At 40.7% G+C, this 115,343-nt stretch carries 99 protein-coding genes, 2 tRNA genes and 1 riboswitch (1 of these 102 only partly in view); of the genes, 80 read left to right on the top strand and 21 right to left on the bottom strand.

The genetic code is table 11. The features are described from left to right. From HA044_RS01320 to HA044_RS01305, 4 genes are all read left to right on the top strand, one after another. Positions 1-785 carry the 3' portion of a GHKL domain-containing protein gene (locus tag HA044_RS01320; RefSeq protein ID WP_187538544.1) on the top strand. It extends 556 nt beyond the left edge of the window, so 785 of the gene's 1,341 nt are visible here — the last part of the coding sequence; its start codon lies off the left edge, out of view; the stop codon is at positions 783-785. Then, the gene (locus tag HA044_RS01315; RefSeq protein ID WP_187538542.1) at positions 782-1,540 is read left to right on the top strand and encodes a LytTR family DNA-binding domain-containing protein; all 759 of its coding nucleotides are present in this window, start codon (positions 782-784) and stop codon (positions 1,538-1,540) included. Before HA044_RS01320 ends, HA044_RS01315 begins: the two co-directional genes overlap by 4 nt. A 50-nt stretch (positions 1,541-1,590) precedes the next feature. Further along, positions 1,591-1,662, top strand: a tRNA-Glu gene (locus tag HA044_RS01310). Positions 1,663-1,670: 8 nt separating this feature from the next. Next, positions 1,671-1,744, top strand: a tRNA-Asn gene (locus HA044_RS01305). A gap of 75 nt (positions 1,745-1,819) precedes the next feature. On the opposite strand, the gene HA044_RS01300 is transcribed toward HA044_RS01305, so the two are convergent. Together HA044_RS01300 and HA044_RS01295 are read right to left on the bottom strand one after the other, a co-directional pair. Next, positions 1,820-4,411 carry a YfhO family protein gene (locus tag HA044_RS01300; RefSeq protein WP_187538540.1) on the bottom strand — a complete coding sequence of 864 codons (2,592 nt, stop codon included), beginning with the start codon at positions 4,409-4,411 and terminating at the stop codon, positions 1,820-1,822. A gap of 55 nt (positions 4,412-4,466) precedes the next feature. Further along, entirely contained in the window at positions 4,467-6,086 is a 1,620-nt protein-coding gene (locus HA044_RS01295; protein WP_187538538.1) for an ATP-binding cassette domain-containing protein, read from the bottom strand. Positions 6,087-6,291: 205 nt separating this feature from the next. Here HA044_RS01295 and trpS point away from each other — a divergent pair, with 205 nt between their 5' ends. Together trpS and guaB are read left to right on the top strand one after the other, a co-directional pair. Then, positions 6,292-7,320, top strand: coding sequence for a tryptophan--tRNA ligase (gene trpS / locus HA044_RS01290; protein ID WP_187538535.1), 1,029 nt, complete (start codon positions 6,292-6,294; stop codon positions 7,318-7,320). 144 nt (positions 7,321-7,464) lie between these two features. Continuing rightward, positions 7,465-8,946: an IMP dehydrogenase gene (gene guaB / locus HA044_RS01285; RefSeq protein WP_187538533.1), complete on the top strand. Its 1,482-nt coding sequence runs from the start codon at positions 7,465-7,467 to the stop codon at positions 8,944-8,946. 45 nt (positions 8,947-8,991) lie between these two features. Here guaB and recF read toward each other — a convergent pair whose 3' ends face one another. Both recF and yaaA read right to left on the bottom strand, forming a co-directional pair. Further along, the gene (gene recF / locus HA044_RS01280) at positions 8,992-10,086 is read right to left on the bottom strand and encodes a DNA replication/repair protein RecF (RefSeq protein ID WP_187538531.1); all 1,095 of its coding nucleotides are present in this window, start codon (positions 10,084-10,086) and stop codon (positions 8,992-8,994) included. Then, positions 10,086-10,454 carry a S4 domain-containing protein YaaA gene (gene yaaA / locus HA044_RS01275; RefSeq protein ID WP_187538529.1) on the bottom strand — a complete coding sequence of 123 codons (369 nt, stop codon included), beginning with the start codon at positions 10,452-10,454 and terminating at the stop codon, positions 10,086-10,088. Before yaaA ends, recF begins: the two co-directional genes overlap by 1 nt. A gap of 155 nt (positions 10,455-10,609) precedes the next feature. Here yaaA and yfmF point away from each other — a divergent pair, with 155 nt between their 5' ends. The 8 genes from yfmF (at position 10,610) to HA044_RS01235 (ending at position 17,379) form a co-directional block, all read left to right on the top strand. Beyond that, the gene (yfmF, locus tag HA044_RS01270) at positions 10,610-11,857 is read left to right on the top strand and encodes an EF-P 5-aminopentanol modification-associated protein YfmF (protein WP_187538527.1); all 1,248 of its coding nucleotides are present in this window, start codon (positions 10,610-10,612) and stop codon (positions 11,855-11,857) included. 8 nt (positions 11,858-11,865) lie between these two features. Next, positions 11,866-13,140, top strand: coding sequence for an EF-P 5-aminopentanol modification-associated protein YfmH (gene yfmH, locus HA044_RS01265; RefSeq protein WP_187538525.1), 1,275 nt, complete (start codon positions 11,866-11,868; stop codon positions 13,138-13,140). Positions 13,141-13,166: 26 nt separating this feature from the next. After that, positions 13,167-13,574 (top strand): helix-turn-helix domain-containing protein, encoded by a 408-nt coding sequence (locus HA044_RS01260; RefSeq protein WP_187538523.1) that lies wholly within the window; start codon positions 13,167-13,169, stop codon positions 13,572-13,574. Positions 13,575-13,604: 30 nt separating this feature from the next. Next, positions 13,605-14,144 carry a CDP-diacylglycerol--glycerol-3-phosphate 3-phosphatidyltransferase gene (gene pgsA / locus HA044_RS01255; protein ID WP_187538521.1) on the top strand — a complete coding sequence of 180 codons (540 nt, stop codon included), beginning with the start codon at positions 13,605-13,607 and terminating at the stop codon, positions 14,142-14,144. After that, positions 14,145-14,969: an energy-coupling factor ABC transporter ATP-binding protein gene (locus HA044_RS01250; protein WP_187538519.1), complete on the top strand. Its 825-nt coding sequence runs from the start codon at positions 14,145-14,147 to the stop codon at positions 14,967-14,969. Next, positions 14,954-15,796: an energy-coupling factor transporter ATPase gene (locus tag HA044_RS01245; protein WP_187538517.1), complete on the top strand. Its 843-nt coding sequence runs from the start codon at positions 14,954-14,956 to the stop codon at positions 15,794-15,796. The genes HA044_RS01250 and HA044_RS01245 overlap by 16 nt, the downstream gene beginning before the upstream one ends. Beyond that, on the top strand, positions 15,789-16,586 hold the full coding sequence (locus tag HA044_RS01240; RefSeq protein ID WP_187538515.1) for an energy-coupling factor transporter transmembrane protein EcfT: 798 nt from the start codon (positions 15,789-15,791) through the stop codon (positions 16,584-16,586). Before HA044_RS01245 ends, HA044_RS01240 begins: the two co-directional genes overlap by 8 nt. A gap of 157 nt (positions 16,587-16,743) precedes the next feature. Further along, complete coding sequence (locus tag HA044_RS01235) at positions 16,744-17,379, top strand: LysM peptidoglycan-binding domain-containing protein (RefSeq protein WP_187538513.1); 636 nt, start codon at positions 16,744-16,746, stop codon at positions 17,377-17,379. Between the two features lie 181 nt (positions 17,380-17,560). Here HA044_RS01235 and HA044_RS01230 read toward each other — a convergent pair whose 3' ends face one another. The 3 genes from HA044_RS01230 to sdaAB are packed head-to-tail and all read right to left on the bottom strand — an operon-like array spanning position 17,561 to position 19,745. After that, on the bottom strand, positions 17,561-18,190 hold the full coding sequence (locus HA044_RS01230; RefSeq protein WP_187538511.1) for an HAD hydrolase-like protein: 630 nt from the start codon (positions 18,188-18,190) through the stop codon (positions 17,561-17,563). Between the two features lies 1 nt (position 18,191). After that, on the bottom strand, positions 18,192-19,064 hold the full coding sequence (sdaAA, locus tag HA044_RS01225; protein ID WP_187538509.1) for an L-serine ammonia-lyase, iron-sulfur-dependent, subunit alpha: 873 nt from the start codon (positions 19,062-19,064) through the stop codon (positions 18,192-18,194). A gap of 9 nt (positions 19,065-19,073) precedes the next feature. Continuing rightward, on the bottom strand, positions 19,074-19,745 hold the full coding sequence (gene sdaAB / locus HA044_RS01220; RefSeq protein ID WP_187538507.1) for an L-serine ammonia-lyase, iron-sulfur-dependent subunit beta: 672 nt from the start codon (positions 19,743-19,745) through the stop codon (positions 19,074-19,076). Positions 19,746-19,974: 229 nt separating this feature from the next. Here sdaAB and HA044_RS01215 point away from each other — a divergent pair, with 229 nt between their 5' ends. The 12 genes from HA044_RS01215 (at position 19,975) to rpsD (ending at position 32,221) form a co-directional block, all read left to right on the top strand. Further along, positions 19,975-20,517: a LysM peptidoglycan-binding domain-containing protein gene (locus HA044_RS01215; protein ID WP_187538505.1), complete on the top strand. Its 543-nt coding sequence runs from the start codon at positions 19,975-19,977 to the stop codon at positions 20,515-20,517. A gap of 204 nt (positions 20,518-20,721) precedes the next feature. Continuing rightward, positions 20,722-21,843 (top strand): tRNA 2-thiouridine(34) synthase MnmA, encoded by a 1,122-nt coding sequence (gene mnmA, locus HA044_RS01210; protein WP_187538503.1) that lies wholly within the window; start codon positions 20,722-20,724, stop codon positions 21,841-21,843. 140 nt (positions 21,844-21,983) lie between these two features. Next, the gene (locus HA044_RS01205) at positions 21,984-22,439 is read left to right on the top strand and encodes an NUDIX hydrolase (protein WP_187538501.1); all 456 of its coding nucleotides are present in this window, start codon (positions 21,984-21,986) and stop codon (positions 22,437-22,439) included. Between the two features lie 9 nt (positions 22,440-22,448). Next, complete coding sequence (mnmG, locus tag HA044_RS01200) at positions 22,449-24,359, top strand: tRNA uridine-5-carboxymethylaminomethyl(34) synthesis enzyme MnmG (protein ID WP_187538499.1); 1,911 nt, start codon at positions 22,449-22,451, stop codon at positions 24,357-24,359. A 207-nt stretch (positions 24,360-24,566) separates the two neighbouring features. Further along, complete coding sequence (locus HA044_RS01195; protein WP_187538497.1) at positions 24,567-26,546, top strand: DHH family phosphoesterase; 1,980 nt, start codon at positions 24,567-24,569, stop codon at positions 26,544-26,546. Further along, a complete protein-coding gene (rplI, locus tag HA044_RS01190; RefSeq protein ID WP_187538495.1) occupies positions 26,543-26,995 on the top strand; it encodes a 50S ribosomal protein L9 in 453 nt (150 codons plus the stop codon). Before HA044_RS01195 ends, rplI begins: the two co-directional genes overlap by 4 nt. Before the next feature lie 24 nt (positions 26,996-27,019). Beyond that, positions 27,020-28,378, top strand: a complete 1,359-nt coding sequence (gene dnaB / locus HA044_RS01185) for a replicative DNA helicase (RefSeq protein ID WP_187538493.1) — start codon at positions 27,020-27,022, stop codon at positions 28,376-28,378. Between the two features lies 1 nt (position 28,379). Further along, positions 28,380-28,652 (top strand): Veg family protein, encoded by a 273-nt coding sequence (locus HA044_RS01180; protein ID WP_003009183.1) that lies wholly within the window; start codon positions 28,380-28,382, stop codon positions 28,650-28,652. 43 nt (positions 28,653-28,695) lie between these two features. After that, a riboswitch (TPP riboswitch) is annotated at positions 28,696-28,797 on the top strand. A 73-nt stretch (positions 28,798-28,870) separates the two neighbouring features. Beyond that, a complete protein-coding gene (locus HA044_RS01175) occupies positions 28,871-29,623 on the top strand; it encodes an ABC transporter permease (protein WP_187538491.1) in 753 nt (250 codons plus the stop codon). 62 nt (positions 29,624-29,685) lie between these two features. After that, positions 29,686-30,681, top strand: coding sequence for an ABC transporter substrate-binding protein (locus HA044_RS01170; protein ID WP_187538489.1), 996 nt, complete (start codon positions 29,686-29,688; stop codon positions 30,679-30,681). Continuing rightward, positions 30,674-31,405 carry an ABC transporter ATP-binding protein gene (locus HA044_RS01165; RefSeq protein WP_187538487.1) on the top strand — a complete coding sequence of 244 codons (732 nt, stop codon included), beginning with the start codon at positions 30,674-30,676 and terminating at the stop codon, positions 31,403-31,405. Before HA044_RS01170 ends, HA044_RS01165 begins: the two co-directional genes overlap by 8 nt. A 204-nt stretch (positions 31,406-31,609) precedes the next feature. Then, the gene (rpsD, locus tag HA044_RS01160; RefSeq protein WP_187538485.1) at positions 31,610-32,221 is read left to right on the top strand and encodes a 30S ribosomal protein S4; all 612 of its coding nucleotides are present in this window, start codon (positions 31,610-31,612) and stop codon (positions 32,219-32,221) included. Positions 32,222-32,556: 335 nt separating this feature from the next. Here the strand turns inward: rpsD and HA044_RS01155 are convergent, their stop codons facing one another. After that, on the bottom strand, positions 32,557-33,090 hold the full coding sequence (locus HA044_RS01155; protein ID WP_187538483.1) for a TetR/AcrR family transcriptional regulator: 534 nt from the start codon (positions 33,088-33,090) through the stop codon (positions 32,557-32,559). 133 nt (positions 33,091-33,223) lie between these two features. Here HA044_RS01155 and HA044_RS01150 point away from each other — a divergent pair, with 133 nt between their 5' ends. Beyond that, entirely contained in the window at positions 33,224-36,019 is a 2,796-nt protein-coding gene (locus tag HA044_RS01150; protein ID WP_187538481.1) for a YhgE/Pip domain-containing protein, read from the top strand. A gap of 114 nt (positions 36,020-36,133) precedes the next feature. On the opposite strand, the gene HA044_RS01145 is transcribed toward HA044_RS01150, so the two are convergent. Both HA044_RS01145 and HA044_RS01140 read right to left on the bottom strand, forming a co-directional pair. After that, positions 36,134-36,778 (bottom strand): DUF4947 domain-containing protein, encoded by a 645-nt coding sequence (locus HA044_RS01145; protein ID WP_187538479.1) that lies wholly within the window; start codon positions 36,776-36,778, stop codon positions 36,134-36,136. Between the two features lie 92 nt (positions 36,779-36,870). Next, complete coding sequence (locus HA044_RS01140) at positions 36,871-38,118, bottom strand: carbohydrate-binding domain-containing protein (RefSeq protein WP_187538477.1); 1,248 nt, start codon at positions 38,116-38,118, stop codon at positions 36,871-36,873. A gap of 213 nt (positions 38,119-38,331) precedes the next feature. Between HA044_RS01140 and HA044_RS01135 the strand changes: the two genes are divergently transcribed. From HA044_RS01135 to HA044_RS01085, 11 genes are all read left to right on the top strand, one after another. After that, positions 38,332-39,111: a polyphosphate polymerase domain-containing protein gene (locus tag HA044_RS01135; protein WP_187538475.1), complete on the top strand. Its 780-nt coding sequence runs from the start codon at positions 38,332-38,334 to the stop codon at positions 39,109-39,111. After that, a complete protein-coding gene (locus tag HA044_RS01130) occupies positions 39,104-39,787 on the top strand; it encodes a DUF4956 domain-containing protein (protein ID WP_187538473.1) in 684 nt (227 codons plus the stop codon). Before HA044_RS01135 ends, HA044_RS01130 begins: the two co-directional genes overlap by 8 nt. 92 nt (positions 39,788-39,879) lie before the next feature. Further along, the gene (locus HA044_RS01125; protein WP_187538471.1) at positions 39,880-41,136 is read left to right on the top strand and encodes a S41 family peptidase; all 1,257 of its coding nucleotides are present in this window, start codon (positions 39,880-39,882) and stop codon (positions 41,134-41,136) included. 134 nt (positions 41,137-41,270) lie between these two features. Beyond that, positions 41,271-41,399: a teichoic acid D-Ala incorporation-associated protein DltX gene (locus tag HA044_RS01120; protein WP_003002102.1), complete on the top strand. Its 129-nt coding sequence runs from the start codon at positions 41,271-41,273 to the stop codon at positions 41,397-41,399. A gap of 18 nt (positions 41,400-41,417) precedes the next feature. Further along, a complete protein-coding gene (gene dltA / locus HA044_RS01115; protein ID WP_187538469.1) occupies positions 41,418-42,968 on the top strand; it encodes a D-alanine--poly(phosphoribitol) ligase subunit DltA in 1,551 nt (516 codons plus the stop codon). Continuing rightward, entirely contained in the window at positions 42,965-44,218 is a 1,254-nt protein-coding gene (dltB, locus tag HA044_RS01110; RefSeq protein ID WP_187538467.1) for a D-alanyl-lipoteichoic acid biosynthesis protein DltB, read from the top strand. Before dltA ends, dltB begins: the two co-directional genes overlap by 4 nt. Positions 44,219-44,232: 14 nt before the next feature. Beyond that, positions 44,233-44,472: a D-alanine--poly(phosphoribitol) ligase subunit DltC gene (gene dltC, locus HA044_RS01105; protein WP_187538465.1), complete on the top strand. Its 240-nt coding sequence runs from the start codon at positions 44,233-44,235 to the stop codon at positions 44,470-44,472. After that, positions 44,465-45,733 (top strand): D-alanyl-lipoteichoic acid biosynthesis protein DltD, encoded by a 1,269-nt coding sequence (dltD, locus tag HA044_RS01100; RefSeq protein ID WP_187538463.1) that lies wholly within the window; start codon positions 44,465-44,467, stop codon positions 45,731-45,733. Before dltC ends, dltD begins: the two co-directional genes overlap by 8 nt. Positions 45,734-45,993: 260 nt before the next feature. Continuing rightward, positions 45,994-46,218 carry a hypothetical protein gene (locus HA044_RS01095; protein WP_187538461.1) on the top strand — a complete coding sequence of 75 codons (225 nt, stop codon included), beginning with the start codon at positions 45,994-45,996 and terminating at the stop codon, positions 46,216-46,218. A 90-nt stretch (positions 46,219-46,308) separates the two neighbouring features. Beyond that, positions 46,309-48,063, top strand: a complete 1,755-nt coding sequence (gene aspS, locus HA044_RS01090; protein ID WP_187538460.1) for an aspartate--tRNA ligase — start codon at positions 46,309-46,311, stop codon at positions 48,061-48,063. A gap of 75 nt (positions 48,064-48,138) precedes the next feature. Then, on the top strand, positions 48,139-49,080 hold the full coding sequence (locus tag HA044_RS01085) for a YitT family protein (RefSeq protein ID WP_187538458.1): 942 nt from the start codon (positions 48,139-48,141) through the stop codon (positions 49,078-49,080). A 41-nt stretch (positions 49,081-49,121) separates the two neighbouring features. Here HA044_RS01085 and pulA read toward each other — a convergent pair whose 3' ends face one another. From pulA to HA044_RS01055, 6 genes are all read right to left on the bottom strand, one after another. Next, complete coding sequence (gene pulA / locus HA044_RS01080) at positions 49,122-51,188, bottom strand: type I pullulanase (protein ID WP_187538456.1); 2,067 nt, start codon at positions 51,186-51,188, stop codon at positions 49,122-49,124. 8 nt (positions 51,189-51,196) lie between these two features. Next, positions 51,197-52,180, bottom strand: coding sequence for a LacI family DNA-binding transcriptional regulator (locus tag HA044_RS01075; protein WP_187538454.1), 984 nt, complete (start codon positions 52,178-52,180; stop codon positions 51,197-51,199). 11 nt (positions 52,181-52,191) lie between these two features. Further along, positions 52,192-53,004, bottom strand: coding sequence for a DUF1189 family protein (locus HA044_RS01070; protein WP_187538452.1), 813 nt, complete (start codon positions 53,002-53,004; stop codon positions 52,192-52,194). 143 nt (positions 53,005-53,147) lie between these two features. Further along, a complete protein-coding gene (locus HA044_RS01065) occupies positions 53,148-53,990 on the bottom strand; it encodes a sugar ABC transporter permease (RefSeq protein ID WP_187538450.1) in 843 nt (280 codons plus the stop codon). 1 nt (position 53,991) lies between these two features. After that, entirely contained in the window at positions 53,992-55,290 is a 1,299-nt protein-coding gene (locus HA044_RS01060) for a sugar ABC transporter permease (RefSeq protein ID WP_187538448.1), read from the bottom strand. A gap of 127 nt (positions 55,291-55,417) precedes the next feature. Then, complete coding sequence (locus HA044_RS01055) at positions 55,418-56,674, bottom strand: extracellular solute-binding protein (RefSeq protein ID WP_187538446.1); 1,257 nt, start codon at positions 56,672-56,674, stop codon at positions 55,418-55,420. 438 nt (positions 56,675-57,112) lie between these two features. On the opposite strand from HA044_RS01055, the gene malQ reads away from it, so the two are divergent. From malQ to nrdI, 5 genes are all read left to right on the top strand, one after another. Continuing rightward, positions 57,113-58,645 carry a 4-alpha-glucanotransferase gene (malQ, locus tag HA044_RS01050; RefSeq protein ID WP_187538444.1) on the top strand — a complete coding sequence of 511 codons (1,533 nt, stop codon included), beginning with the start codon at positions 57,113-57,115 and terminating at the stop codon, positions 58,643-58,645. 77 nt (positions 58,646-58,722) lie between these two features. Further along, positions 58,723-60,981 carry a glycogen/starch/alpha-glucan family phosphorylase gene (gene glgP / locus HA044_RS01045; RefSeq protein ID WP_187538442.1) on the top strand — a complete coding sequence of 753 codons (2,259 nt, stop codon included), beginning with the start codon at positions 58,723-58,725 and terminating at the stop codon, positions 60,979-60,981. Between the two features lie 574 nt (positions 60,982-61,555). After that, positions 61,556-64,345 (top strand): GbpC/Spa domain-containing protein, encoded by a 2,790-nt coding sequence (locus HA044_RS01040; RefSeq protein WP_187538440.1) that lies wholly within the window; start codon positions 61,556-61,558, stop codon positions 64,343-64,345. A gap of 429 nt (positions 64,346-64,774) precedes the next feature. Beyond that, positions 64,775-65,302, top strand: a complete 528-nt coding sequence (locus tag HA044_RS01035) for a hypothetical protein (RefSeq protein ID WP_187538438.1) — start codon at positions 64,775-64,777, stop codon at positions 65,300-65,302. A gap of 48 nt (positions 65,303-65,350) precedes the next feature. Beyond that, on the top strand, positions 65,351-65,818 hold the full coding sequence (gene nrdI, locus HA044_RS01030) for a class Ib ribonucleoside-diphosphate reductase assembly flavoprotein NrdI (RefSeq protein ID WP_187538436.1): 468 nt from the start codon (positions 65,351-65,353) through the stop codon (positions 65,816-65,818). A gap of 608 nt (positions 65,819-66,426) precedes the next feature. Here nrdI and argS read toward each other — a convergent pair. Beyond that, positions 66,427-68,115, bottom strand: a complete 1,689-nt coding sequence (gene argS, locus HA044_RS01025; protein WP_187538434.1) for an arginine--tRNA ligase — start codon at positions 68,113-68,115, stop codon at positions 66,427-66,429. A 104-nt stretch (positions 68,116-68,219) separates the two neighbouring features. Between argS and argR the strand changes: the two genes are divergently transcribed. Both argR and mutS read left to right on the top strand, forming a co-directional pair. Further along, positions 68,220-68,660: an arginine repressor gene (gene argR / locus HA044_RS01020; protein WP_187538432.1), complete on the top strand. Its 441-nt coding sequence runs from the start codon at positions 68,220-68,222 to the stop codon at positions 68,658-68,660. A 124-nt stretch (positions 68,661-68,784) separates the two neighbouring features. After that, on the top strand, positions 68,785-71,334 hold the full coding sequence (gene mutS / locus HA044_RS01015) for a DNA mismatch repair protein MutS (RefSeq protein WP_187538430.1): 2,550 nt from the start codon (positions 68,785-68,787) through the stop codon (positions 71,332-71,334). Positions 71,335-71,639: 305 nt separating this feature from the next. Here the strand turns inward: mutS and HA044_RS01010 are convergent, their stop codons facing one another. After that, positions 71,640-72,095 (bottom strand): DUF3021 domain-containing protein, encoded by a 456-nt coding sequence (locus HA044_RS01010; RefSeq protein WP_187538428.1) that lies wholly within the window; start codon positions 72,093-72,095, stop codon positions 71,640-71,642. Beyond that, positions 72,089-72,529 carry a LytTR family DNA-binding domain-containing protein gene (locus HA044_RS01005; RefSeq protein ID WP_187538427.1) on the bottom strand — a complete coding sequence of 147 codons (441 nt, stop codon included), beginning with the start codon at positions 72,527-72,529 and terminating at the stop codon, positions 72,089-72,091. The genes HA044_RS01010 and HA044_RS01005 overlap by 7 nt, the downstream gene beginning before the upstream one ends. Positions 72,530-72,776: 247 nt before the next feature. Between HA044_RS01005 and mutL the strand changes: the two genes are divergently transcribed. The 3 genes from mutL to HA044_RS00990 are packed head-to-tail and all read left to right on the top strand — an operon-like array spanning position 72,777 to position 75,909. Beyond that, a complete protein-coding gene (gene mutL, locus HA044_RS01000) occupies positions 72,777-74,720 on the top strand; it encodes a DNA mismatch repair endonuclease MutL (protein WP_187538425.1) in 1,944 nt (647 codons plus the stop codon). 19 nt (positions 74,721-74,739) lie between these two features. Next, complete coding sequence (gene ruvA, locus HA044_RS00995; RefSeq protein WP_187538423.1) at positions 74,740-75,333, top strand: Holliday junction branch migration protein RuvA; 594 nt, start codon at positions 74,740-74,742, stop codon at positions 75,331-75,333. 9 nt (positions 75,334-75,342) lie between these two features. Next, positions 75,343-75,909 (top strand): DNA-3-methyladenine glycosylase I, encoded by a 567-nt coding sequence (locus HA044_RS00990; RefSeq protein ID WP_187538421.1) that lies wholly within the window; start codon positions 75,343-75,345, stop codon positions 75,907-75,909. Positions 75,910-76,123: 214 nt separating this feature from the next. On the opposite strand, the gene HA044_RS00985 is transcribed toward HA044_RS00990, so the two are convergent. Beyond that, the gene (locus HA044_RS00985) at positions 76,124-77,155 is read right to left on the bottom strand and encodes a S66 peptidase family protein (protein ID WP_187538420.1); all 1,032 of its coding nucleotides are present in this window, start codon (positions 77,153-77,155) and stop codon (positions 76,124-76,126) included. 355 nt (positions 77,156-77,510) lie between these two features. Between HA044_RS00985 and HA044_RS00980 the strand changes: the two genes are divergently transcribed. The 31 genes from HA044_RS00980 to HA044_RS00830 all read left to right on the top strand — a co-directional run bounded on the left by HA044_RS00980 (position 77,511) and on the right by HA044_RS00830 (position 112,046). Beyond that, positions 77,511-78,779, top strand: coding sequence for a competence/damage-inducible protein A (locus tag HA044_RS00980; RefSeq protein ID WP_187538418.1), 1,269 nt, complete (start codon positions 77,511-77,513; stop codon positions 78,777-78,779). 119 nt (positions 78,780-78,898) lie between these two features. Then, positions 78,899-80,044, top strand: coding sequence for a recombinase RecA (gene recA, locus HA044_RS00975; RefSeq protein ID WP_187538416.1), 1,146 nt, complete (start codon positions 78,899-78,901; stop codon positions 80,042-80,044). Between the two features lie 87 nt (positions 80,045-80,131). Further along, positions 80,132-80,530: a transcriptional regulator Spx gene (gene spx, locus HA044_RS00970; RefSeq protein WP_003009108.1), complete on the top strand. Its 399-nt coding sequence runs from the start codon at positions 80,132-80,134 to the stop codon at positions 80,528-80,530. 138 nt (positions 80,531-80,668) lie between these two features. Continuing rightward, entirely contained in the window at positions 80,669-81,265 is a 597-nt protein-coding gene (locus tag HA044_RS00965) for an SP0191 family lipoprotein (protein WP_187538414.1), read from the top strand. A gap of 114 nt (positions 81,266-81,379) precedes the next feature. Next, a complete protein-coding gene (locus HA044_RS00960) occupies positions 81,380-81,646 on the top strand; it encodes an IreB family regulatory phosphoprotein (RefSeq protein WP_003002070.1) in 267 nt (88 codons plus the stop codon). Continuing rightward, positions 81,646-82,065, top strand: coding sequence for a Holliday junction resolvase RuvX (gene ruvX / locus HA044_RS00955; RefSeq protein ID WP_187538412.1), 420 nt, complete (start codon positions 81,646-81,648; stop codon positions 82,063-82,065). The genes HA044_RS00960 and ruvX overlap by 1 nt, the downstream gene beginning before the upstream one ends. Before the next feature lie 22 nt (positions 82,066-82,087). Beyond that, positions 82,088-82,393 carry a DUF1292 domain-containing protein gene (locus tag HA044_RS00950; RefSeq protein WP_187538411.1) on the top strand — a complete coding sequence of 102 codons (306 nt, stop codon included), beginning with the start codon at positions 82,088-82,090 and terminating at the stop codon, positions 82,391-82,393. A gap of 160 nt (positions 82,394-82,553) precedes the next feature. Beyond that, on the top strand, positions 82,554-83,786 hold the full coding sequence (locus tag HA044_RS00945) for a folylpolyglutamate synthase/dihydrofolate synthase family protein (RefSeq protein ID WP_187538409.1): 1,233 nt from the start codon (positions 82,554-82,556) through the stop codon (positions 83,784-83,786). Between the two features lie 73 nt (positions 83,787-83,859). Continuing rightward, positions 83,860-84,273, top strand: coding sequence for an SP_0198 family lipoprotein (locus HA044_RS00940; protein WP_222935306.1), 414 nt, complete (start codon positions 83,860-83,862; stop codon positions 84,271-84,273). Between the two features lie 430 nt (positions 84,274-84,703). Continuing rightward, on the top strand, positions 84,704-86,239 hold the full coding sequence (gene cls, locus HA044_RS00935) for a cardiolipin synthase (RefSeq protein WP_187538407.1): 1,536 nt from the start codon (positions 84,704-84,706) through the stop codon (positions 86,237-86,239). A 162-nt stretch (positions 86,240-86,401) separates the two neighbouring features. Continuing rightward, positions 86,402-88,201: an MFS transporter gene (locus HA044_RS00930; RefSeq protein ID WP_187538405.1), complete on the top strand. Its 1,800-nt coding sequence runs from the start codon at positions 86,402-86,404 to the stop codon at positions 88,199-88,201. Between the two features lie 125 nt (positions 88,202-88,326). Continuing rightward, positions 88,327-90,537 carry an anaerobic ribonucleoside-triphosphate reductase gene (gene nrdD, locus HA044_RS00925; RefSeq protein WP_187538403.1) on the top strand — a complete coding sequence of 737 codons (2,211 nt, stop codon included), beginning with the start codon at positions 88,327-88,329 and terminating at the stop codon, positions 90,535-90,537. Between the two features lie 11 nt (positions 90,538-90,548). After that, a complete protein-coding gene (locus HA044_RS00920; RefSeq protein WP_141754472.1) occupies positions 90,549-90,689 on the top strand; it encodes a hypothetical protein in 141 nt (46 codons plus the stop codon). A gap of 37 nt (positions 90,690-90,726) precedes the next feature. Next, positions 90,727-91,227, top strand: a complete 501-nt coding sequence (locus HA044_RS00915; protein ID WP_187538402.1) for a GNAT family N-acetyltransferase — start codon at positions 90,727-90,729, stop codon at positions 91,225-91,227. A 4-nt stretch (positions 91,228-91,231) separates the two neighbouring features. Then, complete coding sequence (gene nrdG / locus HA044_RS00910) at positions 91,232-91,837, top strand: anaerobic ribonucleoside-triphosphate reductase activating protein (protein WP_187538400.1); 606 nt, start codon at positions 91,232-91,234, stop codon at positions 91,835-91,837. 444 nt (positions 91,838-92,281) lie between these two features. After that, complete coding sequence (locus HA044_RS00905) at positions 92,282-93,751, top strand: LCP family protein (protein WP_187538398.1); 1,470 nt, start codon at positions 92,282-92,284, stop codon at positions 93,749-93,751. After that, positions 93,748-94,479, top strand: a complete 732-nt coding sequence (cps4B, locus tag HA044_RS00900; RefSeq protein WP_187538396.1) for a capsular polysaccharide biosynthesis protein Cps4B — start codon at positions 93,748-93,750, stop codon at positions 94,477-94,479. The genes HA044_RS00905 and cps4B overlap by 4 nt, the downstream gene beginning before the upstream one ends. A 44-nt stretch (positions 94,480-94,523) precedes the next feature. Beyond that, complete coding sequence (locus HA044_RS00895) at positions 94,524-95,219, top strand: Wzz/FepE/Etk N-terminal domain-containing protein (RefSeq protein ID WP_187538394.1); 696 nt, start codon at positions 94,524-94,526, stop codon at positions 95,217-95,219. Positions 95,220-95,231: 12 nt separating this feature from the next. Further along, positions 95,232-95,924, top strand: a complete 693-nt coding sequence (locus HA044_RS00890; RefSeq protein WP_187538392.1) for a tyrosine-protein kinase — start codon at positions 95,232-95,234, stop codon at positions 95,922-95,924. A 19-nt stretch (positions 95,925-95,943) separates the two neighbouring features. Continuing rightward, the gene (locus HA044_RS00885) at positions 95,944-97,320 is read left to right on the top strand and encodes a sugar transferase (protein WP_187538390.1); all 1,377 of its coding nucleotides are present in this window, start codon (positions 95,944-95,946) and stop codon (positions 97,318-97,320) included. 38 nt (positions 97,321-97,358) lie between these two features. Further along, positions 97,359-98,531, top strand: a complete 1,173-nt coding sequence (gene cps2T / locus HA044_RS00880; RefSeq protein ID WP_187538388.1) for a beta 1-4 rhamnosyltransferase Cps2T — start codon at positions 97,359-97,361, stop codon at positions 98,529-98,531. 2 nt (positions 98,532-98,533) lie between these two features. Then, the gene (locus HA044_RS00875) at positions 98,534-99,682 is read left to right on the top strand and encodes a glycosyltransferase family 4 protein (protein WP_187538386.1); all 1,149 of its coding nucleotides are present in this window, start codon (positions 98,534-98,536) and stop codon (positions 99,680-99,682) included. A 1-nt stretch (position 99,683) separates the two neighbouring features. Continuing rightward, positions 99,684-100,325, top strand: a complete 642-nt coding sequence (locus HA044_RS00870) for a DUF1919 domain-containing protein (RefSeq protein WP_187538384.1) — start codon at positions 99,684-99,686, stop codon at positions 100,323-100,325. Beyond that, positions 100,322-101,287: a DUF6625 family protein gene (locus HA044_RS00865; RefSeq protein ID WP_187538383.1), complete on the top strand. Its 966-nt coding sequence runs from the start codon at positions 100,322-100,324 to the stop codon at positions 101,285-101,287. The genes HA044_RS00870 and HA044_RS00865 overlap by 4 nt, the downstream gene beginning before the upstream one ends. Beyond that, positions 101,287-102,357, top strand: a complete 1,071-nt coding sequence (locus HA044_RS00860) for a glycosyltransferase family 2 protein (protein WP_187538381.1) — start codon at positions 101,287-101,289, stop codon at positions 102,355-102,357. The genes HA044_RS00865 and HA044_RS00860 overlap by 1 nt, the downstream gene beginning before the upstream one ends. Before the next feature lie 33 nt (positions 102,358-102,390). Beyond that, positions 102,391-103,539, top strand: coding sequence for a polysaccharide polymerase (locus HA044_RS00855; RefSeq protein WP_187538379.1), 1,149 nt, complete (start codon positions 102,391-102,393; stop codon positions 103,537-103,539). Between the two features lie 2 nt (positions 103,540-103,541). Beyond that, complete coding sequence (locus HA044_RS00850) at positions 103,542-104,957, top strand: flippase (protein ID WP_187538377.1); 1,416 nt, start codon at positions 103,542-103,544, stop codon at positions 104,955-104,957. A gap of 10 nt (positions 104,958-104,967) precedes the next feature. Beyond that, positions 104,968-106,068, top strand: coding sequence for a UDP-galactopyranose mutase (glf, locus tag HA044_RS00845; protein ID WP_187538374.1), 1,101 nt, complete (start codon positions 104,968-104,970; stop codon positions 106,066-106,068). After that, positions 106,065-107,057 (top strand): stealth family protein, encoded by a 993-nt coding sequence (locus HA044_RS00840; protein WP_187538372.1) that lies wholly within the window; start codon positions 106,065-106,067, stop codon positions 107,055-107,057. The genes glf and HA044_RS00840 overlap by 4 nt, the downstream gene beginning before the upstream one ends. 10 nt (positions 107,058-107,067) lie before the next feature. Next, positions 107,068-108,120 (top strand): sugar transferase, encoded by a 1,053-nt coding sequence (locus HA044_RS00835; protein WP_187538370.1) that lies wholly within the window; start codon positions 107,068-107,070, stop codon positions 108,118-108,120. 143 nt (positions 108,121-108,263) lie between these two features. Continuing rightward, positions 108,264-112,046 (top strand): GBS Bsp-like repeat-containing protein, encoded by a 3,783-nt coding sequence (locus tag HA044_RS00830; RefSeq protein WP_187538368.1) that lies wholly within the window; start codon positions 108,264-108,266, stop codon positions 112,044-112,046. A 91-nt stretch (positions 112,047-112,137) separates the two neighbouring features. On the opposite strand, the gene HA044_RS00825 is transcribed toward HA044_RS00830, so the two are convergent. Next, complete coding sequence (locus tag HA044_RS00825) at positions 112,138-113,001, bottom strand: RluA family pseudouridine synthase (protein ID WP_187538366.1); 864 nt, start codon at positions 112,999-113,001, stop codon at positions 112,138-112,140. A 103-nt stretch (positions 113,002-113,104) separates the two neighbouring features. Between HA044_RS00825 and pbp2a the strand changes: the two genes are divergently transcribed. Beyond that, positions 113,105-115,339: a penicillin-binding protein PBP2A gene (gene pbp2a, locus HA044_RS00820; RefSeq protein ID WP_187538364.1), complete on the top strand. Its 2,235-nt coding sequence runs from the start codon at positions 113,105-113,107 to the stop codon at positions 115,337-115,339. Positions 115,340-115,343 lie beyond the last annotated feature (4 nt).

Below are 115,343 nucleotides of genomic sequence, written 5' to 3'. Positions count from 1 at the left end.
CACAATATAAAAATTTTGGGAGTATGTTAGCGACGATTTGTTTTTTCTCATTTGTAGTCAGTTTGTTTCATATGAAGATTGAGAGAGATCAATATCGTAAAAATTTAGAACTGGAATACAAAGAATTTTCCGAGCAACAAATGAGTCGTTATATGGCTGAAATTCAAAGTCTTTATTCTACTGTCAGAGGGGTTCGTCATGATTTAGGGAACATAGTGATTTCTATGTCACTAGCTATTCAAGAAGGAAATATTCCAGAAATTCAAAGAATTTATAGAGAAGTATTAGAAAAAAGTTATAGAGAGATCAATACCGAAAAATTATCAGGCTTTAACTTGGTGAATATAAAAGATTCTGCCTTGCGAAGTATTCTAATTCGGGGTTGGTTAGATGCCAGAGATGCTGGTGTAGAAATGACTTTTGAAACGAGTGAATCCATTGATCAACTACCAGTTGACTTATTAGATATTGTCAGAATTGTTGGCATTCTAGTAACGAATGCTTTAGAAGCTTCAAAAGAAGCGGAGGAAAAGAAGGTTCGTATTGCTATTTTTTCTATTTCAAAAATGGTTTACTTGGTGATTCATAATACAACGAATGAAATAACTTTTGATGTCAGAAAAATATATGAGGAGGGGTATTCAACAAAGGGAGAAAATAGAGGATTAGGCTTAGATAATGTGAGGAAAATATTAGCCAACTATGGAAATATGTTTTTGGAAACAGAATTGCAAGGTAATTGGTTTTTACAAGTGTTGAAGATTGGAGGGTATGAAAAAGAATGAAGATTTTTTTACTAGAAGATGAACTACAACAACAGCTACGTGTTGAAAAACATATTGCAACAATTGCTAACGAATTGGATTTAACGATTGAAATGATTTCTACAGGTAAGCTATCTGAGTTTGAAGAATATATACAACATTCTGATCTCCACCAATTATATTTTTTAGATATTCATATTCAAGACAATGAGTATTGTGGGCTCGAAATTGCTCAAAAAATACGGGAAGCAAATCCTTATGCAATTATTGTATTCATTACTACAAAATCTGAATTTGCCTCTATTACTTACCGTTACAAAGTATCTGCTTTGGACTTTATTGATAAAAATTTGAATGAAGATTTATTTAAATCTAAGTTACAAGGTTGTATTGAATATTTGACAACCATCCAGATTAAAAATGATGACTTGACGGATTATTTTGAGTATGACTTTAGGGATAAAAAAATTAAAATTCCGTTCAAAGATATTCTTTATATTGAGACGATTGGAACTGCTTATAAATTGAATTTAGTTGGAAAAAATTTTCAAAAAGAAATTGCGGGAAGCTTATCCGATGTTTTAAATAAGGATGAAGAAGATAGATATTTTAGCCCTCATCAATCTTTTATTGTAAATAGAAGTATGATTATTGGAATGGATAAGAAAAATAAGCAACTTCTCTTAAAAGAAGGATATTCTTGCCCTATTTCAAGAAGCAATATCAAGCGCGTTAAAAAATTAATTGAAGAGCAAAATTTAGAATATAATGCTTGACAAAGTGCTAATTTCTGATATAATGGGATATGTTCTGTTAATGAATATATGGTCCGTTGGTCAAGGGGTTAAGACACCGCCTTTTCACGGCGGTAACACGGGTTCGAATCCCGTACGGACTATATCTCATTCCGCCATAGCTCAGTTGGTAGTAGCGCATGACTGTTAATCATGATGTCGTAGGTTCGAGTCCTACTGGCGGAGCTAACACGACACCCATTTGGGTGTTTTTTTGTTTCTAAAAAAACTAGGATAACCATCATCCTAGCTTTTTATTTGTTACTGAATGGAGTGAATAGTTTTCAACTTTTTTCTCTTTATGATTTGTATCCATTCGTAAAGAAAGAAGAGAACAATTCCAGTGAAAAAGGCAGTAAGTCCTTCAATGAAGCCTTGGGGAACAAATGTTAAGGTGACTGTTCCGGTTCCTTTTGAAACATCCACTCCCATCAATCCTTTCTGGATGCGATGAATTTTGATAGGTTTTCCATTTTGCTTAGCTGACCATCCTTTATCATATGGAAGTGAGAAAATAAGGGTCGTATCTCTATTTGCATTATAAGTTGCCACGACTTTATTTTTCTTTTTGTGAATAGCAGCTTCTTGCTGACGAATAGTGGTGATAGCTTGCGTATATTTGTCAAGATCCAGCGCAAAAAATTCTGGTGTACGAAAAGAAACGGTTGAATTTTCTGGAAAACTCATACGAATAGTGATCGTTTTTTCTGCATCAAAATGTCCAATTGAAAAGAATGGAAAGGCATTATCAATAGTATAACGCTGGGTCTGCCCATTATAGGTGATTTCAATGTCTTTTTGATCATCATTTGAAAATTCTAGATTTGGAACATTAACATAGAGTTGGCTATGGGCAGGAATTGTTACTTCATATTCAATGCTTGCATAAGATAAGTGACTATCTTTCTCTATTTTTGCAGTTTGCATGGAAGATGTGGAGTTTTCTGAGTGATTTGAAAGAAACTTTAATTTTTTATAAAATTTAAATTTTTTACCTGTGAGTTGATGGATAAATTGTGTTTGGTTATCGAGTGTCAGATTTGTAAAGGATGTATTCTTATAAGGCTTAGCTGACAAGAATGCAATTGGCAAAGCGTATTCATTTTCTGAGAGTGAGATTCCATTTTTAGAGGCAATCTCTTTAAATCCAAATTTTTGAACAGGTTGTTGGCTTAAATTATAGCGAACACCAAATAGGCTATCCATTAGAATGGAATTATTTTGATATCGAAGGTTGAGGTTGGTTCCTTCAGATTTAAATCCAAGTTTATCCAATATTGAACTAGCATCTGTATTTCGAACAGATGAAAATTGAGAAATGCCATTATAACCATACTTCATACTATCATTGCCAGTTTGTGGATGTAGAATTTCAGTCCGATAGTTTGAGTCTGTGTTTCCACTTACCAAGGTTTGAATAGATTTTAAGTCGCGTTCGTAGGATGATCGAGAAGCAAATACCCATTCTTTTGCAATTCCTTCAATCTGATAATAACTATTTACAGATAGTTCAAATAGAGAAAGGAAAAGAATGGAAAAGTAGAATAATCTTGGGGATATTTTTTTTAAAATAAAGGCAAGAGAGAGTAAAAAGAAAACCAGTAAAAATTCAAAAGTAACAACGAAATTGATAGAATCTAAAAATTTATAGTGATGACTGAAAAAAAGTGTTCCTCCAAATCCTAAGAAGAGTATGAAGCTAGCAATACTAAAGCGACCCCAAGTGATCTCCTCGATTCGATTTAGAACTTCTCCTGCCATTAGAATAATCGTCAAAGAAAAAATCCAGGCGTATCGATGGAGAAACATATTTGGCGCGTGCATACCTTGCCAAAGAAGGTCTAATAGTTGTAAACGGAAACTGAAAATGAGAATTGTTAGAAGTAAAAAATAGCAGAGTTTCACGTGAAACTTGATTGATTTTACAAAGAAAAAAGTGATTGCTAGTAACAATGGAAACAATCCTACATAGATCATCGGAATAGATCCATATTTAGTCGTATCAAAACTACCTACGAAATTTTTGGCAAATACGTCGAGATACCAGCTTTTTTCTGTAAAGATACTGTCAACCTTTGAAAAACTTTCTCCATGAGTACGTAAATCTAAGAAGGTAGGATATAACATTACTAGACTTGTTATAACCGATAGAAGAGATACAATCACAAAATGGAAAAAACGCTTTCCAATTTCTTTGATATTCCATGACAGTTGTGTCAAGTACCATAATATGAGAAAAATGGACATCATAAATCCAAAATAATAATTTTGGATAAACAAACAGGTTAAACTGATAAAGTAGAGAATCTCTCCCTCATTGTAAATTAGTTTCTTGAACCCATAAACAATTAGTGGTGCTAGAATAAATACGTCTAACCAAGTTTTAATTTCAATTTGGCTGATGGCAAAACTCATCAGAGCAAATGATGTTGAAAGGGTAAGAACCAGGGTTCTAGGGATTTTAGAAAACATCCCGTGTATACTGATGTATGTACTAAGACCAATTGCTCCAAATTTCAAAAGTGTGATGAGGTAAACAGCATCCGGCATGGATTGGGCATCAAAGAAAAATACAAGAGGGGAAAAGAAACTTCCTAGATAATAGCTACTGAGTGCATAGAAATTAAGGCCTAATCCACTTTGAAAACTGTAAAATAGGCTATCTGTTCCATGTAAAATATTTCGAAGTGTGGTATCAAAAATGACATACTGATGATAACCATCTCCTAATAATGGGGATGTCTCACTGTTCCAGTAAATTCCTTGTGAGAGGTAAATAAAGAACATTATGATCACTGGAATCAGAAAGGAAGATATCAAAAAAAGGGATATTTTTAGCTTTGTTTTGTTCATATATTTCTACTGAAAGAGCCTGAAATAAGGATTTCAGGACTCTTAATTTTTCTGATTAATTCCAAAGTTCTTTCACTTTTGCTTGAACTTCTTCATTTTCAAGAAACTCATCATAGGTTTCATCAATGCGATCTATCACGCCGTTTTTTGAAAGAACGATAATATGGTTGGCGAGTGTTTGAATGAATTCGTGGTCATGGCTGGCAAAAATAATCGATTCTTTAAAATTCTTCAATCCGTCATTCAAACTTGAAATAGACTCCAAATCCAAGTGATTGGTTGGATCATCCAGTACAAGGACGTTTGACTTGAGGAGCATCAATTTAGATAACATGACACGAACTTTTTCTCCACCTGACAAGACGTTGACAGACTTGTTAACTTCGTCACCAGAAAAGAGCATGCGTCCTAGGAAACCACGAAGGAACGTGTTGTCATCCTCTTCTTTACTTGCAAATTGACGAAGCCAGTCAAGAATCGTTTCTCCACCTGCAAAATCTCGGCTGTTGTCTTTTGGTAGATAAGATCGACTAGTTGTAACTCCCCACTTGACAGTTCCTTCATACTCAATATCATCCATCAATGCACGGATCAAAGCGGTTGTTTGAATATCGTTTTGTCCGATAAGAGCGGTTTTATCACCAGGACGTAAGATAAAATTGATATTGTCAAGGATGGTTTCTCCATCAATCTTGACAGAGAGGTTTTCAACTGTCAAGAGATCGTTACCAATTTCTCGTTCTGCTTTAAAGTTAATAAATGGGTATTTTCGACTAGATGGAACAATTTCTTCTAGCTCGATTTTGTCAAGCATTTTTTTACGGGATGTTGCTTGTTTTGATTTTGAAGCGTTGGCTGAGAATCGTGCGACAAACTCTTGTAATTGTTTAATTTTTTCTTCAGCTTTTGCGTTTCTATCTGCTTGTAATTTTGCTGCAAGTTCAGAAGATTCTTTCCAGAAATCATAGTTTCCGACGTAAAGTTTAATTTTTCCAAAGTCGAGATCCGCCATATGGGTGCAGACTTTGTTCAAAAAGTGGCGGTCATGGGATACAACGATAACCGTATTTTCAAAATCAATTAGAAAATCTTCTAACCAGGTAATGGATTGAATATCGAGACCGTTGGTTGGTTCGTCTAAAAGAAGGACATCTGGCTTTCCAAAGAGGGCTTTAGCAAGGAGGACTTTTACTTTATCACCATTAGCTAATTCACTCATGGTTTGATAATGAAGGTCTTCTGAAATATATAAATTTTGAAGCAATTGAGAAGCTTCACTCTCTGCTTCCCAACCACCGAGTTCGGCAAATTCACCTTCAAGTTCAGCTGCACGGACGCCGTCTTCATCAGAAAAATCTTCTTTCATGTAGATAGCATTTTTCTCTTTCATAATGTTGTAGAGCTTTTCATTTCCCATAATGACAACATCGATGACCCGTTCGTCTTCATAGTCAAAGTGATTTTGACGCAAAACGGACAAACGTTCATCAGGACCGAGAGAAATATGACCTGTTGTTGGTTCAATATCTCCAGCTAAAATTTTTAAAAAGGTTGATTTTCCAGCACCGTTGGCACCGATGAGACCGTATGTATTTCCCTCTGTAAAGTTAATATTGACATCGTCAAACAATTTTCGATCACTAAAACGTAGTGAGACGTCTGATACTGTAAGCAATGATATTCTCCTCTTTCTATAATGTCTTCATTTTACTAGAAAATAGGGGAAAATTCAACTTTTTTAGTGTCAAGCTTGTTTTACAACTATGTAAAATGTGTTTACATTGTTGTAAAGATAAGATTAATCAAAGGCAGATAGGATAGACTAACATTTTTAACTAGAAAGTGCTATAATGGAAGGGATAACGATTAAGGAGAAGAGTATGACGAAACCCATCATTTTGACAGGAGATAGACCAACAGGAAAACTTCACATTGGCCACTATGTTGGCTCTTTAAAAAATCGCGTTTTGCTACAAAATAAAGACGAGTTTAATATGTTTGTTTTCCTAGCGGACCAGCAAGCTTTGACAGATCATGCAAAAGATCCAAAAACCATAGTAGAATCTATTGGCAATGTCGCTTTGGACTATCTTGCTGCTGGCCTAGATCCTGAAAAGGTTACGATTTTCATTCAAAGTCAGATTCCTGAACTGGCAGAATTGACTATGTATTACATGAATCTTGTATCTTTGGCGCGACTTGAAAGAAATCCAACTGTAAAGACTGAAATCTCTCAAAAAGGTTTTGGTGAGAGTATTCCTACAGGATTTTTGGTATACCCTATTTCGCAAGCAGCGGATATTACAGCATTTAAAGCCAATTTTGTTCCGGTAGGAAATGACCAAAAGCCAATGATTGAGCAAACTCGTGAGATTGTTCGTTCCTTTAATCATGCATACAACACAGATGCTTTGGTCGAACCAGAAGGAATTTATCCTGAAAATGAAGCAGCTGGTCGCTTACCTGGTTTAGATGGCAATGCTAAAATGTCTAAATCCTTAAATAACGGCATCTACCTAGCTGATGATGCGGATACTTTAAAGAAAAAAGTGATGAGCATGTATACTGATCCGGATCACATCAAAGTTGAGGATCCAGGAAAAATTGAAGGAAACATGGTATTTCATTACTTGGATGTATTTGGTCGACCAGAAGATGCAGATGAAATTGCAGAAATGAAAGAACATTATCAACGTGGAGGCCTTGGTGATGTAAAGACCAAGCGATATCTTTTAGAAATTTTGGATCGTGAACTAAGACCAATTCGAGAAAGACGTCTTGAGTTTGCAAAGGATATGGGGGAAGTATACTCCATTCTTGAAAAAGGTAGTGAGCGTGCTCGCAGTGTTGCAGCGCAAACATTGGACGATGTAAAATCTGCGATGGGAATAACCTATTTCAAAAAATAAGGATTTACAAATTGGATAGAGACAATTTTCCTTTATTCCTTTACAATTTGCCAATAAATGATTGACAAATTGCGATAGAATGGTATGATATTAACAATAAAAATTCGAGTCTTGCTCAAATAAAAAGAAAAGAGGATCCAGCGGATGTCTAATTGGGACACAAAGTTTTTAAAAAAAGGGTTTACATTTGATGACGTGCTTTTGATTCCGGCAGAAAGTCACGTATTGCCTAATGATGCAGATTTAAGTACACAATTAGCAAGTAATTTGCACTTAAACATCCCAATCATTACTGCTGCAATGGATACAGTGACTGAAAGCCAAATGGCAATTGCTATGGCACGTGCTGGTGGACTTGGTGTGATCCATAAAAATATGTCAATTGAGCAACAGGCAGATGAAGTAAGAAAAGTAAAACGTTCTGAAAATGGAGTTATTATTGATCCATTCTATTTGACTCCATCTCATACAATTGCGGAAGCAAATGAGTTGATGGGACGATACCGGATCAGTGGCGTTCCTGTTGTTGAAACACTTGAAAATCGTAAATTAATTGGTATTCTCACGAATCGTGACTTACGCTTTATTTCTGATTATAATCAACCTATTTCAAATCATATGACAAGTGAAAATTTGGTGACTGCACCAGTCGGAACTGATTTGGAAACAGCTGAACGCATTTTACAGGAACATCGTATTGAAAAATTACCATTGGTAGATGAAGAGGGTCGTCTTTCTGGCTTGATTACGATCAAGGATATTGAGAAAGTGATTGAATTTCCAAATGCCGCTAAGGATGAATTTGGTCGTTTGCTTGTAGCTGGAGCTGTGGGAGTTACTTCTGATACCTTTGAACGTGCAGAAGCCCTTTTTGAAGCTGGTGCAGATGCTATTGTTATTGACACTGCCCATGGACATTCTGCAGGTGTTCTTCGTAAGATTGCAGAAATTCGTGCTCACTTCCCAGATCGTACCTTAATTGCAGGAAATATTGCGACAGCTGAAGGTGCGCGTGCCTTGTTTGATGCAGGGGTAGACGTTGTTAAAGTCGGGATTGGCCCAGGTTCTATCTGTACAACCCGTGTTGTTGCAGGTGTTGGTGTTCCTCAAGTTACGGCTATCTATGATGCAGCTGCTGTAGCTCGTGAATACGGTAAAACAATCATTGCTGATGGAGGTATCAAGTATTCAGGAGATATTGTCAAAGCTCTTGCGGCTGGTGGAAATGCGGTTATGCTCGGGTCCATGCTTGCGGGTACAGATGAAGCACCGGGTGAAACAGAAATCTTCCAAGGTCGTAAATTTAAAACCTATCGTGGTATGGGATCGATCGCAGCTATGAAGAAAGGGTCTAGTGATCGTTATTTCCAAGGATCTGTCAATGAAGCTAATAAATTGGTTCCTGAAGGAATTGAAGGACGTGTTGCTTATAAAGGTTCCGTAGCAGATATGGTCTTCCAAATGATCGGTGGTATCCGTTCAGGTATGGGCTATGTTGGTGCGGCAACCATTCAAGATTTACATGATAATGCTCAATTTGTTGAAATGAGTGGTGCAGGATTGAAAGAAAGTCACCCTCACGACGTTCAAATTACAAATGAAGCTCCAAACTATTCGGCACAATAAGTTTACTAACTTGTAAATAAAATTAACAGCATCTTGACAATTTTGTCAAGATGCTGTTTTAATATGACCTGATTGAATGGAGAAAATTTTTAATTCCTTAGGCAAATCTTTTAAATGATCTAGGGTAGTTGTTGTTATAAATGTTTGAATACTGTTTGATATTGTTTCTAGCAACTGAAGTTGACGATCGTTGTCAAGTTCACTCATAACATCGTCAAGTAGTAAAATTGGTTTTTCTCTTGTCAGTTCTTCCATCAATTCGATTTCTGCTAATTTTAGAGAAAGAACAACACTTCGATGCTGGCCTTGACTACCAAAGTTCGCATTCATATCATTGATAAAAAACACCAAATCGTCTCTATGAGGTCCAATACTCGTTGTTTTTCTATAAATATCTTTTTGACGATTTTTTTCTAAGAGAAAGAGAAACTGCTGTTCTAAATCATCCACTTCTTCAGAAAATATGGTGGATAGGTACTGAATCCGTAGATCTTCTTTACAATTAGATAGGCGAGCGTGTTTCTCTTTTGCTTTAGCTTCTAACTTTTGAAGAAAATCAAGTCGGTGATGAATCACCCGGCTTCCAAAACTTGCTAGCTGTGAATCTAAGACATCTAAGAAAGTTGCATCAATTGTTTCAGAATTTTTTAGATAATTATTTCTTTGTTTTAAAACATGATGGTATTGGGATAGGTCAGATAGGTATATGGGCTTCATCTGTCCCAATTCAATGTCCATAAATTTTCGTCGTCCAACAGGGGCGCCTTTGATCAATTGCAAATCTTCCGGCGCAAAAAGAACCACATTCATATGACCAATGTAGTCAGATAGTTTGGCCTGCTTTAAATGGTTTACTTTAGTTATTCTCCCTTTTGGGGTTAAGGAAATTTCTAAGGGAATTGAACCAGTTTCTCTTTGTAAAAGACCAGAAACTTTGAAATCGGAGGATTCAAAGTAGATGAGATCTTTATCATTTCGTGTACGATGACTTCTAGTCAAAGCTAGAAAATAAATGGATTCGAGGATATTTGTTTTTCCTTGTGCATTTTGTCCCAAGAAAATGTTTAAACCAGGATGAAACTCAATTTCAAGTTCTTGATAATTTCTAAAATGTTGAATAGATAATTGTTTCAGCCACATTATGAGATACCAGGAAAGCGAATTACTCGTTCTTTTTTATCATGTTTTATTGGTTGTTTCTTTTGCTTTTGATTCTGATTGAGTTGTTTGACGAGTTTTGCAACACGTTCCTTTTCTTCTTTCTCTTTGAGATGCTCGTTAACTTCTTCTGGGGTAGGTTGAAGGATGGCAATTGTTATGTTTAGTTCTGGAATGTCCACTTGATCGTTCATACGAAGTTTACGACCTCTCCGTTGTTCCAATTCATGGTTAACATAGACTTCTTTTTCTTGAAAAAATGCTTTAATGGCGCCACCACTCTGAATAATACCGAGTTCTTTTAAGATAGCTTGTAATGTAATAAAGTCATCAAATAATTTATAATTCATAGTTCACCTCTTTGCGTGTTATTATACCATATTTTCAGTATATCTAGGGTAGAGAATGTGGTAAGATTTACAAACTATTTTCACAGTTTGAATTAGGATTTTAGTAGGATTTCGTGTTATAATGAAAGTTACTATTGAGTTGAACGAGGATGAAAATGGAATTAGTAAAGGGTGTGAATCTTCACTTTCTTCAATCAAAAAAATTTAAGACCAACAAAATTAAGGTCCGTTTTTCAGCACCATTAGATGAAAATACAGTAGCTGCAAGAGTTTTAGTAGCTTGTATGATGGAAACTGCGAACAAAAAATACCCAACCTCGCAGTTGTTTCGTGAAAAATTAGCAAGTTTGTATGGAGTAGAATTGTCAACTTCTGTATCAAAAAGAGGTCATGTTCATTATGTTGATCTGAATATTTCCTTTGTGCGCGACGCTTTTTTGAGCAAGAAAAATGTGTTAATTGATGAAATCTTAGATATTTTAGAAACAATTTTGTTTTCACCTTTGACAAATGAGGATCGCTTTGATAGTGAGACGTTTGAAGTGGAAAAGAAAAATACGATTTCGGATCTGGAGTCTGAAATTGAAGAGCCTTATTATTATGCTCACGGACAATTGAATCAACTTTTTTTTGAAGATGAAACAATTGGAATGTCAAGATTGGGTAAAGTTGAGTTAGTGAAACAAGAAACAGCTCAAAGTTCGCTTTCTTACTTTCACCAGATGCTAACTTCAGATACGATTGATTTCTTTTTCATTGGGGAATTTAATGAAGTTGCTATTGTTGATCGAGTAAAAAAATTTGAATTTGAGCCACGTGAACAGCACTTATCTATTAATTATCAACAACCATTTTCAAATGTCGTTAGAGAAAAGTTAGAACAAAAACAACAGCAACAATCTATTTTAGAATTGGGGTATCATCTTTCAATCCAGTATGGAGATCCCCTTCATATCCCATTAGTTGTCTTAAATGGCTTGCTAGGGGCCTTCTCTCATTCGAGACTCTTTCAAACCATCCGCGAGAAAGAAGGACTCGCTTATACCATTTCTAGCCATTTTGATATTTTTACCGGTTTTATGAGGGTTTTTGCAGGCATTGATAAAGAATATCGGACCAAAGTCATGACCTTGATTATGAGGCAGTTTAATGATTTAAAACGAGGTAAGTTTACAGAATCGGAATTGCAGTTAACAAAAGAGATGTTGGTCAATACGACTTTATTGGCACAAGATCGTCAAAATACCTTGATTGAAAGGGCGTATTTGAAAACGACTTTAGAAACAAAATTACTCTCTCTAGAAGAATGGCTAAAAGAGATTGACAAAGTTACAAAAGAAGACATTATCAAAACGGCAAAAACAATTAATTTACAGTCTGTTTATTTCATGGAAGGAAAGTAGTGTAAAGATTGAAGATTAAAGAAAAATATTATGAAGCGGTGGGTGAAAGAGTTTGTTTTACAAAATTGTCAAACGGCTTGACAGTCCATTTAATTCCAAAAGAGGATTACTACGAAACCTACGGTATCATTACAGCAAAGTTTGGTTCAATTGACACTCGTATTTTAGTAAATGGAGTTGAAAAACAATACCCCGCAGGAATTGCGCATTTTCTGGAACATAAATTATTTGAAGATGAAAAAGGCCAGGATTTTCTAAAAAGATTCGTTCAATTAGGCTCCGAAAGCAATGCCTTTACAAGCTTTACAAAGACCAGTTATCTTTTTTCAACAACTTCAAAAGTAACAGAAAATATCCAGCTCTTATTAGAGATGGTTTCAAAAGCTTCTTTTACAGAGAAAACGATTAGCAAAGAGAGAGAAATCATCCAACAAGAGATAGGGATGTATCAGGATAGTCCAGATTATCAATTGTTTTTTGGAGCTTTGGAGCAGTTATATCCAGCTACCTCTTTAGCTGACGATATTGCTGGAACAAAAGAGTCAATTGCAAACATTACAACTGAGAATTTGCATGAGAACTTCGATCTGTTTTATCATCCGTCTCAAATGCACCTATTAGTGATTGGGAATTTTGATGTTGATTCTGTGTGTCAAGTTTTGAAAGACTATGAGAAGGAGACTCCTCGTCAGTCAATCAAATTGGAGCGAATCCCTGTAGAAAAAAATGAAGTGGTATTAAATCAATCTTCTAGAATGAATGTTGCCATTCCTAAGTTGGCCATCGCAATCCGAGGAAATGATCTTATTCAACAAGAAGAAACGTTTCGTTATAAGTTGATACTGAAATTGCTGTTCTCTATGATGTTTGGATGGACCTCGCAACGTTTTCAAAGTTTGTATGAGGCAGGAAAGATTGACAACTCCTTGACACTTGAGGTAGAAGTCGAAGAGCTATTTCATTTCGTTATATTGACAATGGATACCCAGGAACCGGTATCTGTGTCTCATCAATTTAGAAAAGCTATTCGACAATTTGAAAAAGATCCAGATGTCAATCAAGAACATTTAGATACGATTAAAAGCGAAATGTTTGGTGATTTTTTACAAGGTCTAAATTCACTGGAGTACAGTGCTACTCAGTTCGAGTATTTTTCTAATGGTAGTACTTCATATGATCTTCCAAAGATTTTGCAAAGTATTAGTTTACAGGATATCATTAGATTAGGACATCAATTCATTGATCGGGCCGAAATGATTGACTATATGATTTTTTCAAAGTAGTAAACAATCAGTCAAGAAGGGAAAACATGAAGAAAAGAACAATTGGTCAAGTGTTACAACTGTCAAGAGTCAATTTACAAATTAGTTTACAAGACTTGGCACAGAAAACAGCCATTGAAATTCCTTATATAGAAGCATTAGAAAACGATGATTTTGATCTTTTACCTAGTCCATTTTACGCTCAGATCTATTTAAAAAAATTAGCATGGGCGCTAGGATTAGATGAAAAAATCTTGTTGACGGCTTTTCGTGAAGGAAAAGAGTTATTGTTTGACGAAGAAGTCCTTGTCAATGATGAAGACTTACATTCAAGGTTACAAAGACAAAAGAAGTCATGGTTGCCAATTCTTTACTATGTACTTGCTAGTCTTGCTATAATTGGATTTGTGATTTATATCGTATATTTTTATGAGTTTACAACATCTGTAAAATAGATGTAAAGCTACTATATTTTTGGAGGAACTATGAAAAAAGAAAATATTCCCAATACACTAACCCTAATCCGTGTTGTAATGATTCCCATTTTTATTATAATTCTAAGTCTTAGTCATTCCTATATTGGACATGTTCTTGCAGCAGTTATTTTTGCGATTGCAAGTATTACAGATTACCTTGATGGATTCCTTGCTCGAAAATGGAAGGTTGTCAGTAATTTTGGAAAATTTGCAGATCCAATGGCTGATAAATTATTAGTTATGTCAGCCTTCATCATGATGATTGAATTAAAAATGGTTCCTGCTTGGATTGTTGCTGTTATCATTTGCCGTGAGTTGGCTGTTACTGGTTTGCGCCTTCTACTTGTAGAGACAGGTGGTACGGTGCTTGCTGCTGCAATGCCAGGAAAAATTAAGACTTTTAGTCAAATGTTTGCGATTATCTTTTTGCTTTGTCATTGGACGATTCCTGGAACAGTCTTACTGTATATTGCATTGATTTTTACAATCTATTCTGGTTACGACTACTTTAAAGGAAGTAGCTATCTCTTTAAAGACACATTTAAATAAATGAAACATATTATTGACTTGAAAAATGTATCTTTTCGATATGATACAACTGTAGATGAGTATCAAATTGACTCCGTTTCGTTTCACGTGAAACAAGGAGAATGGCTTTCAATTGTTGGTCACAATGGTAGTGGCAAATCCACGATTGTACGCTTAATTGATGGTTTACTAGAACCTGAGTCTGGTGAGATTGTCATCGATGAAATACCATTAACGCGTGAAACTGTCTGGGAACTCCGTAGCAAAATTGGGATTGTATTTCAAAATCCTGATAATCAATTTGTTGGTGCTACAGTGGAAGATGATGTCGCCTTTGGTTTAGAAAATCAAGGTATTCCTCGTAAAGAAATGCTCCAGCGTGTAGAGAAAGCGATTGAGCAAGTTGGCATGTCGACATTTAAAGATCGAGAACCCTCACGTTTATCTGGTGGTCAAAAACAGCGAGTTGCAATCGCGGGGATCATTGCCTTAAGGCCTCAGATCATTATTTTGGATGAAGCAACTAGTATGTTGGATCCAGAAGGTAGAGAAGAGTTGATGAAAGTGGTGAGAACTCTCCAGAGCCAGTTCCAGCTAACAGTCATCTCGATTACCCATGATTTAGCTGAGATCGCCTTAAGTGATCGAACGCTTGTGTTTAAAAAAGGAAGATTAGAGTCTTCTATGACGCCAAGGGAATTGTTTTCAAGGGACGATCTAAATCAAATTGGATTAGACAAGCCTTTTAGTAAGCAACTCCAAGAAACCCTTAGTGAGATTTTTCCACTAAAACAGGATTATCTAACAGAAAGTGAGTTATTAGACCAACTATGGGAATTTCTTTAAAGAATGTCTATTATACTTATCAAGAGGGAAGTCCTTTTGAAGGGCAGGCACTTTCTGATATCAGTTTGGAAATAAAGGATGGGTCTTACACAGCCATCGTAGGACATACTGGTAGTGGTAAGTCCACCTTATTGCAACTACTAAATGGATTACTTTGTCCGACTCAAGGAGAAATTCAATTTGACGATTTTGTTTTGGACCGAGAAACGGATCAAAAAAAGATGAAGCACTTGAGGAAAAAAGTGGGGTTGGTCTTTCAATTCCCAGAAAGTCAACTATTTGCAGAGACAGTTTTAGCAGATGTAGCCTTTGGACCACAAAATTTTGGCGTATCTAGAGAAAGAGCTGAGGAAATAGCCAAAGATAAATTAGCAGTTGTTGGGCTAAATGATGAGGTCTATAATAAAAGCCCATTTGAATTATCTGGTGGTCAGATGAGACGGGTTGCCATCGCTGGTATTTTAGCAATAGAACCTGAAATTTTGGTGTTAGATGAGCCAACAGCAGGGCTAGATCCAGCAGGTAGAAAGGAATTAATGGCGCTATTTGAGAGACTGCATAAAAATGGGATGACCATTGTGCTTGTAACTCATACAATGGATGATGTTGCTAATTTTGCAGATACAGTATATGTTTTGAAAGGTGGCAATCTTGTTTTAGAAGGATCACCTTCTAGTGTGTTTCAAGAGGTTGAGTATTTACAAAAGATTCAACTAGGAGTTCCAAAAATTACAAATTTTGCTCTTCAATTGCAACAAAAAGGTATGAAATTTGAAAGACTACCAATCAAGATTGAGGAATTGAAGGAGATGTTGCTTCATGAATAATATGATTTTAGGCAGATATATTCCCGGAAATTCCATTATTCATCAATTGGACCCTCGTGGGAAGTTGCTTTCGATGTTTTTATTCATATTTCTCTTGTTTTGGGCAAATAACATTCAGACAAATGTCCTTCTTTTTGCATTTGTTTTTGGTTTAATGTATGTAACACGCATTTCGGTTGCTTTTTATGTCAAAGGTTTAAAGTCAATGATTTTTATCATTGCATTTACTACTTTATTTCAGCTATTTGCGACCTCTCAAGGAACAGTTTTGTATCATTGGTGGTTTTTTAGAGTGACAGATCAAGGCTTGATGCAGGCGGCGATTATCTTTTGTAGATTTCTCTTAATTATATTTTATTCGACAGTTTTAACGGTGACGACTACTCCATTAAGTTTAGCGGATGCTGTTGAAAAAATACTTACACCATTTAAAATCATTAAGGTTCCAGCGCATGAGATCGGTTTAATGTTATCAATGAGTTTGCGATTTGTACCGACTCTTGTAGACGATACTAACCGAATTATGAATGCCCAAAGGGCGCGTGGCGTTGATTTTGGAGAGGGAAATCTCTTGAAAAAAATTCGCTCCTTCATTCCTATCCTTATTCCTTTATTCGCCTCTAGTTTTAAACGTGCAGATGCACTTGCAATTGCCATGGAAGCGAGAGGATACAGAGGTGGTGAGGGACGAACCCGCTATCGAAACCTACAATGGAAGATAAAAGACACCCTTGCCATTGTTGTTATCTTGCTTCTGATGTTGCTAGTTTTTTGTCTAAAAAATGGATAGAAAGTCTGTGAATGGTGCAAAAATAACGAAAAACCGCTAAATAATGCTGTTTTTACATTAAATTCACATATTCCTGTAACATTTGTAACATATTTTATAATGAACTGTAACATTTAGTGTGTATCATAGAATTATATTCGAAAGGAGAATATAATTCATGATTAGTAAAAAACGTCAATGGACAGTTACTTCGTTACTTTCAGCAGCTTCACTTTTTATTTCTGGTATTGCTACGGTGAATGCTGAAACTTATCAAGTTAAGTCTGGAGATACACTATCAAAAATTGCATTAGAAAATAATACATCAGTTGAAAATATTATTGCTTCTAACAACCTTACCAATGAAGATTTGATCTATGCAGGACAAGTTATTGAATTGGGTGAGCGTTCTAAATCAATGGTTGATAAAGTTGCCCCGCAAGAACAAGCAAAACCTGCAGAAAACAAAGCAGCTCAGCCTACTCAAAATCAAGCAACTTATGCAGCAAATGCAAGCGTCACTTCTGCTCAGGCATCAAATGGAGGCATCGTCCTTTCAAACGGAAATACTGCTGGAGCTCAAGGATCATACGCTGCTGCGCGTATGGCTGAAATGACAGGTGTTCCCGCTTCTACTTGGGAAGCTATCATTGCACGTGAATCAAATGGTCAAGTGAATGCAGCAAACGCTTCTGGAGCAAGTGGTTTGTTCCAAACAATGCCAGGTTGGGGATCAACTGCAACAGTTGATGATCAAATTCAGGCAGCTTATAACGCATATAGCTCACAAGGCTTGTCAGCTTGGGGTTATTAAAAAAATAAGGCTGGGACGAAAGTTCCAGCCTCTTCTTGTTTTTGGATTGTTGTTGAGCAAGACGCAGTGGTTGAGTAGACTCTACTGCGCTGATTTCATCAGCTTTTACAGCCCTACTCAACTGTGCGGAGATGGGACGACGAAATCGAATTCTAAAGAATTACCGATTTCTGTCCCACTCTCATTTTTTTAATGTTGAAAGAATTTCAAGAGGGGTGTGGCAAATATAATCTGGTGAATAAAGAAGCAGATCATCTAGATCTCCAAACCCCCAGGTAACTGCCATTGTTTTAATGCCAACTGTTTGACCTCCAATGAGGTCAAATTTTGTATCTCCAATGATTAGTGCTCGATCTCTTGAAATGCCATTGCTTGACAAGGCATATTGGATAACATCAGCCTTGTGAACACGGTCGGGGCTTGAACCATAAATCCCATGAAAGTAGGTTGCAATTTCTAAATCTTGACACATTTGTAAAGCTACTGGTTCATATTTTGAAGTTGTGACGTAAAGCTGTAAACCTTCATTTTTCAAAGCTGTCAAAGCTTCAGTAATATGAGAAAATAGGGTTGATTCATACTGCCCTTTTTCATGATAATACTGGCGATAGATAGTGACTGCTTGATCTACCAAATCTTCAGGAAGAGTAGCTTCAAAACTAGAAATCAAAGGTGGCCCCATAAAACTTCGAATGGTTTTGGCATCGGGTTCTGGAACTTTTAATACGTCAAACGTGTGTTGAAAACTGTTTGCTATGCCTTTTGAACTGTCGACTAATGTTCCATCTAAGTCAAATAATAATGCTTGCATCTTATTCTCCAAATATTTCTTTTTGCAATTTACGTCCGGTTGGTGTTGCAGCTAAACCACCTTCTGCAGTTTCTCTAAAGGCTGTTGGCAGACTAGATCCAACTTGGTACATGGCATCAATCACTTCATCGACAGGAATTTTTGATTCGATACCTGCCAAGGCCATATCAGCAGCAATAAAGGCATAACTGGCTCCCATTGCATTTCGTTTGACACATGGAACTTCAACCAGTCCTGCTACAGGATCGCAAATGAGTCCGAGCATATTTTTGATCACGAAACAGATAGCTTGACTAGCCTGATATGGAGTTCCCCCAGCAGCTAGTGTCAATGCAGCCGCACTCATAGCTGAAGCAGAACCAACTTCTGCTTGACAACCACCTTCTGCACCTGAAATAGAAGCATTATTGGCGATAACTAAACCAAATGCTCCTGCAGCTAATAGGAATTCTAATTGTTGTTGATGGTTTAGACCTAATTTTTGGGTTGCTGCAGTGAGAACTGCGGGAAGGCAGCCAGCAGATCCTGCAGTGGGTGTTGCACAGACCAGTCCCATTTTAGCATTGTGTTCGTTGACAGCAATAGCATTCTTAGCCGCGGTAAGGACGGTCAAGTCAGATAACGTTTTTCCTGATTTGATATAGCGATCTAATTTTGCAGCATCTCCTCCGGTTAATCCACTACGTGAATGGTTTTCATCTAAACCCAATCGAACAGAATCAATCATTACTTCGAGATTTCGTGTCATTAATCGTAAGACTTCCTCACGTTCTCGACCGGTTAATTCGTATTCGGTTGCAATCATTAATTCAGCAACGTTTCCTGCATATTGCGAGTTTGCTTGCTCTACGAGGTCTACAATTGAATAAAACATACTGACTCCTTATTTGAAAAAGTTGACATTATGAAGGTGAGGAATTTTACGAATATCTTTAAGAGCTTCCTCGCAACTTCTTGAGTCAACCTCAATAATCATAATCGCTTTTTCTCCAGCTTTTTCCCGCGTCACGTTCATTTGTGCAATGTTAATATCATAGCGAGAAAGGGCTTCTGTCACATGAGCGATCATCCCAGGGACGTCTTGGTGCACAATGATAATGGTTGGAGTATTCATATTTAGCGAGATGGCAAAGCCATTTAACTCAGTAACCTGTATATTTCCACCACCAATGGAGATTCCAGTGACAGAAATCGTTTTATGATCATTTTTAACAGTAATAGTCGTTGTGTTGGGGTGAGGAGCATTGCTTTCTTTTTGAATAGACCAAACAATGCGAATGCCTCGTTCATGTGCAATTTTTAGACTATCTGGGATTCTAGGATCATCTGTGTCCATTCCTAAAATGCCCGCTACTAAGGCTAAATCTGTTCCATGGCCACGATAGGTTTTTGCAAAGGAATTAAATAATTGAAATTCGACTTCTTTTGGTTCCTCTCCGAAAATAGAAGAAACGATTTTACCAATTCTTACAGCACCTGCAGTGTGACTGCTGGATGGACCAATCATGACAGGGCCGATAATATCAAAAACAGATTGGAATTTTAAAGAGTTCATACCTCTGCTCCTTTACAATCAATTTACTTCATTATATCAAATATACCTTCTGATTGCTTTTATTTTTTCTGAAAACTGGTAGAAATCTTAAAAGAGCCTTAAAGCATTTATATTATCCTAGAACTTTAGCATTTCTAACATCTAATTGAAATATTTGATACATAATTTCAATAAATATGAAATATTTCTTGTGTAGTATAGATGTATACCAATAAAGGAGTAGATAATAATGAATAAAAAACAAATGATGAAACATGTGATTGGACTAAGTTTACTTGCAGGATTTTTCTTTCCAATTGTCGCTAATGCTGATTCTTATACTGTAAAATCAGGTGATACTTTATCAGCTATTGCAAAAGAAAAAAATACAACGGTTGATGCAATTGCTAAGAAAAATAAGATTAGCAATGTGAATCTCATCACGGTTGGTCAGGTTCTAGAGATTGAAGATGTGAATGCAACGAATAAAACTTCAGAGCAAGCTACCACTAGTAAAACTGACACTACACAAGCAACAACTAGTGTGTCTGCTTCAGATGGCTTGAGTGCAGAAGATGCAGCGGCCAAGGAATGGATTGCCCAAAAAGAATCAAGTGGTAGTTATACAGCACAAAATGGCCAATATTATGGTCGTTACCAATTAACTCTCACTTATTTGAATGGTGATTTATCACCTGCAAACCAAGAAAAAGTGGCCAATCAATATGTTGTCAACCGTTATGGATCATGGTCAGCAGCTAAAAATTTCTGGTTAGCAAATGGCTGGTATTAAATTCGTTTAAAAAGAGTTCTTGAATAGGACTCTTTTTAAATTTACATACTTGTAAAGATACATACTATAGCCAACAAGAAGAATGGCAAGATGCTTGTTTTCTACTATAAAGCGTGTTACAATTGATAATGCTCAAAACGACCTTCAATCGTTGAAGCAAACCACGACCTTCAATCGTGAGAAACGAAAAGATGGGAGAAATCTATGAGTGATAACTCGAAAACACGTGTTGTTGTTGGAATGAGTGGCGGTGTCGACTCATCTGTAACGGCTTTGCTGTTAAAGCAACAAGGCTACGATGTGATTGGCATTTTCATGAAAAATTGGGACGACACAGACGAAAATGGTGTTTGTACAGCTACAGAAGATTACAAAGATGTAGCAGCGGTTGCAGACCAAATTGGCATTCCTTACTATTCTGTCAACTTTGAGAAAGAATATTGGGATCGTGTCTTTGAATACTTCCTTGCAGAATACCGTGCAGGACGGACACCAAATCCGGATGTCATGTGTAATAAGGAAATCAAATTTAAGGCCTTTTTAAATTATGCCATGACCATCGGTGCAGATTATGTAGCAACAGGGCACTATGCGCGTGTGGCGCGTGATGCGGATGGCATTGTCCATATGTTACGAGGCGTTGACAATGGAAAGGATCAAACTTATTTCTTAAGCCAGCTGTCACAAGAGCAACTTCAAAAAACCATGTTCCCGTTGGGACATTTAGAAAAGCCTGAGGTTCGCCGGTTGGCCGAAGAGGCTGGACTAGCAACGGCTAAAAAGAAAGATTCCACTGGAATCTGCTTTATTGGAGAAAAGAATTTCAAAGAATTTCTAGGTAACTACCTTCCTGCCCAACCAGGTCGAATGATGACCGTCGATGGACGAGATATGGGCGAACATGCCGGTTTGATGTATTACACAATCGGTCAACGGGGTGGACTTGGAATTGGTGGCCAACAAGGTGGAGACAATGCCCCGTGGTTTGTAGTTGGTAAAGATCTGAGTCAAAATATTCTGTATGTCGGTCAAGGCTTCTATCATGAGGCCCTTATGTCAACAAGTTTACAAGCTAGTCAAGTTCACTTTACACGAGAGATGCCAGAAGAGTTTACACTAGAATGTACAGCCAAGTTCCGTTATCGCCAGCCAGATTCCAAAGTGACGGTTCATGTCAAGGGTGACAAGGCAGAGGTGATTTTTGCAGAACCTCAACGGGCCATTACACCAGGTCAGGCAGTTGTCTTTTACGATGGTGAAGAGTGTCTCGGTGGTGGCTTGATTGACAATGCCTACCGGGATGGTAAAGTTTGTCAGTATATTTAATTGACAAATTTTCTCAATTTGCTACAATGAAATAAGCAATAGAAATGATGGTCAAAGCTCATGGATGTTGCAGGCTTTTTTGTCCTGCACTTCTTGCGAGTTTTGACTGTTTTTGTGTCGTTTTCAGGGAAAGGGAAAAGATGATTCAACAAGATTTTCGTACCAAATTAGAGAATACGGTTTTTGGAGTTAGGGCCACTGCTCTGATTGTAGAAGAGGATAAGTTGTTAGTGGTAGAAGACGCGGATGGCTTTTACACGATTGGTGGGGCTATTCAAGTCGGCGAAAGAACGGAAGAGGCTGTAATTCGTGAAGTGAAAGAAGAGCTGGGTGTTAAAGCTCAGGTCGGACAGTTAGCTTTCATTGTTGAAAATCGCTTTGAACAAGCTGGGATCCACTATCATAATATTGAGTTTCATTATTTGGTTGATTTGTTAGAAAGAGCTCCATTGACTATGCAGGAAGATGCAAAGCAATTACCTTGTCGGTGGCTAGCTTTGAATCAATTGCATACAGTTCCCCTGAAACCAGACTTTTTAAAAACAGCTTTACCAGAATGGGACGGGCAATTACAACACATTCATCTTGAAAAATAGGAGAGAAACATGACTTATCATTTTATTGAAGAATACGACATCATTGTCATTGGTGCTGGACATGCGGGAGTTGAGGCTTCACTTGCTGCTAGTCGTATGGGCTGTAAGGTATTACTTGCGACCATTAATATCGAGATGCTGGCCTTTATGCCTTGTAATCCATCAATTGGTGGTTCTGCTAAGGGGATTGTTGTCCGTGAAGTAGACGCACTTGGCGGCGAAATGGCTAAAAACATAGACAAGACCTATATTCAAATGAAAATGCTTAATACTGGTAAAGGTCCTGCTGTTCGTGCTCTTCGTGCGCAAGCTGACAAGGAGCTTTACTCTAAGGAAATGCGCAAAACGGTTGAAAATCAAGAAAATCTCACTCTCCGTCAAACCATGATTGACGAGATTTTGGTAGAAGATGGCAAGGTTGTCGGTGCTCGAACAGCGACTCATCAAGAATACGGTGCAAAGGCCGTTATCGTAACTACAGGGACTGCTCTTCGTGGGGAAATCATTATCGGAGACCTCAAGTATTCGTCAGGTCCAAATCACAGTCTAGCATCTGTTAATTTAGCTGATAATCTGAAAGAATTAGGCTTAGAAATTGGGCGTTTCAAAACGGGGACACCCCCTCGTGTCAAGGCTTCTTCTATCAACTATGACGAAACGGAAATTCAACCAGGAGATGAGACACCAAATCACTTCTCCTACACATCACGTGATGAAGATTATCTAAAAGATCAAGTGCCGTGTTGGTTGACCTATACGAATGGTCATAGCCATGAAATTATTCAAAATAATCTTTACCGTGCGCCGATGTTTACAGGGGTTGTAAAGGGAGTAGGTCCTCGCTATTGCCCATCTATTGAAGACAAGATTGTGCGTTTTGCGGACAAAGAACGTCACCAACTCTTCCTTGAGCCGGAAGGTCGAGATACTGAAGAAGTTTACGTTCAAGGCTTGTCAACGAGTCTTCCTGAGGATGTACAACGTGACTTGGTGCATTCCATCAAAGGCTTGGAAAATGCTGAGATGATGCGTACTGGTTATGCTATCGAGTACGACATGGTCTTGCCTCATCAGTTACGCGCAACACTTGAAACCAAGAAAATCTCAGGACTTTTCACAGCTGGTCAGACAAACGGTACGTCAGGTTACGAGGAAGCTGCTGGTCAGGGAATTATTGCTGGAATCAATGCGGCTTTGAAAATTCAAGGGAAACCTGAGTTGATTTTGAAGCGAAGTGACGGCTATATCGGGGTCATGATTGATGACTTGGTAACCAAGGGGACAATTGAACCTTACCGTCTCTTGACTAGTCGTGCCGAATACCGCCTCATCCTCCGTCATGATAATGCGGATATGCGCTTGACAGAGATGGGACGTGAGATTGGCCTTGTGGACGATGAACGCTGGACGCGCTTTGAAATCAAGAAAAATCAATTTGAAAATGAAATGAAGCGCTTGGACAGCATTAAGCTAAAACCTGTAAAGAAAACAAATGAAAAAGTTGCTGCAATGGGCTTCAAGCCATTGACAGATGCAGTGACAGCTAAGGAGTTCCTTCGTCGCCCAGAAGTGACTTACCAAGATGTGGTGGCTTTCATCGGGCCTGCTGCAGAAGATTTGGATGACAAGATTATCGAACTGATTGAAACAGAAATCAAGTACGAAGGCTACATTTCAAAAGCCATGGATCAGGTTGTTAAGATGAAACGCATGGAAGAAAAACGCATTCCAGCCAACATCGATTGGGATGATATTGACTCGATTGCGACTGAAGCGCGCCAGAAGTTTAAGCTCATCAATCCAGAAACAATTGGTCAGGCAAGTCGGATCTCAGGTGTCAATCCAGCAGATATCTCCATTCTTATGGTGTATCTAGAAGGTAAAAATCGAAGTATTTCTAAAAACAAGGAAAATCAGTAAGTGGGAGCGGGACGGAACAATTGTAGAGGAACAGTTGCTCTGTTCCGCTTTTAATGATCGTGTTTGTTATTTTATTGACATTGTTGTCAACGAAGTATACAGCTGTGTGAAGGAGTACATCATTATTTTTGCTGGTTTATCTTGCTAGAAATAGAGAGAAACCTCGCATTTTAGGGCTATTTGTGGTATAATTTCGAGAAGAGGTTTATGATGAAAAAAATTCGCTTATCCTTCATCCATTATGTCTTAATTGGCTGTATCTCGTTTGCAATTTTAGCAATCTTTTTAAGAATTTTCGGTAAAGGGTATGTTACTCTAGCCGCTATTTTTCTGGTTATCACCGGCTTAATTGCTCTCTTTGAATACCAGTTACAGATTTCAGAGTTGGATGAATTAGAACAAATACAATACGTGAACCATCAGGCAGAAAGTGGGCTAGCTTCTCTCCTTGACAAAATGCCAGTTGGAGTCATCAAGATGAATGCTGAATCAAATGAAGTGGAGTGGTTTAATCCTTATGCTGAATTGATTTTTTCAACAGATGATGGCGATTTTGACGTTGATTTATTAAAAAAACTCCTCAATAGCTTGTTTGAGGATAAAGGCCATTATGTTACTGTTGCGGATAAAAAATATTCTGTTTATTTTGACCAAACAGCAAGTGTTGTTTATTTTTTTGATGTTTCCAGTGAATACGAGGCGACTGTGGGTCTGGTGACAACGCGTCCTGTAATCGGTATTATCTCTGTTGATAATTACGATGATTTGGAAGATGTTATTTCAGACTCTGATATTAGCCATATTAATACTTTTATCGCTAATTTCGTTGAGGAGTTTACAGCTCAATATCATATGTTTTATAGACGTGTAGGAATGGATCGTTTCTATTTGTTTACAGATTACACGGTTTTAGAGCAATTGATGGAGTCTAAATTCTCTGTTATTGATCAGTTTCGTGAAGATGCTCAGAAAAGAGAACTCCCCATTACTTTGAGTATGGGATTCTCTTATGGAGATGGTGGACATGATCAAATAGGGAAAATCGCCCTTCTAAATTTGAACTTGGCTGAAGTTCGAGGTGGGGACCAGGCTGTTGTCAAGGAAAATGATGAACAAAAAAACCCAATTTTCTTTGGGGGTGGAACTGCTTCAGCTGTGAAACGGACCCGAACTCGGACACGCGCCATGATGACAGCTATTTCGGATAAGATCAAATCAGTTGATCAAGTCTTTATAGTTGGACATAAAAATCTCGATATGGATGCCTTGGGTGCATCTGTGGGGATGCAATTTTTCTCAAGTAATATTTTGAAGCCTTCTTATGTGGTCTATGATCCAAGTGCTATGGCTAGTGATATTTCAAGGGCCATTACGAAATTAGAAGATGAGCAGGTCACGAAGCTTCTTACCGTAGAAGATGCCATGCGTATGGTAACGGATCGGTCTTTACTGATTATGGTGGATCATTCGAAAACGGCGTTGACCTTATCAAAGGATTTTTATAAAGAGTTTCAACAGATTATTGTGATTGACCATCATCGTCGAGATGATGATTTCCCAGAAAATGTCTTGATCACCTATATTGAGAGTGGTGCAAGTAGTGCAAGTGAATTGGTGAGTGAGCTTATTCAGTTCCAGAAATCTAAGAAAAATCGGTTAACCAAGATTCAAGCTAGTGTCTTGATGGCTGGAATTATGCTAGATACAAAGAACTTCTCTGCTCGTGTAACAAGTCGGACCTTTGATGTCGCTAGTTATCTTCGCTCAAGAGGTAGTGATAGTGTAGCCATTCAAGAAATCTCTGCGATTCAGTTTGATGAATACCGTGAGGTCAATGAGCTGATTCTGACTGGTGAGAAGGTCTTTCCACATATCATTGTGGCCTGCGCCCACTCTACCAAGCCCTATGATTCGGTAACGATTAGTAAGGCGGCAGATAGCATGCTAGCTATGTCAGAGATAGAAGCCTCATTTGTGATTGCTCATAATCAAAATGGAACGATCTCCATTTCAGCTCGAAGTCGGAGCAAGATCAATGTCCAACGAATTATGGAACAACTAGGCGGAGGAGGGCATTTCAACTCTGCCGCTTCTCAAATTGAAGGACAAGACTTGGCTTGTGTCCATCAGCGGCTGATTGAAATCATTGAAAATGAGGTTACGATTGAAAAGGAGAATGTAGAATGAAAGTAATTTTTTTAGCGGATGTCAAAGGTAAAGGTAAAAAAGGTGAAATCAAAGAAGTGCCTACGGGGTATGCTCAAAATTTTTTGATCAAGAAGAACCTAGCAAAAGAAGCCAACGCCCAAGCAATTGGGGAACTTCGTGGAAAGCAAAAGTCCGAAGAAAAAGCGCATGCTGAATTAGTAGCAGAGGCGCAAAGTATTAAGGCAAAATTAGAGAACGAAGCAACTGTTGTTCAGTTTACGGAAAAGATTGGACCAGATGGTCGAACATTTGGATCCATTACCAATAAAAAGATTGCAGAAGAGCTTGAGAAACAATTTGGCATTAAAATTGATAAACGTCATATCCAAGTTGCTTCTCCAATCCGATCAACTGGTTTAATTGATGTTCCTGTAAAAATCTACCAAGATATTACAGCTATCATAAATATTCGTGTTAACGAAGGGTAAACACGATCGTTAGAAAGGGTTTTTATGGCTGAGATAGAGGAATTAAGAACACAACCTCAGGATATTCAGGCTGAACAATCTGTGTTGGGTGCTATCTTTATTGATGAGGGAAAATTGATCTTTGTTCGTGAATATATCGAGCCTAGGGATTTCTTTAAGTATTCGCACCGTTTGATTTTTAAAGCCATGATTGACCTGGCTGACCGTGGAGATGCGATTGATGCAACGACTGTCCGAAATATTTTAGATAGCCAAGGAGATCTGCAAAATATAGGTGGGCTCTCTTATTTGGTAGAAGTGATTAATTCGGTACCAACGTCGGCTAATGCAGAGTATTATGCAAAAATTGTAGCTGAAAAAGCCGTCCTGCGTCGTTTAATCTCCCGCTTGACAGAGAGTATCAATCAAGCGTATGATGGGGCAAATCCTTCAGATGAGATCATTGCAGGTGCTGAAAAATCCTTGCTGGATGTCAGCGAAAATGCCAATCGCAGTGGGTTTAGAAATATTCGAGATGTCTTGAACACCAACTTTGGAAGCTTGGAAGCACGTTCTCTTCAAACGACTGATATCACTGGGATTGCGACAGGTTATCGTGATTTGGATCATATGACAACGGGTCTCCATGAAGAGGAATTAATCATTGTGGCGGCTCGGCCAGCAGTCGGGAAAACGGCCTTCGCCTTGAATATTGCTCAGAATATCGGAACTAAATTGGACAAAACAGTCGCTATATTTTCACTCGAAATGGGTGCTGAAAGTTTGGTTGACCGGATGTTAGCGGCAGAAGGTTTGATTGAGTCCCATTCGATTCGGACAGGTCAGTTGACAGATGAAGAATGGCGAAAATATGCGATCGCCCAGGGGAACTTGGCCAATGCAAGTATTTACATTGATGATACTCCAGGGATTCGGATTACTGAAATTCGATCCAGATCTAGAAAGTTAGCGCAAGAAACTGGAAACTTGGGGCTTATTCTCATTGACTATCTTCAGCTGATTACAGGGACTGGAAGAGAAAATCGTCAACAAGAAGTTTCCGAGATTTCTCGTCAATTAAAGATTTTGGCTAAGGAATTGAAGGTTCCTGTTATTGCATTGAGCCAGCTTTCTCGTGGTGTGGAGCAACGTCAAGACAAGCGACCTGTTCTTTCAGACATTCGTGAATCAGGATCAATCGAGCAGGATGCAGATATTGTAGCCTTCTTGTATCGTGACGATTATTATGATCGTTCTGGAGACGAGAAAGAAGAAGGGATGCCCAACAACACGGTAGAGGTTATTATCGAGAAGAACCGTTCAGGTGCGCGTGGGACAGTAGAATTAATTTTCCAAAAGGAATACAATAAATTCTCAAGCATTTCAAAGAGAGAGGAGCAATAAGATGAGTGATGCATTTACAGATGTTGCTAAAATGAAAAAAATCAAAGAAGAAATCAAGGCTCATGAAGGGCAAGTTGTCGAAATGACGCTTGAAAATGGACGGAAACGTCAAAAAAATAAATTTGGACGCTTGATTGAGGTCTATCCGTCCTTGTTTATCATTGAGTATACAAATGATAATAGCCTACCAGGTGAACCGGCAAATACTTATGTTGAGTCATACACCTATTCAGATATTTTAACAGAAAAGAATTTGATTCGTTATTTGGATTAATGCAACAGAGTTCTTGCAATTTAGATTAAAATCAGTTATTATAATAAATATATATGGGAGTCTGTGTACAGTCTGAGAGGAAGTGTAAGCTTCGACCGCACCTGATCTGGGTAATGCCAGCGTAGGGAATACAGAAAGTATGTTTCTTTATGTGTGACTTTGTGCAATCCGTCTCCTAGTTTGGAGGCGTTTTTTATTTGAAAAGAAAGGAGGGTTATATGTCCTTTGCAAAAAGATATTCAAAGCAGTTGATTGGGGTATCTGGCTTTGTTGGCTTAATTGTTTTTTGGCAAGTCGCAGGTTTTTTAACGATCTTGCCAAAATTCGTATTGCCAACCCCTCTTGAAATTGTGGCAGCTTTTGTTCGAGACCGTGCTCTACTGCTTCATCATAGCCTGTCTACCCTTCAAGTTGCCTTAATCGGGCTTGTATTGGGGATTGTGCTGGCTGCTATCTTGGCAATTCTGATGGATAGTTTTGGATGGTTGAATGATCTGCTCTATCCTTTTATGGTGGTCATTCAGACCATACCAACGATTGCTCTAGCTCCGATTCTGGTTCTTTGGTTCGGTTACGGTGTATTTCCAAAACTCGTCTTGATCATTATTACAGTGGTGTTTCCCATTGTTGTGAGTCTCCTAGACGGATTTCGACATTGTGATCAAGATATTTTGCGCCTATTTCAGATTATGCAAGCCAATCGATTCCAAACCTTATTTCACTACAAGATTCCCGCAACACTCCCATACTTTTTTGCAGGTTTACGGGTGAGTGTTTCCTATGCTTTTATCAGTACAGTTGTGTCAGAATGGCTAGGGGGCTTTGATGGATTAGGAGTCTATATGATTCAATCGAAGAAGTTGTTTCAGTACGATACAATGTTTGCGATTATAGTGTTAATTTCTGCGATTAGCTTATTGGGTATGTTCCTTGTTGATCGACTAGAAAGGAGAATTCTAAAATGGAAATAGAATTGACAAAGATGTAAATGTTGTAAAAATAGATTGACAATAATGTAAACGAGGTGTTCTCTATGAAAAAGTATATAAGTATTGTATTCACACTTTTATTTAGTGTATTTGTTTTATCTGCTTGTCAAAAATCTGTCAAAGATTCGTCAAGTGGGTTGAAAAAGATTGATTTTATCCTTGACTGGACTCCCAATACCAACCATACAGGGCTTTATGTTGCAAAAGAAAAAGGTTACTTTAAAGAAGCGGGCTTGGATGTTGACTTAAAACTTCCACCTGAAGACAGTAGTTCAGATCTCATTATTAATGGGAAAGCGCCGTTTGGTATTTATTTCCAAGATTCTATGGCTAAGAAGTTAGATAAAGGAGCTGGGATTACAGCTGTTGCGGCTATCGTTGAGCATAATACATCAGGAATTATTTCACGAAAAGATGCAGCTATTAATAGTCCAAAAGATTTAGCTGGAAAGCGTTATGGGACTTGGAATGATCCTATTGAATTGGGAATGATCAAATCCTTGATGAAAAAGGAAGGAGCTTCGTTTGATCAAGTCAAGTTAGTACCAAATAGTGACTCCAATTCGATCACTCCAATCGAAAACAATGCCTTTGACGCTGCTTGGATTTATCATGGTTGGGATGGAATTTTGGCAGAACAAAAAGGATTGAAGACCAATTTCTTCTATATGAAAGATTTTGTTCCAGAGTTCGACTATTATTCGCCGGTTATTATTGCCAATAATGATTATTTGAAAGAGCATAAAGCAGAAGCCAAGAAGTTTATTCAAGCTGTCAAGAAGGGATACCAATATGCGATGGAACATCCTGAAGAAGCAGCAGATATCCTGATCAAACAGGCTCCTGCTTTGGCCAACCAACGCGACTTTGTCTTTGCTTCTCAAAAATACCTTTCAAGTCAATATGCTTCTGATAAGGATAAGTGGGGACAATTTGATGCCAAGAGATGGAATGCTTTCTATGCTTGGGCTAAAGAACAAGGCTTGGTCTCAAATGATTTAAGAGACAAAGGTTTCACAAACGAATTGGTAGGTGACTGATATTTTAACAGTAAAAGATGTAAGTTTCTCTTTTGGAGATAAAGCAGTTTTAAATAATGTATCACTAGAAGTGCGAAAAGGAGAAATCGTCTCTATTCTAGGTCCGAGTGGGGTAGGGAAATCAACCCTATTTAATTTAATTGCTGGGATTCTTCCCTTGCAAAAGGGGTCTATAGAAGTAGATAATGCCCCTATCTCCTTTGGGAAAGTCAGTTATATGCTGCAAAAGGATCTTTTGTTGGAACACAAGACGGTATTGGGAAATATTATTCTTCCCCTTCAATTAAAAAAGATTCCTAAGGAAGAGGCAACACAAACTGCGATGAAGTTGTTGGAAGAGTTTAAGTTGTCAAGTGTTGCTGACCACTATCCAAATGCTCTTAGTGGCGGTATGCGCCAACGAATCGCTCTTTTGAGAACCTATCTTTTAGGGCATTCTGTTTTCCTGCTGGATGAAGCGTTTAGTGCCTTAGATGAGTTAACAAGGCAGGATCTCTATGAATGGTACCTAGAAAGTAAGGAGCGTCTGGGGCTCACAACACTTGTGATTACCCACAGCATTGAAGAAGCTCTGACCTTGAGCGATCGGATCTATATTTTAAACAATTGTCCCGGAGAAATTGTCGCCAATATCCCTTTGGACTGGGATGGTGAAACGGATAAAGATTGGCAGAAAATGCAGTATAAAAAGAAAATTTTGGAATTATTGGCTGATTTTCATTGAAATCCTTTTGAAGTGCTTTACAAAGTGGCTATTCCGTGGTAGAATAGAGATTGTGTGAAATGACAGCAGGACAAAATGAAGCTCGTCAACAGAAAGTCAGCTAGAAAAGTAACCTTTGCTGTTTGGGCGAAGGCTTTCTGAACGAATCAGGTTTGTCTAAAACGTTATTTCCTACAAAAATTATTTTTTAGGAGGACATATTTTATGTCACGTTATACAGGACCATCTTGGAAACAATCTCGCCGTCTTGGCTTGTCACTTACAGGTACAGGTAAAGAATTGGCACGTCGTAACTACGTACCAGGTCAACATGGACCAAACAACCGTACAAAATTGTCAGAATACGGTTTGCAATTAGCTGAAAAACAAAAACTTCGTTTCTCTTACGGACTTGGTGAAAAACAATTCCGTAACTTGTTCGTACAAGCTACTAAGATCAAAGAAGGAACTCTTGGTTTCAACTTCATGCTTCTTTTGGAACGTCGTTTGGATAACGTTGTTTACCGTCTTGGTTTAGCGACTACTCGCCGTCAAGCACGTCAATTCGTTAACCATGGTCACATCCTTGTTGACGGAAAACGCGTTGATATCCCTTCATACCGTGTAACTCCAGGTCAAGTGATCTCAGTTCGCGAAAAATCAGCTAAAGTTCCAGCTATCCTTGAAGCTGTTGAAGCTACAGTTGGACGCCCAGCATTCGTATCATTCGATGCTGACAAACTTGAAGGTTCATTGACTCGTCTTCCAGAACGTGATGAAATCAACCCAGAAATCAACGAAGCACTTGTCGTTGAATTCTACAACAAAATGCTTTAATTTTAAGATATATCTTACGAAAAGCCTACAACAGTGGGCTTTTTGTTTTGTCTTAAAACGTTGATTTCTGGGTTTGTTCAGTTATAAGCTACCTAAAGCTGTTTCATAAAATGATACGGACTTTTATTTTCTTCATACCGTAATATTCTAATAAAAAAGCCTGGGACAAAAGTCCTAGCCTCTTAATTGTTTTTGGATTGTTGAGCAAGACGCAGTGGTTGAGTGGGCTTTACTAGGCTGATTTCATCAGCTTTTACAGCCCTATTCAACTGTGCGGAGGTGGGACGACGAAATCGAATTCTAACGAATGACCGATTTCTGTCCCCCTCTCAATGTTACTGTAACATTTTCATTAAAAAGTCTGCCATTTGTTGAGGGCTTTCTTTTTTTCCACGAGAGACCCACATTTGACAGACGCCAAAGAAGGCATTGGTCAAAAAGACAGAGCTGTAGATTCTTTCAATATCTGTTAATGATTTGTGACTGTATCGTTCTTGGAGGCTATCAACAAGTAAGATCTGCAATTTATGGCGTAGGAAGGCCTGAATTTCCTTACTGCCATTTTCTGTCAGCAAGACAGCAAAGAGAGGCTCCTTGGTTAGAAATTCGAATACTTCCGTAATGGCTTGGTGTTTGTCTTCTTGGTGCTTATCAAAGATGTATTCGAGTTTGTGAAAGAGCGCTTGTTGGTAGCGTTCAATCATGTCGTATTTGTCTCGATAGTGGGTATAAAAACTCGAACGACTGATACCGGATTCTTTTGCCAATTCAACGGTTGTGATTTGGTCGAATGACTCTTTTTCGAGTAGGCGTACCATGGCTTCTTCAATGATACGTTTGGTTTTTAAGCGTTTATTACTTTCAGTCATCTGTTATTCCTTTTTGTACAAAATTAAACACAGTGTCTAAAAACGAGAGTTTCTACTTGTGAAAATTTCTAGAAACTGTATAATCTATTATATCAGAAATTTAGACAATGTGTATAAAAAGGAGACAAAAAATATGATGAAAGAATGGAAGGCGATTCTTAAAAAGCCGACATTTATTATTGTCATGATTGGGGTTGCGATGATTCCAGCTCTTTATAATATCATCTTTCTCTCGTCTATGTGGGATCCGTATGGTCAAGTGTCAGATCTACCTGTAGCGGTCGTCAATAAAGATCAAACCGCTACATATAATGGACAAAAGATGGAAATTGGGAAAGACATGGTGTCCAATTTAAAGGATAATGATGCACTTGATTTTCACTTTGTAGATGAAAAGAATGCGAAAAAAGGTCTGAAAAATGGGGATTATTATATGATTGTAACCCTACCTGAGGATCTTTCAAAGAAAGCTAGCTCCATTCTAACCAATCATCCAGAACAGATGACAATTGATTACCAAACGTCCAGTGGGCATAGCTTTATTGCAGGAAAAATGAGCGAAACTGCAATGACAAAAATAAAGCAGTCAGTAGCTGAAAAAGTAACCAATACCTATACAACTGCCTTGTTTTCCAAAATGGGTTCACTGAAAACCGGTATGGGGACTGCGGCAGATGGTAGTGCTAAATTAGCAGATGGTGCAACAAAGTTGGAAAACGGTGGGAAAACATTGACCACTAATTTGAATACCTTAGCTAGTTCCAGTTTAACATTTTCAGATGGTGCAACAAGTCTTCGTACAGGTCTAGTAGCCTATACAGATGGTGTGGGGCAATTGGGAAATGGTCTCAATCAAATGGCTGGTCAAATGCCAACGTTGGTATCTGGTGTTCAGCAATTAAACAATGGGTTTGGAAGTTTTAATACAGGTTTAATGGCTTATGCTACAGGGGTAGCTCAATTGGGAAGTGGCGTTAACCAAATGGCCAGTCAAACACCTCAGCTGGCTTCGGGAGTCGGTCAATTAACAACCGGTATGGGAACGCTTAATGATGGTCTTGGGAATTATACCAATGGCGTTCGTCAATTGAACTCAGGACTATCAAACTTTTCAAATGGTTTAGTGACCTATACGAATGGGGTTGCTTCCTTGTCTGAAGGGGCAGGCCAATTGAGTAGTCAATCTGCAAGTCTTCGAAACGGTGTCTCTCAATTAGAATCGGGTATTCAAACCTTGTCCAGTCAACTACAAACCTCGACAAGTCAATCTGCTCAGCTCGATCAATTGACAGCAGGTTTGAACCAATTAAATGCAGCAATTCAAAATGCTTCAGTAGACACTAGTCAGCTATCATCTGGCTTGACGAATATTGCAAATACGGCTCAATCCATAATTGCTTCAGCACAAGCAGATCGTGCCAACACGCTTGCAAGTGTTCAAGGAACAGCAGCCTACCAAGCAATGACCGCTGATCAACAAGCAGAAATCAGCGCGGCGATTTCATCTAGTCCAAGCTCGACTGAGACAGCTGCTCAAGGGATCTTGACAACTGTTCAAACCATACAAGGTAGTTTAAACACAGGAAACAGCTTGACACAGTTGAAAACAGCAGCAAATCAGGTGTTACCGACAGCTTCCACTGCCTTGACAGACTTGTCAAATGGCTTGACACGAATTCAATCAGCCGTTACAGGACAATTGCTCCCAGCTAGTCAAACGATCAATCAAGGAATTGGCGCTTATACAGCTGGTGTCGATAAAATTGCAAGTGGGGCAAGCCAACTTCAGACCCATAGTAATACCTTGACGTCAGGTGTCAATCAGTTGGCAACAGGAGTTGGACAATTAGATGGTAAATCCTCTGAACTCCTTGCAGGAAGTAACAAATTAGCTTCTGGCTTGGGTGAGCTAAATAAGAAGATGCCTGCTTTGACATCTGGTATGAACCAGCTGGTGTCAGGTGCAACCCAATTAACAGACAAGTCTGGTGAATTGGTTGCTGGAGCTGGCAAATTAGCAGATGGTGTTGGGCAATTAAATAGTAAGACCCCTGAATTGGCCGGTGGGGTCAACAAACTTGTCACAGGTGTCAATCAGTTGACAGACAAATCCGGTCAATTGGTTACTGGTGCTGGCAAATTGGCAGACGGTGCAAATCAGATTTCGGATGGGTCTAGTAAATTGGCTGCTGGTGGCCAAACTTTGACAAACGGTTTGGGTGAATTAGCAACAGGAAGTCAAAACTTGAGTCAAGGTTTACAGGGAGCCAAAGGACAATTGAGCGCTGCCACAACTGAAAAAGAAAATGCTAACACCTTGGCAAATCCTATCACGACATCGAAAACAGACCATGACAATGTCCCTGTAAATGGGGTCGGGATGGCTCCGTATATGATCTCGGTAGCTCTCTTTGTTTGTGCCTTGTCAACCAACATGATTTTTGCAAAATTGCCATCAGGTCGACACCCTGAAAGTCGCTGGGCTTGGTTTAAATCACGGTTTGAGATTAATGGAACGATTGCTATAATCGCTGGACTGCTGGTCTATGGAGCAGTTCACATGATTGGTCTTTCCGCAAACCATGAAGGTGCTACACTATTCCTTTGTGTGATTGGTAGTCTTTCATTTATGTCTATCGTGACAGCCTTAACCACATGGCAAAGTAAAGTCGGTGCTTTCCTTTCCTTGATTCTCTTGCTCTTGCAATTGGCTTCGAGTGCAGGAACCTATCCTTTGGCCTTGACAAATGGATTTTTCCAAGCGATCAATCCTTTCTTGCCAATGAGCTATACCGTTTCTGGCCTTCGTCAAACGATCTCCATGACAGGAGAAATTGGGAATCAAGTTGCTTTCCTTCTGATGACCATCGCTCTTTTTGTAGGTCTCGGAATGTGGTTCTATAATCCTAAAAAATATGAAGAGGACTAATCCTTAAGTGCTCCTAACTCATCTGTAGTTGGGGGCTCTTTTTGTTTCACGTGGAACAAAAAGAGTGGAAGCAAGTGAATGATACAGGCCATTTACTTGCTTCCACTTTTTTAATTACTTAAAGAAAACGACGTCAGGATTTGGTGTGATGTAGAGGAGTTTGTCCTTTTCAAAAACGAGTTGGATAGACTTGTTTTGATAGGTGTAGATGGTGTAGTTGGCTCCCATTTGAGAAGCCTGTTTGAGATCAGCTGCCCCCGTCAAAAAGGCTTGGGCCTGTTCCTTTGTGAGTTTGCTCTCTTGCTTAAGTTTTTTAATATTTTCTAATTCTGTATTTACAAAAGATTTGGCCATATAGCTAGGGTCGGTTCGTTGTTCCTCAGGCTCTCCAAGTATTGTTCGTACAAGAGTCGTTGTATACCCTTCATAATCCGGTGTTTGTACGATAATTTCGTCCTTATTTTTAGAGTAGACTACTTTTAAATTGCCAGTTGCATAAATCTTATCTTTGGGGGCTTCTTGGGCATTTTTAGGGAGCCCATCAGTTGTGAGGGATTTAGAGGAAGGCTCTGTACTTGGTGATACCGAGCTAGGGATGCTTTTAGAACTGGTCGTGCTACTTCTTTTTGAATTTTTCTTTTTTGTCGTAGAAGAAGTCGGTTCATTTTTGAGATGAGCCTTGAAATCAGGAATGCAGGCAGACAAGGTAATGAGGCACCCTGTCAGTGTTAAGAGAAGGGGAAGGGTTCGTTTGTTCATGGTATTCCTTTCGATAGCTTAACTGATTTCCTATTCTATCATAAAAAAGGCAACAAAAAAAGCAGGAAGAGGATTCCCACTTTTGTGATTGATTATTGATGTCCGCCTCCAGGTCCACCGCCTTGATGTCCGCCACCTCCGGGAGCGCCACCGCCTCCAGGCATGGAGTTGACAATTTCCGTTTGTTTTTCACCGTTGATATAGATGTCTCCACCGGTGTAGGTAGCAGTACCATCAAAGTCGAATCCAGATTGACCTGTTAATTTAATGGTTCCTCCGGTAACAGTGATATTACCGTTTGAGTCGATTGGATCGGTATCCCCTTGGCCGACTTCAACGTTGAGGGTTCCACCATTCATGGTGAAGAAAATTTCATCTTGGTTGGCATTGGCATTAGCCGCATTGACCCCGTCATCGGTTGCATAGATGGTGATATCTCCACCGTTAATGGTGATCGATTTTCCTTCGAGACCTTCGACAGACTCGGTTACCTTATAGGTTCCGCTATCGATGATCAGATCACCAGAAGCATGGATGCCATCGTCTCCTGCTGTGATGGTCATTTTGTTATCTGAAAGGTACATAGTTCCGACCGAAGTATCGTCATCATTGTCCACCTTGACTGCATCTTCATCTGCATCGATGGTCATGGTTGTGCCAGTGATATTGAGTTCGTCATTGACGTTGAAGGCATCTCCTACAGCTGTGATTTTATAGGTTCCACCCGTGATGTGGAGAGTGTCATTAGCTTTGATCCCGTTGTTCTTCTTGGCATCAATATTGAGCGTACCCGAACCATTGATGGTGAGATCCCCTTTAGAGAAGATGACCGCATCGGCATCTTCATCACTGTTTGAACTTGAGTCAGATAGGGTATTGGTCGTGTCATCTGCTAGAGTCAAGTAGACATGTCCTGCTTTCGTAGCAGAGATTGGTGCGTTGGTGTTGGTCATGGTAACTCCTTTTAAGACGATATGAACATCATCTGAGTTACCTGTTTCGACTTTGATTTGAACCCCATCGGATTTACCAGAGATGACATAGGTTCCGGCCTTAGAGATGGTCACGGTTGATCCAGAAACGGTGACACCGTCACCTGAAACAGTTACAGAAGATCCAGACAGTTTCACAGTAGAGGCTGTACTTTCATCATATGAGGTATCTGAATCTTTTTCGGTAAAATAGTCAGATTGCTTGGTTTTAGTCGTTTTCTTTGAGACACTAGAAGCAGTTGTTGTTGCGCTTGTTGTAGCTGATTGAGATGATGCTTGGCTACACGCTGTTAGTAGGGTGAGGGTTGCGGCCCCCGTTAATAAAAATTTCCATTTGTTTGATTTCATGAGCTTTTCCTCTCGTTCAATTGATATGCTCCTAGTCTAAAGTTGCTAGCTGAAAGATTCCTAAAGTTTTTCTGAAAAGAATCTTAACTTTAGTTTTCTTTAAGTTTGGATTAATGACCAGTTAAGAAAGTCCCATTAAACTGGAAAACACGTAAGTCGTATCCATACTTACTGAAGATTAGAAGCAATATCCCCCCTTAAAGGAGAAGAAACATGAAAAAAACAATTGAAACAAGTTTCAAGCGAATCGAAACAAAATATATCGTCGCAAAAGATGATGTAAAGGACTTGATCAAAGACTTAAAAGAATATGTTGTAGAAGATGATTATCCAACTTCAACTATTTCAAACATTTATTTTGATACGGAAAATTTTGAGGTCATTCAAGATGCTCTTGCCAAACAACACCGCCGTGAAAAAATTCGGATGCGGACTTATATAGAAACACCTCAAGCAGACAGTCCGGTATTTCTAGAGGTGAAGTCAAAAGATGAAGAAGGAATTGGCCATAAATTCCGTCTAGTCGCTACTTCACAAGCCATTATCAACTTGATGACAGATGGAAAAGTAGATCATCAGATACAAGATCCAGACTTAGTGCAAGAGATTCAGAGATTGCGTAAACGCTATGGTCATCGATTGGAACCACGGATGTTCATTTACTACGATCGCTTGTCTCTCAAAGAAAAGAAATCCATTCAGGGTTATCCTTATCAGAAAATTCGCGTGACAATCGATCAAAACTTAGTCTTTCGTGATCAAGCTGTTAGTCTTTTTCATGGGAAGAAAGGAGAACCTTTGTTAGAGGATGACTTCGTGATCATGGAAATTAAGGCTCCTGGGCAAGAGCCTAAATGGCTAAAGGATATTTTAGAGAAGTATAGTCTGGTCAAGCAGAAATTTTCAAAATATAGTTGCGCTTATCATAAATCACAAGGATTGGATTATGCCCCAAGACCAGTGGAAGAAACGGAAGGTGCTGCCTATGTCTAATCTATTTGATTCTATTTTTAATAATGCCACAGCAACGGTGGATCCCTTGCGCTTACTGTTGGCCCTTTTAGTCAGCCTCTTTTTAGGGATGGCCCTATCTTGGACCTATAAATACCGGACACTTTACACTCGAGAGTTTGTCATTAGTTTGACCTTGCTTCCTTGTATGATGACCTTAGTGATCTTTTTGGTCAATGGAAGTTTGGGAACCTCGATTGCAGTGGCAGGGACCTTTAGTTTGATTCGTTTCCGGTCGGCTACGAGTGGTTCGAGAGAGTTGATTGCAATTTTTCTAGCCATGATTATAGGACTAGCAGCAGGATCGGGCTATCTTTTATTGGCCATTTTATCAACCCTCTCTTTACTAGGGGTTTGGCTTGTATTGGAGAACAAACAGAGTAAGGCAGATCATCAACGGCGCCGTCATTTGACCATTACAGTCTCAAAACAAGATGCTGTTGCAGAACAAATCGCTCAGTTGTTGGAGCAAAGTTGTTCAGAAATTGACTTGATTTCTGCAACAACGGCCCAAGCTGGAGAACAATTGACCTTGAACTATGAGGTGAATATGAAATCGAACATCGATGACTTTGCTCTTGCCAATCTATTGATTAGCAAGATTGAAAATTGTGATGTTGCTCTGACAAAGAAAGCCAAAAAAAGAAAGAATCTATAACGGCTATCCTACTTTAGGATAGTTTTTTAGGTTTTTAAGAACTTTTTAAGAAAAAGTGGTATACTGTTTCTAAAAAATTGAAGGAATCCTTTATGAAAAAGACTGCTATTTTTGAAGATGTCGTCTCGATTATGAGCTATGATTCATCTACCATCAAGGATCAAAAAGGATGCGACCCCGATCGTTTTCGAGAAAAAATTACAGATGATATGACGGATGATGCCTTTCTCTACCAAGTTAAGACATACCTAGCTAGTTTTGGGGTGATTGGTCATGTTTCCTTTGGAAAGAAAAAGGCCCCCAATAAAGGTTTTTTGTTGCGCTCGACAGAAGATGGTCTCTATGTAGAAGTGACAAATGAGGATACGGGTCTTCAAGTAGGAGATCAAATCCTAGGTCTGAATGGAAGTGACTTGAAGCAAGTAGCGTCTCTTCATAAGGACTATTTTATCAGTAAGACCCCCGAAAGAAACTATAGAGAATGGGCGGATTTTGTCTCTCAGTCGACAAAGGTTACCCTGCTTCGAGAAGGGGTGGAAAAGACCATTGAAGTAATCCCCAGCCGAGAGCCGATTCAGGATCATATATTTTGGAAACAATTGGATGAGGAGACCGTCTATCTTCGCTTGGATAATTTTATGGAAGAACAAGCGATTAGCCACTTATACCAAGAGTGTTTGTCCCTCCTTCGGGAGACGAAATATCTAGTGATAGATGTTCGGAAAAATAGCGGAGGGACCGACTCCTTGTATTTCCCACTATTGCATCTTGCTTTGTCAGAAGGTCAAGGCTATGACGCGATAGAGTGGCAGGATGAGGGTATGGAGATTCTCTACACCAATCGAAATGCAGATATACGTTTGAAGGATTTTGAGGATTTGCTGCAACAGGAATACCTTAGCCAAGAAACCAAGCAATTGATTCAAGAAATGAAAGAGGAGCTGTTAAAAAATCGTGGGAAAGGCTATCTGACCTACGGTGAAGATGATTCAGAATTTTTCCCAGATATCAAAGGGAAAGCCTATCCAGAATCAATTGTTCTCTTGTCAGATGTTTATTGTGGTTCATCCGGAGATAATTTCGTCCGCATGATGAAGAATTTTCAGAAAGTGACAGTACTGGGGCGTCCGACACTGGGAATTTTAGATTATTCAAATTGCTGTGAGGTAGATTATGGAGAATACCAGTTCTTTTTCCCAACTTCTAGGTCGTTAGCGATAGATCATGGCAAGAGTATGACGGATAAAGGGGTCCAACCGGACATTTTGGTCCCATGGTCGCCCCGCCACTTGGAGAATGATGTAGACCTAGAGTTGGCCTTGAAATGGCTTCATCAAGGAGGGATCTAGGCAACTTGCAATGAAAAAATAGCAAGCGACAAATGATAACGTTTTCCAAGACCTACTTGCTATGTTTAAAATTGCTTACTTGGTATAAAAAATGGTAAAATAGACAATAACAACCAAAATGAAGAGTGAACCTTATGAAACATAAAACACTTTATAAATTTATCGGGCAGACGGTCTTGTATTTCGCCATTTTCTTAGCCCTGCTTTATTTCTTTAGTTACCTTGGTCAAGGTCAAGGTGGCTTTATTTACAATGAATTTTAGAAAAGGAGACTCTTACCTGTGTCAAACCAACCCATTCACGATATGATCGATACGATTGAACGCTATGCTCAGTTGCAACCAGACTATCCTGTCTACAATGTCCTTGGAGAAGAGCATACTTATGGTCAGCTCAAGGCAGATTCGGATAGTTTAGCGGCCCACATTGACCAATTGGGCCTTCCTAAAAAATCTCCAGTTGTAGTATTTGGTGGACAAGAATATGAAATGTTGGCAACCTTTGTCGCCTTGACCAAATCAGGCCATGCCTACATTCCAATTGATAGTCATTCAGCCTTGGAGCGCGTGTCAGCCATTGTCGAAGTGGCAGAACCAAGTTTGATTATTGCCATTCATGAATTTCCACTAGAAAGTGGAGCCACTCCTATTTTGAGCCTGGACGAGGTTCGTGCGGCCTATGCAGCTCAGAATGCTTATGACTTGCAGCATTCAGTTAAGGGAGATGATAACTACTACATTATCTTTACCTCAGGGACAACAGGGAAGCCAAAAGGGGTGCAGATTTCGCATGATAATTTGCTCAGCTTTACAAACTGGATGATCACGGATAAGGAATTTGCAACGCCAGAGCGTCCGCAAATGTTGGCGCAACCACCCTATTCTTTTGACTTGTCTGTCATGTATTGGGCACCAACCTTAGCTCTTGGAGGCACACTTTATGCTCTTCCATCAGCCATCACCCAAGACTTTAAACAACTCTTTGCGACCATTTTTTCTCTTCCAATTGCTATCTGGACTTCAACACCATCTTTTGCGGATATGGCCATGTTGTCTGAGGATTTCAATGCTGAAAAGATGCCAGCAATCACTCATTTCTATTTTGATGGGGAAGAGTTGACCGTCAAGACCGCTCAAAAATTGCGTGAACGGTTCCCACATGCGCGCATCATCAATGCCTATGGTCCAACGGAAGCGACTGTAGCTCTTTCAGCTGTAGCTGTGACCGATGAGATGTTGGCTACTTTGAAACGTCTGCCAATTGGCTATACAAAGGCGGATTCTCCAACCTTCGTGATCGATGAAGATGGAAATAAATTGCCAAACGGGGAACAGGGAGAAATCATCGTGTCTGGGCCTGCGGTTTCCAAAGGTTATATGAACAATCCTGAAAAAACGGCTGAAGCTTTCTTTGAGTTTGAAGGTCTTCCAGCCTACCACACAGGAGATGTTGGAACCATGACAGATGAAGGACTTCTTCTCTACGGTGGTCGAATGGACTTCCAAATTAAGTTTAACGGTTACCGCATCGAGCTAGAAGATGTCTCTCAAAACTTGAACAAATCCAAGTATATTGAGTCGGCTGTTGCTGTACCGCGCTACAACAAAGATCATAAAGTTCAAAACCTCTTGGCTTATGTCATCCTAAAAGATGGTGTCAAAGGGCAATTTGAACGGGAAATTGATATTACGAAAGCCATCAAGGAAGATTTGGAAGATATCATGATGTCTTATATGATGCCATCGAAATTCCTTTACCGTGATAGTTTGCCGTTAACACCAAATGGGAAAATCGACATCAAAGGGTTGATTAGCGAGGTTAATAACCGATGATCGAGTTTTTGAAACAGCTCCCTCATTTAGAACACTATGGAACGCCGGTCTACTTCATCTACCTCATTGTAGCTTTCTTGCCAATCTTTGTTGGACTCTTTTACAAGAAGAGATTTCCAATCTATGAAGGAGTCGTCAGTTTTGCCTTTATTATTTTGATGCTGACGGGGACGGATCTCAAGCAAATTTATGCCTTACTATTTTATGTGGTATGGCAAATCTTGATTGTGTATTCCTACAAGTTTTATCGTCAGAAGGCGGATAATAAGTGGATTTTCTACCTGCATTCCTTCTTATCCGTCTTACCATTGATCTTTGTAAAGGTTGAACCTGCCATCAAGCACGGTCATCAATCTTTACTAGGATTTTTAGGGATTTCCTATTTGACCTTCCGGGCTGTCGGGATGATTATTGAAATGCGAGACGGTGTTTTGAAAGAATTCACTCTCTGGGAATTCTTGCGCTTTATGCTTTTTATGCCAACCTTTTCAAGTGGCCCGATTGATCGTTTCAAGCGTTTTGATGAGGATTACAAAAAAATCCCAGAGCGTGATGAATTGTTGGATATGTTGGAGCAAGCTGTTAAATATATCATGTACGGCTTCCTCTACAAATTTATCCTGGCTCATATTTTTGGACACTTACTACTAGGACATGTGCAGACCTATGCCTTGTCTCAAGGAGGGATCTTTAACCTTGGAACACTAGGTGTCATGTATGTCTACGGTTTAGATCTTTTCTTTGACTTTGCGGGATATTCGATGTTTGCCTTAGCAGCTTCTAATCTGATGGGGATTAAGAGTCCAATCAACTTTAATCGCCCCTTCATTTCTCGTGATTTGAAGGAATTCTGGAATCGCTGGCATATGAGTTTATCTTTCTGGTTCCGTGATTTTGTCTTTATGCGTCTCGTCATGGTCTTGATGCGTAACAAAGTCTTCAAGAGTCGGATCACGACCTCAAATGTTGCCTACATTATTAATATGTTGGTCATGGGCTTCTGGCATGGAGTGACTTGGTACTATATCGCTTATGGGCTCTTCCATGGGATTGGAATGGTTATCAATGATGCCTGGATTCGAAAGAAAAAATCTATTAATAAAGAAAGAAAAGCAAAAGGATTGGATCCGATACCGGACAATCGTTGGACCAAGGCTTTGGGGATCTTTATCACCTTTAATACAGTGATGCTGTCCTTCCTGATCTTCTCAGGATTCTTGGATCAGCAATGGTTCCCAAAAGTGAAATAAAAGGAGAATAAAAAATGGATGTAAAATCACAAGTAATTGAAATTATTGACGAATTGTTTATGGAAGATGTCTCAGACATGATGGATGAGGATCTTTTTGATGCGGGTGTCCTTGATAGCATGGGAACAGTTGAATTGATTGTTGAGTTGGAAAGTCGATTTGGAATCCGTGTTCCTGTGTCTGAATTTGGACGCGATGACTGGAACACTGCAAACAAAATCGTAGAAGGTGTGATGGAGCTTCAGAATGCTTAAGCGTTTATGGTTGATTTTAGGGCCGGTTTTCTGTGCCCTTCTTATGGTGGTGACCTTACTAGCTTTATATCCGGTCAATCATAAACACAACTATACGGAAGAAAAAAAGGCTGCCGTTAGTCTAAATGCAGAAGGCTTCAAGAGTCGTACAAAGAAGCAAGAAGCACTTTCGGATCCACAGCATCGCTTTGTTCCTTATTTCGGATCAAGTGAATGGTTGCGTTTTGATGTGGTGCATCCAGCAGTTTTGGCTGAAAAATATGACCGTAATTACAGACCCTACTTTTTAGGAGAACGTGGTGCGGCTTCTTTGAACCAGTATTTTGGAATGCAACAGATTTTGCCAGAACTCAAAGATAATACGGCTGTTTATGTGGTTTCTCCGCAATGGTTTACCAAGAAGGGCTATGATTCCTCTGCCTTTCAACAATTCTTTAATAGCGATCAGTTGAATAGCTTCATTGCCAACCATCAAGATGGTGCTGCTTCTGAGTATGCTGCAAAACGTCTTTTACAACAGTTTCCAAACGTTGCGTTTCAAAGTGTTGTGACGAAAATTTCTCAAGGGAAGAAAATTTCAACATTTGATCGTCAGTTGAATCAGTTGGTTTCACATCTCGTTCAACGGGAGGATGCCTTGTTTAGCAATCTTGCTACCCGAACAAATGGGAATTACGATCAGAAAGTTAAAAAACGTCTACAAGACTTACCGGATGAATTTTCGTATGAAAAGTTAGAAGAAATTGCAACAGCAGAAGCAAAAGTTAAAACCAATAACAATGACCTTGGGATCAGCAATCATTTTTATAATACGCGCTTAAAAATGAAGCTGAAAAAACTGAAGGGCTTCCAAAAAAACGAATCCTATGTACAATCTCCTGAGTACAATGACTTACAATTGGTCCTAGATCAGTTTGCGAAATCACACACAAATGTGATCTTTGTGATTCCTCCTGTCAATGCCAAATGGATGAAATATACAGGTCTGAGTCAAGATATGTACGATCGAGCAGTGGACAAGATTCGTTATCAACTGGAAAGTCAAGGCTTTACCAATATTGCAGACTTCTCTAAAGATGGAGATAAGTCTTACTTTATGGAAGATACGATTCACATGGGCTGGAATGGGTGGATTGCCTTTGACAAAGCGGTTAATCCATTTGTCACCAAAGCTGAAAAGGCACCGACTTACCATCTGAATGATCGTTTCTTTACAAATGATTGGTCTCAATATACGGGAGCACCAGAAGAGTTTAAATAATGTTTGATTATAGGGGCTAGAGGTGATTCTAGCTCCTTGATTTGTGAAAAAAGTGAAGCTGGGAATGAGACTTACAAGGAAAGTTATCCACAGGATGTGGAAAAAGATCTTGTAAAATCATGAAAACAGGTCTTGAAGCGATTGCTTCACTCTCGTTTCAAGAAGGATTCATCAATAGTTATCCACAATTTTGTGGATAACAAAGGGAAAATGGTGGATAAGTTTGAACATTGTGAGAAAACTAGAAAAGGAGAGTCAGTGTGAAAAAAATATACAGGTACGCAGTGGTTCAAGGGGTGATCATCTTTTTTATTGTAGGTATGCTGACCTATGTGTTTAGAGGGGATTTCTTTTTTCGCTACTTATCCCCTATTTTTGGGATAGCAGCGGCGGTGCTAAGATTTGGAACAGCGAATTTAATGAAAGTATTCCTACCGACCCTTTATGATGATCCTAAAAAGGAAGAAGATGTTCACAAACCATAAGTGGGCTTGAAAAAATAGGTCTAAAGGCCATTTCTGCCGGTCTTTGTGGTAAAATAGAAGCAAGAATATTAGTTTGGAGATAATGAAGAAATGAAACGTTCAATGTATGCTGGACGTGTTCGTGAAGAACACATTGGGACTCATATCACTTTGAAAGGATGGGTTGGCCGTCGTCGTGATTTAGGGGGCTTAATCTTTATTGATTTACGTGACCGTGAAGGGGTCATGCAATTGGTCATAAATCCTGAGACAGTCTCAAAAGAAGTGATGGCAACTGCAGAAAGCATCCGTAGTGAATATGTGATTGAAGCTACAGGTCTTGTAGAAGCGCGGGAACAAGCAAACCCTAACTTACCTACAGGTGCAGTAGAACTTAAGGTAGAAGCGATTACGGTTCTCAATACTGCAAAAACAACTCCATTTGAAATTAAGGATGGCATTGAAGCAAATGACGATACTCGTCTTCGTTACCGTTATTTGGATCTACGCCGCCCTGAGATGTTGGCCAACCTCAAACTGCGTGCAAAAGTGACCCATTCGATCCGCAATTACTTGGATGAATTAGAGTTTATCGATGTCGAAACACCATTTCTTACGAAGTCAACCCCTGAAGGAGCACGGGACTACTTGGTTCCTTCTCGTGTCAACAAAGGCCACTTTTATGCGCTCCCACAAAGTCCTCAGATTACAAAACAATTGTTGATGAATGCTGGATTTGATCGCTATTATCAAATCGTGAAGTGCTTCCGTGATGAGGATTTACGAGGAGACCGTCAACCTGAGTTTACACAGGTTGATATGGAAACTTCTTTCTTAAGTGAACAAGAAATCCAAGAGATTACAGAGGGATTAATCGCACGTGTCATGAAAGAAACCAAAGGAATTGAAGTGACACTTCCATTCCCACGGATGAAGTATGATGACGCTATGAGCTTATATGGTTCAGATAAGCCAGATACACGTTTTGATATGTTGCTACAAGACTTGACAGAGCTTGTCAAGAGTGTAGACTTCAAAGTCTTCTCTGAAGCACCTGCTGTTAAGGCAATTGTTGTCAAAGGTGCAGCGGATCACTATTCTCGAAAAGACATTGATAAGTTGACAGAAGTAGCTAAGCAATACGGTGCCAAGGGTCTTGCTTGGGTCAAATATGCGGATGGTACCTTAAATGGTCCAGTTGCTAAGTTCTTGACAGATGTGACAAGTGACTTGACAACAGCTTTACACTTGGAAGACAAGGATCTGGTCCTCTTTGTAGCTGATAGTCTTGAAGTGGCAAATACAACACTGGGTGCCTTGCGCGTTCGTTTGGCAAAAGAGCTTGACTTAGTTGACAACAATCAATACAATTTCCTTTGGGTAGTGGATTGGCCAATGTTTGAATGGTCTGAAGAAGAAGGCCGTTACATGTCTGCCCACCATCCGTTTACATTGCCACAAGCAGAAACAGAGCATGAATTGGAAGGTGATCTTTCGAAAGTTCGGGCAGTTGCCTATGATATTGTCCTCAATGGTTATGAATTGGGTGGAGGAAGCCTTCGGATTAATCATAAAGAGCTACAAGAACGGATGTTTAAAGCTCTCGGATTTACAACAGAAGCTGCGAATGAGCAATTCGGTTTCTTGCTTGAAGCTATGGATTACGGTTTCCCTCCACATGGTGGTTTGGCCATTGGTTTGGACCGCTTCGTGATGCTTCTTGCAGGTGAAGACAATATCCGTGAAGTTATTGCTTTCCCTAAGAACAATAAGGCAACAGATCCAATGACACAAGCCCCATCTCTTGTTTCAGATAAACAATTGGATGAATTAAGTCTTCAAGTAGAGGGAGCAGATCAAGAATAGGACAAAATAGCGAACGGGAAGTTTAGCAATTCGTTTTGCTCAAAGTTCTCGTTTCATTTGATCAATGGATTGAATATGAATAAAACTCATTTTAGTAAGCTCCTTCGCTACCATGTGCGAAGACTAGCTTATAATATCAAATTATTGCGCGTCATGAAGAGTATCTCCCGTGAGAAATACGATGAAAAAGTGTCGGCATCTCTGTTGTATGGATTTTTATCAGCTATTGCCGTCAACTTCTTCTTCCAACCAGGACATGTGTATTCTAGTGGTGCAACAGGGTTGGCTCAGATATTATCTGTTTTGAGCCATCGTTTTATCGGTTTTACGATTCCGGTTTCTTTGACTTTTTATGCCATTAATATTCCCTTGATGATTGTAGCTTGGTATCAAATTGGTCATAAATTTACCATTTTTACCTTTATCACAGTCTCGATGAGTTCCTTCTTTATTCAGTTTGTCCCTGTAGTTACCTTGACAAACGATCCCATTATGAATGCCCTCTTTGGAGGAGTGGTCATGGGGACAGGGATTGGTTTTGCCCTTCGGAATAACATTTCCAGTGGGGGGACGGACATTGTCAGTTTGACCATTCGAAAGCGGACTGGAAAGAATGTCGGGAGCATTTCCTTTTTGGTCAATGGGACCATCATGCTGATTGCAGGTCTGACTTTTGGTTGGAAATATGCTCTTTATTCGATGATTACCATCTTTGTGTCGAGCCGAGTAACCGATGCTGTCTTTACCAAACAAAAACGGATGCAGGCCATGATTGTAACGAGCCAGCCAGATGCTATTATTGAAAAGATCCATAAAAAATTGCATCGTGGAGCAACGATCATCCACAATGCAGAAGGGACATATAACCATCAGGCCAAAGCAGTTTTATTGACGGTTATTACCCGTGCAGAGTTTAATGAATTCAAATACATTATGAGAAAGGCTGATCCACAGGCTTTTATTACGATTTCAGACAACGTTCATATCATTGGACGTTTTGTGGAAACGGAAGATTAAAAATAAGGCCCACATTTCCTGTGGTGGCCTTATTTTTGTACTTAATACGTTTCGTGAAGAAGAAGCCAACTATGGGCAGAAAGGGTGAGTTCCTGATCTTTAGCAATCGGTGATTGGAGGTTGACCTGCGGATAGGCGAACAGTAATTGGCTATCTGTTGGATGGTGGTAGTTTATTTCGTGATTCCCAATATTCACGATAATCGTTAGTTTCTCACGATTCTTTTCAATAGTGTAGGTAAAATGATGGTCTGATAACCAGTTGATATCACAATAGTCTCGGATCTCTTGTCCTCTCTTCAAATGGAGGAGCGGTTGTGATTTACGGTAGGCCATCAACTCTTTGATGAAAGAAATTTCTTCCTGACAATTTGCCAGAGAAGTCCAATCTAGTTGGTTCAGGCTATCTGGGAGGTTGTAAGTATTCTCCTCCAGACCTTTTGAACGGTAAAATTCTTGGCCGGCATGGATAAAGGGAACACCTTGAGCTAGTAATACCAAATGAAGAGCGAGGCGGGATAAAGCTTTTCTTTCTTCTAGAGAGACTTGTCCCTTCTCAATTTGGAAATAATCAAATACAGTCGCATTGTCATGACATTCTACATACTGGATAGCTTGTTGGGGTTGCATGAAATGGGCTGGGCCAATTTTTCCGACATTTGCTGTCAGGATATTGGCAAAGTCGTTTTCAAGGTACTGGCTGTCGCGACGGTGGCCAGCTAAGAGTGTTCGCTTAATCGTATCACGGAAATTGTCACTGAAAAAGCCATAGGCTGGTAATTCGCTAGCTTTGTATTGATGGGCTAGCCGTTCTTCTGAGAGACCTGTATCCATCTTCCACCCTTCCCCATAGAGGTAGATGTTTGGATAGATAGTACGAAGCTCTTCTGCGATCTCTGTCATGGTTTGGATATCCAGGATTCCCATCAGGTCAAAGCGAAACCCATCAAAGCCGTATAGCTCAACCCATTGCTTGAGAGACTGTTTGATGTAACGACGAACCATGGCGCGTTCACTTGCTACGTCATTCCCACAAAAAGTCCCGTTGGTTCGTTCGCCATTTGCATCGTAGCGATAAAAATAACCTGGAACAATTTGTTCAAAAGCATATTCATCTGCCTTGTAGACATGATTGTAGACCACATCCATAATGACACTGAGATTGGCCTTGTGATAGGTTGCAATAGTCTCTTGAAGTTCTAGGATTCGCGCATAAGGATCGTTTGGATCACTGGCATAACTTCCCTCAGGAACATTGTACTGAACAGGGTCATAGCCCCAGTTGTAGGCCTTGAATTGATCCTCTTCATCGACACTACCGAAATCATAGACGGGTAGCAGCTGTACATGAGTGATGCCAAGATGGCGAATGTAGTCAAATCCAAGCTTCTCCCCATTCAGTTGAGGAGATTCTGTCAAAGCCGTAAACTTCCCAGGGTGTTTAAATTCCGCCTCTTTTTGGACGGAGAAATCACGGACGCTCATTTCATAGATGATCGCATCTGTCGGGTCTAATTGATTGGCAGCGCGTGTGATGGGACGCGTTATTTTTTTGCGATCAATGACCAAGCTATCGCCAGAGTTAGCTAATGAAGATAAGGCATAAGGATCATGGATCCGACGTTCGATACCGTTGACACGGAATTCATAGTGGTAGCTAGCCCCTTCCCAGTCTCCCTTGAGCAAGAGTTCCCAGACCCCGTTCTCAGTGCGAGTCATGGAATGTACCTGCCCCTGAATATGGAGGGTCACGTCTTGCGAAATCGGAGCCCAGAATTTAAACTGAGTCTGGCTGGGTGTGTAGAAACTTCCAAGATCATCACCATCATAGGTGAAGGTTTGATCAAAGATCGGTTTACGAACGATTTCTCCGTAGTAAAGAAGAGAAGAAGATCCAGTTTCATCACAAATACGATATTCTTTTCCAAGTTCTAGTGGAATAGGACTTAGGAAATAATCTTCTTTTTCGTGGGCTGCACTGGAAAGTTTTACAGGCAGTATAGCAAGGGGACCTTGATTTGTTTCCAAATAAAAAGGAAGGATGCACTCCTCTCCTTTTTGGATACGAATCAAGTCTTGATCATCTAAATAAGCAGTAAATGTAGACATAAAGACTCCTATAGTTTCGTAATCGAGTGGTCAATTAATTGACGGTAGCAAACAGTTTTTCCTTCTTTGTGGTCCTTGATGATCTGAAGAATTGTTCGGACCGATTCACGCCCTAATTCGACAGCATTGATATCGATATAGGCTTCAATATCCAGCCGCGGTTTGATGGAATCAAAAGAAACAATTGGAATGGTTAACTGTTGTTCAGAAAGGTATTTGCGAACCCCTTCAGCTACCAGAATATCTGTTGTCAAAATTGCATCCAGATCGGTCAAAGGGAGAGTTTCCATAATTTGATAGGAATTATCTTCCAGCATAAAACCAAATGAAAACTTCACTAATTTTTCATCTAGAGGGATGCCAGCCTGTTGAAGGGCTTCTTTGTATCCTTCGTAGCGGTCTTGAGAAACGAATAGCTCCTTGTTTCCTCCGATAAAAGCAATTTTTCGATAGTTTTGCTGAATCAAATAATCCGTCGCATCAAACGCAGCCTTGATGTTGTCGTTATCCACCAGCGATACAAAAGGTGAAGCGGCCTTTCCAAGGATGAGGAAGGGGAATTTGTCATTGATTGCAAATTCGACAAGTGGATCATTTGGGTTGGAATAAAGGAAAATCAAACCATCTACACGATTACCGTAGATCAGTTGTTTGAGATTCTCGAGACGTTTTTCTTCGTTTTGCCCTGTACAAATTTGGATGGCATAGTCATTGTCTGAAGCAATCTGGGTAATCCCTCTTAAAACAGTAGGAAAGAAAGGATTCTGGTAGAAAACGTCACTATCGATTGGAAGGACCAAAGCAATAACTTGACTCGATTGGCTGACAAGACTGCGAGCGTTGAGGTTGGGATGGTAGTCCAGCTCGACCATGGCCTTACGGACTCGTTTTTTTGTCTCGTCACTAATCGTAGATTTATTTTGGATGACGCGCGTGACAGTAGAAGGCGCGACGCCAGCGAGTTTTGCAACATCTTTGATGGTAACACGCATAAGAAAACCTCCTAACGGTGATAGTCTGGATCACGGAAGTGGGTCTTATAAAATACCATGGCAAGATAGAGTACAAATAAGACGTTCTGGATCATAATCGTAGTGGTAAATACTTGATGGAAGAGTAAACTGATCAACACACTAAGTAGAATAGGCAGTCCCAAACAATTGAGAATACAGTTGAAACATTCCTTGAAGGTTTTGAGTGAAAAGAGCCGAGATTTTCGAGTCAGGTAGAGGAAGAAAGAGGCTCCAAATACTAAAATTGCAAAATTCACAGCAGATAAGAAACCTGAGAAGAGGACGAGGAAGAGGCTAACGGCCAATCGATTGGCTTGGAACCAATCTTTGGAAATGGCTTGGCTTAAAGCATCTTTATTTTCAAGACTCTTTTGATTGATTGCCTGATAAGGAATGCTTGCAAGTTCTTTATTTTCTCTGCTAATTACTAGTTGAGTCTTATCGAAATAGAGGGTTAATTTTTCACCTAATGAAGTTCCTTCGTGATGACCGATGATAACATGGCCAGCTTTGTTCTTATGAACTCCAAAATGACTGTTATAGACTAGTTCATGCTGGTCAATACGGACACTTTCTTTCAAGTCTTTCATAACATCCTCCGTTAAAGGATCAAATACATCGCTAACAAAGGTTGTCAATGGATAGGTCTTAAGTTGGGCGTTTTGCAGAGCCACAGGGACTAGCGTAATAGAAATCAAAAAGAAAGAAGTAAAGAGCATTTGAAACCAGCTGAGTTTTTTGCGGTTGGCAAATGAAGAGCGGAAATCAAAGATACTAGCAAAATAATTAAAAGGATAGGGCATAACAAAACCTTTCTAAGCATGAAGAACGAGGGCAATAAAAGGAGCCCCTTATTTGGATTTTATCCTTAACGAAAGGTAGTAAGGACCAAAAGCCATACTACCCTTAACTTAAAAATAAAATATGTATGTACCAAAATACTATTTTATCCTTTGTCCCCACCGGCTGTCAAGCCTGAAACAAAGTTCTTTTGTAGGAAGAAGAATAGAATACAGATTGGAACTGCGATCAAAATGGCACCAGCCGCAAAGAAGGCGATTTTTTGATTTTTTTGGTCACTGATAAAGGTTTGAAGACCAACGGCTACCGTATAGTTCACTTCGTCACGAAGCAAGAATTTAGACAAGATATAGTCTCCGAAAGGTCCCATGAAAGCCCAAAGTGCTTGAACGGCAATCATTGGACGAACAAGAGGAAGGACGATTTGCCAGAAGCGGCGGAAGTGTCCAGCTCCATCCAATTTCGCAGATTCATCGAGGGAAATTGGAACAGTATCGAAGTATCCCTTCATCAACCAGGCATTCATTGGAATCCCACCACCAACATAAAGGAAGATTAAGAACCAAGGTTGGTTCAAGGCATTCATCATCAAAGCCATAACGAAGAAGGCTGTGAGGGCTGCCATGGTTGGGACCATTTGAATAATCAAGAAGAAGACCAAACTTTGTTTACGAGCCAAGAAATTGTAACGACTGTAGGCGTAACCTGCGAAGGTAACGATACTTGTTTGTACAATCATGGTGATAATGGCGATCACCAAGGTGTTCATATACCAAGTACCATAGTGAGTTTCAGAGAAAAGTTTTGAGAAGTTATCAAAACTAAGATTGCCACTAAAATCAAGTGTAAAGGCACTGACATTTCCTGATTTGAAGGCTGATAGAACCGTAATCAACAATGGATAAATGATAACGATTGAAAGAACCACCATGTACAGGTAAGTCAAGAAATGATTGAGGCGGCGTTTAAATTGAACTGAATTTTTCATTTTATACATCCTCCATATCAAATGCATGTAGTTTCTTGAAGGCAATCATAGAAATTGAGATCACAATCACAGAGACAATCAAGGTAACTGCAGCAGCCATTGAATATTGAGGCGTTGAGTTCGATGTTGTCAATTTATAGATCCAAGAGATCAAGATATCTGTAGATCCAGCGTTTCCTCCGACAGAACCAGGTCCTCCATCGTTAAACAAGTAAATAATGGAGAAGTTGTTAAAGTTGAAGGTGTATTGACTGATCAAGGTTGGTGCTGCAACCGCAAGGATCATTGGGAAAGTGATGTTGCGGAATTTTTGCCAACCGTTAGCCCCATCAATATAAGCAGCTTCGTAAAGATCGTTTGGAATTGATTGAAGAATCCCCAATGTCAAGACATAGATATAAGGGAAACCGAGCCAACCTTGCATCATAATCAAAGCGATTTTTGTCCAAGTAGGATCAGTCTTCCAAGGAATCAAGACCCCATCTAAGAATGGGAAGATTTTCGCAAATAAAGGAAGAACTTGCGCATTGATGGCCCCGACACTATCATTAAACATATTTGAGAAGGTTAGGATCGTGATGAAGGCTGGAACAGCCCAAGGAAGCAAGAAGATAACCCCAAAGATCCGTTTTCCTTTTACGAATGGTTGGTTGGCAACAATAGCGGTCAAGATACCGAGTACGATTTGAAGAGTAGAAGCTGCGAGGGCCCAAATAAAGGTCCAACCAAGAACCGATGTGAAGGCTGAACGGAAGGTACTCAAGGTCCACATATTCGTGAAGTTTTGGAACCCAATCCAATCCAGCAAGGTTGTTGGTGCAGTATGTAAGAAGTCGTAGTTGGTAAAGGCGATCAACAAGGTTACTAAAACCGGGAAGATAATCGCAAAGGTCATAGCGATATAAGAAGGAATAATCAATAGATAAGGGAATCCATTCTCGTAGATCGCATGGAGCATATCTTTCAAGGTTTTTGGAACGGCAATCCCATTGTTGATTCGTTTCGCAACGGTTCCTGCATCTTTGATGTTTAAAGCATAAAAGAGGAAGTAGACAACGGTAATGATCAAGTGGAAGGCCCCACGGATCAAGATAAAGAGGGAATTATCTTGTCCACGAACGGTTCCAAGTGTGACCAACTTAGCCAGTTCCCCAGCACCACTTCCAAGGAAGTAAACGAGAAAGAGAGCCGTAACGGCAAGGAAGATAGCCCCTTTCGCTTTCTGTTTGTTATAAATTTGCCCAAGACCTGGGATCAAAGATAGCCCCATCGCCTTTTTAGGGTTTTGTTCTGTAGTCATTCAAATCTCCTTATAATGTCCTTGCTAGAGAGCAAGAAGACAAGTCAGACAGTAAGCTGTGCTTGAAAATTGAACATAAGAGGTTGGGACCTAGTCTCCAACCTCTTACTCAAACCTAAAAACTGTCTTATTTGCTACCGAATTTTTGTTCAATAGTTTCTTTAATCAATTTAACAGCATCGTCAGCAGCGTCTTTAGCAGATTTCTTACCGCTTACAGCATCGAAGAGCATGGTAGCAGCTGGATCCCAAACAGTACTCATTTCTGAGATGTTAGGCATTGGTTGAGCGTTCTTGAATTGTTCAACAACGGCAGTTGTCAATTCATCATTTTTACCAACTGCATATTTACGAGCTTCTGTGTTAGCAGGAACTTCGTTTGTCTTGTCAAACAAAGCTTTTTGTTGGTCAGTGTTTGTCAAGTAGTCGATGAATTTTTGAGCGCCATCAAGGTTTTTCGCACCTGCAGGGATAACCCAAGCTTTACCACCACCAAAGGCAGAATATTGTTTTCCGTTTGGAAGGGTTGGAATCGTTGCGACACCATAGTTGACTTTAGCTTCTTTCAATGAAGCGGCTTTCCAAGGACCATCAATGATGGCAGCAGTTTTACCTTCTTGGAATTGAGTTTGGATGAAGTTAGCAGCACCTTTGGTATCTTGCAATCCTTTTGGCCATTTTGCATACCAAGTTTTCGCATATTCGATACCATCGATAGCACCTTTATTGTTCAAACCAATATCTTTTGGATCTGTACCATTTTTACCAAAGACATATCCACCGTTACCAGAAAGAAGTCCGTAAGCGTAGTAGAAGTTTGTCCAGTCAGCTAAGAAAGCAGTGTTTTTACCAGGTTCGCTAGCAAAATCATACTTGCTGTCTTTTGAAAGGTTTTCAAGATCAGAGAAAGTTTTTGGAGCTTCGCTCAAGAGATCTTTGTTATAGTAGAGAACCAATGTTTCGATAACAGCAGGTGCACCGTACACTTTACCACCGTTTGTTACAAGAGCTTCTGTAGTTTTGTCTGTGTGGCTGTCTTTGCTCAATTTCACTTCAGCCAATTGGCCATCGTTACCAAGACCACCTACACGGTCGTATGGTGCCATCATTACGTCTGGAGCTTTTTTAGATTGGTTATCAAGAGAAAGGTTATCCAATCCACCAAGAGCATCACCAGTCTTCACTTTTACTTTGATACCATTTTCTTTTTCGAAAGCTTTTGCAGCTTCTTCAATATAAGATTTGTAGCCTTTATCTACATAAACGTTGATTTCTTTACTTGAATCTGAAGAGCTTGATGAGCTATTGCTACAAGCAGCAAGTAAGAATCCGGCAAAACCAACTGTCCCAAGGACAGCAGCACTACGTAAAATTGTACGTTTCATGATTTATTCCTCCTAAAGAATAAAAAAAGATAATAATTAGAAAGCGTTTTAGACAAACGTTTTCCTAAAACGACTTAAGTATATCACAAGGAGAAAACGTTTGCAAGTAGATTTTAAAAATTTTTTAAAAAATATTTTAATTCCGAACTTTCTTCTATAAAAAGCATCGGAATTGTTGACAATAGTCTGGGGAAAGGATAAACTATGGGAGAGGGTGGTTTTGGGAAAAAATTTAAGAAAGCCCTTGCATAAAAAATAGAAAAAGGTTATAATATCTGGGAACGCAAACGTTTTCGCAAAAAATTGCGTAAACGAGATGCGCCTGTTGGATTTTATAATGGGGTAGAGGCGTTGGGAAGCGTGATAGGCTTTGCAACGATCACCTATACCGTGCACCGAATCTCAGGCTACATAGAAATTAAAAAAAGGTGGTAACCTATGAAAAAACGTCAAAGTGGTGTTTTGATGCACATTTCATCCCTTCCGGGAACATACGGAATTGGGTCATTTGGACAATCAGCTTATGATTTTGTTGATTTTCTTGTTCGGACCAAACAACGGTACTGGCAGATTTTGCCACTTGGAACAACGAGTTACGGCGATTCTCCTTATCAATCCTTCTCAGCTTTTGCAGGAAATACCCATTTTATTGATTTCGATCTCTTGATGGAGCAAGGCCTGCTTTCAAAAGCAGATCTTGAAGGAGTGGATTTCGGTCAAGATCCGACTAGAGTCGATTATGCGAAGATTTTTGAAGGGCGTCGTCCTTTGCTTGAGAAGGCAGTAGCGACTTTCTTAAAGACCAGTGACTTAAAGGAATTTCAAGCCTTCTGTGAAGCCAATGCTTCTTGGTTGGAACTCTTTGCGGAATACATGGCGATCAAGGAACACTTTGATCTGAAAGCTTGGACAGAATGGCCAGATGCAGCGATTCGCGCCCGCCAACCTGAAGCCCTTGCTTCCTACCGCGCTCAATTGGAAGATCAATTGACTTACCATCGTGTGACGCAATTCTTCTTCTTCAAACAATGGTTGGCTTTGAAAGCATACGCTAACGACCATCACATCGAAATCGTAGGAGATATGCCAATCTATGTTGCCGAAGATTCAAGCGACATGTGGGCAAATCCTCATCTCTTTAAAACAGATGAAAATGGAAAAGCAACCTGCATAGCAGGATGCCCGCCAGATGAGTTCTCAGCGACTGGTCAACTTTGGGGGAACCCAATCTATGACTGGAAAGCCATGGACAAAGATGGCTACAAATGGTGGATTGAACGCTTGCGTGAAAGCTTCAAGATCTACGATATCGTGCGGATCGACCACTTCCGTGGTTTCGAATCGTACTGGGAAATCCCAGCTGGTTCTGATACAGCAGCACCAGGTAAATGGGTCAAAGGCCCTGGCTACAAACTCTTTGCAGCAGTGAAGGAAGAGCTCGGTGACCTGAACATCATCGCAGAAGATCTTGGCTTTATGACAGACGAAGTCATCGAACTTCGCGAGCGTACAGGATTCCCAGGAATGAAGATTCTTCAATTTGCCTTCAATCCTGACGATGAAAGTATCGATAGTCCTCACTTGGCGCCAAACAACTCAGTTATGTACACAGGAACGCATGATAACAATACGGTTCTTGGTTGGTACCGCAATGAGATTGATGATCCAACTCGTGAGTACTTGGCACGCTATACCAATCGTAAAGAGTACGAATCGGTACCACATGCTATGCTTCGTACGGTCTTTGCTTCTGTCAGCTTTATGGCCATTGCGACCATGCAAGATTTACTGGAGTTGGATGGAGCTGCTCGGATGAACTTCCCTTCTACTCTTGGAGGTAACTGGGCTTGGCGGATGACAGCGGATCAATTGACTCCTGCTGTCGAGCAAGAATTACTTGATTTCACAACCATCTATCGTCGTGAAAATAAAGACTTGAAGCCAAAAAAAGTCCACAAAGCCAAACACTAATTATACTGAAAGCTTGCTTACACAGGTAGGCTTTCCTCTATTTACAAATATTGTTGAAACAAAAGGAGACGCTCAACATGGAATCATTACAAAAATATGTGATTGATCATCATCAAAAAACAATTGCTGAATGTTCAAACGAAGAATTGTACATTGCCTTGCTAAACTACACTAAGCAAGCTAGCGCGCAAAAGAAATTAAATACTGGTAAGAAAAAAGTTTACTATATCTCAGCTGAGTTCTTGATCGGTAAACTCTTATCAAACAACTTGATCAACTTGGGTCTTTATGATGACGTCAAGAAAGAATTGTCAGACGCTGGTAAAGACTTGATTCAAGTCGAAGAAGTCGAATTGGAACCATCCCTTGGTAACGGTGGTTTGGGACGTTTGGCTGCCTGCTTTATCGACTCTATCGCAAGTCTTGGTTTGACAGGGGATGGGGTTGGATTGAACTACCACTTCGGTTTGTTCCAACAAGTCCTTAAAAATAACCAACAAGAAACCATTCCAAATGCGTGGTTGACTGATCAAAGCTGGCTCGTTCGTTCAAGCCGTAGCTACCAAGTGCCATTTGCACACTTTACATTGACGTCTACTCTTTATGATATCGATGTTCCAGGTTATAAGATTGATACCAAGAACCGTTTGCGTTTGTTCGACTTGGATTCAGTGGATTCTTCTTTGATCCATGATGGAATTGAATTCGATAAGACAGATATTGCGCGCAACTTGACCCTCTTCTTGTACCCAGATGATAGTAACCGTCAAGGGGAATTGCTCCGTATCTTCCAACAATACTTCATGGTTTCAAATGCAGCCCAACTCATTCTTGATGAAGCTGTTGAAAAAGGAAGTAACTTGCATGACCTTGCGGACTATGCGGTAATTCAAATTAACGATACCCACCCATCAATGGTGATTCCAGAAATGATCCGTCTCTTAACAGATCGTGGTATCGATGTGGATGAAGCTATCAATATTGTCCGTAGCATGACAGCTTATACCAACCACACCATTCTTGCAGAAGCCCTTGAAAAATGGCCACTTGAATTCTTGCAAGAAGTGGTTCCTCATTTGGTTCCAATTATTTTGGAATTGGACCGCCGTGTTCGTGCTGAATACAAAGATCCAGCTGTTCAAATCATTGATGAGAATGATCGCGTACATATGGCCCACATGGATATCCATTATGGATACAGTGTAAATGGGGTTGCCGCTCTTCACACTGAGATCTTGAAGAATTCTGAGTTGAAAGCCTTCTACGACATTTACCCAGAAAAATTCAACAACAAAACAAATGGTATCACCTTCCGTCGTTGGCTCATGCATGCCAACCCAAGCTTGTCTCACTACTTGGATAGCATTCTTAGCCGCGACTGGCACCACGATGCTTCTAAGTTGGAAGACCTTCTTTCTTATCAAGATAAGGCTGCAGTCAAAGAAAAATTGGAAGATATCAAATCCCACAACAAACGGAAATTGGCTCGTTTCTTGAAAGACCATCAAGGTGTGGAAATCAATCCTAACTCTATCTTTGATACCCAAATCAAACGTCTTCACGAATACAAACGTCAACAAATGAACGCTTTGTACGTGATCCACAAATACTTGGATATCAAAGCTGGAAATATCCCAACTCGTCCAATCACTGTTCTTTTCGGTGGGAAAGCAGCACCGGCCTACACGATTGCACAAGATATTATCCACTTGATCCTTTGCTTGTCAGAAGTGATTGCAAATGATCCAAAAGTGGCACCATACTTGCAAGTGGTGATGGTTGAAAACTACAACGTTACAGCTGCAAGCTACTTGATTCCAGCTACCGATATTTCTGAGCAAATTTCCCTTGCTTCTAAGGAAGCTTCTGGTACTGGTAACATGAAATTCATGTTGAACGGAGCCTTGACACTCGGTACTATGGATGGAGCAAACGTGGAAATTGCTGAGTTGGTTGGTGAAGACAATATCTATATCTTTGGTGAAGATTCAGAAACGGTTATCGACCTTTACGCAAAATCAGCATACAAATCAAGCGAATTCTACGCTCGTAAAGCGATCAAACCATTGGTTGACTTTATCGTGAGCGACGCTGTACTTGCAGTGGGAAATGAAGAACGCTTGAATCGCCTTCACAATGAATTGATTCACAAAGACTGGTTCATGACCCTTCTAGACTTAGAAGATTATATCAAAGTGAAAGAACAAATGTTGAAGGACTACGAAGACCGTGACGCATGGTTGGACAAAGTCATTGTGAACATTGCTAAAGCAGGATTCTTCTCATCTGACCGTACCATCGCTCAGTACAACGAAGATATCTGGCACTTGAACTAAGCTTTTTACCTGTACCAAGGGGCAGTTTCTCATTAGCCTCGTGGGAGTGGGAGCTAACAAATGTCGAATGGCATTTGTTAGCTCTTGCTCCCTTTTTCTATACTGAAATTGGAGGTCTATGACGATCTAGTTGTCTGATTGAAGAATTTACCATAGTAAACAGGGAACCATTTAAAAATCCGACAAGCAATATCATTATTTTGTACTTTCGTGAAAAATCGGGGAAAATTTTACATAACTATTTAGTATATACTAAGAGTATAATTTGTAAGTATGAAAAAATTGCCTTCTTGAATGGGTAAAATTTCCCTGTTCATTAAGAAAACATACATTGAAAATCGTTGAAAACTCTTGAAAATTTCAATAATTGATCCTACTAAATGCAAGCAACCAAAAGAGGAAATCGCAACTGCCTGTAAAATTAAATAGTGTTTAATTAAAGGAATAAAAAATTACAAACTCGACAATTCTATGAAAAAAGTCAATTGTGATAGAATATGATTAACTGGTAGTAGCATTTTTTTGCCCCTACAGTGAGTTTTTTTGATTAAAACAATAAGGAGACTACTAAAATATGAAGAGCTATCGAGAGCATTCTTCCAAGCAAGAAACATTTTCCATCCGTAAGTTATCAGTCGGTGTTGTTTCATTGGCTGTTGCCGGATTGGTAACTGTCAATGCCTATGGAGCTGAGGTCAAGGCTGATGAAGTCACTACGCCTACAGCAGAAGCTACAATGGCTGCTACTGCAACTGATCATGCAACCTCTCAATTAACATCTACAACTGTGACAGAAGAGAACAAAACCGTTACAACTACTTATGTAGAGTCACCAGAACTTGAAAAAGCAAAAGCAACTGCAAAGACAGAAGGTGTGACAGTAACAGAAGAGGCTGAAAAAATCCAACCATCGATTGCAGCAGCAGAAGCGGATAATAAAGCTCAAACAGCTGAAATCAATACAGCCGTTGAAAACTACAAGAAGGCAAAAGCAGAGTATGAAGCAAAATCTCAAGAAATCACCTTGATGGAAAAGAGAAACGCAGATGCGGAAGCAACTTATAAGAAGCAAGTAGAAGACTACAATACGCAACAAGAAGCTTATAAAGCAACCTTAGCTGAATACAACACGAAAAAAGCAGAATATGATGTTAAAGTAGCTGAAAAAGCAGCAGCGGATAAGGCCAATGCAGAAGCAAAAGCTAAATATGATGCAGAAATGGCTGTTTATAATGCAGCTAAAGCGCAATACGACAAAGATTTACAAGAATACCAAGCTAAGAAAGCTCAATATGATAAAGACAAAGTAGCTTATGATCAGTTGCTTGCTAAGAAAGCAGAAGAAGATGCTGCAAAGGCTCGATACGAAGCGGATCTTGCAACATACAATGCTGAAAAAGCACAGTATGAAAATGACTATATTGCTTATCAAAAGAAATTAGCTGAATACGAAATTGCCAAAAAACAATATACGGATGCTAAAGAAGCATACGATAAATATATGACAGACAATGCGTATGCAGATATTAAAAATGTGTCAACTGTCCAAGATTTGACCTTCCAACGTGAAGGCGGAGCAACGCATGTCATTGATGGGATCAGCACCTACCTTACTCGTGATGCCCAAGCTCGTTTGAATACTAGCAATGTGCAACAATATGATTCCAATAAATTGGAAGCTTCTGATATTGTAGCAACCAGTCCTTGGGCGAATAATGAGACGGAATACATTCAAGTGAAAGAAGGCGACAAATTTGTTGTGACCTATGACAACTTGAACCAGTCTAGCATGCGTGAAGATGCGGATATGTATCCAATCAAACGTGTGATTTACCGTTATGAGATTTTAAGTCTTCCATCAAATGATGGCAAAGGGATTGCGGCGGTCAGCGCAGATCCAACAGTAACCCTTACAGTTGGTGCTTCAACAGACCAAGATAAACCTGTTAAAGTTGCTGTCGATATTGAATTTTATGATGGTAATGGCAATAAATTTGATTTGACAAAACGCAATGCCATTGTCGCTTTGAACTCCCTTAACCACTGGACAGGTGCTTCCTATGTAGATAGTGGAGACAAACCTCGTGCGATCACAGTAGAAGCCAAGGATGTGAATGGCAACACTGTACGGGGGACATGGGACCCGTATGCAGATGGTTCATCAATGAGCATTGAAAACAATGAAGTGAAGGTTAAAACAGGAAAAGCAGACTTTGGGACTGCTACTGTTTCCATTTCGGCGAACAATCCTCTTAAAATCGTGACACAGACCTATGGTTATGTAGAAGTCGAGGCAGGTAAATGGGCACCAGGTACCACTCCTGCGAAGGAAGAAGTAACAGATGCCTTAACTGTGAATGCTTCAGGTTCAGGAAGTGTTCATTCTATTGGAACGGAAGAATTTACCTTTGAAGGTAAGGATGACGTTCTCGGATCATACAAAGTAGATGCAACGACTGGTCAAATTACGTTCACACCTAAGAAGAAATTCGAAACAGTAAAACACCAAGAATCTGTAAATGTTGGAAGTAATAAATTTATTCCAATTCCAAACTCAAGCGTTTCTTATGATGCGGCTACTAAAGAAGTAACTTCCTTCAAAGATAACCAATATATTGAACATGGTTCCGTCTTTAACGGGGAAACATCTTCAACTCTTGAAGGTTGGGATAATCCATCTTCTAAATATCTCTATTACGGTGGAGCAGGTTTGAAGATGACAGATGGTCACTTAGTCTTTACCGCTAATGGTGCCAATGCAGCTGGTCAGCCAACGGTTTACTGGTTTGCGATCAACTCAAATGTAGGTCTTCCGAAGGAGCCAGGTGAAGAACCGAAAGAGCCAACAAAACCAACCGAACCAAAGGCTCCAATTCCACCAACGATTACAGTTGAAAATCTACCAGCAGAGCCGACGGAACCAACTCCGCCAACAGCTCCTACAGCTCCAACCGAACCTAACTATACTGTCATTACAGTTGATGTGAAGGAACCAACAGCTCCAACTCCACCAACCAAACCAACCCCACCAACTCCTGAAGTCGTTCCAAACACGAAACCGGTGAAACCGGAAGCTGAAGTGAAATGGCATAAGAATAAAGTAGTAACGGAAACAGCTATTCCAACCCCACCAACGCCAGTTCCACCAACTCCATACAACCCACCAACCCCAATTGTTCCACCAACTCCAGAGGTTCCAAGCGAACCAACTCCTGAAGTTCCGGAACAGCCTGTACAACCTGGGAACCCACAAACACCTGCGCTTCCAAATACAGGTACAGAAAACTCAATGGCAGCTGTTCTTTCAGGTGCGATGGCTGGATTGCTTGGATTGGGCCTTGCTCGCAAGAAAAAAGAGGATTAATTCATATCCCTTTCCTTCGTCCATCTAAGTAAAGAAAGCCAGAAGGCAGAACCTTCTGGCTTTTTCAATGGATAGAGGATGACCAAATGGTGAAGAAAAAGGACCGAATAGTTTTGTTTCCGATGAAGAAATAGATTTATTCAACCAAATGGTGTGAAAACAAAGCAGAATAGAAATTTTCTACAAAACCGTCAGCAATAAAGGTATACTGTTGGTGTTCGAATGAAAGTTATAGGACTCCGTTATATCTCTAAATAATCCGAATAAAACAGTTAGCATGTCGTTTTTTCATCTTTTGTGCACACTATTTCCAAATGAATTTCATTTGAACAAATCAGTAATAAGGCAAGTACTTCCATGGTTTTGAGGTGCTTGCCTTTCTGTTTGTATCGCGTTATAATAGAGGTTAAGAAATAAAAAGGAGTTTGTATGAAAAAAAATCCAATCTACTTGTATGTCCTTCTGTTTTTCTCTACAGTTGGTACCTTTAATTCGCTGGCGTCAACCTTTATCTCTTCTAAGGCTTTTGAATTATCAGATGATTTTGCCAAACAAATGGGCTTAACAACTGCTCAAGATAAGGCAGACTACGTAACCTACATGGAAAAATCTGTTCAAGTCAATCAATCTCCCTTCGCCTTTTTGATGGTCTCTTTAATAACGATTGCCTTACTTGCGATCATCTATTTCCTATTTGTGAAGAGAGATTTGTTAAAAGCTCACTATGCCTTTATTGGACAAATCGTGATTAGCTATATCTTCTCTTGCTATAATTATTTTGTATTGAGTTCCTTGTTTTCCGTTTTTTCAAACGAAACTCTTCGCCAACGCTATCAATCCTCCTCAGTATTAGCTTTGTTGCTCTTGACAGCACTAGCAGCTCTATTTTTGGGAATTATTTTGTATAAAACCTTGCGTCTTCGAAAACTTCAAGGTGTTGAAGTTCTAGATAAATAATCAATGAGTGTGAATGAAGCTCTCTTAAATGTTAAGATAGCTTCTTGATTGGAGAAAAAGATGAAAGTATCCTTTGTTTATATTAGCCTGAGTGGAAATACAGAGAGTTTTGTTCGGCGGTTAAGCGACTATTTGCTTGAAGCGCATCCAGGTCTTGAAATCGAGACGGTTCATGTGAAAGATCTGGTCAAAGAGGGTCACCCTTTCTTTGAAATGACCAATCCTTTTATCACCTTTTTACCGACTTATTTGGAAGGGGGAAATGGTGTAGACAATGGAGACGTGGAGATTTTGACGACAGATGTCGCAGATTTCATTGCCTATGGGAACAATGCCAGCAAGTGTTTGGGCGTTGTAGGCTCAGGAAATCGGAATTTCAACAATCAGTATTGTCTAACTGCCAAGCAATATAGTCAACGTTTTGGTTTTCCAGTGTTGGCAGATTTTGAAATGCGAGGCATGTTGGGAGATATCAAAAAAGTAGCTGCAATTGTGGAAGAACTTTATCAGTTGTAAATGAAAAAAATCGCTGAGGGGTCAGCGATTTGGATTGAAGAAAAAGCCATATTAAAAATTTTCCTTAGGTGAGTACGGACGTCAGCGAACTTCTATGAAGTTCCATGACTAAATCAAGATTACAGAGGACGTCTGCGGATAAAGTCAAAATAGGAAGTTTGACGCAGAATCTCTCAATTCTAGGAGAACTTATCTTTTTGACACGATCCGCAGCCCGTGTTCAATTCGTTTTGAGCCTCTTCGCTCTTTAATTTCTGGGCTCAGGCTAAAACAGTTCCCCAAACTGTTTTACTCTCAAAAATTCCGAGTGCCTGAACCTGTATTGTTTCAGGCACTTTTCTCACAGCGGAAAGTTTTGGTATTTACTTGGTTCATTCTAAAAATTCGATCTCATTTTATTCTCCGCAGAAGCACTTAACTTATTTTACTTGATAAAATAAGTTTTCTACATTCTAAATCGCTGAGGAATCAGTGATTGTTCTTTATATTCAAAGAGAAAAAGGAGACGCGAGGTCTCCTTTTTAAAATTGACGGGTTGTTTCAGTCGTTGATGAACAAAGGACGATTGTCAAGGAGGTGGGAGGTGTTTTCCGGATCCTTGTTGCGCCTTACATTTTCTCTGGTGCTTGTACACCGAGTAGGCGAAGGGCTTCTTTTAACACGACAGCTGTAGAGTAGCTGAGGGCTAGACGGCTTTCGCGTTCAGGGCTTTCGTCCAAGATACGAGTGTGGGCATAGTATTTGTTGAAGGCTTGTGCCAAGCTGATCGCATATTTGGCAATCAAAGATGGATCGTAGTTTTCAGCCGCCCGTTTGACCACACGAGAGAAGTCTTGGAGAAGCTTAATGATTTCCCAACTTTCCGGATCATTCAAGCTGTAGGTGGTGTCTGTAGATGGTGTGAAGTTGGCTTTGCGAAGGATGGATTGGATCCGTGCATAAGCATATTGAACGTAAGGTCCAGTTTCCCCTTCAAAGGAAACCATGGCTTCAAGGTCAAAGTCATATCCGTTTCGACGGTCTGTCTTCAAGTCGTAAAATTTAACTGCACCAACACCGACTGCATGTGCCACTTCTTCCTTGTTTTCAAGTTCAGGATTCTTTTCTTCGATTTGCGCTTTGGCACGAGAGATGGCTTCTTGAAGAGTTGGTTCGAGCAGGATGATATTTCCTTTACGAGTAGACAGTTTTTGGCGGTTCTTCGTTACCAAACCAAAGTCAACGTGCACCATATCATCGCTCCAGTCAAATCCCATTTTCTTCAACACAGCTTTCAACTGACGGAAGTGGTTAGACTGTTCTTGCCCAACGGCGTAGATGTTCTTGACAAAGTTGTAAGTCCGTGCACGGTACATAGCTGTTGCGATATCACGAGTGATATAAAGAGTGGCACCGTCTGATTTTTTGATCATAGCTGGTGGCAGGTTGACGTCGTCAAGGTCTACGATGCTAGCTCCTTTAGATTCTTTCAACAAGCCTTTGTCTTCCAGGATTTGAACCCCTTCATCCATCTTGTCGTTATAAAAGGCTTCTCCGTTGAGGCTGTCAAATTCCACATCAAGCAGTTTGTAAATGCGGTTGAATTCCTCTAAGCTCTCATCGCGGAACCATTGCCATAATTGAGTCGCTTCGGGATCGCCATCTTCCAATTTTTTGAACCATTTACGCCCTTCTTCGTCCAGTTCTGGATTATGTTCAATTTCGGCGTTGATACGAACATAAAGTTTTAATAATTCATTAATCGGATTGGCTTCAACAGCTTCTTTGCTTCCCCACTTTTTATAGGCCACCATCAAGAGACCGAACTGTTTACCCCAGTCTCCCAAGTGGTTGATTTTAATCGTGTTGTAGCCCATTTTGCGATAGAGGTTTGAAAGGGCGTCCCCGATAACGGTTGAGCGTAAGTGCCCAACAGAGAAAGGTTTGGCAATGTTTGGACTAGAAAGGTCGATGGTAACGTTTTGACCATGCCCTTCGTCTTGTTGCCCATAGTCTGCACCGGCTGTAATGACGGATTTGATGACGTGGTCAGATATCTTAGATTTGTCTAAGAAAAAGTTGACATAAGGTCCAGTTGCAACGACCTTTTCAAAGGCGCTTTGGTCGATCTTTTCAGCAATTTCTGTAGCAATAGCTTGAGGAGCCTTACGTTCCACTTTAGCAAGTGAGAAGGCTGGAAAGGCAATGTCACCAAGATCTGAAGATTTTGGTTGCTCAAGTAAATTCAAAATAGCGTCTTGATCAAGAGAGTCGATCACTTTGGCCAATTCACTAGCAATTAGTTCTTTATTGTTCATAGTTTCTCCTTAGTCCTTTTAACTATTATTTTAACACAAATTTAAGCTAAATTTCAATTTTTTTGGTATAATTTAGAGTATATTTATTCAAAAGTGGAGGTCCAATGAAAAAGACAGAACGTCACCTTTTGATTCAACAGATGATTCGAAATGAAAAATTGTCAACTCAAAAAGAGATTCAGGATCGTTTGGAGGCAAAAGGGATTGCAGTAACGCAAACGACACTCTCACGAGATTTACGAGATCTTGGTCTTGTGAAGGTGAAACGAAAAGATCAATTGTATTATATTTTGCCAAATGAACCAGAGGTAGCAGAAATTTATATTATGTTAGCTACTCATGCCAAATCCATCTCTCGGGCCGAATTCACACTGGTACTAAGAACAGAGCTCGGAGAAGCAGCTCTATTGGCCAATGGCGTGGATGAAATGACAGATGAGCGTATCCTAGGGACAGTAGCGGGTGCCAACACACTATTGATTATCTGCCGCGATCAAGAAGCAGCCATTGAGATTCAAGGTGAAATTTCAGGAATGATGCATTAATCAAGCTCATTTTCAAATGAAATAGGAGGAAGATAGAGGCTAGCATTGGTCGGAGCTATCTACTCCTGTTTTTATCTATGGTGCTTGCGTCAGAAAATGATGCAACAGTAAGGAATAACAACGTATGACAGTAGAAAAAATATCCCCTGGTATGCAACAGTATCTAGATATCAAAAAAGACTATCCAGATGCTTTTTTGCTGTTTCGCATGGGAGATTTTTACGAATTATTTTATGAAGATGCAGTAAATGCGGCCCAAATTTTAGAGATTTCTTTAACCTCACGGAATAAAAATGCAGAGCATCCGATCCCTATGGCGGGTGTTCCCTACCACTCGGCCCAGCAGTATATTGATGTTCTCATCGAACAGGGGTATAAGGTCGCGATTGCCGAACAAATGGAAGATCCCAAAGAAGCCAAGGGGGTCGTTAAGCGGGAAGTGGTACAGGTGATTACCCCTGGTACAGTGGTGGATTCGACCAAACCAGATAGCGAGAATAACTTCTTGGTGGCTTTGGATCGAGCAGGGGCTAACTATGGACTAGCCTATATGGATCTGGTGACAGGGGAGTTTCAGGTGACGACCCTCAATGACTTCAGCATGGTTTGTGGAGAAATCCGCAATTTACGGGCGCGTGAGGTGGTCCTGGGTTATGAGTTGCCAGAACAGGAAGAGCGTGTTTTTGTAAGCCAGATGAATCTCTTGCTGTCACATGTAGAGACGGTGCTTGACGATGTTCAACTCTTAGGGGATGATCTGAGTGAGCTCGAAAAGAAAACCGCAGGAAAACTTCTCCAGTATGTCCATCAGACACAAATGCGGGAATTGAGCCACCTCAAGAAAGTCCATCACTATGAGATTTGCGATTTCTTGCAGATGGACTTTGCGACCAAGGCCAGTCTGGATTTGACAGAGAATGCTCGGACCGGGAAGAAACATGGTAGCTTGTATTGGTATTTGGATGAAACCAAGACGGCCATGGGAGGACGTTTGTTGCGGTCCTGGATTCAGAAACCCCTGGTCAATTTGAAACGGATCCAAGAGCGTCAAGATGTCATTCAGATTTTTATGGATCATTTCTTTGAACGGAGCGATTTGACCGATAGCCTCAAAGGGGTCTATGATATCGAACGCCTAGCGAGTCGGGTTTCCTTTGGCAAGATCAATCCCAAGGATCTCTTGCAGCTAGGAGACACCCTGAGTCATGTACCAACGATCAAGTCGATCTTACTGGGGATTGGGGATCCGGTCTTGGATGTCTTGATTGCACGCTTGGATGAACTTCCCGAATTGCACCGCTTGATTACATCAGCTATTGCTCCGGAAGCGTCTGCTGTTATTACAGAGGGAAATATCATCCGTACCGGTTTTGATGAGCAATTGGACCAGTACCGTGTCGTTCTTCGGGATGGCACAGGTTGGATTGCAGAGATTGAAGCCAAGGAGCGCGAAGCCAGCGGCATTACAGGCTTGAAGATCGATTACAACAAGAAGGATGGCTACTATTTCCACGTCACTAATTCTCAATTAAGCCACGTTCCTGCTCATTTTTTCCGCAAGGCGACCTTGAAAAATTCAGAACGCTTTGGTACGGAAGAATTGGCACGCATTGAAGGCGATATGCTAGAGGCGCGTGAGAAATCTGCCAGCCTTGAATATACGATTTTTATGCGGATTCGTGAAGAAGTTGGCAAGTATATCCAGCGTCTGCAACAGTTGGCTCAGGCGATTGCGACGGTTGATGTTTTACAAAGTCTAGCTAGTGTTGCCGAGTCCCAACAATTGATTCGTCCGCTCTTCCATGACGAAAGACGGATCGCGATCGACAAAGGCCGTCATCCGGTTGTTGAAAAAGTGATGGGAGCCCAGTCCTATATTCCTAATAGCATCTTTATGGATGAAGAACGGGATATTCAGTTGATTACAGGGCCAAACATGAGCGGGAAGTCTACCTATATGCGCCAATTGGCGATCATTGTGATTCTTGCGCAAATCGGCTCCTATGTTCCAGCGCAAAAGGCTGAGTTGCCAATCTTTGATGCGATCTATACCCGGATCGGAGCTGCGGATGACCTGGTATCGGGTCAGTCTACCTTTATGGTAGAAATGATGGAGGCCAATCACGCTATTCGCAAGGCAACGCCCCAGTCCTTGATTTTATTTGATGAGTTAGGACGCGGAACGGCGACCTATGATGGAATGGCTCTTGCCCAGTCCATCATCGAATACATCCACGATCGTACCGGTGCTAAGACCTTGTTTGCGACCCATTACCATGAGTTGACAGCTCTCTCAGAGACCCTGTCCCGGTTGGAAAATGTCCATGTCGCGACCTTGGAGCGAGATGGACAGGTCACCTTTTTGCACAAGATTGAACCCGGTCCAGCGGATAAGTCCTATGGGATTCACGTAGCAAAGATCGCTGGTTTACCAGAAGAGTTGTTGAAGCGGGCGGATGCGATTTTGACCAAGCTCGAAGGACAAGCCCAGCAAGTACCGTTTGTGGATGAAACTCCTAAAAAGGGAGCACCTTCACAGGTTGCTGAACAAATGTCCCTCTTTGAGGAGGAGGCAGAAAATACAGTGATCACGGAATTGAAGAATCTGGATCTCTACAATATGACTCCGATGGAAGTCATGATGGCAGTCGCCGAATTGAAAAAGAAATTGTAAAAAAAGATCCTCGTGACGGCGAGGATCTCAGATTGAAGACAAAGTCATCTTAGAAACTTTCCTTAGGTGAGTCTGGACGTCAGCGAACTTCTAAGAAGTTCCATGACTTAGTTTTGAGCCTAAGGTCTCAAAACTCCCGAGTGCCTGAAACATTTGTGTTTCAGGCACTTTTCTCACAGCGGAAAGTTTCAGTAGATGATTGAATAACTATAACGAGTATAATTTTTATAGAATTTATTAGATTTGTATAAAGGAACAGCTTATCTCCACTTTTCAGATCCTCGTAGCATTGAGGATCTTTTTGCTTAGTGGTTAGTAATGCTTTGATTGATTTCTTGAACTTGTTTTTTATAAAAATGATGGGAGACTAACCAGATGATCACATAAACGAGGGTGAATTCGACAATGAGCGAGAGGTAAAATCCGAGTCGTGCTGGGAACCAGCCGGCCAAGGTAGCTAGGGGAATAAAGCCAAGTAACATGAGTAGGTAATGGCTTAGAGTAGCCCGCAAGAGGCTCCAGTCTTTTTGAAAGAGGAGACTTCCCAAGCTAAAGAGAACCCCAATCGCACCCCAAACGAGGACGCAATAGAGCATGACCAGTGAACCGTGAACATGATGCAAGAACATCCAGCGGCCGACTGCAGAGTTGGGACTTAAGGGAAGGTACAACTCAGGTGAGAAGCGGTAGGAAAAGAAGATGGATAGGATGAGCCCGATGAGAATCCCTTTTAAGGCGTCAGAAAATGATTGTTTTAGCATGATAATTTCTCCTTAATGGCTTTTAAATAACGACGGGATGAGTATGCTAAACTCCCGTTTTTGAGATAGATTTGAACCGATCCTCCACTAGTGAAGTGCAGGTGATCGATTTCTTTGGTATTAATAATTTCAGATTGGGAAATTTTGAGAAAGAAGGTCGGTAAGTCTTCAGATAGCTGATAGAGTGGTCCAGTCAGGATAAATTGATCTGTCATGGTCTCACCAATCACTTGCCGATTTTCAATGTAAAAACGTTGGAATAGCTGGCTTTCGATCAGGTAAGCCTCCCCATCCTTTTTGGCACGTAAGCGCCCTTTTTGATCCAATTCTTCCACAAAGTCACGGATTCTCTCTACACGCGTAGATAGTGTAGGTGCTGTAATCGTCACCGCTTCTTCTTGGAAGTGGGAATCAATGTGTACTTCTACTTTCATAAGATATTTTCTCCCTCCTTAGGTAAAGTCGGTTAGCCTGCTAGCCCGGCTCCTTCTTTACACTACTATTAAACACTTTTTCCAAAGGGAAGACAAGGGAATTTGTTTATGTGGTCATTTTCTTTGCCTATGCGGTTTTTAGGGAAGAAGATGAGGCCAACCTCCATTTTTTAAGAAAGGGAGTCCTGTGGATCTGTGGTATAATAGAGCTACATGTATCGGTGAAAAAATAGGTAAAGGAGCAGCTATGTCACAGATTATTGAATTGCCAGAAGTCCTAGCCAACCAGATTGCGGCAGGTGAAGTAATTGAACGACCTGCTAGTGTGGTCAAGGAATTGGTTGAAAACTCGATCGATGCTGGAGCTAGCCAGATCGTCGTTGAAATCGAAGAAGCAGGATTGAAGTCGATTCGGATTACAGACAATGGGGAAGGGATAGCGCATGATGAGGTCGCTCTGGCCCTCCGTCGACATGCGACCAGTAAGATCAAGAATCAAGCGGATCTTTTTCGCATTCGAACGCTTGGTTTTCGTGGTGAGGCCATGCCTTCCATTGCTTCTGTCAGTATTCTAACGGTTTTAACGGCGCAAGAAGGAGCTGCCCACGGGACCAAATTGGTCGCAAAGGGTGGTGAAATTGAGGAATTGGAACCAGCGACAAGCCCTGTTGGGACCAAGATCACAGTGGAGGATCTCTTTTTTAACACCCCTGCTCGTCTCAAGTACTTAAAGAGCCAGCAGGCAGAGCTGTCCCATATCGTGGATATTCTCAATCGCTTGAGCTTGGCCCATCCAGAGATTGCTTTCACCTTGATTAATGACGGAAAAGAAATGACTAAAACAGCGGGGACTGGCAATCTCCGGCAAGCGATCGCGGGTGTTTATGGTCTGGCGTCTGCCAAGAAGATGGTGGCCATTGAAAATCGCGACCTAGATTTTGAAGTGACAGGCTTTGTGTCTTTGCCTGAATTGACTCGTGCCAATCGCAACTACATCAGTCTCTTTATCAACGGCCGCTACATCAAGAATTTCTTGCTCAATCGGGCTATTTTAGACGGTTACGGTAGTAAACTCATGGTGGGTCGCTTCCCGCTTGCGATCATTCATATCCAGATCGACCCTTACTTAGCGGATGTCAATGTTCACCCGACCAAGCAAGAAGTGCGTATTTCTAAAGAACGAGAACTGATGGCCTTGATTTCCCAAGCCATTGCGAATGCTCTAAAAGAGCAGGACCTAATTCCGGATGCTCTAGAAAATCTAGCCAAGTCGACCATTCGTCGAGCAGAAAAGCCAGTACAGACAACCTTGCCTTTAAAAGAAAACCGTCTCTATTATGACCGCGAAAGTCAAGATTTCAAGCTTCGACCAGAGGTGGCAGATCCTCAACGGCCTCTAATAGATGAGGGAGCTACAGATTCTACAAGCCAAGAAAAACCAGCGGAAAAACCGACAAGCGCGATCAAGTTTGCGGAAAGAAAGGCTACGGTATATGATGAACTGGATCACCCAGAGTTGGATCTAGCTAGTCTAGACAAGGCTTATGACAAGTTGGACGGGGAAGAACATTCGACCTTCCCAGAGTTGGAATATTTTGGTCAGATGCATGGAACCTATCTCTTTGCCCAAGGCAATGGGGGCCTCTATATCATCGACCAACATGCGGCCCAAGAACGGGTCAAATACGAAGAATATCGGGAGAGCATCGGGGATGTGGACAGTAGTCAGCAACAACTGCTGGTGCCTTATATCTTTGAGTTCCCTGCAGATGATCTGATCCGCCTGCAACAGCGCAAACACCTCCTAGAGGAAGTGGGCGTCTATCTAGAAGAGTACGGAGTCAACCAGTTGATCTTGCGGGAGCATCCGATCTGGATGAAGGAAGAAGAGATCGAGTCGGGCATCTATGAGATGTGTGACATGCTCCTCTTGACCAAGGAAGTGTCCATCAAGAAATACCGGGCTGAGTTGGCCATCATGATGTCCTGCAAACGCTCCATCAAGGCCAACCACACCCTGGACGATTACTCCGCGCGCGATCTGATCTACCAACTATCCCAATGTGACAACCCCTATAACTGCCCCCATGGCCGTCCGGTTTTGGTTAACTTTACCAAGTCCGACATGGAAAAGATGTTCCGACGCATTCAGGAAAATCACACCAGTATGCGGGAATTGGGCAAGTATTAACAAAGAATAAAGGAAGACTATGTACGAATACATTAAAGGAATCTTAACGAAAATCACCGCCAAATACATCGTGGTGGAAACAGCTGGGATCGGCTATCTCTTGCATGTGGCCAACCCCTATGCCTACTCTGGCAAAATGAATCAAGAGGTGCAGGTCTATCTCCATCAAGTGGTCCGTGAAGACGCTCACCTCCTCTATGGCTTTGCGACCGAAGAAGAGAAAAAGCTCTTTTTAAACTTGATTTCGGTCTCTGGAATTGGCCCAGTCTCAGCTCTAGCCATCATTGCTGCGGATGACAATGCAGGTCTTGTCCAAGCTATTGAAAGTAAGAACATCACCTACTTGACCAAGTTTCCGAAAATCGGCAAGAAAACAGCCCAACAGATGGTCCTGGATCTAGAAGGTAAGATCAATCTTGATCTAGAAGATGCACCGGCTCAGTCCAATGCCAAAGTTTCAGAAGAAAACCAAGCTCTTGAAGAAGCTATGGAAGCTATGTTGGCTTTGGGTTACAAGGCAACGGAACTCAAGAAAATCAAGAAATTCTTTGAAGGGACGACCGATACAGCTGAGAACTACATCAAGTCTGCCCTTAAGATGTTGGTGAAATAGGAGAAGTCTATGCCAAAACGTTGTGGCTGGGTTAAAATGAACAACCCGCTCTATGTAGTCTACCATGATGAGGAGTGGGGACGTCCCCTCCATGATGACCAAGCGCTTTTTGAGTTGCTCTGTATGGAGACCTATCAGGCGGGACTTTCTTGGGAAACGGTGCTCAATAAACGCAAGGCTTTCCGTGAGGCTTTTCATGGCTATCACCTTCAACATGTTGCAGAGATGTCGGATGAGGAGCTGGAAGCTTTGTTAGATAATCCAGCCATCATCCGCAATCGTGCTAAGATCTTTGCAACGCGTGCCAATGCTCAAGCCTTTTTGCAAGTCCAAGCAGAGTTCGGCTCTTTTGATGCTTATCTCTGGTCTTTTGTCGGTGGAACAACCATCAACAATGATGTCCCGGATTACCAGCAGGCTCCTGCGAAGACAGCTCTTTCCGAACAGCTTGCTAAAGATCTCAAAAAGCGTGGTTTCAAGTTTACGGGTCCCGTTGCGGTCCTATCCTACCTACAAGCAGCAGGCCTCGTCAATGATCATGAGAATGATTGTGAATGGAAAAGTGGAAATAAGTAACTTTAGAAGATGACTAGAATATCAGAGAATATAGAAAAAGAGAGTGGGACAGAAATCGGTCATTCGTTAGAATTCGATTTCGTCGTCCCACCTCCGCACAGTTGAGTAGGGCTGTAAAAGCTGATGAAATCAGCGTAGTAGAGCCCACTCAACCACTGCGTCTTGCTCGACAATTCAAAGACAATTGAGAGGCTAGGACTTTTGTCCCAGCCTCTTATTTGTTATAGTCAAAGCGAATGACTTGCTCCGTTGCGTCTACATACGCGTGGACTCCAAAAGGAACAATTGCTCTTGGTGTGGCATGGCCAACATTCAGATTATAGATAATCGGGATATTGTTGTCAATGATATCCAATAGTACCTCTTTATAGTCGTCATAGAAAGTTTCATCCATAGGTTTTCCAACCAAGAGTCCACTGACGACCTCAAATATCCCCGTTTCTTTTAAAGCCTGCAACATTTTTTTGAAATCATCAGGTTCAGGCTTTTCTTCACTTGTTTCTAGCAATAGAATCTTTCCTTTCCAGTCGGATAAGTCAGGGAAAAGTTTGTATTTTTGGCAGAGGTCTGTGCTATCTGCGTGAAGAGAGTTGTCAAAAATATCATAGAGAGACTCAAGACAACCACCGAGGATTTCTCCCTCAAACTGAGCATTACCTTGTAACAAGTCAAAACCTGTATTTGCATGGCTGACACGAGGTGTTCCCAAAGCTTTGGGACTAAAATCAGTCCGTTCCTCATACCAAACGTCACTAGGGCGAATTTCTGAGATTTTTCCCGTCTCAATCAATTCTTTAAAGTAGTGGCGGCTATATGGCAACATTTCTTTATCTAACTCACAAATGTCTGCTAGAAAGGATTGGCCGTAAAAAGTCTTGATTCCTAGTTTATGCAACATGAGATGGTTCATGGTCGTATCCGAGAAACCGAGAAAAATCTTTGGCTTGATAACCTTTTGTAGTTGGTCATCTTCAAAAAGATAAGGTAGCAAGCGATAGGTATCGTTTCCACCAATGGCGCATAGGATCATGTCGATGCTATCATCAGAAAAGGCCTGAATCAAATCCTCTGCACGAGCTTCAGGATGTTCTTTGATAAAATCTAAGCCTTTTAGCGAATGAGGTAAAAAGACAGGATTGAGTCCGAGGCCCTTGAGGCGTTGAATACCCAAGTCCACTTCGTGCTTGACAAAGTCTTCACCCATAGTTCCACTAGATAAACTTATAATACCAATAGTAGAAGTCATATATGATCCTCCTAAAAATAAATTGATGCTATTGTATCATAAAAAATGATAGAAAAATATAAGGAGTAGCGTTAGAGATACGATTTTATGTCAATAAAGCAATAGAAAAATAACCGCTCGATGTGCTTACTTCAGAATATAGGCAAGCCCTTTTAGAAGTTGGTTACCACGTAGTTAAATCTCTTAGAAATATTGATGTAATGGTATTTTTAAGAGTTTTTACTTCATACTCTAAAAGAAAAAGATTGAAGAAAGTTGTCCAAAATAGACTTTATCTTCAATCTGTTTTTTAAATAATTTAGGAAATTGTGTTAAAATGAAATGAAAATTACGAATAGTATAAGTAGGAGGCACCATGAAGGCGGAAATTATTGCAGTTGGAACAGAAATTCTAACAGGACAAATTGTCAACACCAATGCCCAATTCTTGTCTGAGAAATTAGCTAGTTTAGGGATTGATGTCTATTATCATGTGGCGGTAGGAGACAATGAAGGTCGTCTCTTCTCGACCATTGAGACGGCTTCAAAACGTAGTGATTTGGTGATTTTATGCGGTGGACTTGGTCCAACAGAGGATGATTTGACCAAGCAAACCCTTGCTAAGTTCTTAGGGAAAGAACTGGTTTTTGATCCGACAGCACTTGCCAAACTCGACACCTTCTTTGCCAGTCGCCCTGATTATGTCCGGACGCCCAATAATGAGCGACAAGCACAAATGATCGCCGGATCAATCCCTCTTCAAAACCGTACAGGTCTCGCGGTTGGAGGTTTGATTGAAGTCGACGATGTGACCTATGTCGTTCTACCTGGTCCTCCAAGTGAGTTAAAGCCCATGGTTAATGAACAATTGGTGCCTCATTTAACAACAGGGGAGCAGCTCTTTTCTAGAGTTTTGCGCTTCTTTGGGATTGGGGAAAGCCAGCTGGTTACGATCCTAGCCGATGTCATTGAAGGGCAGAGTGATCCAACAGTGGCTCCTTATGCCAAGACGGGAGAAGTGACCTTGCGTCTGTCTACAAAGGCGAAAGATCAGGCAGAAGCGGATGCTAACCTCGATGTCTTAGAAAAGGAAATCTTATCACGCCACACCCTGGATCATCAACCCTTGCAAGAGTTGTTTTACGGTTATGGAGATGACAATTCAATGGCCAAGGTTGCTTTTGATCTTTTGAAACAGACTGGTAAGACCATTACAGCTGCAGAAAGCCTGACGGCTGGCCTCTTCCAAGCAACTCTGGCAGATTTTTCAGGGGCGTCCAGCATCTTTGCAGGTGGTTTTGTCACCTATAGTCTGGAAGAAAAAAGCAAGATGTTGTCTATTCCAGCTCAAGAGTTGGAGCAACATGGAGTGGTGTCTCATTTTACAGCTCAAGCCATGGCTTCACAGGCCCGTAAGTTAACAGGATCCGATTATGGTGTTAGCCTGACCGGAGTTGCGGGACCAGATAGCCTGGAAGGACATCCAGCAGGGACTGTCTTTATCGGACTGGCGACTCCAAATGGAGTGGATAGTGTCCAAGTCAATATCGCCGGACGTAGCCGGTCTGATGTCCGCGAAATTGCAGTCCTTCATGCCTTTAATTTGGTGCGCCTGGCTGTATTAAATGGTGAAAATTTGGTATAATGAAGTTTGTACCAAATGAAGGATGATTCTACAAATGGACAGGAAATAAGCCTTTCAAATGACGGAAACCGTTGGTGAGTGGAGTGTATTTCCTGTATAGTAAAAAATAGGAGAAAAGAATGGCGAAAAAACAGAAAAAATTAGATGAGATCTCTAAGAAATTTGGAGATGAGCGTGAAAAAGCGCTCAATGATGCCCTGAAGTTGATCGAAAAAGACTTTGGTAAAGGATCGATCATGCGTTTGGGCGAACGCGCGGAACAAAAAGTTCAAGTCATGAGCTCTGGTTCATTGGCGCTTGATATTGCCTTGGGTGCTGGGGGCTATCCAAAAGGCCGGATCATCGAAATCTATGGTCCAGAATCATCGGGTAAAACAACCGTTGCCCTCCATGCAGTAGCGCAAGCACAGAAAGAAGGAGGTATTGCTGCCTTTATCGATGCTGAGCACGCTTTGGATCCATCTTATGCAGCAGCTCTTGGGGTCAATATTGATGAACTCCTCTTGTCTCAACCAGACTCAGGGGAACAAGGACTTGAAATTGCTGGTAAATTGATCGACTCAGGTGCGGTTGATTTGGTGGTTGTCGACTCTGTTGCAGCCTTGGTACCTCGTGCGGAAATAGATGGTGATATTGGAGATAGCCACGTTGGTTTGCAAGCGCGGATGATGAGCCAAGCTATGCGCAAACTTGGAGCTTCCATCAATAAAACCAAGACCATTGCCATCTTTATCAACCAATTGCGTGAAAAAGTAGGGATCATGTTTGGGAACCCTGAAACAACACCTGGTGGTCGTGCCCTTAAATTCTACGCTTCTGTTCGTTTAGATGTTCGTGGAAATACCCAAATCAAGGGGACTGGGGACCAAAAAGATACCAATGTTGGTAAGGAAACCAAGATCAAGGTTGTGAAGAATAAGGTGGCTCCACCCTTCAAAGAGGCCATGGTTGAAATCATGTACGGGGAAGGAATTTCACGTACCGGCGAATTGCTGAAAATTGCGACAGACCTCGATTTGATCCAAAAAGCCGGCGCTTGGTATTCATACAATGGCGAAAAAATCGGTCAAGGATCTGAAAATGCCAAGAAATTCTTGGCAGATCATCCAGAAATTTTTGACGAAATCGACCACAAGGTTCGGGTTCATTTTGGGTTGATTGAAGACGATGAAACAGTGAAACCCCTTGATAAAACTGAAGAAGAAGCTCCTCTTGCAGAAGAAGTAACACTAGATTTAGATGATGCGATTGAAATTGAAGATTAATTTTTTTCAAAATAGGTCGCTAGACTGATGGTTTTTGTGTTATAATTTAATACGATAGTAATATCGTGTAGCGAAAGGAGTGCATGCATGATTAAAATTTATACAGTGTCAAGTTGTACTAGCTGTAAGAAAGCAAAGACTTGGCTCAACGCTCACCAGCTAACTTATAAAGAACAAAACCTCGGTAAGGAAGGAATCACCAAAGAAGAGTTATTGGATATCCTTACAAAGACTGAAAATGGAGTGGCAAGTATTGTCTCTTCAAAAAATCGTTACGCTAAAAATCTAGGAGTGGATATCGAAGACTTGAGTGTTAATGAAGTGATTGATATCATCATGGAAACACCTCGTATCCTTAAAAGCCCGATCTTGGTAGACGATAAACGCCTCCAAGTGGGTTACAAAGAGGACGATATTCGTGCTTTCTTACCACGCTCCGTTCGAAATGTAGAAAATGCAGAAGCACGGATGCGTGCAGCACTTTAAAGCGACGAAAAATCAGGAACAGCTTGTTTCTGATTTTTTTATCTCCTAAAAAATAGAGATGGTGTGCTATTTCAGACACCATTTTTTAAAATCTATGATACAATATTTGAGAAAACAATAACTAGTAAGGAACGAAGCATGAAAAGAAATCTCCTTTTATTGGGTGCACTAGCCTTGTGTTTGACAGGTTGTGGCCCTAAAAAACAAGTGAAAACACCAAGTTCAAGTGACCAAAAAGCAATCAAAGCGAAGGCTGAACAATTGCAAAAGGACAACAAAAGTATTTTGCAAAAAGCCGAAGACAACCAAGTGGTGACAAGAACTTTTGTCTTTCCAAAAGATGATAAAGGGACCCAACAAACCCAAATTGTGACCTATGTGGGGAACACCTTTAAAAAGTTGCAGACTATCAATATGACGGCGACCGATGAGGAGTTGAAAAAAGGAATTCAGCAAGTCGGTCTAGAGGAAGCGCAAAAACAATTAAGGGACTCCTTTAACAAGGACGATGCTTTTAAGGAAGCCTTGACAGTTCCTGGCTTCACGGCTGATTTGACCCTAGAGAATGAGAATGAGTACAAGGTCACCATCACCTATGATTTTGAAGCGATGGATGTCAAGAAGGCGGAAGGTATGACTTACTTCAAAAACAATCACTTACCAGAGTTGTTGAAATTGACACCAAGCCAATTTGCAGAAAATCTCATCCATGCTGGAGCAAGTGAGCAAAAATAATTTGAAAATGATCGCCAAATAGCCTGAAAAAGCTGTAAAATCAAGGACTTGTCCATTGTGAAAAGGCTTTGAATATGGTATAATGGTGGTATTGTAAAGAAAGAGGGTGTTCTTGTGGGATTTACAGATGAAACAGTACGTTTTAATCTTGATGATTCAAATCGTAAAGAAATTAGCGAAACTTTAAAAGATGTCTATTTGTCACTGGATGAAAAAGGCTACAATCCAATTAATCAAATCGTAGGATACGTACTCAGTGGGGATCCTGCCTATGTACCTCGTTATAATAATGCACGGAACCAAATTCGGAAGTATGAACGAGATGAGATCGTTGAAGAATTGGTGCGTTATTATTTGAAAGGACAAGGAATAGACCTCTAATGAGAATTATGGGATTGGATGTTGGCTCAAAGACAGTTGGGGTCGCTGTGAGTGATCCCCTTGGTTTTACAGCTCAAGGTCTTGAAATCATCCAAATTGATGAGGACAAAAAAGAATTCGGTTTGGAGCGCCTGTCTGAATTAGTGACGCAATACAAGGTGGATCGTTTTGTGGTGGGCTTGCCTAAAAATATGAACAACACAAGCGGACCACGTGTAGAAGCTAGTCAGGCTTATGGTGCTATGATTGCTGAAACATTTGGCTTGCCAGTGGAGTACCAAGACGAACGCTTGACAACTGTCGCTGCAGAGCGGATGTTGATTGAGCAGGCTGATGTCAGTCGTAGCAAGCGGAAGAAAGTTATTGATAAGTTGGCCGCCCAGCTTATTTTACAAAATTATTTAGATCGCAATTTTTAGAAAGAAAATGAGGAAGAATAGTATGGCACATGATCACAACCACGACCATGAAGAACGCGAATTGATCACATTGGTGGACGAACAAGGAAATGAAACGCTTTTTGAAATCCTTTTGACCATCGATGGCAAGGAAGAATTTGGAAAGAACTATGTCCTTTTGATCCCTGCCAATGCAGAAGAAGATGAAAATGGTGAAGTTGAAATCCAAGCTTATTCATTTACAGAAAACGAAGATGGCACAGAAGGTGACCTTCAACCAATCCCAGAAGACTCAGATGATGAATGGAACATGATCGAAGAAGTCTTCAACAGCTTTATGGAGGAGTAAAAACGTCCGGGGGACGTTTTTAGCCCAGCTCCTAGAAATACGAGAGAGCTGGTAAGCCAAAAGGGTTTGATGGAAATAGGAATGTGAAAAAACGAGTACAAAAGAAAGGAGCGCAAATGTCAGAATCGGCTTTGTCGCTTTTTTCTTTTAGGAGAAAGATATGAATCAGATTGAAGAATGGATGAATAGTCGGATAGGTCTAAATTTTCGATCGGGACTGGATCGTATGGAACAGGCGGTAAGCCTTTTAGGGAGACCGGATAAGGCTTACCCAATCATTCATGTAACAGGAACCAATGGCAAGGGTTCTACGATTGCTTTTATGCGCCAACTGTTGATGGCTCATGGGAAGAAGGTGGGAACCTTTACGTCTCCCCATATGATCAGTATCCATGACCGAATTTGTATTGGGGACAAGCCGATTTCGGATGAAGATTTTACTCGGATCGGTCAAGAAGTGCAGCAGATGGAGCAGACCTTGCTTCAAACTCAGGACCAACTCTCTTATTTTGAGATTATCTGCCTCATGTCCCTTCTCTATTTCAAGGAACAAGCAGTGGACGTGGTCTTGTTGGAAGTTGGCATCGGAGGACTTCTGGATACGACCAATGTGGTGACAGGAGAAATTGCTGTTATTACGTCGGTTGGTCTGGATCACCAGGAAACACTGGGAGGGACGATTGCGGAAATCGCCCAGCAAAAGGCGGGGATTTTTAAAGAAGGTAAGAAAGCAGTGGTCGGTCCTTTGCCTGCTGAAGCTGCAGCTATTTGTCAAGAAAAAGCGGAGCAATTAGCTGTGGATCTCCACGCCTTCCGAAAAGATTTTGGGTTAAAGCAGGATCGTTTTTGGAATGAAAACGTGGAACTTGTCTTGCCGTCTCTGGGCTTGAAGGGTGATTACCAACGGGAAAATGCTGTAGTAGCTCTAGAGGCCTTTCTCCTTTACATGGAAGGTCAGCCTCAAACAGTAGATTTGGATCTGATCCAGCTTGCTCTGCAAGAGACACGGTGGCCAGGGCGCTTAGAATTAGTTGGTGACCAGGTGTATTTGGATGGAGCCCATAATCCTCATGCCATGGTGCGTTTGATCGAGTTTGCAAAAAGCTTAACTGGGAAACGCGTGAAGATTTTATTTGGAGCTCTCAAACGAAAAGATTATAGTGGAATGCTGGAAACACTTCAAGCTGGGTTACCAGAAGCTGAATTAATGTTGACGACCTTTCATTACGGAGAAGTGGTGGCAGAGGGCGATCGACAAGACCTGCCCTATGTAGCTGATTACAAAGCTTATATTCAAGAATTTATGGCTCGGCGTCATCCGGATGAGGTTCTGTTTGTGACGGGCTCCCTGTATTTTATTGCAGAAGTCAGGGCCTGTTTATTAGAGGGTTAAACAATTGACCTAAAGACTTTCTTGGCGTATACTGGTGATAAATAGTGTACGGTTATAGCGAAAGGAGTCGATCATGATAAAAAAAATAATGTATGGACTGAGCTTAGCGATGGCGATCGTATTGGCAGCTTGTAGTCAACCGGCAAAACCAACAAAAAGGTCTAGTGAACCATCCTCTAGTGCCGCACAGACAGTCTCTTCAACCAGTGCTGAAAAAGAGCAAGTGCAGTCAATCGATGGTAGCTACCGAGGCCAGGATGCCGAGTCCACGATATTGCTGGTTGTGACAGGGCAAAAAGGAACCTATACAGTCACAGACTCGGATGGAGAAGAAGAGACCAAAGAGGTGGCGATCGATCCGGTCAATCAATCCATGCGTATTGGAGATGAACTCTACCGTTACCGAGTAGAGGGTGATCAGTTGTCACTGGAAGATTTGGAACAAGCAGAAGATGACCAAGGAACGATTGTGCTAACCAGGCAATAATCACTCCTGTTGGAGGACCATGAAAGGTCCGTCTGACAACGATTTTTAAGGAGGCTGGGACAAAAGTCCTAGCCTCTCAATTGTCTTTAAATTGTCGAGCAAGGCGCAGTGGTTGAGTGCTCAAAGCACTGCTTTGAGGTGGCGGATAGAACTTGCGAAGCAAGTATCCTAAGTCTTTGTTCGCTTTTTAAGCTTCAAAGATGCCCTATGTTGACGGAAACTATGTTTCCTTTATCTGCAACCTTCAACAGTCTCCCAGACTGTTGAAGCTGTGCGGAGGTGGGACGACGAAATCGAATTCTAACGAATGACCAATTTCTGTCCCACTCTCTTTTTGCTTGCTTTTGATCTTCCCAAATAGGGATTTGGCTGGACGTTGCATCGGAAAAGAAGAATTGTTATACTAGTAGAAGGAAAAAGGAGGATGTTTGTGACCTTTCGAAAATTACGTCTCTTAATGTCCAAGTATGGATTTAGTATCTTGTTTATGGGCTTTGAACTATGGGCTTCCTTTGCGGCCTTCTTCTGGCTAAACAAATGGTTTCCGCACTGGCTGTCTGTGGCGGTCATTGGACTCTTGTATGTGACGACGATTCTTGCCATAGTGAATCGCAATACCCCTCCAGAAAACAAGGTGACTTGGCTCTTGATTGCTGTGATTCCTGTCTTTGGCTCCCTCTTGTATCTCATGTTTGGCGAACGGCGCCTGTCCAAAAAAGAAATGGCCCAGCTGAAAAATATGGAATCAATGAAGTTTCGAGAAGACAACAGCAAACAATTACGCGCGGAACTCAAGCAAGAGAGCAAGGCAGTTTATGGTATGGTCAAATCCATTCTATCCATGGACCACAATGCAGATCTCTATAATGGAACAGCTTCGACCTTTTATCCCCTTGGGGAAAACATGTATGAGCAACTCCTAGAGGATTTGAAAGCTGCGAAAAAGTTTATCTTTATCGAATTTTATATCATCGATGAAGGCTTGATGTGGAATAGTATTCTGGAGATTTTAGAGCAGAAGATTAAAGAAGGGGTCGAGGTGAAACTTCTTTATGACGATATCGGCTGCATGGCAACCTTGTCAGGAAATTACACTCGTCGCTTGCAAAAAATGGGGATTGATGCCCATAAATTTAATAAAGTGATTCCACGTTTGACCGTAGCCTACAATAATCGAGACCACCGCAAAATTTTGGTCATCGATGGTCAAGTCGGCTATACGGGTGGGGTCAATCTAGCAGATGAGTATATCAACCATATCGAGCGTTTTGGTCATTGGAAGGATAGTGCTGTCCGCTTGGATGGGCGTGCAGTCAAGGCCCTGACGCGGCTCTTTTTGATGAACTGGTACATTAACCGTGGAGAAATTGAAGATTTTGATCGCTACCATATTGAGAATAAGGCGGTTGAAGGCCAAGGACTCTATATCCCGTATGGAAGTGGTCCTAAACCAATGTACAAATCCCAGGTCGGGAAAACGGTCTACCAGAATATTATCAACCAAGCGACAGATTACGTCTACATCACAACACCTTACTTGATTATTGACTATGATTTGACAGAGGATATTCGAAATGCAGCCCTTCGTGGGGTAGATGTTCGAATCGTAACGCCTCATATCCCAGATAAGAAGTTGATTCAAATCGTTACACGTGGGGCTTACTTAGATCTGATGGATGCTGGGGTGAAAATTTATGAATACACACCTGGCTTTATTCACAGCAAGCAAGTCTTGGCGGACGATGAAGTAGCGGTTGTAGGGTCGATTAATTTTGACTATCGGAGTTTGGTCCATCACTATGAGAATGCGGTTTGGATGTATCAAACACCAGCTTTGAAAGACATACGAGCGGACTTTGAACACATCTTTGAAGTGTCTCAAGAGATTACCGAGGATACCTTCCGCTTTACTTGGCACCAAAGTTTAATCAAAGAAATCATGCAATTATTTGCGCCAATGTTGTAAGAAGAGTAGAACGAGTGAGAAAGAGTTCAAGAGATAATCTCGGCTCTTTTTCAAATGACTGTAAGAGGCTGACAGAGCCAGTAGAATTTGGTATACTAGAGAAGAAAATGAGCTTTTTTGAAAATGAGAGAGCAAAAGGAACATCTAGGAAAAGGAAAAAGAATGAGCGAAAAAGAGCAAGAAATGACTTCGAAAAAATTGGGCATTCACGTTGGAGATAGTTTCCAAGATACACGTGAAATTCGTGAAGTGCTAGACAAGTCAGTCTTTCGAGAAGAAGAGCCAATGCATGGGAGTCGGGCAGAAGTCTTAGAAGAGCCGGTCACCACGGCTGTATCTGAGCCTGAGTCTGAACCGGTCGTGGAGGAAACTTCAGAGCCAAAACAAGAACAAACCTTGAGCCGGATGAGTCGTCATGCGCGTGAAGCTGCAAAACCAGTGCTAGAAGAAACAGCGACAAAATCTGAGGTGGAAGAAGAGCCTAGACATGCCCACCGTCAATGGAAGCGTCCAGTACCGGTTGTGATTCCTTTGATTTGTAGTATCTTGTTTAGTTTGTTGCATGTTGGTTTGCCATTTTTGACGCGATTTGCCACCAATCAGCAGTCTCAAAATCTCTATGCAGGTTGGGCGATGACGAGAGGTCAAGCTCCATTTGGTGATTTTTATGGGACCAATGGTTTTCTTTATTATGTGATTAACTGGCTTGGCAGCCTAGCAGGTGGCCATTGGATTCTGGTGATGCTACAGGCAGTTGCCCTCTTTTATGCAGGAACTTCTCTGTATCAGATGGTGCGCTTGCTGGTAGCGAATAAAGCAACTGCTCAGAATGTTCAATTGCTCTTTTATTTCTTGCTACTGGCTCTTGGTTTTGGAGGGACTTATGTGACCTTCTTTAGCCTTCCTGTTTTGTTTGCAAGTATGAATCTGATCTTGGCTTATTTCATTGGGCATCGTAAGGATGAAGCCTTCGTTGTCTATGGAGCGATGGCGGCGATTGCCTTCTTGATCGAACCAATGACCAGCACCTTGTTTTACCTCTTGGCCTTTCTTGGTTTAACAGCCTTCAATATCAAGCAAAAGAGATGGGCGCGTGGCTTTTATCAATTCTTAGCAGTCTTACTTGGTTTTTCGATTGTCTTTTATCCGGTCGGCTATGTGACTGTTTGGAATCAGACCTTTGGCTATGCCATTAACCAAGTGACTTATGTCTTGAATGCCTTAAATTATAGCAATGGGCAAGCCTTCGGGAATGCGATCTATTACAGCTTATTGGCCCTCACCTTGGGTCTTGTCTCTGCATTTTTGATGAGCTTTAGCAAGCAAAAAAATACACAGCTACGGATCTTCCGCTTTATAGGCTGGGTAGGATGTTTGGTCGTCTTCATTATTTCGATCGGCCTGCCTGAGCAAGGAGCTTATCAATTTTTACCAATGTTGCCATTTGTTCTTCCCTTGTTTGCCATTTGGTTTTCACGAGATGGGGAAGAAAGCGAGTCTACAGAACGCCGCACTCGTAAGGGAAAAAACAAGGAAGTCTGGTCTGCTTACTTTACCAGTCAGGCTTTCCTACCACTTGTAGCCTTTGTCTACTTAATTGCTTATCCAATCACTCAGGATTTGGTCCTTCAATCTGGGCAATCCAGTGAGCGGAGTGTCATTGCCAGCTATATCCAAGACCATAGTAAGAAAAAGGATACCATCTATGCTTGGGATACGACGGCAACTCTTTATCAAGAGAGCAATCGCCTATCTGCTTCAGCCTTATTGACACCGACTTCCTATCTAGGGATTAATGAGAACCGGACCAATGTGATTCAACAAATCGATCGAGCCCAACCCAAGTATATTGTGGTGAATAATCAGGTTGAATTGACCACTGAGATGAAGCAACTCTTAAAAGCAAATTACCGTCTTGTAGACAAGAAATATTCTCATTTCAAAGTCTACCAAGCATCTTAATAAAATCAATATCTTGTGTTTTAGAAAGATTTTAACAAATTTTTCCACAAGATATTGATTTTTATTTTTCTAGTGGTATAATACATCTTGTACGATGTAAAAGTAATGAAAGAAGGCAGTTTGCGATGATCACCTTGAGAGAAGAACAGCTGAGAATGGCTCCTGATATTTTTGTAGAAAAACGAGATGGCCGTCGGGTTCCATTCGATGTTGAAAAAATTTATAAAGCTTTGTTAAAGGCCACAAAAGAAGTAACTTCTCTCACTCCGGTGATGGAAGCCAAACTAGAGGCCATTGTTGACCGCATTATTGCAGAAATCTTGGAGCGCTTTCCAAATGGCGTGAAGATCTATGAAATTCAAAATGTCGTCGAACACGAGTTGCTTCAAGCCAATGAATATGCGATTGCTGAGAGCTATATCACTTACCGGACCCAGCGGGATTTTGAGCGCTCAAAAGCGACGGATATCAACTTTACGATTGGCAAACTCCTCAATAAGGATCAAGCCGTTGTCAATGAAAATGCCAATAAGGACAGTGATGTTTTCAACACCCAACGGGACTTGACAGCAGGGATCGTAGGCAAGTCGATTGGCCTAAAAATGTTGCCCAAACACGTAGCCAATGCCCACCAAAAAGGGGATATCCACTACCATGATTTGGACTATAGTCCCTATACTCCGATGACCAACTGTTGCTTGATCGATTTTGAAGGCATGCTGAAAAATGGCTTTAAGATTGGGAATGCAGAAGTAGAAAGTCCTAAGTCTATCCAAACTGCAACGGCACAAATCTCGCAGATTATTGCCAATGTGGCCTCTAGTCAGTATGGGGGCTGTTCAGCAGACCGGATCGATGAAGTCTTGGCCCCTTATGCAGAAAAGAACTACCAAAAACACTTAGCGGATGCCAAAGAGTGGGTACTTCCTGAAAAGCAAGAGGACTATGCTTGGAGCAAGACTCAAAAAGACATCTATGATGCCATGCAATCGCTAGAATATGAGATCAATACCCTCTTTACTTCAAATGGGCAAACTCCCTTTACTTCGCTTGGCTTTGGTCTCGGAACTAGCCGTTTCGAACGGGAAATCCAAAAAGCGATTCTGAAAATCCGGATCAAGGGACTGGGTTCGGAACACCGAACAGCCATCTTTCCAAAATTGATTTTTACCCTCAAACGGGGCCTCAACTTAGAGCCTGGAACACCCAACTATGATATCAAGCAATTGGCCTTAGAATGTGCTACGAAACGCATGTATCCCGATGTCCTCTCTTATGACAAGATTGTGGAATTAACAGGCTCCTTCAAGGTACCCATGGGCTGCCGTTCTTTCCTTCAAGGATGGGAGGATGAAAATGGTGTGGAAGTCAATTCTGGCCGGATGAACCTAGGGGTTGTGACGGTCAATCTCCCTCGGATCGCTCTTGAATCAGAAGGGAACAAAGAAAAGTTCTGGCAAATCTTTAATGAACGAATGAACATTGCTGAAGATGCTTTGGTTTACCGGGTGGAGCGCACCAAAGAAGCGACACCAGCCAATGCACCGATTCTCTATCAATATGGGGCTTTCGGGAAACGCTTGGGTAAATATGATCAGGTAGATCAGCTCTTCCGTCATCGCAGAGCGACTGTTTCACTTGGTTATATCGGACTCTACGAAGTCGCAACCGTCTTTTATGGCTCAAATTGGGAACACAATCCAGAAGCCAAACAATTCACGATCGATATCATCAAGGATATGAAAGCGCGCGTGGAGGAATGGTCTGACCAGTATGACTACCACTTCTCCATCTATTCGACACCGTCAGAAAGCTTGACAGACCGCTTCTGCCGCCTGGATACGGAGAAATTTGGGAAGGTTCCAGATATCACAGACAAGGAATACTACACCAATAGTTTCCACTACGATGTTCGTAAGAACCCAACCCCATTTGAGAAGCTGGATTTTGAAAAAGTTTATCCAGAAGCTGGAGCTTCTGGTGGCTTTATCCACTATTGTGAGTATCCTGTGCTCCAACAAAATCCAAAAGCCCTTGAAGCAGTTTGGGATTATGCCTATGACCGGGTCGGTTATCTCGGAACCAATACGCCAATTGACCGCTGCTATAAGTGTGATTTTGAAGGTGACTTTACGCCGACTGAACGTGGATTTGCTTGTCCAAATTGTGGCAATAGCGATCCGAAAACGGTCGATGTGGTCAAACGGACCTGTGGTTATTTAGGAAATCCTCAAGCTCGCCCGATGGTCAATGGCCGTCATAAGGAAATCGCGGCGCGTGTCAAACACATGAACGGATCTACTATCAAGTATGGTGGGCATGAAGTAACAGATTAGAAAAGGATATTATGGGAAAATACCAATTAGACGATAAAGGCAAGGCCCAGGTTCAACGATTCCACGAAAAGCATTCGACAGGTGGAGTCAATAAAAAAGACCGCGTGGCTAGCCTGAGAGAACAATTTTTAAATAAAAATAAGAAAAAGTGAGAGTCCGCTCTCGCTTTTCTCTTAGTGGGAGGGAATGATGGAATTACGCAGACCAACATTAGCAGATAAAGAAGCTGTATTAGACATGATGGTAGAGTTTGAAAAGAGCCAATCCGCCCACGACGGCGGATTTTGGGATACTGAGAACTTTGATTACGAAGAGTGGTTGGAGACAAATATACAAAAAGAAATGGGAACAAATTTGCCTAAAAATCGTGTCCCTTCTATTCAATTTGTATCATTTGATGATGTAGGTCGTGCTCTAGGATTTTTGAATCTGCGATTGAGATTGAATGAAGGGCTGTTGAATTATGCTGGCCATATCGGTTACTCCATCCGCCCTTCTGAAAGAGGCAAAGGCTATGCCAAAGAAGCTCTTCATCAAGGTCTGCAAGTGGCTAAAGAAAAGAACATTCATCGTGCTCTGGTGACTTGTAGCACAGAAAATCCTGCCAGCAGAGCTGTTATCTTAGCTAATGGTGGGGAGTTGGAGGATGTTCGAAATGGAACGGAGCGGTATTGGATAGAGGTGGAGTAAAAGGATGACATGGAATACACCAAAACCAGGAGAGTGGAAGAGTGAGGAACTGAGTCAAGGGCGCATCATCGATTACAAGGCTTTTAACTTTGTGGATGGAGAAGGAGTGCGCAACTCCCTCTACGTAGCAGGTTGCATGTTTCACTGTGAGGGTTGTTACAATGTAGCGACCTGGTCTTTCAATGCAGGCATTCCCTACACCAAAGAGTTAGAGGAGCAAATCATGGCTGATCTGGCCCAACCCTATGTTCAGGGCCTGACATTGCTTGGTGGGGAACCTTTTCTCAATACTGGCATCCTGTTGCCCTTGGTCAAGCGCGTGAGAAAAGAGCTACCCGACAAAGATATCTGGTCTTGGACCGGTTACACTTGGGAAGAGCTGATGCTGGAAACGCCAGACAAATTAGAGCTTCTCTCACTGATTGATATTCTGGTGGATGGGCGCTATGATAAGAGCAAACGCAACCTCATGTTGCAGTTTCGTGGTTCATCCAACCAGCGGATTATTGATGTTCAACAATCTCTCAAAGAAGGAAAAGTCGTCATCTGGGACAAGCTCAATGATGGCAAAGAAGCCTTTGAACAAGTCAAACGGGACGATCTTTTGTAGGCTGTTTAGCTGAGAGTGGGACAGAAATCGGTCATTCGTTAGAATTCGATTTCGTCGTCCCACCTCCGCACAGCTTCAACAGTCTGGGAGACTGTTGAAGGTTGCAGATAAAGGAAACATAGTTTCCGTCAACATAGGGCATCTTTGAAGCTTAAAAAGCGAACAAAGACTTAGGATACTTGCTTCGCAAGTTCTATCCGCCACCTCAAAGCAGTGCTTTGAGCACTCAACCACTGCGTCTTGCTCGACAATCCAAAAACAATTGAGAGGCTAGGACTTTTATCCCAGCCTCTTTATTTTCTTGAATCAGTATACAGGCGTTTAGTTAATTTTTGAAAGCGGTTACATCATAGTTGTACTTAATAGACAAATTAGTGATAATTAATGCATTTTTTGTTAAAAATATGTTACAATAAATATGATTAGGACTAATTGGAGGTATTTATGTCAGAAAAAAGACGAAGTCGTCGTTCGGAGCACAAGTGGGGGCAATTGCGCATTGTCAATTCTGTCTTGCTTATTTTTTTGTGCATTACGGCCATTTGGGCGACTTATACGATCTTGGCGAATAATATCTTGGCCTTTCGCTATGTCAATGTCCTTTTGATTGCACTCTTCGTGCTACTAGTACTTTTGTCGGCATGGTTGATTGTAAAAAATCAGGCTAAAAAGACAACCCTTTTTTTGCTTTTGGTCGGTTTACTGGCTAGCTCGGGAGTCTTGTTTGCCAGTCAACAACTTTTGAACCTCACCAGCAATGTCAATGGTCATTCCAACTACACAGAGTTCGAGATGGCTGTCTATGTCAAGAAAGATAGTGACATCAAAGATATCAAAGAGATTAAAGAAGTCACGGCGCCCAAGGGCAACAACAACGAAGCCAACCTCACGGCTCTCTTGGACAATATCAAAAAGACGAAGGGTCAGGATATCTCTGTAGTAGATACCCCAACCTATCTCGATGCTTATAAAAGCTTGCAAGAGGGAAATGCCTCGGCGATTGTGCTTAACAGCACCTTTGAGGATACCATTGCTGCTGAAGATGCTGACTATGCGAAAAAATTAAAGAAGATTTATTCTTATAAAATTCGAAAAGAAGTAGCAGCAACCAGCAAAGTGTCTGCCAATGCAGATGTCTTTAACATCTATGTCAGTGGGATTGATACCTATGGCCCGGTCACTTCAGTTTCTCGATCAGATGTCAATATCATCATGACCGTCAATCGGAAGACCAAGCAAGTCTTGTTGACCACAACGCCACGGGATGCTTATGTACCGATTGCGGATGGCGGGAACAACCAAAATGATAAGTTGACCCATGCGGGGATCTACGGTGTGGATGCATCCATTCATACTCTTGAGAATCTCTATGACATCAAGCTCAACTACTATGTTCGCCTTAATTTCACGTCCTTCCTCAAGTTGATTGACCTTCTAGGGGGGATCGATGTGGAAAATGACCAAGAATTCACGAGCTTGCACGGGAAGTTCCATTTCCCAGTAGGAAAGGTACATTTAAACTCAGAGCAAGCACTTGGCTTTGTTCGGGAACGTTATTCTCTTCAAGGTGGTGACAATGACCGTGGCAAGAACCAAGAAAAAGTCATTGCAGCCATTATCAATAAGCTAACCTCGACTAAAGTCTTGAACAACTACAATGAGATTATCGGAAATCTCCAAGACTCTGTCCAAACCAATATGCAGTTGCCGGTCATGATGAACTTGATCAATACCCAGTTGGAAACAGGTGGCTCCTATGATGTGACCTCTCAAGCCATTACAGGACAAGGTCGTACCGATCTGCCATCTTATGCTATGCCTGGTTATAACCTCTATGTTATGGAACTGGATCAAGCCAGCTTGACTAAGGCCAAGAAAACCATCCAACAAGTTATGGAAGGAAAAGAAAAATGATTGATATCCACTCACACATCGTCTTCGATGTGGATGATGGACCCAAAACCAGAGAAGATACGCGTGCTCTCTTGACAGAAAGTTATCGTCAAGGGGTGCGGACCATCATCTCTACTTCGCATCGCCGCAAGGGTATGTTTGAAACCCCTGAGGGAAAAATTTCAGAAAATTTTCAAGAAGTGAAAAAGATTGCGGCAGAAGTTGCACCGGATCTGACAATTCATTACGGAGCAGAAATTTACTTTACAAATGATGTCTTGAAGAAGCTGGAAGAAAAGACTATCCCGAGTCTTGCAGAGACGCATTTTGCCCTCATTGAATTTAGCATGGGAACGCCCTATAAAGAAATCCACACAGCCTTGGATCGCCTGCTTCATCTCGGTATTACGCCGGTGGTAGCCCATATTGAACGCTACAATTGTTTGGAGAAAAATGAGGAGCGCGTGCAAGAGATGATTGACATGGGTTGCTACATGCAGATCAATAGTTCCAGCGTTCTCAAGCCTCGCCTCTTTGGAGATGAGCAAAAGCACCTCAAAAAACGGGCTCGCTATTTCTTAGAAAAAGATTTGGTCCACTTTGTGGCCAGCGATATGCATAATTTGACGAAACGACCGCCCTATATGGCAGAAGCTTATCGCTTGATCCAGGAAGAATACGGCAAAAAACGGGCAAGAGACCTCTTTGTCAACCATCAACAGCTCTTGTTAGCAGATGAATTAATCTAACCATGAAACAGGTGGAGAGATCCACATGAAGGAGTAATTAGGAAATGAACAATCAAGAAAATCAAGCAGTGGAAATTGATGTTTTCGCTATGCTAAAGACCCTATGGAAACGCAAGTTTTCAATCGTTTTGGTCGCTCTGGTTTTTGCCATTGCTGCATTTGGCTACAGTGCCTTTTTAGCCAAGAAAGAATACCAAAGTACTAGCCGGATCTATGTGGTCAGCCGTCAAAATCAAGACAACAATGCCTTGACAAACTCGGATTTGCAGGCTGGTTCTTACTTGGTTAAGGACTACCGCGAAATCATCCTTTCTCAAAATGTCTTGACCCAAGCAATTGATGAGTTGAAACTCGATATGACCCCAGCTGAGTTGTCTAAGAAAATCAATGTATCTGTTCCAACCGATACACGGATCCTCTCTATCACAGCCAAGGATGGGGATCCAAAAGAAGCGGCGCGCATTGCCAATGGCCTTCGCAATGTAGCTGCTGAAAAGATCATCTCGGTGACCAAGGTGTCCGATGTTACGACTTTGGATGAGGCAGAAGTGCCTCAATTGCCTTCATCACCAAATATCCGCCGCAATGTCCTTCTTGGTTTTGTCGCTGGAGCTGGTCTTATGGTGGTGCTCTTGGTTGTCGTAGAAGTCTTGGACGATCGTGTCAAGAGACCAGAAGACATCGAAGAGTTGATGGGCTTGACCTTGCTTGGTATTGTGCCAGATATTAAGAAATTATAGACTGGGGATTGCATGAATACGTTAGAAATTTCAAAAAACAAATTACAAGAAATTCGGAAGGCAGAAGAGTATTTCAATGCTCTTGCGACCAACATCCAACTGAGCGGTGTGAATCTTAAGGCCATTGCTGTCTCATCTGTTAAAGAAAATGAAGGGAAGTCTACTACATCAACCAACTTGGCTGTTGCCTTCGCGCGCGCAGGCTACAAGACCCTCCTGGTCGATTGTGATATCCGGAACTCGGTCATGACAGGGATTTTCCGTAGTCGTACCAAGATCCAAGGCTTGACTGATTTCTTAGCTGGTCGTAGCCAGCTGGATCAGGTCTTGTATGCGACAGATTTTCCAAACTTGGATATCATCGAGTCTGGACAGGTAGCTCCAAATCCAACGGGTCTCTTGCAAAGCAAGAACTTCACCGTCATGATGGATGCACTTCGGGAGCATTTTGACTACATTATCGTGGATACGCCTCCAATTGGGGTCGTGATCGACGCGGCGATTATCGCTCAACGCTGTGATGGAACCGTTTTGCTTACAGAATCAGGTGCCAATGGACGCAAGGCTGTTCAAAAGGCTAAAGAACAATTAGAACAAACAGGCACCCCTTTCTTAGGAGTGGTGCTCAATAAATTTAACATTAAAACTGCTGAGTATGGTTCGTATGGAGGATACGGATCCTACGGAGAGTATGGGAAAAAGTAAAGAATAGGAATTAGGGGAAATGGGAGAAGAAAGAATTGAACTGGAGAAATTGAATATTGTTCTTTTTCAAAGTTTAGCAGTCCTATTTTCGGCATACATTGTGAGTCTCTTTAAGGATGCGGAATACACGTCGCAGACAATTGCGATTCTCTATCTGCTTCATTTTGTAGCCTTTTATATTAGTAACATCGCTTATCGGTTCTACGGTAGAGGATACTTGGATGAGATGTTCCAAGTTTTAAAATACAATGTACTTTTTTCGATAGGGATTACGTTCACCTCTTTTATGCTTGATGGAGTCTTTTCCATCTCTCGTCGGGGGATGATCTACTTCTTTCTTTTCAATACCCTTGCTGTCTATGTCATGGATCTCTTGCTCAAGAGATACCGCCGATCTGTTTCTCCTCGTCGAAAGAGTGGGCGAAAGATTTTTCTTCTGACAGCGACCAGTCGGATGGAAAAGGTATTTGATATTCTGCATTCACCCAACCTCTATCATGGAGAACTAATCGGTGTCACTGTCATGGATGATACGACATTTGATCATGCAGGTGTGCGTGTCATTCAGCCAGATCAAATGTTGGCCTTCGTTACGAAGGAAGTGGTGGATGAAGTGTTTATTAATCTTCCAAGTGAAGATTACAATATCAGTGAATTGGTTTCGGAGTTTGAGAATATGGGGATTGATGTGTCGGTCAATCTCAATGCCTTCAATTTTGCCCCTTTAGGGAATAAGAGAGTGCAAGAAATTGGAGGGTTAAGCGTCGTTACTTTCTCTACCAATTTTTACAAGCCAAGTCACGTCTTTGCCAAACGCCTCTTAGACATTGTAGGAGCCCTCTTTGGTCTCTTGATTTGCGGTCTAGTGAGTATTGTCTTGGTTCCCCTGATCCGCAAGGACGGTGGGCCTGCCTTCTTTGTGCAGAAACGAGTTGGTAAGAACGGACGGTATTTCAATTTTTATAAATTCCGCTCCATGCGTGTCGATGCCGAAGAAATCAAAAAAGATTTGATGTCTCAAAACACCATGACAGGTGGCATGTTTAAAATGGAAAACGATCCGCGAGTGACGCCGATTGGACGTTTTATCCGTAAGACAAGTCTCGACGAATTACCCCAATTTTACAATGTTCTGATCGGTGACATGAGTCTGGTCGGAACTCGACCACCAACCGTGGATGAATACCAAGAGTATACGCCAGACCAAAAACGTCGCCTCAGCTTCAAGCCGGGGATTACGGGCCTTTGGCAGGTGAGTGGACGCAGTGAGATTACGGACTTTGACGAGGTTGTCAAACTCGATGTGGCTTATATGGATGGTTGGACGATCTGGAGAGATATTCAGATCTTGCTCAAGACCGTGAAGGTTGTACTTAGAAAAGAAGGAGCGAAGTAGGGAAATCCCTACTTCGTCCTTTCCATGTTAGGAGAAAAATGAAACGATCAATTTACATCGTTGGATCCAAAGGTATTCCAGCAAAATATGGTGGTTTTGAGACCTTTGTTGAGAAGTTGACAGAATTCCAACAAGATAAAAATATCCAGTATTATGTAGCTTGTATGCGGGAGAATTCAGCAAAATCAGGAATTACTGCAGATACTTTCGAGCATAACGGCGCAATCTGTTACAACATTGATGTCCCCAATATCGGTCCTGCGCGTGCCATTGCGTATGATATCGCAGCTCTCAATAAGGCTATTGAAATGGCTAAAGAAAATAAAGATCAAGCTCCGATCTTTTATGTCTTGGCTTGCCGGATTGGTCCTTTTATCTCAAAAATTAAAAAGAAAATCAAAGCCATCGGTGGCACTCTCATGGTCAATCCAGATGGTCATGAGTGGCTTCGCGCCAAGTGGAGTCTTCCGGTCCGTAAGTACTGGAAATTTTCTGAGCAACTCATGGTTAAACACGCCGACCTATTAATCTGTGATAGCAAGAATATCGAGGCTTATATTCAGAAGGATTGCGCTAAGTATCAGCCACAGACGATCTATATTGCTTATGGAACCGATACAAGCAAGTCTCTCCTGAGTAAAGAAGACGAGAAGGTACGGACCTGGTATGCGGACAAGCAAGTCTCCGAAGGAGATTACTATCTTGTCGTGGGACGTTTTGTACCTGAAAATAACTATGAGGCCATGATTCGTGGCTTTATCCAGTCCAATTCCAAAAAAGATTTTGTCCTGATTACTAATGTAGAGCAAAACAAGTTCTATGAACAGTTACTTAAAGATACTGGCTTTGACAAGGATCCTCGTGTGAAGTTTGTTGGAACGGTGTACGACCAAGAATTGCTCAAATACATTCGTGAACATGCCTTTGCCTATTTCCATGGTCATGAAGTCGGAGGGACCAATCCATCCCTTCTTGAGGCGCTCGAGTCTACTAAGCTCAATCTTTTGTTGGATGTTGGCTTTAACCGTGAAGTCGGTGAAGATGGCGCTCTTTATTGGCAGAAAGACCAATTGGCACATGTCATTGATCAGGCTGAACAATTGGATGATCAAGCGATTGAAACTCTCAATCAAAAATCTAGTCAACGGATTGCCCAATCTTTCACATGGGAAAAGATTGTTACAGACTACGAGAAAGTATTTAAAGGTTAATCATGCAGAAAATTTTATATCTCCATGCGGGTGCCGAAATGTATGGCGCTGACAAGGTGTTGTTGGAGCTGATTAAAGGATTGGATCAAGATGCTTTTGAGGCACACGTTATCTTACCTAATGATGGTGTCTTAGTGGCTGCTTTAGAAAATGTCGGTGCCAAAGTGAAAGTCATCGACTACCCAATCTTGCGCCGGAAATATTTTAATCCCAAGGGAATTCTGGAGTATTTTGGTTCTTATAACCGATATTCTAAACAAATTTCCAACTATGCCAAAGAGAACGGGATTACCCTCATTCACAACAATACTACGGCGGTGCTTGAAGGCATTTATCTCAAGCGGAAGTTGAAACTTCCTTTGATTTGGCATGTGCACGAAATTATTGTCAAACCAAAAGCCATTTCAGATTTTATCAACTTTTGGATGGGGCGCTATGCGGATAAGATTGTGACAGTTTCAAATGCTGTAGCCAACCACGTCAAACAGTCTCGCTTTGTAAAAAATGAACAAGTTCAAGTGATTTATAATGGGGTCGACAATGCTGTCTATCATGAGATGGATGCTAGCTCGGTCCGTGAGCAGTTTGGAATTGATCAGGATGCCTTGGTGATCGGTATGGTTGGTCGAGTGAATGCTTGGAAGGGGCAAGGAGACTTTTTAGAAGCTGTGACGCCAATCTTAAAAGCCAATCCAAAAGCAGTAGCCTTTCTAGCAGGTAGTGCTTTTGAGGGGGAAGAGTGGCGCGTGGATGAGTTGGAAAAAGCTATTTCAGACTCTCCATCAGCTAGCCAAATCAAGCGAATTGACTATTATAGCAAGACGACAGAACTTTATAATATGTTTGATATCTTTGTCTTGCCGAGTACCAACCCAGACCCACTGCCGACAGTCGTCCTAGAAGCCATGGCTTGTGGCAAGCCTGTAGTGGGTTACCGTCATGGCGGTGTCTGTGAAATGGTGCAGGAAGGTGAAAATGGCCTTCTCGCTACTCCAAATCAGCCTGTGGAATTGTCAAAAGCTATTCAAGAATTAGCGGATAATACCGAGAAGCGAGAACAATATGGCATGGCCTCTGTCAAACGCCAAAAAGAACTCTTTTCATTACAAAGTTATATTGGGAATTTCTCGGAGTTGTATAAGAAATACTAAGATGAATACTGAAACAATTAAGAACAAATTAAAACCGTTTATCTATCCAATTATTAACTTTATTCCTAGACGAAGACTCAAGAATAAGAATTTCACGATTATTTGTGATAATTGTTGGGCTGGGAAAGTCTATCAGGAGTTGGGATTACCTTATCAAACACCCTTTGTTGGACTGTTTGTCTTTTCACCTGATTACATCAAAATGCTCAAGAATTTAAAATATTATTTGAGTGGAGATATCCCCTTAAAATTTGTTAAGGAATCAAAATATATCGAGGATTTTGATAATGCCTATCCACTTGCCCTTCTTGATGATATTGAACTTCATTTTTTGCATTATGCAGATGAAAAAGAAGCAACTCAGAAATGGCAACGTCGTTTGGCACGCATTCACTGGGATAATCTATATTTCAAATTCAATGATAATGATGCTTGTACTTATGAGCTCATGAAAGAATTTGAAGAACTTCCATACAAGAGTAAGGTGATCTTCTCTTCGAAGAATTATAGTGACTTACCTTCCTTGGTACATTTTAAGTCAGCTGAAAAGCAAGGATACGTTGGCATCGATTTGAAAACGTACCATCGCTATTTCAATGCAGTAACTTGGTTGAATAAGGGTGGAGAGGATCTAACTAAATGAAAAGAATAAGACTTATTATTCCATATTTCGGAAGACTTCCAAAATTTTTCCCTTATTTTTTGTTGACCGCCAAACGTAATCAAAAGATTGATTTCTTAATTTATACGGATCAAAAGGTTGACCAATTTGACATTTTAAATGCTAAAAATATAGAATTTGTAACTCTTTCTTTTGATGAGTTAAGAGAGAAAGTTCAGTCTAAGTTTGATTTTAAAATCTCTCTTAAAACACCGTATAAATTATGTGACTATAAAGTTGCTTATGGGCTTATCTTTGAAGAAGAATTAAAGGGTTATGATTACTGGGGTTTTTGTGACACAGATGTCTTACTAGGTGATATTTATCAATTTCTTGAAGAGCATAGCTTTTTTGAAAATGACTATGCTAGATATGGTCTTTTAGGTCATCTTCAAATTTTTAAGAATTCAAGAGAAGTTAATCGTGTTTTTATGTCTGGGCAAGGTTTATATTATAGATTAGATTATCACAATGTCTATACTAGTGAACAAAATTTTATTTTTGATGAGGCAGAAGGTATCCAAAAGCTTTTTGAAAAATGTCATTTCAAACAACTGCAAGATAAGTTTTTTGATGATATTGATATTAGTCATTTCTTATTTCGGGAATATGGCGAAAATGAACCGAAACGCTATTATTTTTGGTCAGAGGAAAATGGTTTGGAATCGATAAATTTAATCGATAGTGATATAGTGGTTAAGCGTCCTCTATACGCACATTTCCAAAAGAGAATGATTAAATGCCCTGACTTTAAACTAGTCGATTCATTTTATGTTATACCAAATCAATTAGTTATTGGAGAGAAAATTTCTAAGCAAGAGCTAGTAGAGGTGACAAGAAATAAATTCTATTGGGAATATGTTAAATCAACAATGTTAAAGAAATTTAAAAAAGAAAAATGGACACTAGAGTTTATTCGTCATAAATTAAGGATGAAGAGTTAATGGATAATATAGATTTGAGCATTATTGTTCCAGTATTTAATGTCGAAGGTTATTTAAAAAGAGCCTTAGATTCTATACTTATGCAATCGTCACCAATTAAGTATGAGATTCTATTAATTGATGATGATTCAACCGACCGAAGTGGTGCGATTTGTGATGAGTATCAAGATAATTATTCAAACATTTTTGTTAGACATATTGAGAATAACGGAGTTTCGGAAGCTAGAAATTTAGGGATTTCTCTCTCGAGGGGGGAATATTTGTACTTTATGGACTCAGATGATTTCTTATCAGATGATTTCTTTGAGAAGATATGTCCTAATCTTAATGGAGAATGGGATGTTCTTTGTTTTGGTTACAATGAAATTAAAGAAACCAATAACACTATTTTGTCTTGTCGTTCTCATTCTTATCAGCACCTGGGACTTCTTAAAAAGGAAGAGTTTAGGAATGACTTCATAGAGCTTTTTAAAACTGATATGATGTATAATGTTTGGTCGAGAATTTATAACAAAGAATTTATTCTAAAAAATAATATTAAATTTCCTAGTAAACCAATAGGGGAAGATACTTTATTTAATTTCCAAGTTTATCAACAATTAGATAACATTCTTTTTATTGATTCGACTCTTTATAATTATATTGCGGGTAGAAGTGGATCTGCACTGACGAGTTTTCATCCTAGAAGAATTGAAATTCAATTAGATGAACTTCAAGAATTACATAAATTGCTTGAACAGTTCCAATTAGAAGATGCTACATTAATGCAGGATATTAAGACCAAAATTATCATAAGTTCAGTTTTTCAAATCTCTAATTTAAAGTTGAAAAGACAAGAAAAAATAGAATTATTACAGTCCATTATTTCAAATAAAGCTTTTGACAATATTTTTTCAGGGAATGGAGATCAAATCATTGGTCCTTATAATATGTTATTAAGACAGCGAAATATTTCTTCTTTTCTTAGAAGATTGAGTATTGATCTTCTCACCAAAAAAAAATTTCGGACAGTCATTTTTATTGAAAAAATGAAAATGAATCCAATTTTACGTAAAATTGCTTTTAAATAAATTAGCTATTCTTATAAACAGTAAAAGGGTATTATGTTAAAAATTAAATTTGAGAACCTTATGGTTATTCTAGTGTTGACCCTCATTGTTGGGTACGATACTCTTATGACAACAATGTTAAACAGAACGATACCAAATCTTCCGGTTGTTTTATTAATCTGTTTTTCATTATTATTATGTTTTAGATTTTTATATATAAAAAAATTCACCTTCTTTTATATCTTAACTGCTATTTTATTACTAGTAACAAGCTCTATCGTATTTATGCATACGGGCGGGACTAATTTCCTACTTTATTCATTATTGATTTTGTTATTATATGATGCAGATATTGATGTTATCTTAAAAACATACGTTATTGTGTCAGGAACGATAGTGTTGGGAGTTTTCTTACTTTCAATTCTAGGAGTTATTCCTAATTTACAATTTGCTCAGGTCCGTTCGTCTGGCTTTGTGATTAGAAATTCCTTTGGTTTCATTTATCCAACTGACTTTGCGTCCCACTGTTTTTATTTATTTATTGCTTGGGGATATGTACTACGGAAAAGGTTCATCATACTACGAACCTTAGTAGGTATTAGTTTAGCATTTTTTATCATCAAATTTTGTGATGCTCGGTTAAATGCCCTTTCTGTACTTGTAGCAACTGTCATTTTTATTGTCATGTATGTTACTAAAGAAAGAAAATTTAAAATTTATGGGATCCTACCTTATTTTGCAGCTATATTTTCTTTCTTAATGTTTTACTTATCGTATTTCTTTACCTGGTCTTCTTCATTATTTGTGAGTTTGAACAACTTATTCAGTATGAGGTTATTTTTAGGGAAAAATGCAATAGAGACCTATGGATTACATTTGTTTGGAGCAACCGGGGTTAAGTTTATAGGATATGGTGGCACAACAGAATCAGTATACAGTTATAACTATGTAGATTCCTCTTATATTCAAATGTTATTTTACTACGGAGTTGTTCCTGTCGTATTACTGGTATTGATATATGTACTTGCATCGAAGAGACTTTATAAACAAGGAATGTTTTTATTTCTAGCTCTATTATCACTTATTACAATAAACTGTATGATTGAAGCATTTTGGGTAAGACCAGGATATAATATTTTTATATTCACACTTTTTGCCAACCTTTTACCAGTTCAAAATAAAATGATAGATAGAGTTGAATGAACATGAAAGTTTTAAAAAATTACGCCTATAATCTTTCCTACCAATTATTGGTCATTGTGTTACCAATTATTACGACACCTTATGTAACTAGGATTTTTAGTTCTAAAGATTTAGGTACCTATGGTTACTTTAACTCTATTGTGACCTACTTTATTCTCTTAGCGACCTTAGGAGTTGCTAACTACGGGACCAAGGAAATTTCTAGTAATCGTAAGGATATTCGGAAAAATTTCTGGGGTATTTATACCCTCCAATTGATTGCCACTTTTTTGTCACTTTTTTTGTATGCGCTCTTGTGTTTATTTTTGCCAGCAATGCAAAACATGGTGGCTTATATCCTTGGGCTTAGTTTAGTATCTAAAGGAATGGATATTTCTTGGTTGTTCCAAGGTTTGGAGGATTTTCGTCGTATTACGGCAAGAAACACAACGGTTAAACTCTTAGGAGTTATTTCCATTTTCTTATTTGTAAAAACTTCCGGTGATTTATACCTCTATGTGTTTCTACTAACCTTTTTTGAATTACTAGGACAATTAAGCATGTGGCTCCCAGCAAGGCCATATATTGGTGAGCCTCAATTTGATTTGTCTTTTGCTAAGAAGCATCTTAAGCCAGTTATTTTACTGTTCTTGCCTCAGATTGCTATTTCACTTTATGTGACTTTGGACCGTACTATGTTGGGGGCCTTGTCATCGACAAATGATGTAGGGATTTATGATCAGGCTTTGAAAATTATTAATATTTTATTGACGTTGGTGACTTCATTGGGAAGTGTAATGCTTCCAAGGGTATCTGGTCTTTTGTCTAGTGGAGACTATAAGGCTGTTAACAAGATGCATGAATTCTCTTTCTTGATTTATAATCTCGTCATTTTCCCAATTATTGCTGGTCTCTTGGTTGTCAATAAAGACTTTGTTAGTTTTTTCCTAGGAAAGGACTTCCAAGCAGCTAATATTGCCATTGCTATCATGGTCTTTAGGATGTTCTTTATTGGTTGGACAAATATCATGGGAATTCAGATTTTAATTCCGCATAATAAGCACCGTGAATTCATGCTTTCTACAACGATTCCAGCATTTGTTAGTGTGGGACTTAACCTTTTATTGATTCCACCATTTGGTTTCATTGGGGCTTCCATTGTTTCCGTTCTTACAGAAGCTTTGGTATGGGTGATTCAGCTTAATTTTGCAAGAAAATTTATTAAAGATGTTTCGATTCTTCCTGCCATGTCTAAAATTATCATTGCATCAGTTGTGATGTATCTTGGACTTTTTGTCTTCAGAACCTTTGTTCAATTTAAACCTATGCTAAACGTAGCAGTAGATGGTTTTGTTGGAGCCATCATTTATTTAATTTTGATTGTTGTTTTACGTGTCCTTGATGTGAGAGACTTGAAGGAACAGTTAATGAAAAACTAAGGAGTAAACTATGTACGATTATCTTATTGTTGGTGCTGGATTATCTGGCGCTATATTCGCACATGAAGCTACAAAACGTGGCAAAAAGGTAAAAGTGATTGACAAGCGTGATCACATCGGTGGAAATATCTACTGTGAAAATATTGAAGGCATCAATGTTCATAAATACGGTGCTCACATTTTCCATACGTCCAACAAAAAAGTCTGGGACTATGTCAATCAATTTGCAGAATTCAATAACTATATTAACTCACCGGTGGCGAACTACAAGGGTAGCCTCTACAATCTTCCCTTCAACATGAATACCTTCTACGCCATGTGGGGAACAAAGACTCCTCAAGAAGTCAAGGACAAGATTGCGGAACAAACGGCTGATATGAAAGATATTGAGCCCAAGAACCTTGAAGAACAGGCGATCAAGCTGATTGGTCCAGATATCTACGAAAAGTTGATCAAGGGCTATACGGAGAAGCAATGGGGACGTTCTGCAACAGACCTGCCTCCTTTCATCATTAAGCGCCTCCCAGTTCGTTTGACCTTTGATAATAACTACTTTAATGACCGTTACCAAGGGATTCCAATTGGTGGTTACAATGTCATCATTGAAAATATGCTTGGCGATGTAGAAGTGGAGCTTGGGGTTGATTTCTTCGCCAATCGTGAAGAACTGGAAAGCTCTGCTGAAAAAGTGGTCTTCACAGGGATGATTGACCAGTACTTTGACTATAAACACGGAGAGTTGGAGTATCGCAGTTTGCGTTTTGAACACGAAGTCTTGGATGAGGAAAATCATCAAGGTAATGCTGTGGTCAACTATACGGAGCGTGAAATTCCTTATACTCGGATCATTGAGCACAAGCACTTCGAGTATGGGACTCAACCGAAGACGGTGATTACCCGTGAATACCCAGCTGATTGGAAACGAGGCGATGAGCCCTACTATCCAATCAATGATGAAAAGAATAATGCGATGTTTGCTAAGTACCAAGAAGAAGCCACTAAAAATGACAAGGTTATCTTCTGTGGGCGCCTAGCAGACTATAAATACTACGATATGCACGTGGTGATCGAACGTGCCTTAGAAGTCGTTGAGAAAGAATTTAGTAAATGACAGAAGAAAAAATTGATATCGTGGTTCTTTGGGTTGACGGAAGTGACCCGGAGTTTGTCCGTGAGAAACAAGCCGTGACAGGTCAAATGGCAGAAATAGACCAGGAAATCGATGGTGAGCAACGTTATCGTGATTACGGTATTTTTAATTATTGGTTTCGAATGATTGAAAGGCATGCTCCTTGGGTAAATCATATTTATTTAGTCACAAATGGGCAAAAACCGGAATGGTTGAACTTGGAGCATCCACAACTCAAGTTGGTCACTCATAAGGAATTTATCCCTAAAGAGTATCTACCTACTTATAATTCAGCGGCTATTGAGCTGAATCTCCATCGGATTGAAGGCTTGTCGGAAAACTTTCTTTATTTCAATGATGATATGTACTTAATCAGAGACAGTCAGCCTTCGGATTTTTATAAAAATGGGCAACCGAAACTTTTAGCAGTATACGATGCTTTGGTTCCTTGGTCACCATTTACAAATACTTATCACAATAATGTTGAGTTGATTTATCGCCATTTTCCTAATAAGAAGGCTTTAAAATCTTCACCTTGGAAATTCTTTAATTACCGTTATGGATCTTTGATTTTGAAAAACTTGTTACTCTTGCCTTGGGGGCCGACGGGATACGTGAACCAGCATTTACCTGTTCCGATGAAAAAGAGTACCTTGGCACATTTATGGGAAATTGAGGGAGAAATTTTGGATAGAACCTCCAGAAATAAGATTAGAAATTATGGGGTAGATGTCAATCAATACATCTGTTCTCTCTGGCAAATTGAAAGTAACCAGTTTTATCCGATGTCAAAGAATTTTGGAGAGACAATTGGTTTAAATCAAGTGGATAAACTTGATAAAATCTTTGAAGATAAACATAAAAAACTGCTTTGTGTGAATGATGATAGTGACTTTAAGGAAGAAAATCTCATTCATTTTAAAGAAATCATACAAGAACGCTATCCTAAAAAATCAGCTTTTGAAAAATGAGAAATAAGAGATGAAATACTATTTAAAAGAAGAATTTTTACACGATCATAATGTGAAAAATGCCGGGAATAAGGCACGTAATGATGTTGAAGTGATCTTTAATAGACTAGGTTATGCCCCCTTAAAAGTTAGGGTAGATGACTGGTATAAAATGAATGTTCTTAATGCTCAGATTCACAAATATAGAGCACTTTTGAGAGCCTTCAAACGCTTAAAGAAAAATGATGATATTGTGATACAATTTCCCTTGTTACATCATTCTTTATTTATTAACAGTCTACTAAAATCTCTTAAAAATAGAGGTGTTAACACCTATCTTCTGATTCACGATTTAGAAACCTTGCGTTTTGTAAATGACAGGACTCTACCATTTAGAATGAAATTACGGATGAAATTAACGGAAAGTGATACATTTCATAGTGTAACTGGCATTATTGCCCATAATCCAATTATGAAGTCAGTCTTGGTGGATAAAGGGATTGCGGAAGAAAAGATTGTCAGTCTTGGTATTTTTGATTATTTGATTCCCAATTTCCAAGAAAAGAACGGACTGTCAAAAAATCAGCCAATTATTGTGGCTGGTAACTTGGAACAAGAAAAAGCTGGCTATCTTTACTCACTTCCTGAAGAACCTGCTTATAACCTATATGGTGTAGGTTTTGACGAGAGTAGAGCACTTGAAAACGAGACCTACTTTGGTTCTTTCCTTCCTGACGAGCTACCAGCAGCTCTTGAGGGTGGTTTTGGGCTTGTTTGGGATGGTGATAGCGCTGAGACATGTAGCGGTATATTTGGCGAGTATCTTCGTTATAACAACTCTCACAAGGCGTCACTATACTTAGCCTCAGGTTTCCCGCTTGTAGTCTGGAAACAGTCAGCCTTGTCTCATTTTGTTCTTGAGCAGGGTTGCGGGATTGCAGTAGAGTCTCTTCATGACTTGAAGGAGGCAATCGATAATCTTTCAGATGACGATTACCAAGACTTGGTGAACAATGCCAAGCGTGTTGGTCAAGAGATTCGTGACGGGCACTACCTAAAGATAGCATTAAGACATTTGAAATAAGGTAAAAAGAAGTTCAAAAGGACTTCTTTTTTTGAATTCCAAAAATTATCACTAATTTTAAAAATTTGTACCATAAAGCTTTTAATCGTTGAAGCTGTGTGGTAAAATGATAACCGTATAAAATTTGTATAAAGGGAAGTTAAATGAAAAAGAAAGATTTGATTTTTTATGCGAGTGCGGCCGTTTTGATGGCCGTGTCTGCTCAAGTGGCGAAAGCAGATGAGTTGGTTGCAAATGATTCAGTCAAAACAGAAGGCAACCAAACTCAAACTGAAAAGACCACAGTAGCGGCAACGACCGATACGCAACTATCGCATTCAACAACTAGCTACACTGCACCGGCAAATGTAACCGAGCAGTCAACAGAGCCTGTTGTTAGTGAGTCTCCATCAGAAAGTCTGGTATCGACCAAAGAGAAAGATGCAGTTGCAACGATTACCGATAAGACTGAAGGAAATTCTGTTCAGTCGACGGGTACCACTACGTTTTATAACACAGGTGCGAACGCTCCAGCGGGTCGTTCAACAGATGTGGCGGTGCAGCCAAAATCATTCGTTGATGTGAGTAGCCACAATGGAGACATTAGTATTGGAGACTACCGTACCCTAGCTAATAAAGGTGTCGGTGGTGTCGTTGTGAAACTGACAGAAGATACATGGTACAATAACCCAAATGCGGAGAACCAAATTCGTAATGCACAAGCAGCAGGGCTTCAAGTATCAACTTATCACTTTTCACGTTATACTTCTGAAGAATCAGCGCGGGCAGAAGCACGGTTCTATATTGCAGCTGCACAACGTTTGAGTTTGCCTAAGAATACCCTCATGGTCAATGACATTGAGGATAGCAATATGCAGCCAAACATTAACCGTAACACCCAAGCTTGGGTGGATGAAATGCGTAAAAATGGCTACACCAATTTGATGTTTTACACTAGTGCTAGCTGGTTGGATGAAAACAATCTTCGCAAGAAAGGTCCTGTCAACACCGCTCAATTTGGTCTTCAAAATTTCTGGGTAGCCCAATATCCTGCTCCGAAATTATCTGTTGAAGATGCTAAGAGTTTGCGTTACAACGGCAAAGCAGGGGCTTGGCAATTCTCTTCTCAAGCAGAATTGCTTCCAGGGAAACATCTCTTTGACCATAGTGTAGACTATACAGGACGTTTTACAGCAAATGCAAAACCAGCAGCTGATCCAACAGTAGGAAACTTAAGTGGAACGATCAACATTGTCAATAATGATACCATGGCAGGTCGATTTGATGTTGTAATTTCAAATGTTAAAGCCCCTAACGGAGTTCAAACCGTTTCGGTACCAATTTGGTCAGAAATTAATGGCCAAGATGACATTATCTGGTATACTGCTGACCGTCAAAATAATGGAACTTATACAGTAAACGTTAAGGCTTCAGCTCATAAAAATTCAACAGGCCTTTATAATGTTCACCTTTACTATGTTCAAAACGATGGGCAATTGACAGGTGTTGGCGGAACAACGACTCAGGTCTTCATTGGCAAGGCCCCTGAGCAGTTAAGACCAAAAGCAAATTTTGCAATTGAGAATAACAATACTCGAAATGGGACATTTGACGCCGTCATTACTAATATCACTTCACCTTTGGGTGTTAAGGAAGTTTTGGTTCCGTCATGGAGTCTTGAAAATGGTCAAGATGACCTCATCTGGCATAAGGCAACTAAGCAAAGTGATGGTAGCTATCGTGTCACTATCAAGTCGAGTGAGCATAAAGGGAATAAAGGAAATTACCGAGCAGATGCTTACATTGTAGATAATTCGAATAATCGTCACTATATTGCTGAAAAAGTAGTAGCTGTTGATTATGCACGACCAAGTGGTGCCTTTTCAATTGAGAATAACAATACTGTAGCAGGGACATTTGATGCGGTTATTCGAAACATTGTCGCTCCAAATGGTGTGAAAGAGGTATTGGTTCCGTCATGGAGTTTAGAGAATGGTCAAGATGACCTCATCTGGCATAAAGCGACTAAGCAAAGTGATGGTAGCTATCGTGTCACCATTAAGGCAACCGAACATAAAGGGAATAAAGGGAACTACCGAGCAGATGCTTATGTTGTAGATAACTCAAATAATCGTCACTATATTGCTGAAAAAGTAGTAGCTGTTGATTACACACGGCCAAGAGGTGTCCTTTCAATTGAAAACAACGATACTGTAGCAGGGACATTTGATGCAGTTGTTCGTGACATCGTTGCGCCAAATGGCGTTAAAGACATCTTAGTTCCATCATGGAGTCTTGCTGGTGGTCAGGACGACCTCATCTGGCATAAGGCTACTCGTCAAGCCGATGGTTCTTACCGGGTGACGATTAAGGCAACAGATCATAAGAACTCTACAGGAAAATATCGTGCTGATGCTTATCTTGTAGATAATTCTAATACTCCTTTTTACCTAACCGAAAAAGTCGTAGAAGTTACCCAAACTCGTCCGACTGCAAGTCTTATTATTGAAAATAATAATGCTGAATTGGGAACTTTTGATGCGGTTGTTCGTAATATTTCTGCTCCAAATGGTGTTAAAGAGGTATTAGTTCCGTCATGGAGTCTTGTGAATGGCCAAGATGATCTTATTTGGCACAAAGCGACTCGACAATCAGACGGTAGCTATCGTGTTACCATCAAGTCCGATGAACATAAGAATTCGCTTGGCAATTATCGTGTTGACCTCTATATCGTAGATAATACAAATCAACACCATTATATCACTGAAACGGTGGTGAATGTTAAGCATAACAAACCAATTGGTACGATTTCAATAGTGAACAACAACAAAGATACGGGCACCTTTGACGTCATTATTAAAGATGTCTACAGCCCTAAAGGCGTGCAGATTGTTCAAGTTCCAACTTGGTCTGATAATGATGGTCAAGATGATATCCGTTGGTACGAAGCTACTCGCCAAGCCAATGGAGACTACAAGGTATCTGTGAAGGCTAGTGACCATAAAAATTCCACTGGGAAGTACTTTGTTCACCTATACTACATTCAGAATGATGGCACACGAATCGGTGTTGGTGGGACAACTACAGACGTTGAATTCCGTAATGCTAAGACAAAAACACAGGCCTACATCAAGGACGTGAATTCGAATAACGGTACTTATACAGTAGTGGTTGATCAAGCTCCTCAAGGCCGTCAGATTAAGAAAATCAGTGTTGCTGTTTGGTCTCAAACACATCAAGAAAATCTCTACTGGTACGATGCTATACCGACTAGCACACATACTGAGGTCAATGTTTCCGCAGTCAATCACAAAAATATTGCTGGAAATTACACAACTCATGTTTATGTAGATTATACAGATAATACAGTAGAAGGATTTAACCTTGGACAAACGGCACTTTCTCCACGTAATCGTCGAGTTGAGCCGCAAACGGCTTATTATTCGCAACGTGATCCTCGATGGGCTGGGAAATGGTATGGTGTGAGTAATTTGGACCAATCAGGGTGTGTTCCAACTTCCTTAGCGATGACATTCACGGATATTCTCGGAAGGGAAGTGTTACCGACTTCAGTTGCTGATTATTTATATTACAACACTAATTCCTTTAATAAAATTTCGGTTGCGGGAACTGATGCGGAAGGTATCGTTTTAGCAAGCAGAAATTGGGGACTTAATAGTCAAATGATTACCAGAAAAGAATCAATTGCAACATCCTTAGTTGCAGGAAAGCATGTTCTCGCTGCTGTTGAGGAAAGTATTTTTATTAATGCTCCATACACTCATGAAATTGTTCTTCATGGGTATGATAATGGTAAAACGTATGTGAGAGATCCATTCAATGCGAACAATAATGGATGGTATTCTATTGATTATATCTTCTCAGTTAAAAGCACAGACCCAATTGATACTAAATTAGGTTCACCATTTTTCAGTATTTTTGCTTAAATAATTTCAATAAAAATTTTCTAGCTGGTATGTTGATAGAGGAATGAAAAGCTAGACCAATAACAAAAAAGAAGCCCGGTGGCTTCTTTTTTCACGCTTTCAACCCTTTTTCAAAACTCTGGGAGGGGGCTTCGACTTGGATGGTTTCAAGGGTCAGTGGATTTGTGAAGGTCAAGCGGTGGGCATGGAGCATGAGTCGCTCTCCGCGTTCAGGGTTATAGAGAGGATCCCCGACAATTGGGTGCCCATGATGGGAGAGATGGACCCGGATTTGATGAGTACGCCCTGTCTTGAGTTGGCATTTGACGAGGCTGTTTCGTCCGATTTTTTTCAGTTGTGTCACTTGAGTTTCTGCGTACTGACCCTTTCGTGGATCAACCAGGCGCTTGCGCCGATCGTGGCGATTGCGTCCAATTTTATCCTTGTAGATGATGGTCTTTTGAGGTAGGCTTCCTTGGATCAAGGCCCAGTACTCGCGTTGGATTTGTTTCTCTTCCAAAATTCGGTTGAGAATGGGCAGGATAAAAGGATTTTTGGCAAATAAAATGGCCCCACTGGTTTCTTTGTCTAGTCGGTGCACGACGTAGCAGGTGGCCCCAACGTAGCTGGAAACATGGTTGAGCAGAGCAATTTCTGTCGGCTCATTGGCATGGGTCTTCATTCCTTCAGGTTTATTGACGATGATGACATGCTCATCCTGATAGAGTTCTTCGACCAGACTCGGATCACCTGCGGGTATCTCCTTTTCAGGATAATCATCCGCGTCAAAGATCAGCTGGATCTGGTAACCTTTTTGAACGGGGCTCTGCCAGTTGATGGTTTCTCCATTCACCAAGACGTGCTTCTTGGTTCGTAAAAAATACCGGATCTTACGGGGAATGAGAAAGTAGTCCTCGAGTAGCTCTTTCACGGTTAATTGCGGAAAGGATTGTGGAATAGTAAATTGATAGTTCATGCCCCTATTGTAGCAAAATCTAAGCTTAAAGAAAACTAAAGCGAAGGGGAGGAAAAGCGATCTTTTCTTGCTAGGACAGGGAGAAGGTGTTACAATAGCAGATATGAAAAGAATAAAAGAATTATTTGAAAATGTGATCACTTTTTTTAGAAAGGATCAGCCACGTAAACCGGTAGCAGAAGTAGTACCCGAATCGGAACTGTCAGAAGAGACAGTAGAGCCGACCTATAGTCGCTCGGGCAAGCACAGAAGTAAGCCCCTCTCTCAGCATCCCTTCCGTCGCTTTTGGCGTCGTTTCCACTTAACCAAGATTCTCCTGATCATTGGTCTAGGATTTAGTCTCTTGACGGGGGCCTACCTCTTCTATATTGCGAAGACGACCAACGTCAAGGATTTGCAAAATGCTCTGAAGGCGACCACTATTATCTACGATAAAAACGGCGACCAGGCTGGAAGTTTGACCGGGCAAAAAGGAACCTATGTTGAACTCGATGCCATTAGTGAGAATCTGCAACATGCAGTTGTCGCAACAGAGGACCGGAGTTTTTACAAAAATAGTGGGATCAATTACAGCCGTTTCTTCTTAGCGATTTTGACCCTGGGTCGCTCAGGTGGGGGGTCGACCATCACCCAGCAGCTGGCTAAAAATGCCTATCTGTCTCAGGACCAGACCGTGGAGCGCAAGGCCAAGGAGTTCTTCTTAGCCCTTGAAATCAATAAGAAATATAGTAAAAAAGAAATCCTCACCATGTACCTCAACAATGCCTACTTTGGAAATGGGGTCTGGGGGGTAGAGGATGCCTCCAAGAAATATTTTGGAGTGTCAGCGAGCCAATTGAGCCTGGACCAGTCTGCGGTTCTAGCGGGCATGCTCAAGGGACCGGAGATCTATAACCCGCTCTACTCAGTAGAAAATGCGACCAATCGTCGCAATACGGTCCTTCAAAACATGGTGGCAGCTGGCTATATTGACCAAAAAACGGCCGATCAGTCTGCAGCCGTTGATATCCATGGCCAGCTAGTCGATGCCTATCAAGGCAAATCAGAGGATTATCGCTACCCTTCTTACTTTGATGCAGTAATCAATGAAGCGGTCAATGAATACGGATTGACCGAAGAAGACATTGTCAAAAATGGCTACCGAATCTATACCGAGCTGGATCAGAATTACCAAGCAAGCATGCAGGTAATCTATGACAATACCGCCCTCTTCCCAGTTGCAGAAGATGGCACGCGCGCAGAGTCCGGTAGTGTCGCCCTCGATCCTAAGACGGGTGGGGTGCGAGCTCTCGTAGGGCGTGTCGGAAGCGATCAAAATCCGGGATTCCGTAGCTATAACTATGCGACCCAGGCTGCCCGAAGCCCTGGCTCCACCATCAAACCCTTGGTGGTCTATAGCCCAGCTATTGCTGAAGGTTGGTCTACCAACAAAGAGTTGGACAATAGCACCACCCAATACGGAAGCTATCATGTCAACAACTATGCAGGAATCCAGTCAAGCCCGACCGTACCGATGTACCAAGCCTTGGCAGAATCCCTTAATCTCCCAGCTGTTGCGACGGCTAATGATTTAGGCCTGAACAAAGTTTTTGAGTACGGGAAAAAATTCGGCCTCAATATGGACAAGGTAGATAAAAACCTTGCTGTCGCCTTGGGATCTGGTGTGACAACCAATCCGATGCAGATGGCTCAGGCTTATGGGACTTTTGCCAATGGCGGTGTCATGAATGATGCCCACCTCATTACCAAAATTGAAAATGCTAGTGGTCAGGTGGTCAAGAGCCACAGTCAGAAATCCACACGGGTTCTTAGTGGGTCGACCAACGACAAGATGACCAATATGATGCTCGGAACCTTTAGTAATGGTACGGGGGTCAATGCAGCACCTTACGGTTATACCATGGCAGGAAAAACGGGTACGACAGAGACCAGCTTTAACAAGGACCTCTCTGGAGACCAATGGGTGATCGGTTACACACCAGATGTGGTCATTAGTCAGTGGCTTGGCTTCCCAAAAACGGATGAAACTCACTATCTGACCGATAGTAGTGCAGGGACGGCTTCGGAGATCTTCCGCAATGTCGCAAATAGTGTGCTCCCCTATACCGATGGAACCCGATTTGATTCTGTTAAAAACTCCTATGCAGAAAATGGAATTGCTCCAGCTGGAGAAGAGCAGGCGCAAACAGAAACCAAAGAAGACAAAGGATTCTTTGAAGATGTCAAAGAAAAGGCATCCAATATGGTCGATGATGCTAAAAAAGCGATCGACAAGGCGGATATTCCAGGAAAAGCGAAAAACGCTTGGGATACCTTTAAAGGTTGGCTTGGTTTCTAATCAA

Source organism: Streptococcus sp. IMAU 99161, from assembly GCF_014435245.1.
GTDB lineage: Bacteria > Bacillota > Bacilli > Lactobacillales > Streptococcaceae > Streptococcus > Streptococcus lactarius.
The sequence above is the reverse complement of the archived record's forward strand: the minus strand, read 5'-3'. Positions and strand labels throughout refer to the sequence as shown.

Coding starts and splice junctions, on each gene's coding strand:
- HA044_RS01315 (WP_187538542.1), top strand. CDS start 782: ATGAAGATTTTTTTACTAGAAGATGAACTACAACAACAGCTACGTGTT.
- HA044_RS01300 (WP_187538540.1), bottom strand. CDS start 4,411: ATGAACAAAACAAAGCTAAAAATATCCCTTTTTTTGATATCTTCCTTT.
- trpS (WP_187538535.1), top strand. CDS start 6,292: ATGACGAAACCCATCATTTTGACAGGAGATAGACCAACAGGAAAACTT.
- guaB (WP_187538533.1), top strand. CDS start 7,465: ATGTCTAATTGGGACACAAAGTTTTTAAAAAAAGGGTTTACATTTGAT.
- recF (WP_187538531.1), bottom strand. CDS start 10,086: ATGTGGCTGAAACAATTATCTATTCAACATTTTAGAAATTATCAAGAA.
- yaaA (WP_187538529.1), bottom strand. CDS start 10,454: ATGAATTATAAATTATTTGATGACTTTATTACATTACAAGCTATCTTA.
- yfmF (WP_187538527.1), top strand. CDS start 10,610: ATGGAATTAGTAAAGGGTGTGAATCTTCACTTTCTTCAATCAAAAAAA.
- HA044_RS01260 (WP_187538523.1), top strand. CDS start 13,167: ATGAAGAAAAGAACAATTGGTCAAGTGTTACAACTGTCAAGAGTCAAT.
- pgsA (WP_187538521.1), top strand. CDS start 13,605: ATGAAAAAAGAAAATATTCCCAATACACTAACCCTAATCCGTGTTGTA.
- HA044_RS01250 (WP_187538519.1), top strand. CDS start 14,145: ATGAAACATATTATTGACTTGAAAAATGTATCTTTTCGATATGATACA.
- HA044_RS01245 (WP_187538517.1), top strand. CDS start 14,954: ATGGGAATTTCTTTAAAGAATGTCTATTATACTTATCAAGAGGGAAGT.
- HA044_RS01240 (WP_187538515.1), top strand. CDS start 15,789: ATGAATAATATGATTTTAGGCAGATATATTCCCGGAAATTCCATTATT.
- HA044_RS01235 (WP_187538513.1), top strand. CDS start 16,744: ATGATTAGTAAAAAACGTCAATGGACAGTTACTTCGTTACTTTCAGCA.
- HA044_RS01230 (WP_187538511.1), bottom strand. CDS start 18,190: ATGCAAGCATTATTATTTGACTTAGATGGAACATTAGTCGACAGTTCA.
- sdaAA (WP_187538509.1), bottom strand. CDS start 19,064: ATGTTTTATTCAATTGTAGACCTCGTAGAGCAAGCAAACTCGCAATAT.
- sdaAB (WP_187538507.1), bottom strand. CDS start 19,745: ATGAACTCTTTAAAATTCCAATCTGTTTTTGATATTATCGGCCCTGTC.
- HA044_RS01215 (WP_187538505.1), top strand. CDS start 19,975: ATGAATAAAAAACAAATGATGAAACATGTGATTGGACTAAGTTTACTT.
- mnmA (WP_187538503.1), top strand. CDS start 20,722: ATGAGTGATAACTCGAAAACACGTGTTGTTGTTGGAATGAGTGGCGGT.
- HA044_RS01205 (WP_187538501.1), top strand. CDS start 21,984: ATGATTCAACAAGATTTTCGTACCAAATTAGAGAATACGGTTTTTGGA.
- mnmG (WP_187538499.1), top strand. CDS start 22,449: ATGACTTATCATTTTATTGAAGAATACGACATCATTGTCATTGGTGCT.
- HA044_RS01195 (WP_187538497.1), top strand. CDS start 24,567: ATGATGAAAAAAATTCGCTTATCCTTCATCCATTATGTCTTAATTGGC.
- rplI (WP_187538495.1), top strand. CDS start 26,543: ATGAAAGTAATTTTTTTAGCGGATGTCAAAGGTAAAGGTAAAAAAGGT.
- dnaB (WP_187538493.1), top strand. CDS start 27,020: ATGGCTGAGATAGAGGAATTAAGAACACAACCTCAGGATATTCAGGCT.
- HA044_RS01180 (WP_003009183.1), top strand. CDS start 28,380: ATGAGTGATGCATTTACAGATGTTGCTAAAATGAAAAAAATCAAAGAA.
- HA044_RS01175 (WP_187538491.1), top strand. CDS start 28,871: ATGTCCTTTGCAAAAAGATATTCAAAGCAGTTGATTGGGGTATCTGGC.
- HA044_RS01170 (WP_187538489.1), top strand. CDS start 29,686: ATGAAAAAGTATATAAGTATTGTATTCACACTTTTATTTAGTGTATTT.
- rpsD (WP_187538485.1), top strand. CDS start 31,610: ATGTCACGTTATACAGGACCATCTTGGAAACAATCTCGCCGTCTTGGC.
- HA044_RS01155 (WP_187538483.1), bottom strand. CDS start 33,090: ATGACTGAAAGTAATAAACGCTTAAAAACCAAACGTATCATTGAAGAA.
- HA044_RS01150 (WP_187538481.1), top strand. CDS start 33,224: ATGATGAAAGAATGGAAGGCGATTCTTAAAAAGCCGACATTTATTATT.
- HA044_RS01145 (WP_187538479.1), bottom strand. CDS start 36,778: ATGAACAAACGAACCCTTCCCCTTCTCTTAACACTGACAGGGTGCCTC.
- HA044_RS01140 (WP_187538477.1), bottom strand. CDS start 38,118: ATGAAATCAAACAAATGGAAATTTTTATTAACGGGGGCCGCAACCCTC.
- HA044_RS01135 (WP_187538475.1), top strand. CDS start 38,332: ATGAAAAAAACAATTGAAACAAGTTTCAAGCGAATCGAAACAAAATAT.
- HA044_RS01130 (WP_187538473.1), top strand. CDS start 39,104: ATGTCTAATCTATTTGATTCTATTTTTAATAATGCCACAGCAACGGTG.
- HA044_RS01125 (WP_187538471.1), top strand. CDS start 39,880: ATGAAAAAGACTGCTATTTTTGAAGATGTCGTCTCGATTATGAGCTAT.
- HA044_RS01120 (WP_003002102.1), top strand. CDS start 41,271: ATGAAACATAAAACACTTTATAAATTTATCGGGCAGACGGTCTTGTAT.
- dltB (WP_187538467.1), top strand. CDS start 42,965: ATGATCGAGTTTTTGAAACAGCTCCCTCATTTAGAACACTATGGAACG.
- dltC (WP_187538465.1), top strand. CDS start 44,233: ATGGATGTAAAATCACAAGTAATTGAAATTATTGACGAATTGTTTATG.
- dltD (WP_187538463.1), top strand. CDS start 44,465: ATGCTTAAGCGTTTATGGTTGATTTTAGGGCCGGTTTTCTGTGCCCTT.
- aspS (WP_187538460.1), top strand. CDS start 46,309: ATGAAACGTTCAATGTATGCTGGACGTGTTCGTGAAGAACACATTGGG.
- HA044_RS01085 (WP_187538458.1), top strand. CDS start 48,139: ATGAATAAAACTCATTTTAGTAAGCTCCTTCGCTACCATGTGCGAAGA.
- pulA (WP_187538456.1), bottom strand. CDS start 51,188: ATGTCTACATTTACTGCTTATTTAGATGATCAAGACTTGATTCGTATC.
- HA044_RS01075 (WP_187538454.1), bottom strand. CDS start 52,180: ATGCGTGTTACCATCAAAGATGTTGCAAAACTCGCTGGCGTCGCGCCT.
- HA044_RS01070 (WP_187538452.1), bottom strand. CDS start 53,004: ATGCCCTATCCTTTTAATTATTTTGCTAGTATCTTTGATTTCCGCTCT.
- HA044_RS01065 (WP_187538450.1), bottom strand. CDS start 53,990: ATGAAAAATTCAGTTCAATTTAAACGCCGCCTCAATCATTTCTTGACT.
- HA044_RS01060 (WP_187538448.1), bottom strand. CDS start 55,290: ATGACTACAGAACAAAACCCTAAAAAGGCGATGGGGCTATCTTTGATC.
- HA044_RS01055 (WP_187538446.1), bottom strand. CDS start 56,674: ATGAAACGTACAATTTTACGTAGTGCTGCTGTCCTTGGGACAGTTGGT.
- malQ (WP_187538444.1), top strand. CDS start 57,113: ATGAAAAAACGTCAAAGTGGTGTTTTGATGCACATTTCATCCCTTCCG.
- glgP (WP_187538442.1), top strand. CDS start 58,723: ATGGAATCATTACAAAAATATGTGATTGATCATCATCAAAAAACAATT.
- HA044_RS01040 (WP_187538440.1), top strand. CDS start 61,556: ATGAAGAGCTATCGAGAGCATTCTTCCAAGCAAGAAACATTTTCCATC.
- HA044_RS01035 (WP_187538438.1), top strand. CDS start 64,775: ATGAAAAAAAATCCAATCTACTTGTATGTCCTTCTGTTTTTCTCTACA.
- argS (WP_187538434.1), bottom strand. CDS start 68,115: ATGAACAATAAAGAACTAATTGCTAGTGAATTGGCCAAAGTGATCGAC.
- argR (WP_187538432.1), top strand. CDS start 68,220: ATGAAAAAGACAGAACGTCACCTTTTGATTCAACAGATGATTCGAAAT.
- mutS (WP_187538430.1), top strand. CDS start 68,785: ATGACAGTAGAAAAAATATCCCCTGGTATGCAACAGTATCTAGATATC.
- HA044_RS01010 (WP_187538428.1), bottom strand. CDS start 72,095: ATGCTAAAACAATCATTTTCTGACGCCTTAAAAGGGATTCTCATCGGG.
- HA044_RS01005 (WP_187538427.1), bottom strand. CDS start 72,529: ATGAAAGTAGAAGTACACATTGATTCCCACTTCCAAGAAGAAGCGGTG.
- mutL (WP_187538425.1), top strand. CDS start 72,777: ATGTCACAGATTATTGAATTGCCAGAAGTCCTAGCCAACCAGATTGCG.
- ruvA (WP_187538423.1), top strand. CDS start 74,740: ATGTACGAATACATTAAAGGAATCTTAACGAAAATCACCGCCAAATAC.
- HA044_RS00990 (WP_187538421.1), top strand. CDS start 75,343: ATGCCAAAACGTTGTGGCTGGGTTAAAATGAACAACCCGCTCTATGTA.
- HA044_RS00985 (WP_187538420.1), bottom strand. CDS start 77,155: ATGACTTCTACTATTGGTATTATAAGTTTATCTAGTGGAACTATGGGT.
- HA044_RS00980 (WP_187538418.1), top strand. CDS start 77,511: ATGAAGGCGGAAATTATTGCAGTTGGAACAGAAATTCTAACAGGACAA.
- recA (WP_187538416.1), top strand. CDS start 78,899: ATGGCGAAAAAACAGAAAAAATTAGATGAGATCTCTAAGAAATTTGGA.
- spx (WP_003009108.1), top strand. CDS start 80,132: ATGATTAAAATTTATACAGTGTCAAGTTGTACTAGCTGTAAGAAAGCA.
- HA044_RS00965 (WP_187538414.1), top strand. CDS start 80,669: ATGAAAAGAAATCTCCTTTTATTGGGTGCACTAGCCTTGTGTTTGACA.
- ruvX (WP_187538412.1), top strand. CDS start 81,646: ATGAGAATTATGGGATTGGATGTTGGCTCAAAGACAGTTGGGGTCGCT.
- HA044_RS00950 (WP_187538411.1), top strand. CDS start 82,088: ATGGCACATGATCACAACCACGACCATGAAGAACGCGAATTGATCACA.
- HA044_RS00945 (WP_187538409.1), top strand. CDS start 82,554: ATGAATCAGATTGAAGAATGGATGAATAGTCGGATAGGTCTAAATTTT.
- HA044_RS00940 (WP_222935306.1), top strand. CDS start 83,860: ATGATAAAAAAAATAATGTATGGACTGAGCTTAGCGATGGCGATCGTA.
- HA044_RS00930 (WP_187538405.1), top strand. CDS start 86,402: ATGAGCGAAAAAGAGCAAGAAATGACTTCGAAAAAATTGGGCATTCAC.
- nrdD (WP_187538403.1), top strand. CDS start 88,327: ATGATCACCTTGAGAGAAGAACAGCTGAGAATGGCTCCTGATATTTTT.
- HA044_RS00920 (WP_141754472.1), top strand. CDS start 90,549: ATGGGAAAATACCAATTAGACGATAAAGGCAAGGCCCAGGTTCAACGA.
- HA044_RS00915 (WP_187538402.1), top strand. CDS start 90,727: ATGGAATTACGCAGACCAACATTAGCAGATAAAGAAGCTGTATTAGAC.
- nrdG (WP_187538400.1), top strand. CDS start 91,232: ATGACATGGAATACACCAAAACCAGGAGAGTGGAAGAGTGAGGAACTG.
- HA044_RS00905 (WP_187538398.1), top strand. CDS start 92,282: ATGTCAGAAAAAAGACGAAGTCGTCGTTCGGAGCACAAGTGGGGGCAA.
- cps4B (WP_187538396.1), top strand. CDS start 93,748: ATGATTGATATCCACTCACACATCGTCTTCGATGTGGATGATGGACCC.
- HA044_RS00895 (WP_187538394.1), top strand. CDS start 94,524: ATGAACAATCAAGAAAATCAAGCAGTGGAAATTGATGTTTTCGCTATG.
- HA044_RS00890 (WP_187538392.1), top strand. CDS start 95,232: ATGAATACGTTAGAAATTTCAAAAAACAAATTACAAGAAATTCGGAAG.
- HA044_RS00885 (WP_187538390.1), top strand. CDS start 95,944: ATGGGAGAAGAAAGAATTGAACTGGAGAAATTGAATATTGTTCTTTTT.
- cps2T (WP_187538388.1), top strand. CDS start 97,359: ATGAAACGATCAATTTACATCGTTGGATCCAAAGGTATTCCAGCAAAA.
- HA044_RS00875 (WP_187538386.1), top strand. CDS start 98,534: ATGCAGAAAATTTTATATCTCCATGCGGGTGCCGAAATGTATGGCGCT.
- HA044_RS00870 (WP_187538384.1), top strand. CDS start 99,684: ATGAATACTGAAACAATTAAGAACAAATTAAAACCGTTTATCTATCCA.
- HA044_RS00865 (WP_187538383.1), top strand. CDS start 100,322: ATGAAAAGAATAAGACTTATTATTCCATATTTCGGAAGACTTCCAAAA.
- HA044_RS00860 (WP_187538381.1), top strand. CDS start 101,287: ATGGATAATATAGATTTGAGCATTATTGTTCCAGTATTTAATGTCGAA.
- HA044_RS00855 (WP_187538379.1), top strand. CDS start 102,391: ATGTTAAAAATTAAATTTGAGAACCTTATGGTTATTCTAGTGTTGACC.
- HA044_RS00850 (WP_187538377.1), top strand. CDS start 103,542: ATGAAAGTTTTAAAAAATTACGCCTATAATCTTTCCTACCAATTATTG.
- glf (WP_187538374.1), top strand. CDS start 104,968: ATGTACGATTATCTTATTGTTGGTGCTGGATTATCTGGCGCTATATTC.
- HA044_RS00840 (WP_187538372.1), top strand. CDS start 106,065: ATGACAGAAGAAAAAATTGATATCGTGGTTCTTTGGGTTGACGGAAGT.
- HA044_RS00835 (WP_187538370.1), top strand. CDS start 107,068: ATGAAATACTATTTAAAAGAAGAATTTTTACACGATCATAATGTGAAA.
- HA044_RS00830 (WP_187538368.1), top strand. CDS start 108,264: ATGAAAAAGAAAGATTTGATTTTTTATGCGAGTGCGGCCGTTTTGATG.
- HA044_RS00825 (WP_187538366.1), bottom strand. CDS start 113,001: ATGAACTATCAATTTACTATTCCACAATCCTTTCCGCAATTAACCGTG.
- pbp2a (WP_187538364.1), top strand. CDS start 113,105: ATGAAAAGAATAAAAGAATTATTTGAAAATGTGATCACTTTTTTTAGA.